The organism is Pseudomonas sp. NPDC086566, assembly GCF_050280885.1.
Classification (GTDB): domain Bacteria; phylum Pseudomonadota; class Gammaproteobacteria; order Pseudomonadales; family Pseudomonadaceae; genus Aquipseudomonas; species Aquipseudomonas vlassakiae.
Window position 1 is genome coordinate 1 of record NZ_JBNNWD010000007.1, and the last position, 109,515, is coordinate 109,515.

119 protein-coding genes and 4 tRNA genes (1 of these 123 only partly in view) are annotated in these 109,515 nt (G+C 61.2%); 83 read left to right on the forward strand and 40 right to left on the reverse strand.

Annotated features, from left to right (window positions below):
• From bamA to ispD, 14 genes are all read left to right on the forward strand, one after another.
• The coding region (bamA, locus tag ACQKPS_RS16890; protein ID WP_427604973.1) for an outer membrane protein assembly factor BamA at window positions 1-1,061 on the forward strand (1,061 nt) is incomplete at its 5' end.
• 44 nt (window positions 1,062-1,105) lie between these two features.
• Window positions 1,106-1,609 carry an OmpH family outer membrane protein gene (locus ACQKPS_RS16895; protein WP_003252311.1) on the forward strand — a complete coding sequence of 168 codons (504 nt, stop codon included), beginning with the start codon at window positions 1,106-1,108 and terminating at the stop codon, window positions 1,607-1,609.
• A 1-nt stretch (window position 1,610) separates the two neighbouring features.
• Window positions 1,611-2,666 carry a UDP-3-O-(3-hydroxymyristoyl)glucosamine N-acyltransferase gene (gene lpxD / locus ACQKPS_RS16900; RefSeq protein WP_254483600.1) on the forward strand — a complete coding sequence of 352 codons (1,056 nt, stop codon included), beginning with the start codon at window positions 1,611-1,613 and terminating at the stop codon, window positions 2,664-2,666.
• A gap of 113 nt (window positions 2,667-2,779) precedes the next feature.
• Window positions 2,780-3,220 carry a 3-hydroxyacyl-ACP dehydratase FabZ gene (gene fabZ / locus ACQKPS_RS16905; RefSeq protein ID WP_003252314.1) on the forward strand — a complete coding sequence of 147 codons (441 nt, stop codon included), beginning with the start codon at window positions 2,780-2,782 and terminating at the stop codon, window positions 3,218-3,220.
• A complete protein-coding gene (gene lpxA / locus ACQKPS_RS16910; protein WP_254483601.1) occupies window positions 3,217-3,993 on the forward strand; it encodes an acyl-ACP--UDP-N-acetylglucosamine O-acyltransferase in 777 nt (258 codons plus the stop codon). The genes fabZ and lpxA overlap by 4 nt, the downstream gene beginning before the upstream one ends.
• Before the next feature lies 1 nt (window position 3,994).
• The gene (gene lpxB, locus ACQKPS_RS16915; protein WP_254483602.1) at window positions 3,995-5,122 is read left to right on the forward strand and encodes a lipid-A-disaccharide synthase; all 1,128 of its coding nucleotides are present in this window, start codon (window positions 3,995-3,997) and stop codon (window positions 5,120-5,122) included.
• Window position 5,123: 1 nt separating this feature from the next.
• Window positions 5,124-5,747: a ribonuclease HII gene (gene rnhB / locus ACQKPS_RS16920; RefSeq protein WP_176506552.1), complete on the forward strand. Its 624-nt coding sequence runs from the start codon at window positions 5,124-5,126 to the stop codon at window positions 5,745-5,747.
• A gap of 89 nt (window positions 5,748-5,836) precedes the next feature.
• On the forward strand, window positions 5,837-9,361 hold the full coding sequence (gene dnaE / locus ACQKPS_RS16925) for a DNA polymerase III subunit alpha (protein ID WP_254483603.1): 3,525 nt from the start codon (window positions 5,837-5,839) through the stop codon (window positions 9,359-9,361).
• A 105-nt stretch (window positions 9,362-9,466) separates the two neighbouring features.
• The gene (accA, locus tag ACQKPS_RS16930) at window positions 9,467-10,414 is read left to right on the forward strand and encodes an acetyl-CoA carboxylase carboxyl transferase subunit alpha (RefSeq protein ID WP_427604977.1); all 948 of its coding nucleotides are present in this window, start codon (window positions 9,467-9,469) and stop codon (window positions 10,412-10,414) included.
• A gap of 168 nt (window positions 10,415-10,582) precedes the next feature.
• A complete protein-coding gene (gene tilS / locus ACQKPS_RS16935; RefSeq protein WP_427604979.1) occupies window positions 10,583-11,866 on the forward strand; it encodes a tRNA lysidine(34) synthetase TilS in 1,284 nt (427 codons plus the stop codon).
• Window positions 11,867-12,135: 269 nt separating this feature from the next.
• Window positions 12,136-13,764 (forward strand): CTP synthase, encoded by a 1,629-nt coding sequence (locus ACQKPS_RS16940; RefSeq protein ID WP_254483606.1) that lies wholly within the window; start codon window positions 12,136-12,138, stop codon window positions 13,762-13,764.
• 200 nt (window positions 13,765-13,964) lie between these two features.
• Window positions 13,965-15,254 (forward strand): phosphopyruvate hydratase, encoded by a 1,290-nt coding sequence (gene eno, locus ACQKPS_RS16945; protein WP_176506548.1) that lies wholly within the window; start codon window positions 13,965-13,967, stop codon window positions 15,252-15,254.
• A 156-nt stretch (window positions 15,255-15,410) separates the two neighbouring features.
• Window positions 15,411-15,692 (forward strand): cell division protein FtsB, encoded by a 282-nt coding sequence (ftsB, locus tag ACQKPS_RS16950; RefSeq protein ID WP_054885359.1) that lies wholly within the window; start codon window positions 15,411-15,413, stop codon window positions 15,690-15,692.
• Window positions 15,689-16,396 carry a 2-C-methyl-D-erythritol 4-phosphate cytidylyltransferase gene (gene ispD / locus ACQKPS_RS16955; protein ID WP_254483607.1) on the forward strand — a complete coding sequence of 236 codons (708 nt, stop codon included), beginning with the start codon at window positions 15,689-15,691 and terminating at the stop codon, window positions 16,394-16,396. The genes ftsB and ispD overlap by 4 nt, the downstream gene beginning before the upstream one ends.
• A 44-nt stretch (window positions 16,397-16,440) precedes the next feature.
• Here ispD and ACQKPS_RS16960 read toward each other — a convergent pair whose 3' ends face one another.
• Window positions 16,441-17,337: a LysR substrate-binding domain-containing protein gene (locus tag ACQKPS_RS16960; RefSeq protein ID WP_283723815.1), complete on the reverse strand. Its 897-nt coding sequence runs from the start codon at window positions 17,335-17,337 to the stop codon at window positions 16,441-16,443.
• A 109-nt stretch (window positions 17,338-17,446) separates the two neighbouring features.
• On the opposite strand from ACQKPS_RS16960, the gene ACQKPS_RS16965 reads away from it, so the two are divergent.
• From ACQKPS_RS16965 to rpoS, 8 genes are all read left to right on the forward strand, one after another.
• Window positions 17,447-18,559: an S-(hydroxymethyl)glutathione dehydrogenase/class III alcohol dehydrogenase gene (locus ACQKPS_RS16965; RefSeq protein ID WP_313202346.1), complete on the forward strand. Its 1,113-nt coding sequence runs from the start codon at window positions 17,447-17,449 to the stop codon at window positions 18,557-18,559.
• An 8-nt stretch (window positions 18,560-18,567) separates the two neighbouring features.
• A complete protein-coding gene (fghA, locus tag ACQKPS_RS16970) occupies window positions 18,568-19,422 on the forward strand; it encodes an S-formylglutathione hydrolase (protein WP_427604983.1) in 855 nt (284 codons plus the stop codon).
• A gap of 76 nt (window positions 19,423-19,498) precedes the next feature.
• Window positions 19,499-19,972 (forward strand): 2-C-methyl-D-erythritol 2,4-cyclodiphosphate synthase, encoded by a 474-nt coding sequence (gene ispF, locus ACQKPS_RS16975; RefSeq protein ID WP_054885354.1) that lies wholly within the window; start codon window positions 19,499-19,501, stop codon window positions 19,970-19,972.
• A complete protein-coding gene (truD, locus tag ACQKPS_RS16980; protein WP_427604985.1) occupies window positions 19,969-21,027 on the forward strand; it encodes a tRNA pseudouridine(13) synthase TruD in 1,059 nt (352 codons plus the stop codon). The genes ispF and truD overlap by 4 nt, the downstream gene beginning before the upstream one ends.
• A complete protein-coding gene (gene surE / locus ACQKPS_RS16985; protein ID WP_254483613.1) occupies window positions 21,015-21,764 on the forward strand; it encodes a 5'/3'-nucleotidase SurE in 750 nt (249 codons plus the stop codon). Before truD ends, surE begins: the two co-directional genes overlap by 13 nt.
• Before the next feature lie 41 nt (window positions 21,765-21,805).
• Window positions 21,806-22,444, forward strand: a complete 639-nt coding sequence (locus tag ACQKPS_RS16990; protein WP_176506620.1) for a protein-L-isoaspartate(D-aspartate) O-methyltransferase — start codon at window positions 21,806-21,808, stop codon at window positions 22,442-22,444.
• Window positions 22,445-22,604: 160 nt separating this feature from the next.
• Window positions 22,605-23,468: a peptidoglycan DD-metalloendopeptidase family protein gene (locus tag ACQKPS_RS16995; protein ID WP_054885403.1), complete on the forward strand. Its 864-nt coding sequence runs from the start codon at window positions 22,605-22,607 to the stop codon at window positions 23,466-23,468.
• Between the two features lie 109 nt (window positions 23,469-23,577).
• Window positions 23,578-24,585, forward strand: coding sequence for an RNA polymerase sigma factor RpoS (rpoS, locus tag ACQKPS_RS17000; RefSeq protein ID WP_016392283.1), 1,008 nt, complete (start codon window positions 23,578-23,580; stop codon window positions 24,583-24,585).
• A gap of 548 nt (window positions 24,586-25,133) precedes the next feature.
• On the opposite strand, the gene fdxA is transcribed toward rpoS, so the two are convergent.
• Window positions 25,134-25,457, reverse strand: coding sequence for a ferredoxin FdxA (gene fdxA, locus ACQKPS_RS17005; protein ID WP_176506544.1), 324 nt, complete (start codon window positions 25,455-25,457; stop codon window positions 25,134-25,136).
• Window positions 25,458-25,597: 140 nt separating this feature from the next.
• Complete coding sequence (gene mutS / locus ACQKPS_RS17010) at window positions 25,598-28,171, reverse strand: DNA mismatch repair protein MutS (RefSeq protein WP_254483615.1); 2,574 nt, start codon at window positions 28,169-28,171, stop codon at window positions 25,598-25,600.
• 147 nt (window positions 28,172-28,318) lie between these two features.
• On the opposite strand from mutS, the gene ACQKPS_RS17015 reads away from it, so the two are divergent.
• The 21 genes from ACQKPS_RS17015 to recX all read left to right on the forward strand — a co-directional run bounded on the left by ACQKPS_RS17015 (window position 28,319) and on the right by recX (window position 44,429).
• A complete protein-coding gene (locus tag ACQKPS_RS17015; RefSeq protein ID WP_159411766.1) occupies window positions 28,319-29,056 on the forward strand; it encodes a LexA family transcriptional regulator in 738 nt (245 codons plus the stop codon).
• Between the two features lie 479 nt (window positions 29,057-29,535).
• Window positions 29,536-29,874, forward strand: a complete 339-nt coding sequence (locus ACQKPS_RS17020) for a phage holin family protein (RefSeq protein ID WP_054885346.1) — start codon at window positions 29,536-29,538, stop codon at window positions 29,872-29,874.
• A gap of 11 nt (window positions 29,875-29,885) precedes the next feature.
• Window positions 29,886-30,383 carry a hypothetical protein gene (locus tag ACQKPS_RS17025; protein WP_254483617.1) on the forward strand — a complete coding sequence of 166 codons (498 nt, stop codon included), beginning with the start codon at window positions 29,886-29,888 and terminating at the stop codon, window positions 30,381-30,383.
• Complete coding sequence (locus ACQKPS_RS17030) at window positions 30,380-30,940, forward strand: phage baseplate assembly protein V (protein ID WP_254483619.1); 561 nt, start codon at window positions 30,380-30,382, stop codon at window positions 30,938-30,940. The genes ACQKPS_RS17025 and ACQKPS_RS17030 overlap by 4 nt, the downstream gene beginning before the upstream one ends.
• 72 nt (window positions 30,941-31,012) lie before the next feature.
• On the forward strand, window positions 31,013-31,339 hold the full coding sequence (locus ACQKPS_RS17035; RefSeq protein WP_427604990.1) for a GPW/gp25 family protein: 327 nt from the start codon (window positions 31,013-31,015) through the stop codon (window positions 31,337-31,339).
• Window positions 31,336-32,217, forward strand: a complete 882-nt coding sequence (locus ACQKPS_RS17040) for a baseplate assembly protein (RefSeq protein ID WP_254483622.1) — start codon at window positions 31,336-31,338, stop codon at window positions 32,215-32,217. Before ACQKPS_RS17035 ends, ACQKPS_RS17040 begins: the two co-directional genes overlap by 4 nt.
• Before the next feature lies 1 nt (window position 32,218).
• The gene (locus ACQKPS_RS17045; RefSeq protein WP_254483623.1) at window positions 32,219-32,827 is read left to right on the forward strand and encodes a phage tail protein I; all 609 of its coding nucleotides are present in this window, start codon (window positions 32,219-32,221) and stop codon (window positions 32,825-32,827) included.
• Complete coding sequence (locus ACQKPS_RS17050) at window positions 32,820-34,796, forward strand: phage tail protein (RefSeq protein WP_427604992.1); 1,977 nt, start codon at window positions 32,820-32,822, stop codon at window positions 34,794-34,796. Before ACQKPS_RS17045 ends, ACQKPS_RS17050 begins: the two co-directional genes overlap by 8 nt.
• 42 nt (window positions 34,797-34,838) lie before the next feature.
• The gene (locus ACQKPS_RS17055) at window positions 34,839-35,210 is read left to right on the forward strand and encodes a phage tail assembly chaperone (RefSeq protein WP_254483624.1); all 372 of its coding nucleotides are present in this window, start codon (window positions 34,839-34,841) and stop codon (window positions 35,208-35,210) included.
• 97 nt (window positions 35,211-35,307) lie between these two features.
• A complete protein-coding gene (locus ACQKPS_RS17060; protein ID WP_427604994.1) occupies window positions 35,308-36,474 on the forward strand; it encodes a phage tail sheath subtilisin-like domain-containing protein in 1,167 nt (388 codons plus the stop codon).
• Window positions 36,475-36,487: 13 nt separating this feature from the next.
• Window positions 36,488-36,997, forward strand: a complete 510-nt coding sequence (locus tag ACQKPS_RS17065; RefSeq protein WP_027920000.1) for a phage major tail tube protein — start codon at window positions 36,488-36,490, stop codon at window positions 36,995-36,997.
• 10 nt (window positions 36,998-37,007) lie between these two features.
• The gene (locus ACQKPS_RS17070; RefSeq protein WP_427604996.1) at window positions 37,008-37,310 is read left to right on the forward strand and encodes a phage tail assembly protein; all 303 of its coding nucleotides are present in this window, start codon (window positions 37,008-37,010) and stop codon (window positions 37,308-37,310) included.
• A 125-nt stretch (window positions 37,311-37,435) separates the two neighbouring features.
• Entirely contained in the window at window positions 37,436-39,112 is a 1,677-nt protein-coding gene (locus tag ACQKPS_RS17075; RefSeq protein WP_427604998.1) for a hypothetical protein, read from the forward strand.
• 9 nt (window positions 39,113-39,121) lie between these two features.
• A complete protein-coding gene (locus ACQKPS_RS17080) occupies window positions 39,122-39,967 on the forward strand; it encodes a phage tail protein (RefSeq protein ID WP_427605000.1) in 846 nt (281 codons plus the stop codon).
• Window positions 39,942-40,148: a tail protein X gene (locus ACQKPS_RS17085; RefSeq protein ID WP_427605002.1), complete on the forward strand. Its 207-nt coding sequence runs from the start codon at window positions 39,942-39,944 to the stop codon at window positions 40,146-40,148. Before ACQKPS_RS17080 ends, ACQKPS_RS17085 begins: the two co-directional genes overlap by 26 nt.
• Window positions 40,149-40,152: 4 nt before the next feature.
• Window positions 40,153-41,187 carry a phage late control D family protein gene (locus tag ACQKPS_RS17090; protein WP_427605004.1) on the forward strand — a complete coding sequence of 345 codons (1,035 nt, stop codon included), beginning with the start codon at window positions 40,153-40,155 and terminating at the stop codon, window positions 41,185-41,187.
• Window positions 41,188-41,213: 26 nt separating this feature from the next.
• Entirely contained in the window at window positions 41,214-41,762 is a 549-nt protein-coding gene (locus tag ACQKPS_RS17095; RefSeq protein ID WP_427605006.1) for a glycoside hydrolase family 19 protein, read from the forward strand.
• Window positions 41,763-41,767: 5 nt separating this feature from the next.
• Window positions 41,768-42,235, forward strand: coding sequence for a lysis system i-spanin subunit Rz (locus ACQKPS_RS17100; protein ID WP_254485530.1), 468 nt, complete (start codon window positions 41,768-41,770; stop codon window positions 42,233-42,235).
• 58 nt (window positions 42,236-42,293) lie between these two features.
• A complete protein-coding gene (locus tag ACQKPS_RS17105) occupies window positions 42,294-42,776 on the forward strand; it encodes a CinA family protein (protein WP_254483634.1) in 483 nt (160 codons plus the stop codon).
• Window positions 42,777-42,879: 103 nt separating this feature from the next.
• Window positions 42,880-43,947: a recombinase RecA gene (gene recA, locus ACQKPS_RS17110; protein ID WP_283723801.1), complete on the forward strand. Its 1,068-nt coding sequence runs from the start codon at window positions 42,880-42,882 to the stop codon at window positions 43,945-43,947.
• 11 nt (window positions 43,948-43,958) lie between these two features.
• On the forward strand, window positions 43,959-44,429 hold the full coding sequence (gene recX, locus ACQKPS_RS17115; protein WP_427605009.1) for a recombination regulator RecX: 471 nt from the start codon (window positions 43,959-43,961) through the stop codon (window positions 44,427-44,429).
• Between the two features lie 64 nt (window positions 44,430-44,493).
• Here the strand turns inward: recX and ACQKPS_RS17120 are convergent, their stop codons facing one another.
• Window positions 44,494-45,612: an LOG family protein gene (locus ACQKPS_RS17120; RefSeq protein ID WP_254483686.1), complete on the reverse strand. Its 1,119-nt coding sequence runs from the start codon at window positions 45,610-45,612 to the stop codon at window positions 44,494-44,496.
• A gap of 292 nt (window positions 45,613-45,904) precedes the next feature.
• Between ACQKPS_RS17120 and ACQKPS_RS17125 the strand changes: the two genes are divergently transcribed.
• Window positions 45,905-46,108 carry a hypothetical protein gene (locus ACQKPS_RS17125; RefSeq protein ID WP_176506526.1) on the forward strand — a complete coding sequence of 68 codons (204 nt, stop codon included), beginning with the start codon at window positions 45,905-45,907 and terminating at the stop codon, window positions 46,106-46,108.
• Here ACQKPS_RS17125 and ACQKPS_RS17130 read toward each other — a convergent pair whose 3' ends face one another.
• Window positions 46,109-46,528, reverse strand: coding sequence for a quorum-sensing-regulated virulence factor family protein (locus ACQKPS_RS17130; RefSeq protein ID WP_054883430.1), 420 nt, complete (start codon window positions 46,526-46,528; stop codon window positions 46,109-46,111).
• A 225-nt stretch (window positions 46,529-46,753) separates the two neighbouring features.
• Here ACQKPS_RS17130 and ACQKPS_RS17135 point away from each other — a divergent pair, with 225 nt between their 5' ends.
• The 3 genes from ACQKPS_RS17135 to ACQKPS_RS17145 all read left to right on the forward strand — a co-directional run bounded on the left by ACQKPS_RS17135 (window position 46,754) and on the right by ACQKPS_RS17145 (window position 48,733).
• On the forward strand, window positions 46,754-47,464 hold the full coding sequence (locus ACQKPS_RS17135) for a tRNA-uridine aminocarboxypropyltransferase (protein ID WP_427605011.1): 711 nt from the start codon (window positions 46,754-46,756) through the stop codon (window positions 47,462-47,464).
• Window positions 47,465-47,643: 179 nt separating this feature from the next.
• Window positions 47,644-48,294, forward strand: coding sequence for a response regulator transcription factor ErdR (gene erdR / locus ACQKPS_RS17140; RefSeq protein WP_254483692.1), 651 nt, complete (start codon window positions 47,644-47,646; stop codon window positions 48,292-48,294).
• 73 nt (window positions 48,295-48,367) lie between these two features.
• Window positions 48,368-48,733 (forward strand): diacylglycerol kinase, encoded by a 366-nt coding sequence (locus tag ACQKPS_RS17145; protein ID WP_010952700.1) that lies wholly within the window; start codon window positions 48,368-48,370, stop codon window positions 48,731-48,733.
• On the opposite strand, the gene finR is transcribed toward ACQKPS_RS17145, so the two are convergent.
• Window positions 48,730-49,656: a LysR family transcriptional regulator FinR gene (gene finR / locus ACQKPS_RS17150; protein WP_427605013.1), complete on the reverse strand. Its 927-nt coding sequence runs from the start codon at window positions 49,654-49,656 to the stop codon at window positions 48,730-48,732. The genes ACQKPS_RS17145 and finR overlap by 4 nt on opposite strands.
• A gap of 118 nt (window positions 49,657-49,774) precedes the next feature.
• Between finR and fpr the strand changes: the two genes are divergently transcribed.
• Window positions 49,775-50,554 (forward strand): ferredoxin-NADP reductase, encoded by a 780-nt coding sequence (gene fpr, locus ACQKPS_RS17155; RefSeq protein WP_060479477.1) that lies wholly within the window; start codon window positions 49,775-49,777, stop codon window positions 50,552-50,554.
• Between the two features lie 67 nt (window positions 50,555-50,621).
• On the opposite strand, the gene tsaA is transcribed toward fpr, so the two are convergent.
• The 4 genes from tsaA to ACQKPS_RS17175 form a co-directional block, all read right to left on the reverse strand.
• Window positions 50,622-51,317, reverse strand: a complete 696-nt coding sequence (gene tsaA, locus ACQKPS_RS17160) for a tRNA (N6-threonylcarbamoyladenosine(37)-N6)-methyltransferase TrmO (protein WP_427605016.1) — start codon at window positions 51,315-51,317, stop codon at window positions 50,622-50,624.
• 6 nt (window positions 51,318-51,323) lie between these two features.
• Window positions 51,324-51,785, reverse strand: coding sequence for a DUF1456 family protein (locus ACQKPS_RS17165; protein WP_254483695.1), 462 nt, complete (start codon window positions 51,783-51,785; stop codon window positions 51,324-51,326).
• A gap of 47 nt (window positions 51,786-51,832) precedes the next feature.
• Entirely contained in the window at window positions 51,833-52,543 is a 711-nt protein-coding gene (locus ACQKPS_RS17170; RefSeq protein WP_427605018.1) for an rRNA pseudouridine synthase, read from the reverse strand.
• Window positions 52,544-52,662: 119 nt separating this feature from the next.
• Entirely contained in the window at window positions 52,663-53,118 is a 456-nt protein-coding gene (locus ACQKPS_RS17175) for a GNAT family N-acetyltransferase (protein ID WP_254483697.1), read from the reverse strand.
• A gap of 209 nt (window positions 53,119-53,327) precedes the next feature.
• Here ACQKPS_RS17175 and ACQKPS_RS17180 point away from each other — a divergent pair, with 209 nt between their 5' ends.
• From ACQKPS_RS17180 to ACQKPS_RS17195, 4 genes are all read left to right on the forward strand, one after another.
• The gene (locus tag ACQKPS_RS17180) at window positions 53,328-54,002 is read left to right on the forward strand and encodes a hypothetical protein (RefSeq protein ID WP_427605310.1); all 675 of its coding nucleotides are present in this window, start codon (window positions 53,328-53,330) and stop codon (window positions 54,000-54,002) included.
• A gap of 183 nt (window positions 54,003-54,185) precedes the next feature.
• Entirely contained in the window at window positions 54,186-55,031 is an 846-nt protein-coding gene (locus ACQKPS_RS17185; protein WP_254483698.1) for a DUF6502 family protein, read from the forward strand.
• The gene (locus ACQKPS_RS17190; RefSeq protein ID WP_254483699.1) at window positions 55,028-56,617 is read left to right on the forward strand and encodes a DUF5666 domain-containing protein; all 1,590 of its coding nucleotides are present in this window, start codon (window positions 55,028-55,030) and stop codon (window positions 56,615-56,617) included. The genes ACQKPS_RS17185 and ACQKPS_RS17190 overlap by 4 nt, the downstream gene beginning before the upstream one ends.
• A gap of 54 nt (window positions 56,618-56,671) precedes the next feature.
• Entirely contained in the window at window positions 56,672-57,421 is a 750-nt protein-coding gene (locus ACQKPS_RS17195; RefSeq protein ID WP_254483700.1) for a hypothetical protein, read from the forward strand.
• A gap of 71 nt (window positions 57,422-57,492) precedes the next feature.
• On the opposite strand, the gene rimO is transcribed toward ACQKPS_RS17195, so the two are convergent.
• Window positions 57,493-58,824 carry a 30S ribosomal protein S12 methylthiotransferase RimO gene (rimO, locus tag ACQKPS_RS17200; RefSeq protein WP_054883416.1) on the reverse strand — a complete coding sequence of 444 codons (1,332 nt, stop codon included), beginning with the start codon at window positions 58,822-58,824 and terminating at the stop codon, window positions 57,493-57,495.
• Window positions 58,825-59,133: 309 nt separating this feature from the next.
• Here rimO and ACQKPS_RS17205 point away from each other — a divergent pair, with 309 nt between their 5' ends.
• The 3 genes from ACQKPS_RS17205 (at window position 59,134) to ACQKPS_RS17215 (ending at window position 61,761) form a co-directional block, all read left to right on the forward strand.
• Entirely contained in the window at window positions 59,134-59,388 is a 255-nt protein-coding gene (locus ACQKPS_RS17205; protein WP_254483702.1) for a type II toxin-antitoxin system RelE family toxin, read from the forward strand.
• The gene (locus ACQKPS_RS17210) at window positions 59,372-59,698 is read left to right on the forward strand and encodes a helix-turn-helix transcriptional regulator (protein ID WP_254483704.1); all 327 of its coding nucleotides are present in this window, start codon (window positions 59,372-59,374) and stop codon (window positions 59,696-59,698) included. The genes ACQKPS_RS17205 and ACQKPS_RS17210 overlap by 17 nt, the downstream gene beginning before the upstream one ends.
• A 152-nt stretch (window positions 59,699-59,850) precedes the next feature.
• A complete protein-coding gene (locus tag ACQKPS_RS17215) occupies window positions 59,851-61,761 on the forward strand; it encodes a potassium transporter Kup (RefSeq protein WP_254483706.1) in 1,911 nt (636 codons plus the stop codon).
• Window positions 61,762-61,795: 34 nt separating this feature from the next.
• Here the strand turns inward: ACQKPS_RS17215 and ACQKPS_RS17220 are convergent, their stop codons facing one another.
• The 5 genes from ACQKPS_RS17220 to ACQKPS_RS17240 form a co-directional block, all read right to left on the reverse strand.
• On the reverse strand, window positions 61,796-63,088 hold the full coding sequence (locus ACQKPS_RS17220) for a virulence factor family protein (protein WP_254483708.1): 1,293 nt from the start codon (window positions 63,086-63,088) through the stop codon (window positions 61,796-61,798).
• Complete coding sequence (gene mprF, locus ACQKPS_RS17225; protein ID WP_427605311.1) at window positions 63,088-65,646, reverse strand: bifunctional lysylphosphatidylglycerol flippase/synthetase MprF; 2,559 nt, start codon at window positions 65,644-65,646, stop codon at window positions 63,088-63,090. Before mprF ends, ACQKPS_RS17220 begins: the two co-directional genes overlap by 1 nt.
• Before the next feature lie 331 nt (window positions 65,647-65,977).
• A tRNA-Met gene (locus ACQKPS_RS17230) sits at window positions 65,978-66,054 on the reverse strand.
• Between the two features lie 100 nt (window positions 66,055-66,154).
• Window positions 66,155-66,231: transfer RNA gene (locus ACQKPS_RS17235), tRNA-Met, on the reverse strand.
• A gap of 137 nt (window positions 66,232-66,368) precedes the next feature.
• Window positions 66,369-66,445, reverse strand: a tRNA-Met gene (locus ACQKPS_RS17240).
• A 208-nt stretch (window positions 66,446-66,653) separates the two neighbouring features.
• Between ACQKPS_RS17240 and dinB the strand changes: the two genes are divergently transcribed.
• Complete coding sequence (dinB, locus tag ACQKPS_RS17245; protein ID WP_254485534.1) at window positions 66,654-67,712, forward strand: DNA polymerase IV; 1,059 nt, start codon at window positions 66,654-66,656, stop codon at window positions 67,710-67,712.
• 41 nt (window positions 67,713-67,753) lie between these two features.
• Here dinB and ACQKPS_RS17250 read toward each other — a convergent pair whose 3' ends face one another.
• From ACQKPS_RS17250 to ACQKPS_RS17260, 3 genes are all read right to left on the reverse strand, one after another.
• On the reverse strand, window positions 67,754-68,704 hold the full coding sequence (locus ACQKPS_RS17250; RefSeq protein ID WP_427605023.1) for a hypothetical protein: 951 nt from the start codon (window positions 68,702-68,704) through the stop codon (window positions 67,754-67,756).
• Window positions 68,705-68,724: 20 nt separating this feature from the next.
• On the reverse strand, window positions 68,725-70,440 hold the full coding sequence (locus tag ACQKPS_RS17255) for a proline--tRNA ligase (RefSeq protein WP_427605025.1): 1,716 nt from the start codon (window positions 70,438-70,440) through the stop codon (window positions 68,725-68,727).
• 160 nt (window positions 70,441-70,600) lie between these two features.
• Window positions 70,601-71,866, reverse strand: a complete 1,266-nt coding sequence (locus ACQKPS_RS17260) for an OprD family porin (protein ID WP_427605027.1) — start codon at window positions 71,864-71,866, stop codon at window positions 70,601-70,603.
• 742 nt (window positions 71,867-72,608) lie between these two features.
• Here ACQKPS_RS17260 and ACQKPS_RS17265 point away from each other — a divergent pair.
• Together ACQKPS_RS17265 and ACQKPS_RS17270 are read left to right on the forward strand one after the other, a co-directional pair.
• Window positions 72,609-73,028: an HIT family protein gene (locus ACQKPS_RS17265; protein WP_313202320.1), complete on the forward strand. Its 420-nt coding sequence runs from the start codon at window positions 72,609-72,611 to the stop codon at window positions 73,026-73,028.
• 1 nt (window position 73,029) lies between these two features.
• Window positions 73,030-73,236, forward strand: a complete 207-nt coding sequence (locus tag ACQKPS_RS17270; RefSeq protein WP_427605030.1) for a SlyX family protein — start codon at window positions 73,030-73,032, stop codon at window positions 73,234-73,236.
• Between the two features lie 39 nt (window positions 73,237-73,275).
• Here the strand turns inward: ACQKPS_RS17270 and ACQKPS_RS17275 are convergent, their stop codons facing one another.
• Window positions 73,276-73,869, reverse strand: coding sequence for a cold-shock protein (locus ACQKPS_RS17275; protein ID WP_283723908.1), 594 nt, complete (start codon window positions 73,867-73,869; stop codon window positions 73,276-73,278).
• A gap of 276 nt (window positions 73,870-74,145) precedes the next feature.
• Between ACQKPS_RS17275 and ACQKPS_RS17280 the strand changes: the two genes are divergently transcribed.
• The 18 genes from ACQKPS_RS17280 (at window position 74,146) to ACQKPS_RS17365 (ending at window position 87,739) form a co-directional block, all read left to right on the forward strand.
• The gene (locus ACQKPS_RS17280) at window positions 74,146-74,619 is read left to right on the forward strand and encodes a Dps family protein (protein ID WP_003254783.1); all 474 of its coding nucleotides are present in this window, start codon (window positions 74,146-74,148) and stop codon (window positions 74,617-74,619) included.
• Window positions 74,620-74,768: 149 nt separating this feature from the next.
• Window positions 74,769-75,095 (forward strand): ribbon-helix-helix domain-containing protein, encoded by a 327-nt coding sequence (locus tag ACQKPS_RS17285; protein WP_254483719.1) that lies wholly within the window; start codon window positions 74,769-74,771, stop codon window positions 75,093-75,095.
• Between the two features lie 92 nt (window positions 75,096-75,187).
• Window positions 75,188-75,409, forward strand: coding sequence for an FmdB family zinc ribbon protein (locus tag ACQKPS_RS17290; protein ID WP_043209521.1), 222 nt, complete (start codon window positions 75,188-75,190; stop codon window positions 75,407-75,409).
• A gap of 94 nt (window positions 75,410-75,503) precedes the next feature.
• Entirely contained in the window at window positions 75,504-77,279 is a 1,776-nt protein-coding gene (aspS, locus tag ACQKPS_RS17295; RefSeq protein ID WP_176507803.1) for an aspartate--tRNA ligase, read from the forward strand.
• Between the two features lie 109 nt (window positions 77,280-77,388).
• The gene (locus ACQKPS_RS17300) at window positions 77,389-78,135 is read left to right on the forward strand and encodes a YebC/PmpR family DNA-binding transcriptional regulator (protein ID WP_176507804.1); all 747 of its coding nucleotides are present in this window, start codon (window positions 77,389-77,391) and stop codon (window positions 78,133-78,135) included.
• A gap of 185 nt (window positions 78,136-78,320) precedes the next feature.
• Window positions 78,321-78,845, forward strand: coding sequence for a crossover junction endodeoxyribonuclease RuvC (gene ruvC / locus ACQKPS_RS17305; protein WP_054883402.1), 525 nt, complete (start codon window positions 78,321-78,323; stop codon window positions 78,843-78,845).
• A 109-nt stretch (window positions 78,846-78,954) separates the two neighbouring features.
• Window positions 78,955-79,572, forward strand: a complete 618-nt coding sequence (gene ruvA / locus ACQKPS_RS17310) for a Holliday junction branch migration protein RuvA (RefSeq protein WP_427605034.1) — start codon at window positions 78,955-78,957, stop codon at window positions 79,570-79,572.
• A complete protein-coding gene (gene ruvB, locus ACQKPS_RS17315) occupies window positions 79,569-80,615 on the forward strand; it encodes a Holliday junction branch migration DNA helicase RuvB (protein WP_254483722.1) in 1,047 nt (348 codons plus the stop codon). Before ruvA ends, ruvB begins: the two co-directional genes overlap by 4 nt.
• Window positions 80,616-80,740: 125 nt before the next feature.
• A complete protein-coding gene (ybgC, locus tag ACQKPS_RS17320) occupies window positions 80,741-81,193 on the forward strand; it encodes a tol-pal system-associated acyl-CoA thioesterase (RefSeq protein ID WP_254483723.1) in 453 nt (150 codons plus the stop codon).
• A gap of 2 nt (window positions 81,194-81,195) precedes the next feature.
• Window positions 81,196-81,891: a protein TolQ gene (gene tolQ, locus ACQKPS_RS17325; protein WP_027919953.1), complete on the forward strand. Its 696-nt coding sequence runs from the start codon at window positions 81,196-81,198 to the stop codon at window positions 81,889-81,891.
• A 14-nt stretch (window positions 81,892-81,905) separates the two neighbouring features.
• Window positions 81,906-82,358 carry a protein TolR gene (gene tolR, locus ACQKPS_RS17330; protein ID WP_008090221.1) on the forward strand — a complete coding sequence of 151 codons (453 nt, stop codon included), beginning with the start codon at window positions 81,906-81,908 and terminating at the stop codon, window positions 82,356-82,358.
• Window positions 82,358-83,434: a cell envelope integrity protein TolA gene (tolA, locus tag ACQKPS_RS17335; protein WP_054883397.1), complete on the forward strand. Its 1,077-nt coding sequence runs from the start codon at window positions 82,358-82,360 to the stop codon at window positions 83,432-83,434. Before tolR ends, tolA begins: the two co-directional genes overlap by 1 nt.
• Before the next feature lie 17 nt (window positions 83,435-83,451).
• Complete coding sequence (gene tolB / locus ACQKPS_RS17340; RefSeq protein ID WP_176507941.1) at window positions 83,452-84,732, forward strand: Tol-Pal system beta propeller repeat protein TolB; 1,281 nt, start codon at window positions 83,452-83,454, stop codon at window positions 84,730-84,732.
• A gap of 55 nt (window positions 84,733-84,787) precedes the next feature.
• Window positions 84,788-85,285, forward strand: coding sequence for a peptidoglycan-associated lipoprotein Pal (gene pal, locus ACQKPS_RS17345; RefSeq protein WP_023381906.1), 498 nt, complete (start codon window positions 84,788-84,790; stop codon window positions 85,283-85,285).
• A 6-nt stretch (window positions 85,286-85,291) separates the two neighbouring features.
• Window positions 85,292-86,107, forward strand: a complete 816-nt coding sequence (gene ybgF, locus ACQKPS_RS17350) for a tol-pal system protein YbgF (protein WP_254483724.1) — start codon at window positions 85,292-85,294, stop codon at window positions 86,105-86,107.
• A gap of 156 nt (window positions 86,108-86,263) precedes the next feature.
• Window positions 86,264-86,911, forward strand: coding sequence for a 7-carboxy-7-deazaguanine synthase QueE (queE, locus tag ACQKPS_RS17355; RefSeq protein ID WP_079229347.1), 648 nt, complete (start codon window positions 86,264-86,266; stop codon window positions 86,909-86,911).
• A 16-nt stretch (window positions 86,912-86,927) separates the two neighbouring features.
• Window positions 86,928-87,602: a 7-cyano-7-deazaguanine synthase QueC gene (gene queC, locus ACQKPS_RS17360; RefSeq protein WP_427605038.1), complete on the forward strand. Its 675-nt coding sequence runs from the start codon at window positions 86,928-86,930 to the stop codon at window positions 87,600-87,602.
• A 61-nt stretch (window positions 87,603-87,663) separates the two neighbouring features.
• A tRNA-Lys gene (locus tag ACQKPS_RS17365) sits at window positions 87,664-87,739 on the forward strand.
• Window positions 87,740-88,061: 322 nt separating this feature from the next.
• Here the strand turns inward: ACQKPS_RS17365 and ACQKPS_RS17370 are convergent.
• Together ACQKPS_RS17370 and mobH are read right to left on the reverse strand one after the other, a co-directional pair.
• A complete protein-coding gene (locus ACQKPS_RS17370; RefSeq protein ID WP_427605040.1) occupies window positions 88,062-89,405 on the reverse strand; it encodes a site-specific integrase in 1,344 nt (447 codons plus the stop codon).
• Window positions 89,402-91,285 (reverse strand): MobH family relaxase, encoded by a 1,884-nt coding sequence (mobH, locus tag ACQKPS_RS17375; protein ID WP_427605041.1) that lies wholly within the window; start codon window positions 91,283-91,285, stop codon window positions 89,402-89,404. Before mobH ends, ACQKPS_RS17370 begins: the two co-directional genes overlap by 4 nt.
• A gap of 61 nt (window positions 91,286-91,346) precedes the next feature.
• Between mobH and ACQKPS_RS17380 the strand changes: the two genes are divergently transcribed.
• Window positions 91,347-91,718: a hypothetical protein gene (locus tag ACQKPS_RS17380; protein ID WP_427605043.1), complete on the forward strand. Its 372-nt coding sequence runs from the start codon at window positions 91,347-91,349 to the stop codon at window positions 91,716-91,718.
• 108 nt (window positions 91,719-91,826) lie between these two features.
• Here ACQKPS_RS17380 and ACQKPS_RS17385 read toward each other — a convergent pair whose 3' ends face one another.
• Window positions 91,827-92,192, reverse strand: a complete 366-nt coding sequence (locus ACQKPS_RS17385; RefSeq protein ID WP_427605045.1) for a type II toxin-antitoxin system RelE/ParE family toxin — start codon at window positions 92,190-92,192, stop codon at window positions 91,827-91,829.
• Window positions 92,189-92,467, reverse strand: coding sequence for a type II toxin-antitoxin system ParD family antitoxin (locus ACQKPS_RS17390; RefSeq protein WP_427605047.1), 279 nt, complete (start codon window positions 92,465-92,467; stop codon window positions 92,189-92,191). The genes ACQKPS_RS17385 and ACQKPS_RS17390 overlap by 4 nt, the downstream gene beginning before the upstream one ends.
• A 111-nt stretch (window positions 92,468-92,578) precedes the next feature.
• Between ACQKPS_RS17390 and ACQKPS_RS17395 the strand changes: the two genes are divergently transcribed.
• A complete protein-coding gene (locus tag ACQKPS_RS17395; RefSeq protein WP_427605049.1) occupies window positions 92,579-92,914 on the forward strand; it encodes a hypothetical protein in 336 nt (111 codons plus the stop codon).
• Window positions 92,915-92,956: 42 nt separating this feature from the next.
• On the opposite strand, the gene ACQKPS_RS17400 is transcribed toward ACQKPS_RS17395, so the two are convergent.
• Genes ACQKPS_RS17400 through ACQKPS_RS17420 form a run of 5 tightly spaced genes read right to left on the reverse strand, consistent with a single transcriptional unit; the run spans window position 92,957 to window position 97,581 of the window.
• Complete coding sequence (locus ACQKPS_RS17400) at window positions 92,957-94,489, reverse strand: conjugal transfer protein TraG N-terminal domain-containing protein (protein ID WP_427605051.1); 1,533 nt, start codon at window positions 94,487-94,489, stop codon at window positions 92,957-92,959.
• Window positions 94,486-94,842, reverse strand: a complete 357-nt coding sequence (locus ACQKPS_RS17405; RefSeq protein ID WP_427605053.1) for a hypothetical protein — start codon at window positions 94,840-94,842, stop codon at window positions 94,486-94,488. The genes ACQKPS_RS17400 and ACQKPS_RS17405 overlap by 4 nt, the downstream gene beginning before the upstream one ends.
• A 2-nt stretch (window positions 94,843-94,844) precedes the next feature.
• A complete protein-coding gene (locus ACQKPS_RS17410; RefSeq protein ID WP_427605055.1) occupies window positions 94,845-96,206 on the reverse strand; it encodes an integrating conjugative element protein in 1,362 nt (453 codons plus the stop codon).
• Window positions 96,207-96,226: 20 nt separating this feature from the next.
• On the reverse strand, window positions 96,227-97,162 hold the full coding sequence (locus tag ACQKPS_RS17415) for a TIGR03756 family integrating conjugative element protein (protein WP_427605057.1): 936 nt from the start codon (window positions 97,160-97,162) through the stop codon (window positions 96,227-96,229).
• A complete protein-coding gene (locus ACQKPS_RS17420) occupies window positions 97,162-97,581 on the reverse strand; it encodes a TIGR03757 family integrating conjugative element protein (protein ID WP_427605058.1) in 420 nt (139 codons plus the stop codon). Before ACQKPS_RS17420 ends, ACQKPS_RS17415 begins: the two co-directional genes overlap by 1 nt.
• Window positions 97,582-97,799: 218 nt before the next feature.
• Here ACQKPS_RS17420 and ACQKPS_RS17425 point away from each other — a divergent pair, with 218 nt between their 5' ends.
• The 5 genes from ACQKPS_RS17425 (at window position 97,800) to ligD (ending at window position 100,806) form a co-directional block, all read left to right on the forward strand.
• Window positions 97,800-98,039 (forward strand): hypothetical protein, encoded by a 240-nt coding sequence (locus tag ACQKPS_RS17425; RefSeq protein ID WP_427605060.1) that lies wholly within the window; start codon window positions 97,800-97,802, stop codon window positions 98,037-98,039.
• Between the two features lie 48 nt (window positions 98,040-98,087).
• On the forward strand, window positions 98,088-98,327 hold the full coding sequence (locus tag ACQKPS_RS17430; RefSeq protein ID WP_427605062.1) for a hypothetical protein: 240 nt from the start codon (window positions 98,088-98,090) through the stop codon (window positions 98,325-98,327).
• A 172-nt stretch (window positions 98,328-98,499) separates the two neighbouring features.
• Entirely contained in the window at window positions 98,500-98,766 is a 267-nt protein-coding gene (locus ACQKPS_RS17435) for a hypothetical protein (RefSeq protein WP_427605064.1), read from the forward strand.
• An 842-nt stretch (window positions 98,767-99,608) separates the two neighbouring features.
• Window positions 99,609-99,731: a hypothetical protein gene (locus tag ACQKPS_RS17440; RefSeq protein ID WP_263974641.1), complete on the forward strand. Its 123-nt coding sequence runs from the start codon at window positions 99,609-99,611 to the stop codon at window positions 99,729-99,731.
• Between the two features lie 121 nt (window positions 99,732-99,852).
• On the forward strand, window positions 99,853-100,806 hold the full coding sequence (ligD, locus tag ACQKPS_RS17445; RefSeq protein WP_427605066.1) for a non-homologous end-joining DNA ligase: 954 nt from the start codon (window positions 99,853-99,855) through the stop codon (window positions 100,804-100,806).
• A gap of 155 nt (window positions 100,807-100,961) precedes the next feature.
• Here the strand turns inward: ligD and ACQKPS_RS17450 are convergent, their stop codons facing one another.
• The 11 genes in view from ACQKPS_RS17450 to ACQKPS_RS17500 are tightly spaced (at most 15 nt apart) and all read right to left on the reverse strand, a layout consistent with a single transcriptional unit that may run on beyond the window.
• Window positions 100,962-101,282 (reverse strand): hypothetical protein, encoded by a 321-nt coding sequence (locus tag ACQKPS_RS17450; protein ID WP_427605068.1) that lies wholly within the window; start codon window positions 101,280-101,282, stop codon window positions 100,962-100,964.
• Between the two features lie 8 nt (window positions 101,283-101,290).
• Window positions 101,291-101,932, reverse strand: a complete 642-nt coding sequence (locus tag ACQKPS_RS17455; RefSeq protein ID WP_427605070.1) for a DsbA family protein — start codon at window positions 101,930-101,932, stop codon at window positions 101,291-101,293.
• On the reverse strand, window positions 101,925-102,230 hold the full coding sequence (locus ACQKPS_RS17460) for a hypothetical protein (RefSeq protein ID WP_427605072.1): 306 nt from the start codon (window positions 102,228-102,230) through the stop codon (window positions 101,925-101,927). Before ACQKPS_RS17460 ends, ACQKPS_RS17455 begins: the two co-directional genes overlap by 8 nt.
• Window positions 102,227-105,220, reverse strand: coding sequence for a conjugative transfer ATPase (locus ACQKPS_RS17465; protein ID WP_427605074.1), 2,994 nt, complete (start codon window positions 105,218-105,220; stop codon window positions 102,227-102,229). The genes ACQKPS_RS17460 and ACQKPS_RS17465 overlap by 4 nt, the downstream gene beginning before the upstream one ends.
• Window positions 105,220-105,669 (reverse strand): TIGR03751 family conjugal transfer lipoprotein, encoded by a 450-nt coding sequence (locus ACQKPS_RS17470; RefSeq protein WP_427605076.1) that lies wholly within the window; start codon window positions 105,667-105,669, stop codon window positions 105,220-105,222. Before ACQKPS_RS17470 ends, ACQKPS_RS17465 begins: the two co-directional genes overlap by 1 nt.
• Entirely contained in the window at window positions 105,647-107,146 is a 1,500-nt protein-coding gene (locus tag ACQKPS_RS17475; RefSeq protein WP_427605078.1) for a TIGR03752 family integrating conjugative element protein, read from the reverse strand. Before ACQKPS_RS17475 ends, ACQKPS_RS17470 begins: the two co-directional genes overlap by 23 nt.
• Window positions 107,127-108,017, reverse strand: coding sequence for a TIGR03749 family integrating conjugative element protein (locus ACQKPS_RS17480; protein ID WP_427605080.1), 891 nt, complete (start codon window positions 108,015-108,017; stop codon window positions 107,127-107,129). The genes ACQKPS_RS17475 and ACQKPS_RS17480 overlap by 20 nt, the downstream gene beginning before the upstream one ends.
• The gene (locus tag ACQKPS_RS17485; protein WP_427605082.1) at window positions 108,014-108,664 is read right to left on the reverse strand and encodes a PFL_4703 family integrating conjugative element protein; all 651 of its coding nucleotides are present in this window, start codon (window positions 108,662-108,664) and stop codon (window positions 108,014-108,016) included. The genes ACQKPS_RS17480 and ACQKPS_RS17485 overlap by 4 nt, the downstream gene beginning before the upstream one ends.
• An 8-nt stretch (window positions 108,665-108,672) precedes the next feature.
• A complete protein-coding gene (locus ACQKPS_RS17490) occupies window positions 108,673-109,056 on the reverse strand; it encodes a TIGR03750 family conjugal transfer protein (protein ID WP_427605084.1) in 384 nt (127 codons plus the stop codon).
• A gap of 13 nt (window positions 109,057-109,069) precedes the next feature.
• The gene (locus tag ACQKPS_RS17495; protein WP_427605086.1) at window positions 109,070-109,420 is read right to left on the reverse strand and encodes a TIGR03745 family integrating conjugative element membrane protein; all 351 of its coding nucleotides are present in this window, start codon (window positions 109,418-109,420) and stop codon (window positions 109,070-109,072) included.
• A 15-nt stretch (window positions 109,421-109,435) separates the two neighbouring features.
• Window positions 109,436-109,515 carry the 3' end of a TIGR03758 family integrating conjugative element protein gene (locus ACQKPS_RS17500; RefSeq protein WP_427605088.1) on the reverse strand. 154 nt of this gene lie beyond the right edge of the window, so only the last 80 of its 234 coding nucleotides appear in the window; the start codon falls outside the window, past its right edge — the gene reads right to left on this strand; it ends in the stop codon at window positions 109,436-109,438.

Genomic DNA, 109,515 nt, shown 5'->3' on the forward strand with positions numbered 1-109,515 from the left:
CCGGCCTGATCCTTGGTGGCTCGATCAGCCAGAGCAACTTCCTCGGGACCGGTAACAAGGTGTCCATCGGCCTGACCCGTTCGGAGTACCAGACCCGCTACAACTTCGGCTTCGTTGATCCCTACTTCACTGCCGACGGCGTGAGCCTGGGCTACAACGCCTTCTACCGCAGCACCGACTACAGCGACCTTGACGTCGACGTGGCTAGCTATGCGGTGGACAGCCTGGGTGCCGGTGTCAGCCTCGGCTACCCGATCAGCGAAACCTCGCGCCTGACCTATGGCCTGAGCGTTCAGAAGGACAAGATCAAAACCGGTAAGTACACGGTAAACGAGATCTTCGACTTCCTTGACCAGGAAGGCGACAATTTCCTGAACTTCAAGGCTTCGGTCGGCTGGTCCGAATCGACCCTGAACAAAGGTGTATTGGCAACCCGGGGTCACTCCCAGAGCCTGACGCTCGAGAGCACCATTCCGGGCAGCGACCTGTCGTTCTACAAGCTGGACTACCGTGGCCAGTTGTTCAAGCCTATCAACAACTCGTACACGCTGCGCCTGCACACCGAGCTGGGCTATGGTGATGGTTATGGCAGCACATCAGGTCTGCCGTTCTACGAGAACTACTATGCCGGTGGCTTCAACTCGGTGCGTGGTTTCAAGGACAGCAGCCTGGGGCCGCGGAGTACGCCGAGCGTCGCTGAAGGCCAGCCAGGTCACCGTCCTGGCACCATCGCTGACCCGGACCAGGATCCGCTGCCATTCGGTGGCAACGTGCTGGTACAAGGTGGCGTCGAGCTGCTGTTCCCGCTGCCGTTCGTCAAGGATCAGCGTTCCCTGCGTACCTCGGTATTCTGGGACGTGGGTAACGTGTTCGACACCAACTGCGGCAGCAAGCCGGATTGCGAGAAGGTAGGCTTCTCGGGCATGGCCAGTTCGGTCGGCCTGGGCGTCACCTGGATCACGGCCCTGGGCCCGTTGAGCTTCAGCCTGGCGATGCCGGTGAAGAAGCCGGACGATGCCGATACCCAGGTGTTCCAATTCTCTCTGGGCCAGACCTTCTAAGGTCGGCCCTTGCTTAACGACAACGGTTTTTCCAGGAGTTCATCGTGCGTAAATTGGCTCAACTGGCCGTAGTGGCCGCGGCGCTGGTCGCCACCCCGGCTTTCGCCGAAATGAAGGTCGCCGTGCTGAACTATCAGATGGCCCTGCTCGAATCCGATGCCGCCAAGAAGTACGCGGTCGACGCCGAGAAGAAGTTCGGCCCGCAACTGACCAAGCTCAAGAGCCTGGAAAGCAGCGCCAAGGGCATCCAGGACCGCCTGATCAAGGGTGGCGACAAGATGCAGCAGCAGGAGCGTGAGCGCCTGGAGCTCGAATTCAAGCAGAAAGCCCGTGACTTCCAGTTCCAGTCCAAGGAACTGAACGAGGCCAAGGCCGTTGCTGACCGCGATATGCTCAAGCAGCTCAAGCCGAAGCTGGACGGTGCTGTCGAGGAAGTGATCAAGAAAGGCGGTTACGACCTGGTTCTCGAGCGCGGCGCGGTCATCGATGTCAAACCTCAGTACGACATCACCCGCCAAGTCATCGAGCGCATGAACCAAGCGCGTTGATATGACCGTGACCATGACGCTCGGCCAGCTGGCCGAGGCCCTCGGGGCCACACTCAAAGGCCCTGAAGCGCTGCAGATTACCGGGCTGGCCACCTTGCAGGAGGCTGGCCCCGGTCAATTGAGCTTCCTCGCCAACCCGCAGTACCGCAAATACCTGGACACCTGCCAGGCCGCCGCGGTGCTGCTCAAGGCTGCGGACGCCGAAGGCTTTGCCGGCAATGCCCTGGTCGTGGCTGACCCGTACCTGGCTTATGCGCGTATTTCCCACCTGTTCGACCCCAAACCCAAGGCTGAGGCGGGTATTCATCCCAGCGCCGTGGTAGCGGAGGATGCCCAGGTGGATGCGAGCGCCAGTGTCGGGCCGTTCGCGGTCATCGAAAGCGGTGCGCGCATCGGCGCCAACGTCAGCATTGGTGCACATTGCTTCATCGGTGCACGATGCGTGATTGGCGAAGGTGGCTGGCTGGCACCACGTGTCACGCTCTATCACGACGTGACCATCGGCAAGCGTGTGGTCATCCAGTCGGGTGCCGTGATCGGCGGTGAGGGCTTCGGCTTCGCCAACGAGAAAGGCATCTGGCGCAAGATCGCCCAGATTGGCGGCGTTACCATCGGCGATGACGTGGAGATCGGCGTCAATACCGCCGTTGACCGCGGTGCGCTGTCCGACACCCGGATCGGTGACGGGGTCAAGCTCGACAACCAGATCCAGATCGCCCACAACGTGCAGATCGGTGATCACACGGCCATGGCTGCCTGTGTCGGCATCTCCGGCAGTGCGCGCATCGGCAAGCATTGCATGCTGGCAGGTGGCGTGGGCCTGGTAGGGCATATCGATATCTGCGATAACGTGTTTGTTTCCGGAATGACCATGGTGACCCGCTCGATCACCGAACCTGGTTCCTATTCATCCGGCACGGCCATGCAGCCCCTGGCTGACTGGCGCAAGAGCGCGGCGCGCATTCGCCAGCTCGATGACATGGCCAAGCGGCTCCAGCAGCTGGAAAAACGTGTCGATACCGTGACCTCAGGTGGCCAGCCGACATCAGAAGGCTGATACCATTTCCTGAGCAAGAGTGAACAGTCGCTAGCTGGCTCCTCTTTGGACTGCAAAAGGAGCGTGTGGTCAGCACCTGCGCTCCCTATTCTTATTACAGGCTTCCCCCCGAAATGATGGACATCAACGAGATTCGCGAATACCTGCCTCACCGCTACCCGTTCCTGCTGGTAGATCGCGTGACGGATCTGGACTTCGAGGCCCAGAGCATTCGTGCCTACAAGAATGTCAGCATCAACGAGCCGTTCTTCAATGGCCATTTTCCGGCTCACCCGATCATGCCGGGCGTCCTGATCATCGAAGCCATGGCCCAGGCGGCCGGCATCCTTGGCTTCAAGATGCTCGATGCCAAGCCGGCCGATGGCACCCTGTACTACTTCGTCGGTTCCGACAAGCTGCGCTTCCGTCAGCCGGTGCTGCCGGGCGACCAGCTTGTGCTGGAAGCCAAGTTCCTCAGCCGCAAGAGCATGATCTGGAAGTTCGAGTGCCGCGCCCTGGTCGACGGCAAGCCGGTATGCTCGGCTGAGATCACCTGTGCGGAACGCTCCCTATGAGTTCGATTGATCCGCGGGCGATCATCGATCCCTCGGCCAGGCTGGCCGAGGGCGTCGAGGTTGGCCCGTGGTCGATCGTCGGCCCTGACGTCGAAATCGGCGAGGGCACCGTCATTGGCCCCCATGTAGTGCTTAAAGGGCCGACCCGGATTGGCAAGCACAACCGCATCTACCAGTTTTCCTCGATTGGCGAAGACACCCCTGACCTCAAGTACAAGGGTGAGCCGACACGCTTGGTGATCGGTGATCACAACGTGATCCGCGAGGGAGTGACCATTCATCGTGGTACGGTCCAGGACCGTTCTGAAACCACCCTGGGCGATCACAACCTGATCATGGCCTATGCCCATATCGGTCATGACAGTGTCATCGGCAATCACTGCATCCTGGTCAACAATACCGCGCTGGCCGGGCATGTACACGTGGGCGATTGGGCGATCCTGTCCGGTTTCACCCTGGTGCATCAGTACTGCCACATCGGCGCCCATGCGTTCTCTGGCATGGGCACGGCGATCGGCAAGGACGTGCCGGCCTTCGTCACGGTGTTCGGCAGCCCTGCCGAAGCCCGTAGCATGAACTTCGAAGGCATGCGCCGCCGTGGTTTCAGCGACGAGGTCATCCATGCCTTGCGCCGTTCATACAAGATCGTCTATCGCCAGGGTCTGACCGTGGAAGAAGCGATCAAGGAACTGGACGAACTGGCCGCCAGGCACGAACAGGTCGAGCTGTTCCGCCAGTCGATCGTGAACTCTGCCCGCGGCATCACCCGCTGACATGGCGCAGCTTTGCGTAGCCCTGGTCGCAGGTGAGGCTAGCGGCGATATTCTCGGTTCTGGACTGATGCGCGCCCTCAAGGCGCGCCATCCCGATGTGCGTTTCATCGGTGTGGGCGGCCCGTTGATGGAGGCTGAAGGCCTTCAGTCCTACTTCCCCATGGAGCGCCTGGCGGTCATGGGCCTGGTCGAAGTGCTGGGGCGCCTGCGTGAATTGCTCAAGCGACGCAAGCTGCTGATCCAGACCCTGATCGGCGAGAAGCCCGATGTGTTCATCGGCATCGATGCCCCCGATTTCACCCTCAATATCGAACTGAAACTGCGTCAGGCCGGGATCAAGACCGTACATTATGTCAGCCCGTCGGTCTGGGCGTGGCGGCAGAAGCGCGTGCTGAAGATTCGCGAAGGTTGCGACCTGATGCTCACGCTGTTGCCGTTCGAAGCACGCTTCTACGAAGAGCAGGGCGTGCCGGTGCGGTTTGTCGGCCATCCGTTGGCCGACACCATTCCGTTGACGGCAGACCGTCAGGCTGCGCGCAACGAACTGGGCCTGGCTGATGGGCCGCTGGTGGCGTTGATGCCGGGCAGCCGTGGTGGCGAGGTGGGGCGCCTCGGCGCGCTGTTCCTCGACGCCGCCCAGCGCCTGCGCGAGCGGGTGCCTGGCGTGCGCTTCGTGCTGCCTTGCGCCAATGCAGCGCGTCGTGCCCAGGTCGAGCAGATGCTCGAAGGGCGCGACTTGCCGTTGACCTTGCTCGATGGCCAGTCGCACCTGGCCCTGGCTGCCTGCGACGCGGTGTTGATCGCGTCGGGTACCGCGACACTGGAGGCGCTGTTGTACAAGCGGCCGATGGTCGTGGCCTACCGCCTGGCACCGTTGACCTACTGGATTCTCAAGCGTCTGGTGAAAAGCCCCTACGTGTCGCTGCCCAACTTGCTGGCCCAGCGTGAGCTGGTGCCTGAGTTGCTGCAGGATGCCGCGACCAGCGAAGCCCTGGCCCAGACCCTGGCACCGCTGGTCACCGACGGTGCCCGGCAGACCGAACGCTTCGACGAGATTCACCGCACCCTGCGCCGCGACGCCTCCAACCAGGCTGCCGACGCGGTGCTGGCCCTGCTCAAGGACCGCTGACATGCAGATTGGACTGGACTTCAACCTGGTCGAAGACCTGGTCGCCGGCGTCGACGAAGTTGGCCGCGGCCCGCTGTGCGGTGCAGTGGTCACAGCGGCGGTGATCCTCGACCCGGCTCGGCCGATCCTTGGCCTGAACGATTCGAAGAAGCTCACCGAAGCCAAACGCGAGGCGTTGTTCGACGAGATCTGCGAAAAAGCCTTGAGCTTCTGCATCGCCCGCGCCGAAGTCGAGGAAATCGACCGTCTGAACATCCTGCACGCCACCATGCTGGCCATGCAGCGAGCGGTGGAAGGGTTGCATGTGACGCCGAAGCTGGCACTGATCGACGGTAACCGTTGCCCGAAACTGGCGGTACCGGCGTCACCGGTGGTCAAGGGCGATAGCCAGGTGCCGGCGATCGCTGCCGCCTCGATCCTGGCCAAGGTGACCCGGGACCGGGAGATGAGTGCATTCGAGCTGATCTACCCGGGTTACGGCATAGGCGGGCATAAAGGCTATCCAACGCCTGTGCACCTCGAGGCCCTCGAGCGCCTGGGCCCGACGCCCATTCATCGGCGCTCGTTCGGCCCGGTGCGGGCCGCCTGGGAAGCCCGCGAAGGCCTCATCGACTCGTTGATCTGACGATCCGGGGCCGCGCAGCGGTCCCAAAACCCCCTCGCAATTGCGCTACAATCCCGCCCTTGTCGTTCAGCACTGCTACAGGACTATCCATGTCGGTTCCCTTCGTTCACCTGCGCGTCCACTCCGAATTCTCGCTGGTCGACGGACTGGTGCGGATCAAGCCGCTGGCCAAGGCGCTGGCGGGGATGAACATGCCTGCGGTGGCGATCACCGACCAGAGCAACATGTGCTCGCTGGTCAAGTTCTACAAGACTGCCATGGGCGCCGGGATCAAGCCGATCTGCGGTGCCGACCTGTGGCTGGCCGGCAACGACCCGGAAGCACCGCTGTCGCGTATCTGCTTCCTGGCCATGGACCCCAAGGGCTATCGCAACCTCACCGAGTTGATCTCCCGTGGCTGGACCGAGGGCCAGCGCAACGGCCTGGTGATCATCCAGCGTGAATGGATCGCGCCTGCCAGCGAGGGGCTGATTGCCCTGTCAGCCGGCAAGGAAGGCGATATCGGCATGGCCCTGATGAGTGGTCGCCAGGATGAAGCCGAAGCCCTGCTGCGCGACTGGATGGGCATGTTCCCGGAGCGCTTCTATGTCGAAGTGCAGCGCACCAATCGCGCCGGCGACGAAGAATACGTGCACGCTGCCGTGGCCCTGGCCGATCGGCTCGGCGCTCCACTGGTCGCCACCAACGACGTGCGCTTCATCAAGCAGTCCGACTTTGACGCCCACGAAACCCGCGTCTGCATCGGCGAAGGCTGGACCCTCGACGATCCACGCCGGCCGCGCATCTACAGCGACCAGCAGTACCTGAAATCGGCCGAGGAGATGGCCGAGCTGTTCAGCGACCTGCCCGACGCCCTTGCCAACACTGTCGAAATCGCCAAGCGCTGCAACATTCAGGTGCAGCTCGGCAAATACTTCCTGCCCGATTTCCCGACGCCGAATGGCATGGGTATCGACGATTACCTGCGGCACGTCTCCTACGAAGGCCTGGAAGAGCGCCTGGCGGTGCTGTGGCCGAAAGAGACCACACCGAATTACGAAGAGAAGCGCCAGGTCTATCTGGACCGCCTGAAGTTCGAACTGGACATCATCATCCAGATGGGCTTCCCCGGTTACTTCCTGATCGTGATGGACTTCATCAAGTGGGCCAAGAACAACGGTGTGCCGGTGGGCCCGGGCCGGGGGTCGGGTGCCGGCTCGCTGGTGGCCTACGTGCTGAAGATCACCGACCTCGACCCGCTGGCCTACGACCTGCTGTTCGAGCGCTTCCTCAACCCTGAACGTATTTCCATGCCCGACTTCGACGTCGACTTCTGTATGGACGGCCGTGACCGGGTGATCGACTACGTGGCCGAAGCCTATGGCCGTAACGCGGTCAGCCAGATCATCACCTTCGGTACCATGGCGGCGAAGGCGGTGGTGCGAGACGTGGCGCGGGTACAGGGCAAGTCCTACGGCCTGGCTGACCGCCTGTCGAAGATGATCCCGTTCGAAGTGGGCATGACCCTGGAGAAGGCCTACGAGCAGGAAGAGATCCTGCGCGACTTCCTCAAGGGTGACGAAGACGCCCGTGAAATCTGGGACATGGCCCTGAAGCTCGAGGGCGTGACGCGCGGTACCGGCAAGCACGCCGGTGGCGTGGTGATTGCCCCGACCAAGCTCACCGACTTCTCGCCGATCGCCTGTGACGAAGAGGGCGGCGGCCTGGTTACCCAGTTCGACAAGGATGACGTCGAGGCCGCCGGCCTGGTGAAGTTCGACTTCCTCGGCCTGCGGACCCTGACCATCATCAAGTGGGCAATGGAGATCATCAACCGCGAGCAGGCCAAGAAGAACCTGCCCGACGTCAACATCGACTTCATCCCGCTGGACGACCGCAAGACCTACGAGCTGTTGCAGAAGGCCGAAACCACGGCGGTGTTCCAGCTTGAATCGCGGGGCATGAAAGAGCTGATCAAGAAGCTCAAGCCCGACTGCCTGGAAGACCTTATCGCACTGGTGGCGCTGTTCCGCCCAGGCCCGCTGCAGTCGGGCATGGTGGACGACTTCATCAACCGCAAGCACGGCCGCGCCGAGTTGGCGTACCCGCACCCGGACTACCAGTACGAAGGCCTGAAGCCGGTACTGGCGCCCACCTACGGCATCATCCTGTACCAGGAACAGGTAATGCAGATCGCCCAGGTGATGGCAGGCTATACCCTCGGCGGCGCCGACATGCTGCGCCGTGCGATGGGTAAGAAGAAGCCCGAGGAGATGGCCAAGCAGCGCGGTGGTTTCATCGAAGGTTGTGCCAACAACAATATCGATGCGGACCTGGCTGGTAACATCTTCGACCTGGTGGAAAAGTTCGCCGGCTACGGCTTCAACAAATCCCACTCCGCTGCCTATGGCCTGGTGTCGTACCAGACTGCCTGGCTGAAAACCCACCACCCGGCGCCGTTCATGGCTGCGGTACTGTCGGCGGATATGCACAACACCGACAAGGTGGTGGTGCTGGTCGAGGAAGTGCGCAGCATGAAACTGCGCCTCGACGCGCCGGACGTGAACTTCTCCGACTTCAAGTTCACCGTCAACAATGACGGGCGCATCGTCTATGGCCTGGGTGCGATCAAGGGCGTCGGCGAAAGCCCGGTGGAGGCCATTGTCGAGGCGCGTGCCCAGGGCGGCCCGTTCAAGGACCTGTTCGACTTCTGCGAGCGCATCGACCTCAAGCGGGTCAACAAGCGGACCCTCGATGCGTTGATCCGCAGTGGTGCGCTGGACCGCTTGGGCCCGCATTTCCATGATGAGATCAAAGCCTACCAGGCCAATATCGACCTCAACCGCGCGACCTTGCTGTCTGCCCTGGGCGAGGCCATCAAGGCCGCCGAGCAGGCGGCGCATACCGCAGACAGCGGCCACGTCGACCTGTTCGGCGGCATGTTCGAGGCGGCCGATGTCGACGTCTATGCCAACCACCGCAAGGTGCGTGAACTGACCCTCAAGGAGCGCCTGAAAGGCGAGAAGGACACGCTTGGCCTGTACCTCACCGGCCACCCGATCGACGAGTACGAGACCGAGATTCGCCGTTTCGCTCGCCAGCGCATCATCGACCTCAAGCCGTCGCGCGAGACCCAGACCATCGCCGGGATGATCATTGCGTTGCGGGTGATGAAGAACAAGAAGGGCGACAAGATGGGCTTCGTCACCCTCGATGACCGTTCCGGGCGCATCGAGGCCTCGCTGTTTGCCGACGCCTACATGGCGGCACAGTCCTTGCTGCAGACAGATGCCATGGTGGTGGTCGAGGGCGAGGTCAGCAACGATGACTTCTCTGGTGGCCTGCGCCTGCGGGTGAAGCAGGTGATGACCATGGAGGACGCACGCACCAAGCTGGCCGAAAGCCTGCGCCTGAAAGTGGCACACGAAGCCCTCAAGGGCGACCGCCTCAAGTGGCTGGGCGAACTGATCACCCGCCATCGTGGGGCTTGCCCGATCACGCTGGAGTACACCGGCAGCGATGCCAAGGCCATGTTGCAGTTCGGCGAGCAGTGGAAGATCGACCCGGCTGATGGCCTGATTCAGGCGCTGCGTGACCAGTTCGGGCGTGAGAACGTCTTCCTGCAATATCGTTGAATCGACGAAATTTAATCTCGACCTATATGCGCCTGATCCCTTAAGGTATGGCGCCAAACGGATCAACCGGCCGGCCGCCTGGCCGTAGACCCAAGACGGATGACTATGAACCCGAATTTTCTCGATTTCGAACAGCCGATTGCCGACCTGCAAGCCAAGATCGAAGGCCTGCGCCTGGTAGGCAACGACAACTCGCTGAACATCAGCGATGAAATTGCCCGTCTGCAAGACAAGAGCAACACCCTGACCGAAAGCATCTTCGGCAACCTGACCAGCTGGCAGATCGCCCGCCTGGCCCGTCATCCACGTCGTCCTTACACCCTGGATTACCTGGATCACATCTTCACCGAGTTCGAAGAACTGCACGGTGACCGCCACTTCGCCGACGACGCCGCCATCGTCGGTGGTACGGCGCGCCTGGACGGCAAGCCGGTCATGGTCATCGGCCACCAGAAAGGTCGCGAAGTGCGCGAGAAAGTGCGCCGCAACTTCGGCATGCCGCGCCCAGAGGGCTACCGCAAGGCCTGCCGGCTGATGGAAATGGCCGAGCGCTTCAAGATGCCGATCCTGACCTTCATCGACACCCCGGGCGCCTACCCGGGCATCGACGCCGAAGAGCGCAACCAGAGCGAGGCCATCGCCTGGAACCTGCGCGTCATGGCACGCCTGAAGACCCCGATCATCGCCACGGTGATCGGTGAGGGCGGTTCCGGCGGTGCACTGGCCATCGGCATATGCGACCAGCTGAACATGCTGCAGTACTCCACCTACTCGGTGATCTCGCCGGAAGGCTGCGCCTCGATCCTGTGGAAGACTGCCGACAAGGCCGCCGACGCCGCTGAAGCCATGGGCATCACCGCTGAGCGCCTTAAGAGCCTGAACATTGTCGACAAGGTCATCCAGGAGCCGCTGGGCGGCGCCCACCGCGACCCGGTCAAGATGTCCGAAAGCATCCGCGCCGACCTGGTGCAGCAGCTGGACATGCTCGGCAAGCTCGATAACGATGCGCTGCTGGCCCGTCGTTATGATCGCCTGATGAGCTACGGCCTCTGATAGATCCCGGGGCCGCAGTTCTGCGGCCTCTGTGGGGGATGGCACCGGCTTCGCCGGTGTTCGCGGGTGAACCCGCTCCCACAGGTACTGTGCTGCTTTCTGAAGTGGTGCAATCCCTGTGGTAGCGGGTTTACTTGCGAATGCGTTCTTGAACTGAGCGAGAGTCAGATGATCAACCTCAGCCCTTGGCTCAACGCCCCCGCCTGGTACATCGCCTTCTCTGGCGGCCTCGACTCCACCGTCCTCCTGCACCTGCTGGCCAACCACGCCTGCAATCACCAGGCGCCTCCGCTGCGTGCCCTGCATATCCACCACGGCCTGCAATCCGCTGCCGACGCATGGCCTGCTCACTGCCAGTCGATCTGCAACCAGCTCGGCATCGAGCTCCAGGTCATCCACGTCCAGGTCACCCCCGGCGCCAGCCTGGAACAGGCCGCCCGCGATGCCCGCTATGCTGCTTTCAGTCGCATTCTCGGCCCGGGCGACATCCTGTTCACTGGCCAGCATCGCGACGACCAGGCCGAAACCTTGCTCTTGCGCCTGTTGCGCGGTGCCGGGCTGCGCGGGTTGACGGCGATGCCTTCGCAACGGCCGCTAGGTCAGGGCACCCTGGTCAGACCTTTGCTGGATGTTTCACGGCAGCGGCTGCAGGACTATGCCCAGGCGCACAGCTTGAATTGGGTCGAAGACCCCTCCAACAGCGATACGGCCTTTGCCCGCAATTACCTGCGCGGCGAAGTGTTGCCACTGTTGCAGCAGCGCTGGCCGCAGTCCAGCCAGAATCTTGCCCGCAGTGCCGAGCATCTGGGCGAATCGCTTGGCCTGCTCGACGAATTGGCACAGAGTGATCTGGCCCTGGCCGGCGAGGGTGCTTCATCTGCCTGGGCAGGCCTGGACTCGCTCGACCTGGCCCGGCTCGGCGAATTGTCGCCCGCGCGTCAGCGCAATGCCCTGCAATTCTGGCTAAGCCGCCGCACCCGCCTGCCCGATACCCGCCATTGGGCCGGCTGGGCAGACCTGCGCGATGCGGCAGGGGATGCGCAACCCATCTGGCGCCTTGCCGATGGTCAGTTGGTACGCAGCCACGGGCGTATCTGGTGGTTGAGTGGCGACTGGCTGAAACAACCTGCCGGCCAGTTGGCCTGGCATGAGCCCCGGGTAGCCCTGGAATTGCCGGATAACGGCAGCGTGCAGCTGGTCTGCACTCGGCCGATGAGCGGGCTGCATGTCGCCTACCGCCAGGGCGGCGAGGTGCTGGAGATCCCCGGTCGCGGCCGGCGCGACCTCAAGCGCCTGCTCAACGAACTGCAGGTCCCGCACTTCGTGCGACCGCGACTGCCGTTGCTATATTGTGGCGAGCGCCTGCTGGCGGTGGCCAATCTGCCTTCGCTGACGCAGGCCGATTGCCAGCTTCACTGGCAGCCGCCGACGAACGCGCAAGGTTTGAGCTGAAGGGTACATTCCGGTAGACTACCCTCCCTTCTTGATACAACTTCTGTGGCTTCCCCGGAAACACGGCAGTTGCCGATTACCAAGCAGTTTTTTGCTGGGCTGATTCTGAAAATGACGAGCGAGCTCCATGCCGGGGATTCCCCTGGTCTGTACAGACGCGGCAGTTTTTCCAGATGCACTGTGATTGACGCAGGTGATCGGGGGCTTCGGCCTTCCTTCGCTTTCTCCGGCGGCGCTGGCCGCCTTAACGCAGACTTCTAGGGTTTTTCATGACGCGCTACATATTCGTCACGGGCGGTGTTGTTTCTTCATTGGGGAAAGGCATTGCCTCGGCATCCCTGGCGGCCATCCTGGAAGCGCGGGGCCTGAAGGTCACCATGCTCAAGCTGGATCCGTACATCAACGTCGACCCGGGCACCATGAGCCCGTTCCAGCATGGTGAGGTGTTCGTCACCCACGATGGCGCCGAGACCGACCTTGACCTGGGCCACTACGAGCGGTTCATCCGCACGACCATGACCCAGAACAACAACTTCACCACCGGTCGTATCTACGAGCACGTGCTGCGTAAAGAACGCCGTGGTGACTACTTGGGCGCAACCATCCAGGTCATCCCGCACATCACCGACGAAATCAAGCGCCGCATCATCAAGGGTGCCGGCGATGCCGACGTGGCCCTGGTGGAAATCGGCGGTACCGTGGGTGATATCGAGTCGCAACCGTTCCTCGAGGCGATCCGCCAGCTGCGTGTCGAAGTGGGTTCCAAGCGCGCCATGCTGATGCACCTGACCCTGGTCCCGTACATCGCCACTGCTGGCGAGACCAAGACCAAGCCGACCCAGCACTCGGTCAAGGAGCTGCGCTCCATCGGCCTGCAGCCTGACGTGCTGATCTGCCGTTCCGACCACCCGGTCGACGCCTCGTCGCGCCGCAAGATCGCCCTCTTCACCAACGTCGAAGAGCGTGCGGTGATTTCGCTGGAAGACGTCGACACCATCTACAAGATCCCGGGTGTGCTGCACGCCCAGGGCCTGGACGACTTCGTCGTAGAGCGCTTCGGCCTGCAGTGCAACAGCGCCGACCTGTCCGAGTGGGACAAGGTGGTCGATGCCAAGCTCAACCCTGAGCAGGAAGTCACCATCGCCATGGTCGGCAAGTACATGGAGCTGCTGGATGCGTACAAGTCGCTGATCGAAGCGATGAGCCACGCCGGCATCACCAACCGGACCAAGGTCAACCTGCGCTACATCGATTCCGAAGACATCGAGAACCAGGGCACCGGCCTGCTCGAAGGCGCCGACGCTATCCTGGTACCGGGCGGTTTCGGCCTGCGCGGCGTGGAAGGCAAGATCACCGCCGTGCAGTACGCCCGTGAGAACAAGGTGCCGTACCTGGGCATCTGCCTGGGCATGCAGGTAGCCGTGATCGAGTTCGCCCGTAACGTGATGGGCTGGAAAGACGCCAACTCGACCGAGTTCGACCGCAACAGCGGCCACCCGGTGGTCGGCCTGATCACCGAGTGGGCCGATGCCACCGGTGCCGTCGAGACCCGTACCGAAGCCTCCGACCTGGGCGGCACCATGCGCCTGGGCGCACAGGACTGCCAGCTGGCTGCCGGTTCCAAGGTGCACGACTGCTACGGCAAGGACATCATCACCGAGCGTCACCGTCACCGCTACGAGGTCAACAACAACCTGCTGCCACAGCTGGTTGATGCTGGCCTGGTGGTTTCCGGTCGTTCGGAAGACGGTGCGCTGGTCGAAGTGGTCGAGTCCAAGGACCACCCATGGTTCGTTGCCTGCCAGTTCCACCCGGAGTTCACTTCCACCCCGCGTGACGGTCACCCGCTGTTCAGCGGCTTCGTCAAGGCGGCCCTGGCCCAGAAGAACAAGGCCTGATTTTTTCAGGCCTTTGATGAGTTTTCCGACGGTTAAAGCCGCGCAAGGCTCATTTCTCGGGTAAAGTACGCCCCGATCTACCCCTGACCGCTCGGTCAGGGGTTGCTTCTGCCAGGCCTGCCTGCTGCGTCCCCGCCTGGTGCAAGGCAAGAATTCCCTAAAGTTGCGTTGTTTTCGTCAATTCTGGAGTGCTTACAACAATGGCAAAAATCGTCGACATCAAAGGTCGTGAAGTTCTCGATTCGCGTGGCAACCCCACCGTGGAAGCCGATGTACTGCTCGACAACGGCATCATCGGCAGCGCTTGCGCGCCGTCCGGTGCTTCCACCGGCTCGCGCGAAGCGCTGGAGCTGCGTGATGGCGACAAGAGCCGTTACCTGGGCAAGGGCGTGCTGAAGGCCGTCGCCAACATCAACGGCCCGATCCGTGACCTGCTGCTGGGCAAGGATCCTTCCGACCAGAAGGCCCTGGACCGCGCCATGATCGAACTGGACGGTACCGAGAACAAGGCCAAGCTGGGCGCCAACGCCATCCTGGCCGTGTCCCTGGCTGCCGCCAAGGCCGCTGCACAGGATCAGGACCTGCCGCTGTACGCGCACATCGCCAACCTCAACGGCACCCCGGGCCAGTACTCGATGCCGGTTCCGATGATGAACATCATCAACGGTGGCGAGCACGCCGACAACAACGTCGACATCCAGGAGTTCATGGTTCAGCCAGTGGGCGCCAAGACCTTCTCCGACGGCCTGCGCATGGGCACCGAAATCTTCCACCACCTCAAAGCCGTGCTGAAGGCCCGTGGCCTGAACACCGCCGTGGGTGACGAAGGTGGTTTCGCGCCGAACCTGGCGTCCAACGAAGACGCGCTGGGTGCCATCGCCGAAGCGGTCGAGAAAGCCGGCTACAAGCTGGGCACCGATGTGACCCTGGCCCTGGACTGCGCGGCTTCCGAATTCTACGAAGACGGCAAGTACAATCTGTCCGGTGAAGGCAAGTCGTTCGACGCCGAAGGTTTCGCCGAGTACCTGAAAGGCCTGACCGAGCGCTTCCCGATCATCTCGATCGAAGACGGCCTGGACGAGTCCGACTGGGCTGGCTGGAAGATCCTGACCGACAAGATCGGTGCCAAGGTCCAGCTGGTCGGCGACGACCTGTTCGTGACCAACACCAAGATCCTCAAGGAAGGCATCGAGAAGGGCATCGGTAACTCGATCCTGATCAAGTTCAACCAGATCGGCTCGCTGACCGAAACCCTGGAAGCCATCCAGATGGCCAAGGCTGCCGGCTACACCGCGGTGATTTCGCACCGTTCCGGTGAAACCGAAGACTCGACCATTGCCGACCTGGCTGTGGGTACCGCTGCTGGCCAGATCAAGACTGGCTCGCTGTGCCGCTCCGACCGCGTCTCGAAGTACAACCAGCTGCTGCGCATCGAAGAGCAACTGGGCGCCAAAGCGGTTTACCGTGGTCGTGCCGAGTTTCGCGGCTAAGCAAGAGATGGTAAAAAGACAGCAGCCGAGGCTGTCGGAAGTTTCATACTGAAATTTCTGACGCTTCATGCGGGTTTCTGTCAACGAAGCCTGGCCTCGGCCAGGCTTCGTGCTATATGACGCCCGTGTGCGGCGGTCTTTAACCTGGATACCTTGATGCGCAGTCCCTATTGGTTGTTCCTTGTCCTGCTCCTGCTGCTCGGTGGCCTGCAGTACCGCCTTTGGGTGGGTAACGGCAGCCTGGCGCAAGTGGCCGAGCTCAAGCAGCAGATCGACGAACAGCATGCCGAGAACGAACGGCTGCTGGAGCGTAACCGTGTGCTCGATGCCGAGGTGATGGAGTTGAAGAAAGGTATGGAGACCGTCGAAGAGCGGGCTCGTCATGAACTGGGAATGGTCAAAGAGGGCGAAACCCTCTTCCAGTTGCCGCAAAAATGACTGAAACACTGCCGGCCTTCTGGGCCGTGATTCCTGCTGCGGGCGTCGGTGCCCGCATGGCTGCCGACCGCCCCAAGCAATACCTGGAGCTGGCGGGGCAGACCCTTCTCGAGCACAGCCTCGACTGTTTTCTGGGCCACCCCTCGCTCAAGGGCGTGGTGGTCAGCATTGCCGAACACGATCCGTACTGGCCGGGCCTGCGCTGCGCCAACGACCCGCGCATCCAGCGCGCAGCGGGTGGTGATGAGCGCGCCGACTCGGTGCTCAATGCCTTGTTGCTGTTGCATGCCCAAGGGGCTTCGGACGACGACTGGGTGCTGGTGCACGATGCGGCACGGCCGAACCTTGCGCGCAGCGACCTCGACAAACTGCTGTCGGAGCTGGCCAACGATCCGGTCGGCGGCCTGCTGGCGGTGCCGGCACGCGATACCCTCAAGCGCGCCGATGCCCATGGGCGGGTTGCCGCGACGGTGGATCGCAGTACCATCTGGCAGGCTTACACGCCGCAGATGTTCCGCCTGGGGGCGCTGCATCGGGCCTTGGCCGAGAGCCTGGTTTCCGATGTGGTGGTGACTGATGAAGCGTCGGCCATCGAATGGTCGGGGCAGGCGCCGCGGCTGGTCGAAGGGCGCAGCGACAACATCAAGGTGACCCGGCCGGAAGACCTGGAATGGCTGCGCCAGCGCTGGGCCGGTCGGCGCTGAAGTTTTAGATCGGCTCAGGCCTCTTCGCGGGCAAAGCCAGTACATCAGCCCTGCCTATACTCCGGCAACCCCGCCAACCCGTCCTTCAGATAATCCACCAGCCGCCGGACCTTGGGCGACAGGTGCCGCTGCTGCGGATACAGCGCCCACACCGCTGTATTCGGCGGCTGATGCCCCTCCAGCAACGACACCAGTGCCCCACTGTGCAGATGCTCGAGCACGTAATAGTCCGGCAACTGACACAGCCCCATCCCCAGCAGCGCTGCATCGAGCACTGCCTGGCCGCTGTTGCAGCGCCAGTTACCCTGCACCCGCTGGCTGATCTCGCGGCCATCCTGCTGCAAGGCCCACAGGTCGGAACTGCCGATCAGGCAATTGTGCCGGGCCAGTTCCGACAGGCTGTGCGGCCGCCCGTAGCGCTCCAGGTACGCTGGCGATGCGCACAGGTACATGCGCCGCGGTGCAAGGCGCGTGGCCACCAGCCGTGAGTCTGCCAGGCGGCCGAGGCGGATCGCCAGGTCCATACCTTCGTGCAGCAGGTCGAGGGTGCGGTTGCTCAGTTCCACTTCGACCCGCAATTGCGGATACAGGGCCATGAAACGCGTCACCAGCGGCACGATAAAACGCTCGCCATAGGCTACCGCGCAGGTCATGCGCAGCAGCCCCTTGGGTTCGCTGGCCAAGTCGCCCATGGCGCGCAGCGCTTCCTCGCGGCCGTCCTGCAGGCGCTGGCAATGCTGCAAGAAGGTCTGCCCGGCTTCACTCAAGGCTACCCGGCGCGTACTGCGGTACAGCAAGCGGGTCTGCAGGCGCTCTTCCAGTCGGGCGATCTGCCGGCTGATGTGCGACGACGACACGCCCAGGCGCTCGGCTGCCGCCGTGAACTGGCCTGACTCGGCCACGGCGACGAATTCATCGATGCCTTCCCAACGGCTGCTCATGATTATCCCTGCACGGCAATAATGTTTTGGCTTTGCCTGGATTATTCATCAAAAGCGCCTCGATTACACTGCGGAAAAATGAACCGATCCTCTGTCTGGAGACCATGTGATGATCAAGTCCCGTGCTGCCGTTGCCTTCGAGGCCAAGAAACCCCTGGAAATCGTCGAAGTCGACGTGGCCATGCCCAAGGCCGGCGAAGTGCTGCTGCGCGTGGTCGCCAGCGGTGTTTGCCACACCGACGCCTACACCTTGTCCGGCGCTGACCCGGAAGGCATCTTCCCGTCGATCCTGGGTCATGAAGGCGGTGCGATCGTCGAAGCCGTGGGCGAGGGCGTGACCTCGGTGGCGGTGGGCGATCACGTGATCCCGCTGTACACGCCGGAATGCGGCAAGTGCAAGTTCTGCCTCTCGGGCAAGACCAACCTGTGCCAGGCCATCCGTGCCACCCAGGGCAAGGGCCTGATGCCGGACGGCAGCACTCGCTTCTCGTACAAGGGCCAGCAGCTGTTCCACTACATGGGTACTTCGACCTTCTCCGAGTACACCGTGCTGCCGGAAATTTCCGTGGCCAAGATCCAGAAGGAAGCCCCGCTGGAGAAGGTCTGCCTGCTCGGCTGCGGCGTCACCACCGGGATCGGCGCGGTGCTCAACACTGCCAAGGTCAAGCCAGGTGACACCGTGGCCATCTTCGGCCTCGGTGGCATCGGCCTGTCGGCAGTGATCGGTGCAGTCAAGGCCAAGGCCTCGCGCATCATCGCCATCGATATCAACCCGGCCAAGTTCGAGATCGCCCGCCAGCTGGGTGCCACCGACTGCATCAACCCGAAAGACTACGACCGCCCGATCCAGGAAGTGATCGTCGACCTCACCGACGGTGGCGTGGACTTCTCCTTCGAGTGCATCGGCAATGTGCAACTGATGCGCGCGGCACTGGAGTGCTGTCACAAAGGCTGGGGCGAGTCGGTGATCATCGGTGTCGCCGGTGCCGGCCAGGAAATCGCCACCCGTCCGTTCCAGCTGGTGACCGGACGCGTCTGGCGTGGATCGGCATTCGGCGGCGTACGTGGCCGCAGCGAGCTGCCAAGCTACGTGGACATGGCCGAGAAGGGCGAGATCCCGCTGGACACCTTCATCACCCACACCATGGGCCTGGAAGACATCAACAAGGCCTTCGACCTGATGCACGAAGGCAAGAGCATCCGCAGCGTGATCCACTTCTGAGGTGAGCCATGAGCCTGGATAACATCTCCTGCCAGAAGAGCTTCGGCGGCTGGCACAAGCGTTACCGGCATCACTCCAGGGTGCTGGGCTGCGACATGGTGTTCGCCGTCTACCTGCCGCCGCAGGCCGAGCAGGGCGTGAAGCTGCCGGTGCTGTACTGGCTCAGCGGCCTCACCTGCACCGACGAGAACTTCATGCAGAAGGCCGGCGCCCAGCGCCTGGCTGCCGAGCTCGGGCTGATCATCGTCGCCCCCGACACCAGCCCGCGTGGCGAGCAGGTGCCAGGCGACCCTGACGGCGCCTGGGACTTCGGTCTCGGCGCAGGGTTCTACCTCAATGCCACCCAGCAGCCTTGGGCGCAGCATTACCGCATGCACGACTATGTCGTGCAGGAGCTGCCGGCACTGATCGAGGCGCACTTCCCGGCGTCCGACCAGCGCAGCATCAGCGGCCACTCCATGGGTGGCCATGGCGCGCTGGTGTGTGCCTTGCGCAACCCAGGGCGCTATCGCTCGGTGTCAGCGTTCTCGCCGATCAGCAACCCGATGGATTGCCCGTGGGGCGAGAAGGCCTTCAGCCGCTACCTGGGCGAAGACCGCGCGCGCTGGCGCGAGTGGGATGCCAGTGTGCTGCTGGCGGAAGCCCCAGCAGGCGAATGCCCGCCGTTGCTGGTGGACCAGGGCGACCGTGATGACTTCCTCGAGAAGCAACTCAAGCCTGAAGCGCTGGAGCAGGCTGCACGCAAAGGTGGACATGCGCTGACCCTGCGCCTGCAGCCTGGTTATGACCACAGCTATTACTTCATCGCCAGCTTCATCGATGAGCACCTGCGCCATCATGCGATGGCATTGGGGCGGGTGTAACAGCCTGGTCCAAAAGCCGCCCAACCACCTGCAAAGCAGGTAGAATCACGCCCTGACTCAATCAGGGCGTTTTTCTATGCGTATTGGCCACGGCTACGATGTGCACCGCTTCTGCGACGGTGATTTCATTACCCTGGGTGGGGTGCGTATCCCTCACAAATACGGCCTGCTGGCCCATTCCGACGGGGACGTGCTGCTGCACGCCTTGAGCGATGCCTTGCTCGGTGCTGCGGCGCTGGGCGACATCGGCAAGCACTTCCCGGACACTGACCCCCAGTTCAAGGGCGCTGACAGCCGCGTGTTGCTGCGTCATGTGGTCGCTATCGTCAAGGCCAAGGGCTGGAAGGTGGGCAATGTCGACGCCACCATCGTCGCCCAGGCGCCGAAAATGGCTCCGCATATCGAAACCATGCGCCAGCTGATTGCCGAAGACCTGCAGGTCGAACTCGACCAGGTCAACGTCAAGGCCACCACCACCGAGAAGCTTGGTTTCACCGGCCGTGAGGAGGGCATCGCTGTGCATGCGGTCGCCCTGCTGCTGCCAGCATGACCGAACTGGACCTGCTGGGCCCGCGCGCGTCGGGTGAATCGTTGGGCAGCGCAGTGCTCAAAGCCGTTGCCGAAGACTTCCAGGTCGACGAGGTGCTGGACATACCGCTGTCCGGCCAGGGCGAGCACCTGTGGCTGTGGGTAGAGAAGCGTGACCTCAACACCGAAGAAGCCGCGCGCCGCCTGGCCCGTGCTGCTGGTGTACCGGTACGAGCCATCAGCTATGCCGGCCTCAAGGACCGCCAGGCCCTGACCCGCCAGTGGTTCAGCCTGCACCTGCCGGGCAAGGCCGACCCGGACCTGTCGCGTGCCGAAGACGACACCCTGCGCGTATTGAAGCAAGTGCGCCACCAGCGCAAGCTGCAGCGCGGCGCTCACTCGGCGAACGGCTTCACCCTGCGCCTGACCGCCCTGGCAGCCGACCACCAGGCCCTTGATGCACGCCTGCAACAGCTCAAGGTGCAGGGCGTACCAAACTACTTTGGCAGCCAGCGTTTCGGCTATGGCGGTGGCAATGTCCACGATGCCCGGGACTGGGCATCGCGCAAGGCCCTGCCAGAACAGCGCAACGTGCGTTCGCGCCTGCTTTCGGCAGCACGCAGCTACGTGTTCAACCAGGTGCTGGCGGCGAGAGTCGCCGATGGCAGCTGGCAGCGCGCCCAGGTCGGGGACCTGTTGGCATTCACCGACAGCCGTAGTTTCTTTCCGGCGGGCGAGCAGGAATGTTCCGATCCTCGCCTGGGAATCCTTGACTTGCATCCCACCGGCCCGATGTGGGGTGAAGGGCCGTCGCCCGCAACCGGTGCGACCCTCGAGCTGGAAGCGGCGATCGGCGAGCGGCACCTGGCGCTATGCCAATGGCTGGCATATGCGGGCATGAGTCACGAACGGCGCATCCTGCGGCTCCCTATTGGCGGCCTGACGTGGCATTATCCCGAGCCTGATATCCTGCAACTGGAATTCGTCCTTCCGGCCGGATGCTTCGCCACCGTGGTGGTGCGCGAACTCGTCGATCTGGTGCCGGCAGGGCAGACGGACAGCCCATGCGTATTCTGATTTCGAATGACGACGGTGTTACGGCACCTGGCCTCGCCGCGCTCCACGGTGCGCTGGCGGATTATGCCGAGTGCGTGGTGATCGCCCCGGATCAAGACAAGAGCGGCGCCGGCAGTTCGCTGACGCTGGACCGGCCGCTGCACCCGCAGACCCTGGCCAACGGCTTCATCAGCCTCAACGGCACGCCGACCGACTGTGTGCACCTGGGGCTCAATGGGTTGTTGCCCGAGCCGGTTGATTTGGTGGTTTCGGGCATCAACCTGGGGGCCAACCTGGGTGATGACGTGATCTATTCCGGCACGGTGGCTGCCGCGCTGGAGGGCCGCTTCCTGGGCGGTACCTCGCTGGCGTTCTCGCTGTTGTCGCGCCAGCCCGACAACCTGCCCACTGCTGCCCACATCGCCCGGCGCCTGGTCGAGGCACTGCCGCGCCTGCAGTTGCCGCCGCGCACCGTGCTCAACGTCAACATCCCCAATCTGCCGCTGGAGCACATCCGTGGCATCCGGCTTACCCGCCTCGGCCATCGGGCGCGGGCGGCGGCACCGACCAAGGTGGTCAACCCGCGCGGCAAGGAAGGCTACTGGATCGCTGTGGCCGGCGACGCCGAGGATGGTGGGCCGGGCACCGATTTCCATGCCGTCATGCAAGGCTATGTATCCATTACGCCCTTGCAGCTGGACCGCACGTTCAACGATGCCTTCGAACAGCTCGACGGCTGGCTGGAGGGCCTGCTCTGATGCGTGAACAGGACGATCTGCAGCGCCGTGGCGGTATCGGCATGACCTCTCAGCGCACCCGCGAGCGGCTGATCCAGCGCCTCTATGAAGAAGGCGTGTCGAACGCCAAGGTGCTCGAGGTAATTCGCCGTACACCGCGACATCTGTTCGTCGACGAGGCGCTGGCGCATCGGGCATATGAAGACACGGCGTTGCCGATCGGGCACAACCAGACGATCTCCCAGCCGTTCATGGTGGCGCACATGAGCGAGCTGCTGCTGGAAGCCGGGCCGTTGGACAAGGTGCTGGAGATCGGCACCGGGTCCGGCTACCAGACCGCGATCCTGGCCCAGCTGGTCGAGCGGGTGTTCTCGGTGGAACGGATCAAGGTACTGCAGGATCGGGCCAAGGAGCGCCTGGTCGAACTCAACCTGCGTAACGTGGTGTTTCGCTGGGGGGATGGCTGTGACGGCTGGCAGGCGCTGGCGCCTTACAATGGCATCATCGTCACGGCGGTGGCAGCGGAAGTGCCGCAGGCGCTGCTCGATCAGTTGGCGCCGGGCGGGCGCATGGTGATTCCGGTAGGCCAGGCCGGTGAGGTGCAGCAGTTGATGCTGATCGTGCGCGAAGAGCACGGTTTCTCCCGTCGCGTGCTGGGCGCGGTTCGGTTCGTGCCGCTGCTCAACGGCCCACTGGCCTGAAGCGCCAGGAATATTTGCAGCAGCAACGAATTCTTGCGGCACGGCCCTGTCTATCTGGCGGGGCCAGAGCCCTGCCAATGCCGTGTGGCTTGGTTATAATTGCAACAATATTGCATTTCTTTTCGTCTTATCGATTTTCTGCACCATGAGGGGAGCGCGGGTGGGGCACACAGTCATTCGGCAGCGCAAGGATCGGTCGGCTTTCAAGCTTCTGCTGATTGCACTGGCCATGGGCACCTTGCTGACAGGTTGCTCCAGCACCAGCAGCAGTTCCAGCGGTGCCCGCGTGGTCGATCGAAACGCTGCAGCGCCCAAGCGGCCGGCAGTGACGTCGGGGCAGTACGTCGTCAAGCCTGGCGATACGCTGTTTTCCATCGCCTTCCGCTATGGTTGGGACTACAAGGAGCTGGCGGCACGTAACGGCATTGCCGCGCCTTACACCATCCGCCCGGGCCAGGCCATTCGTTTCAGCAGCGGCTCCTCCGGCAGCAGTACGGTGGTTTCCAGCCCGTCCTCATCGAGCCGGACAACGGTCATTCGTCGCCCTGCCGGGACGCCTATCAGCCCCGCTGGGAACGGCGGAAAGTCGACGCCAACAACGCCCGCCACGCCTGCTCCGGTGGTTACCACGGTGCCCGCCGCAGAGCGTGCGGTGGGGAACTGGACATGGCCAGCCAATGGCGTGCTGATTGGAAAATTTGCTTCAAACGGTAGTTTGAATAAAGGCATTGATATCGCCGGTGATTTGGGACAGCCTGTTTTTGCTGCGTCTGATGGTACGGTGGTCTACGCCGGGAGTGGCTTGAGGGGCTACGGCGAATTGATCATCATCAAGCACAGCGACACCTACGTCAGTGCCTACGGTCACAACCGCAGGCTGTTGGTTCGGGAGGGGCAGCAGGTCAAGGCAGGGCAGTCGATTGCTGAAATGGGGTCTACGGGCACAGATCGGGTGAAGCTGCATTTCGAGATTCGCCGCCAGGGCAAACCCGTCGATCCGCTCCAGTTCCTGCCACGCCGTTGATCGTTGTACCCCGGCCTGTTCCTTGGATGTAGAGGGGACAGGCTCCTGCGATGCCAGGGAGACAGGCGCCGCAAGAGTCTGAGTTCGAACTCAGCAAAGGACTATAACAATGGCTCTCAGTAAAGAAGCGCCGGAGTTTGACATCGACGATGACGTCCTCCTCATGGAGACGGGTATCGTTTTGGAAACGGATGTGGTGTCAGACGAACCTGCTGTACCTTCGGTTCGGACCAGAGCGAAATCGGGCTCTTCGCTCAAGCAACACAAGTACATCGATTACAGCCGGGCGCTCGATGCCACCCAGCTGTATCTCAACGAGATCGGATTCTCGCCTCTGCTTTCGCCGGAAGAGGAAGTGCACTTTGCGCGCCTGTCGCAAAAGGGTGACCCTGCCGGCCGCAAGCGCATGATCGAAAGCAACCTGCGCCTCGTGGTGAAAATCGCCCGCCGTTACGTCAACCGTGGCCTGTCACTGCTCGACCTGATCGAGGAGGGCAACCTGGGCCTGATCCGCGCAGTGGAGAAGTTCGACCCGGAACGCGGCTTCCGCTTCTCGACCTACGCGACCTGGTGGATCCGCCAGACCATCGAGCGGGCGATCATGAACCAGACCCGCACCATCCGCCTGCCGATCCACGTGGTCAAGGAGCTAAACGTCTACCTGCGCGCTGCGCGGGAGCTGACCCAGAAGCTCGACCACGAGCCTTCGCCAGAAGAAATCGCCACCCTGCTGGAGAAGCCGGTCGCCGAGGTCAAGCGCATGCTGGGCCTGAACGAGCGCGTGTCTTCAGTGGACGTGTCGCTCGGCCCGGACTCGGACAAGACCCTCCTCGATACGCTGACCGACGACCGCCCGACCGATCCGTGCGAATTGCTGCAGGATGACGACCTGTCGCAAAGCATCGATCAGTGGTTGGGTGAGCTGACCGACAAGCAGCGTGAGGTGGTGGTGCGCCGCTTCGGCCTGCGTGGGCATGAGAGCAGCACTCTCGAAGATGTTGGCCTGGAGATCGGCCTGACCCGCGAACGCGTGCGGCAGATTCAGGTGGAAGGGCTTAAGCGCCTGCGGGAGATCCTTGAGAAGAACGGGTTGTCCAGCGAGTCGCTGTTCCAGTAAGCCAGGATCATCGCATCTGAAGCGCCCCGATGACCTCGGGGCGTTTTTGTTTGTGCTTTCCGGGTAATCCTGTTCTGGCCTCTTTACGGGCGAGCCTGCGAAGAGGCCGGTAAAGCGGTAGAAATCCGGAGCCGAGCAATATGTACGGCGCTACCCTTGATGCATGGCGTGTAAGCCTTTGCTTACTCTTTATGTAAGCCATCAGTGTAACTAGCAGTACATCAAAGCCGCTTTCAAATCAGGTTTTTTCGTAACACTCTGAAAGTTATGAATTTTTTGGCTATGTGGAAATGTGTCCCCAGTAATATCCTGAGATATCTGGCAGTTGCCTGGCTTGGGGAACTCGCTAGTATTCGAACTGTGCACACGGACATGCACAGGCTTTCAGGGAGAAGGCCAAGGACATCGCAAGAAGCGATTTTTCATCAGGATGATGTTTGGGACAAGCAGGGACTACGGAAAAAATGTGGGCGGGTCAAACCGCCCCTTTTTTTTGCCTGCAGAAAATGAAAAAAGGCCCGTTACGGGCCTTTTTCGTGTCCGGGCGCTTAGCGCTCCAGATCGGCAATCTTGCCAGGCTTGCCATCCCATTCTTCTGCGTCGGGCAGGGCGTCCTTACGCTCGGTGATGTTTGGCCAGATTTCGGCCAGCTCGGCGTTGAGCTCGATGAAGTTTTCCATGCCTGCGGGGATCTCGTCTTCCGAGAAGATCGCCTGGGCCGGGCACTCAGGCTCGCACAGTGCACAGTCGATGCACTCGTCCGGGTGAATCACCAGGAAGTTCGGGCCTTCGTAGAAGCAGTCCACCGGACAGACTTCCACGCAGTCGGTGTATTTGCATTTGATGCAGTTGTCGGTGACGACGAAGGTCATTTCTAGTTCTCTCCTCAGGCGACGGCGGCAGCCCTTCCTCTCAGGGCCGCGCGGTTTACGGGCATGTGGCTGCAGGCCAGGCTAATTGCCTGCAGCACCAGCAAACCGCGGCGGATTCTAACAGCTTGTAGTGGGCGCCGTTATAACAGGTTCTTTAGTTGATATAGCGTTTCGATAGCTTGACGCGGGGTCATGCCGTCCAGGTCCAGCTTGCCCAGCTTCTCGATGGCCGGGTGTGGCAGGCTGGCGAACAGGTCGCTCTGGTGCGGGACTTGCGGCTCGTCCTTGGCCTTTTTGCTCACCGGTGCTTCATGGGGCAGGCTGGTGGTTTCCAGCCGGCCCAGGTGCTCGCGTGCGCGCAGGATCACTGGCGCCGGCACGCCCGCCAGCTGCGCCACGGCCAGGCCGTAGCTCTGGCTGGCCGGGCCAGGCAGCACGTGGTGCAGGAAGACGATACGCTCGTTGTGCTCGGTGGCGTTCAGGTGCACGTTGGCCACCAGCGGTTCACTCTCCGGCAGCACGGTCAGCTCGAAGTAGTGGGTGGCGAACAGGGTGTAGGCACGCAGTTCGGCCAGGCGCTCGGCTGCAGCCCAGGCCAGTGACAGGCCGTCGAAGGTGCTGGTGCCGCGGCCGACTTCGTCCATCAGCACCAGGCTGCGGTCGGTGGCGTTGTGCAGGATGTTGGCGGTTTCGCTCATCTCGACCATGAAGGTCGAACGCCCACCGGCCAGATCGTCGCTGGAGCCGATACGGGTGAAAATGCGGTCGACCAGAGACAACTCGCAGCTGGCGGCCGGAACGAAACTGCCGATGTGCGCCATCAGCACGATCAGTGCGGTCTGGCGCATGTAGGTGGATTTACCACCCATGTTCGGGCCGGTGATGATCAGCATGCGCGTGCTGTTGTCCAGGCTCAGGTCGTTGGCCACGAACGGCGTGGTCAGCACCTGCTCGACCACCGGGTGGCGGCCTTGCTCGATGCGCAGGCACGGCTCGTCGGTGAAGCGCGGGCAGTTCAGGTCGAGGTTCAGCGCACGTTCGGCGAGGTTGCTCAGCACGTCCACCTCGGCCAGCGCGGCAGCGCTGTCCTGCAGCGGAGCCAGGTGGCTGATCAGGGTTTCCAGCAGCGCGTCGTAGAGCATCTTTTCGCGCGCCAGGGCACGGCTCTTGGCCGACAGCGCCTTGTCCTCGAAGGCCTTGAGTTCGGGCGTGATGAAGCGCTCGGCGCCTTTGAGGGTCTGGCGGCGGATGTAGTCGCCCGGTGCCTGCTCGGCCTGCTTGCTCGGCAGCTCGATGAAGTAGCCGTGCACACGGTTGTAGCCGACCTTGAGGTTGGCAAGGCCGGTGCGGGCCTTCTCGCGGGTTTCCAGGTCGATGAGGAACTGCCCGGCGTTCTCGCTGATCGCCAGCAGCTCGTCCAGCTCGCTGTCGTAGCCGGCCTTGAGCACGCCGCCATCACGGATGACCGCTGGCGGGTTGTCGATGATCGCGCGCTCCAGCAGGCTGGCCAGCTCCGGGTAGGTGCCGGTGATGGCGGCCAGGCGTGCCAGGTGCGGCGCTTCCAGCTCGCTCATGGCGTTCTGCAGCTCGGGCAAGGCACCGAGGGCATCGCGCAGGCGCGCCAGGTCTCGTGGACGGGCATTGCGCAGGCCGATACGGGCGAGGATGCGCTCGATATCACCGATTTCCTTGAGCTGCGGCTGCAGCTTTTCGAAGCGGTAGCCGTCCAGCAGGCAGCGGATCGAGTCCTGGCGTGCCTGCAGCACCTTGAGGTCGCGCAGCGGGCGGTTCAGCCAGCGCGTCAAGAGGCGGCTGGCCATGGCGGTCTGGCAGCGGTCGATCACCGACTGCAGGGTGTTGTCGCGACCACCGGCCAGGTTGATGTCCAGCTCCAGGTTACGCCGGCTGGCGCCGTCGAGGATCACCGTGTCGTCCAGGCGCTCGTGGCGCAGGCTGCGCAGGTGCGGCAGGGCCGTGCGCTGGGTTTCCTTGGCGTAGGTCAAGAGGCAGCCGGCGGCACCGATGGCCAGGGTCAGCTTGTCGCAGCCAAAGCCCTTGAGATCCTTCGTCGCGAACTGCTGGCACAAGGCCTTGCGCGCCGAATCGCGGTCGAAGTCCCACGGCGCGCGGCGACGGGCACCCGGGCGCTTCTCGGCGGGCAGGTCGCGTGGCCAGTCGTCGGGGATCAGCAACTCTACCGGGTTCAGGCGCTCGAGCTCGGCCAGCAGGTTTTCCCAGCCTTTGATCTCTTGCACGCTGAAGTTGCCGCTGGTGATGTCCAGTACCGCCAGGCCAAACAGGCGTTCATCGCCGAGCAGGGCGGCAATCAGGTTGTCGCGGCGTTCGTCGAGCAGGGCCTCGTCACTGACCGTGCCGGGGGTGATGATGCGCACCACCTGGCGTTCAACCGGGCCCTTGCTGGTGGCCGGGTCGCCGATCTGCTCGCAGATCACCACCGACTCGCCCAGCTTCACCAGCTTGGCCAGGTAGCCCTCCAGCGAATGGAACGGAATCCCGCACATGGGGATCGACTGGCCGGCCGACTGACCGCGCGCGGTCAAGGTGATGTCCAGCAGCTTCGCGGCCTTTTTCGCATCTTCGTAGAAGATCTCGTAGAAGTCGCCCATGCGGTAGAACATCAGCTGGTCCGGGTGCTGGTTCTTCAGCTTCCAGTACTGCTGCATCATCGGTGTGTGTGCGGAAAGATCAGACATTCGGGGCCTTACAGCGGGTGATCTGGTTGGCGATTGTGAAACCGGCAATGGTACAGGCTTTTTCAAGCAGATGCAGGCGCGGGCCATGAGACATGCGCACGCAGCAGGCGCATTGCATTTGCCAGCGCATGCCTGCATTATGCACCTATGCAAAAACGCAACGTAGCCACCGTACTCAGAGAACTGCTCGACCGCCACGGCCTGTCCCCGACAGAGCTGTACCGGCGCACGGGTGTCCCTCAATCGACCTTGTCGCGGATTCTCGGCGGCAAGATCGTCGACCCTTCCGACAAGCACGTGTCGAAGATCGCCGATTATTTTGGCGTGAGCACCGAGCAGTTGCGCGGTCGTGCCGAGCTTGGCGAGTCGCGCGAAACCGCGCTGCCGGCCCACGGCCATGCGGACCTCAGCGACATCAGCCTGTGGGACGATGAAACCCCCGTCGAGGATGACGAGGTGTCGGTACCTTTCCTTCGTGAGGTCGAATTGGCAGCAGGATCAGGAAGATTCGTCATCGAAGAAAGCGAGCGTGCGCGGCTGCGTTTCGGCAAGCGCAGCCTGCGGCACAATGGCGTGCAGTTCGACCAGGCCAAGTGTGTGACCGTGCGTGGCAACAGCATGCTGCCTGTGCTGCGGGACGGTGCGACGGTCGGGGTGAACACCGGCAAATGTTCGATTGGCGACATCATCGATGGTGACCTCTACGCCATCAATCATAATGGCCAGCTGCGCGTGAAGCAGGTCTACCGCCTGCCTACCGGCATCCGCCTGCGCAGTTTCAACCGCGATGAGCACCCCGACGAGGATTACAGCTTCCAGCAGATGCAGGACGAGCAGATCAGCCTGCTTGGGCATGTATTCTGGTGGGGCATGTACGCTCGCTGACAGTCTCACTGCCAAACAAACCCGCTTCGGCGGGTTTTTCTTTGCCTGCAGAAAAGCCCTACAAACCAGGCCGTGCATGGCCTGCATGCATATCAGCAAAAACCAATGCATAGAAATTTGAAGAAATGCATTGACTGCATATGCATGAATGCATAGCCTGTATCTCAAGCCGGACGGAAACCGGTTGTTACACAGGCAGCGATGGACAGGCCTCAACTGTCCAGAGGGTTGGCAACTGGCCCGGGTGTGCAGCGTAAAGCACCACGATCAGTTATCCGGCGGGCAGGTGGCCGCGGTCGGAGTCACCAATTTGTAGCGGAACCGTGCGGCGTCACCAGTCGTGGCCGACGGTTCGACAACGCATTACTGAAAGGCCTGGCGAGCCGGGCTTTTTGGAATGCCGAGGCTTTTGAAAGAGAAGAGAACCCACAACCCGCCTGCTGGCCTCCGCCAACAGGCATTACACAGGAGACAGGACAGTGACGAACGAGCAACAAGCGTTGCTGGAAATGCCGCTCTGGCTGGTAATCGTCCTGGCACTGCTGGGGGGCCTCAGCGGTGAGATGTGGCGGGCCGACAAGGCCGGTGCCACCGGCTGGTCGCTGCTACGACGGCTGGCGCTGCGCTCCGGGGCCTGCATGGTCTGCGGCGTGTCGACGGTGATGCTGCTGTATGCCGGGGGCCTGTCGATCTGGGCGGCCAGTGCATTGGGCTGCATGACGGCGGTTGGCGGCGCCGATGTCGCCATGCGCCTCTACGAACGCTGGGCGATCCGGCGCCTGGGCTTGCGCGACAGTACGCAAGCCGACGAGCGATAAGGAGAATATGCATGAGCGAACTGGCCACTTTACATGCGGCCGTGACCGCAACCATTCGTGAGGCAATGCCGGAGCTGGCATCGGTCGATGCTTATACCGCTGTAGGCAATGCCCCGGAACGACCGGCGCTGCGCCACGGCATCGTGCAAATGACGGCAGATGCAGCACCGCGTGATGGCCGCTCGGTGCTGATCGCCACCTTCGAGGCGGACATCACCGCCGACAGCGCCAACCCCGAAGCGCGGCTGCAGGGCAGCCTGCTTGCCGCACAACTGATGGACCTGTTGCGCCAGCAGCATTGGGCGCTGGACTTCGTCGAGGCCAGCCGCAACGTGCAGGCGCAATTCGAGGGCAGCGCCTGGACCGTGCGCTGGGACCAGCCGGTGCTGCTTGGCGAGGCCCGCTGGAATTGGCCAGACCAGCCACCCGGGAACCTGGTGCTGGGTTTCGCGCCCGACATCGGCTTGGGTAATGAAGCGCAGTACATCGCCCCCGAGGAGCTGTCATGAGCCATGTCAGCGCCATGCATGACCGCATGCTGGCCTGCCTGGTCATCCCCTGCCGGGTGGTGGCGGTAGACCTTGCCGCCGCCCGGGTGCGGGTGTCGGACGGCAGCGGCTGGACCAGCGCCTGGCTGCGCTGGCACGCCCAGGCGGCCGGTCAGGCGCGGCACTGGCGAGCCCCCAGCCTGGGCGAGCAGGGTGTGTTGCTAAGCCCCAGCGGCGAGCCGGCCCAAGGGACGTTCCTGCCCGGCCTGTATGGCAATGCCGGCAGCGCGCCGGACAGCCGTGAGCACGCCGAGGTCTGGCGTTTCGCCGATGGTGGTTCGCTCAGCTACGACTGGCAGGCCAGCCACTACGACATCGAACTACCTGGCGGCAGCGCGACGATCAAGGTCGGCGCCAGCACCGTGCAGGTCAGCGAAGCGGCGATCAGCCTGCAGGCGGCAGCGATACACCTTACAGGCAATGTCACGGTCGACGGCCCGCTGCAGGTGAGCGGCGACATCAACGGCGGTGGGCGGATCATCGACACCGCCGGTAACACGGCCAACCACAAGCATTGAATCAAGCCCGCGCATGCGGGCTTTTTCATAACAGGAGAATGCCATGCATACCCATGAACAGGGCGGTGCACCATGATCGGCATGGACCGCCGCACCGGCCAGCCGCTGGCCGGCATCGATCATTTGCGCCAGTCCATTGAAGACATCCTGACCACGCCACTTGGCAGCCGGCGTATGCGCCCTGAATACGGCAGCCAGCTGAGGCGCTTCGTCGACTTGCCGGTCAACGAGGGCTGGAAAAGTGCCGTGCAGGCCGAAGTGGCTCGCGCACTGGGCCGTTGGGAGCCCCGCTTGCAACTGGATCGGGTCAAGGTTGTCGCCGTGCTCGATGGCCAGGTCAGCCTGGCCTTGAATGGTCGCTACCTGGGCGATGAAGCATTGCTGGAGGTTCGCGTATGAGCCAGGTCGACCTGTCACAACTGCCAGCTCCGCAACTGTTGGAAGACCTTGACTACGAAGCCCTCTATCAGGCCGATCTGCAGACCTTTCGCGAATACCTGGGCGACGGCTGGACCGCCAACCTGGAGAGCGATCCGGTCACCAAGCTGCTCGAGGTCGGCGCCTATCGCAAGCTGCTCAACCGGGCCCGCATCAATGACGCGGCCAAGGCGTTGTTGTTGGCCTACGCCCAAGGCAGTGACCTGGACCAACTGGCGGCCAACGTCAGCCTGCAACGCCTGGTGATCCAGGCCGAGGACCTGGCCAGCGTGCCGCCCGTCGAGGCCTTGCTGGAGTCCGACGATGCCCTGCGTGAGCGGGTACAACTGGTCTACGAAGGCCTGACCACTGCCGGCCCACGCAACAGTTACATCCTGCACGCCCGCAACGCTTCGGGGCAGGTGGCTGACGCCACCGCCGAAAGCCCGTCGCCGGCGGTGGTGGATGTCACCGTGCTCGGGCTGGAGGGCAATGGCCAGGCCAGTGCCGAACTGCTGGCGCAGGTGGCCTCCTACCTCAATGACGACGACATCCGCCCGGTCGCCGACCGGGTCAATGTGCGCAGCGCCGAAATCCTGCCTTATCGCATCGATGCCGTGTTGTACCTGGCCGACAGCGGTCCTGAGTACGAGGCGATCCTCACCGAGTGCCAGCGCCGTCTCGAGGCCTGGATCAATCCACGGCGTCGCCTGGGCGTGGAAGTGGCCCGCTCGGGCATCGATGCCCAGCTGCATATCGACGGTGTCAGCCGGGTCGAGTTGAGCGGTTGGGCCGACATCCGCCCGAGCAAGGCGCAGGCTGCCTGGTGCACGGGTTACACGCTCAAGCGGGGTGGCTGACATGCAGAGCTTGTTGCCGCTCAACCGCACAGCGTTGGAGCGGGCCATCGAAGTGGCGGCCGATGAGGACCTTAAAGTCAGCCTGCGCCGTCTCTACAGCCCGGACAGTTGCCCCGCGCACCTGCTGTATCACCTGGCCTGGGCCTGGTCGGTGGACCGCTGGGAAGACAGCTGGAGCGATGAGATCAAGCGTTCGGTGATCCGCGCTGCGTTCTTCGTTCACGCCCACAAGGGCACCCTCGGTGCGCTCAGGCGGGTGGTGGAACCGTTCGGCTACCTGATCGAGGTGGAGGAGTGGTGGCAAACCACGCCGCCCGCACAGGCGGGCACCTTTGCCCTGAAGATCGGCGTTTCCGATGCGGGCATCAGCGAGAGCACCTACCAGGAACTGTCGTCGCTGATCGACGACGCCCGGCCAGTCAGCCGCCACCTGACCGGGTTGGTGATCAGCCTCGAAAGCCGGGGCGCCATTCATGTCGGCTGCGCAATCCAGGACGGCGACGAACTGGACATCTACCCGCCGACGCCACGTGACATCGAGATCACCGGCGTCGTAGGGCGGGGCGGCCGCGAACATACAATCGACACCTTGGACATTGCACATGGTTGACCAGACTTCTCAGTTCTACGCCATCCTCACCAATGTGGGCGCGGCGAAACAGGCCAATGCCGATGCCTTGGGCATTGCCTGGAAAATCACCCAGATGGGCGTAGGCGACGCCAACGGCACCGATCCCACCCCCAACGCCACCCAGACCAGCCTGATCAACGAATGGCGCCGCGCGCCGTTGAACCAGCTGAAGGTGGATGACAAGAACAGCGCGATCATCATTGCCGAACAGGTCATTCCGGCGGATGTCGGCGGCAAATGGATCCGCGAGATCGCGCTTTACGATGCCGATGGCGACATGGTCGCCGTGGCCAACTGTGCGCCGACCTATAAACCGTTTTTGAGCCAGGGCTCGGGACGTACCCAGGTGGTGCGGATGAACCTGGTGGTGAGCAGTGCCAGTAATGTGCAGTTGAAGATTGATCCGGCGGTGGTGCTGGCTACTCGGGAATGGGTAACCGAGGAGTTGGCGAAGCAGGATTTCAAGCATTCCGTGTTGGCTGCAACTACAGCAAATATCAATTTGAGTGGTTTACAGACTATAGATGGCGTAGCGCTTGTCGCGGGAGCGCGAGTCTTGGTCAAGAACCAGGCGGCTGCTAAGGACAATGGCATCTATCAGGTGGCTGCGGGGGCGTGGAGTCGCAGCAGCGACGCTGACACCGATGCAAAAGTGACTGCTGGACTTTTGATATTGGTGGAGAGGGGGGAAGCCAATAGCGGCAGCGCCTGGCAGTTGGTCAGCGACGGGCCGATTACACTGGGTGTCAGTGCCCAGCAGTACGAAATGGCATTCGGGCGCAGCGGAATTTCGGCGGGCACTTATCGCAGTGTCACGGTCGATAAGTATGGCCGAGTGATCGCTGCGACTAATCCAAGCACGGTAGCAGCTTACGGCCTGACAGATGTTCTGACGACCTCTCAAGTTAACAACGCCCTGAGTCTCAAGGCCAACCTGGCCAGTCCGGCGTTTACCGGGCTTCCCCGCGCTCCAACCGCTGCCAGGGATGACAACAGTACCCAATTGGCTACAACGGAGTTCGTCAAGCAGTTGGGTTTCAACTTGCCAGGTGCTGCAGTCGGATTATCTAACGGGCAAACTTTGAGTCAGGCTTATGCTGGTAAGTACTGCACTATGTCCGGAGTAGGGAGTTGGGAGGGGGCCTTATACCTTCCCGATTCGGGAGTAACAAGCGGGTCGATTTTCATTGTGTCGGTAGGCTCCGGTAATGGAACGCTGACGATAAATGCGCCTCGCTCTGGCAAAGGGTATGTTGCCGTTGGTTCAACGTCTTATGCGGCGGTGACCGTTACGCATCTCGACCCGCCATTGATCTTGGCGTGTCTTTCCGACGGTATTTATGGGGTCGTTGCGGGCGGAGCAACAAGTGCTACCAGCGCTAACTTTCCTTTTCGCGGTCGAGCGCTCTATACCAAGGCAGGTACTTACCAATGGAAAGTACCTGCCAATGTAACTCGAGTGCTTGTCGATATACGCGGAGGGGGAGGCAGCGGTGCGTTCGGGCCTGTTGAGACTGGCGCGGGCGGCGGCGGTGGCGGAGGAATCTGCAGCCGCATCTGCGCTGTCACCCCTGGAGAAAGCATCACTGTAACGGTGGCTGCAGGCGGCAAAGCCGTAAATGTCGTAAATACGGCTGGCTCATGGGGAGGTACATCGTCGTTCGGTTCGTTCTGTTCCGCAACCGGAGGAGAGGGGGGAACGCTATTTAACGGCGCAGGCGGCGGCATGGGTGTTGGTGGAGACTTCAATGCCTCCTTGGGGGCAGGCTCCCCGCCGGTACGCAACACTAACAACTCTGGTGCGTGGGGCGGGCCTGGCGGCGGTGGGGAGTCAATTTACGCCGCCTCTGACGTTTCCACACCGACACAGCCGGGCATGGGCGGCGGCGGTCGTACGATTATCGCTTCGCAGCCGGGCGCCGATGGCTGTGTCTTCATTACTTACTGAAGAGAATTGATAATGTGGGCACGAATTGCAAACGGTCGGGTAATGGAAGTTACTGATATAAATCCGCTCGACCGCTATCATTCCGAGCTTGTCTGGGAAAAATGCTCGATTGAGACAAGACCCGGTTGGGAAGTTGTTGAGGGCGGATATGCTCCTCCCTCGGGCACGACTGAAGGTCAGTTGATTCAAGCTATGCGCATGTGGCGCGACTATCAACTGCAAACTAGCGAGTGGCTGGTGATGCGTCATCGTGACGAGCTGGCAATGAGTATCAACAGCTCGCTGTCATCGGCGCAATACAGTGAGCTACTCGTCTATCGACAGAGCCTCCGTGATTGGCCAACTTCTCCAATGTTTCCTGATTCCTCATCGAGACCAGAGCCACCGGTTTGGCTAGTTCAACAGGCTCAGTAAAGCCCCGTCTCCCCGGGGCTTTTTTTCTATCTGCAAGTTTTCTACCCGGCCCTGCACCCGCAGGGCCTTTTCGTATCTGAACATGGAGTCAAACTACATGAGTGGATTCTTCCACGGCGTCACCGTAACCAACGTCGACACTGGCGCCCGCAGCATCGCGCTGCCGTCTTCCTCGATCATCGGCCTGGTCGACACCTTCACCGAAGGCGCCAGCGTCACAGCCAAGGCCAACGACCTTGTGCTGATCACCAGCGAGCGTGAAGCCGTCGCCGCCTTCGGCGAAAACGCCGCCATCACCAAGGCCTGCCGCGCCATCTACACCCGCGCCAAGGCGGTCATCGTTGCCTGTGGTGTGGCCAAGCTGGACGATGCAGCGGAGCAGACCGCAGCCATCATCGGCAGCGTGCAGGCCGATGGCAAACGCACCGGCCTGCAGGCGCTGCTCGACGGCAAGAGCCGTTTCAACGCCCAGCCGCGCCTGCTGGCGGCGCCACGCCACAGCGCCACCCAGGCGGTCGGCACCGCACTGGTAGCTCTGGCCGACAAGCTGCGTGGCATCGCCATCATCGACGGCCCCAACACCACCGACGAGGCAGCCCTCGAGTACGCCAAGAACTTCGGTGCCAAGCGCGCCTTCCTGGTCGACCCGGGGGTGCAGTACTGGGACAACGGCGAAGAGGCAACAGTCGACGCGCCGGGCTCGGCCTGGGTGGCCGGCCTGTTTGCCTGGACCGACAGCGAATACGGCTTCTGGGCCTCGCCGTCGAACAAGGAGTTCGTCGGCATCACCGGCACCACCCGCCCGGTGGAATTCCTCGACGGTGACGACAGCTGCCGCGCCAACCTGCTGAACAACGCCAACATCGCCACCATCATCCGCGACGACGGCTTCCGCCTGTGGGGCAACCGCACCCTGTCCAGCGACCCGAAATGGGCCTTCGTCACCCGGGTGCGGACCATGGACATCGTCATGGACGCGATCCTCTACGGCCACAAGTGGGCGGTCGACCGCGCCATCACTGCCACCTACGTCAAGGACGTCACCGAAGGCCTGCAAGCCTTCATGCGCGACCTGAAGAACCAGGGCGCGATCATCAACTTCGAGGTCTTCGCCGACCCGGAGCTGAACACGGCCAGCCAGCTCGAGCAGGGCAAGGTGTACTGGAACATCCGCTTCACCGACGTGCCGCCTGCCGAAAACCCCAATTTCCGCGTTGAAGTCACTAACCAGTGGCTGACCGAAGTCCTCGATTCCGCCGCTTAAGGAGCGCATCCACATGGCAATGATCCCCGAAACCCTGGCCAACCTGAACCTGTTCGTCGATGGCGTCAGCTTCCAGGGCGATGTACCCAGCCTGACCCTGCCCAAACTCACCCTGAAAATGGAAGAACACCGCCCCGGCGGCATGGACATGCCGGTCGAGATGGACCTGGGCATGGAGAAACAGGAAGCGGCCTTCACCACCACAGGCGTGCGCCGTGAAGCGCTGAAATTCTTCGGCCTGGCCGACGGCAGCGGCTTCAACGGCACCTTCCGCGGCGCCTTCAAGGGCCTCAAGGGCAAGATCAACCCGGTGGTGGTGACCCTGCGTGGCACCCTGAAGGAAATCGACATGGGCGACTGGAAGTCCGGCGACAAGGCCGAGATCAAGCACAGCGTCGGCCTGACCTACTACAAGCTGGAAGTCGATGGCCGCCTAATCTACGAGATCGACGCGCTGGGCATGAAGCGGGTGATCGATGGCGTCGACCAGTTGGCCGCCCAGCGCGCTGCGCTTGGCCTGTAAGGAGGCGACCATGGCTCAAGCGAAAAAGCAGCCGCACTGGCTGACCCTCAGTGCCGACCGCGTCACCGTGCGCCTGTCGCGCCCCAGCGAAGCCAATGGCGTGCAGGTCGACAGCCTGTCGCTGCGGGCGCCGACCGTGCGCGATATCCGCAATGCCCAGGCCGGTGGTGTGGCGGATGACGAGCAGCGCGAACTGAACCTGTTCGCGTCGCTGGCCGAAGTCGGCATCAAGGACCTCGAAGGTCTTGCCCTCAAGGACTATGGCCGTTTGCAAAACGGCTATTTTCGCCTGGTGCAGGACGACGAACTTTGACCCGGCCCGGCAGAAGGCCGCCGCCAAGCGGCTGGCCAAGGAGCTGAACTTTTCCGCGAGCGAAATCATGGCTATGTCGTACAGCGACATGGTCTGGTGGCTCGCACCGTGACAAGGAGGAACCTATGGCGAACACACAGGTGTTCACCCTCGGGCTCGGCGTCACCGTGATCAACCCCCTGGGCGTTGCCATCGAGCAGTTGCGCCGGGATGTCGAACGCCTGCGCAGGCAGGCCGACGGCACCCGGCTCGGCCGCCTGATCGGCGAGGTGATCCGCCTGGGGTTGGAGCTCGGCAAGGTACGCCAGGTCGAACGCCAGCTGGCGTTGGACCAGGAGCAGCATCAGCAAGATCAGCTTGCCCGGCTGGGTATTGAAGCGGACGAAGTGGAGCGCCTGCGTCAGCACTACCTGTTACTCGATCGGGTAATCGCCGGGCTGGCTCGGCTCAAACCTGTTTCCCGGCAAGGGCAGCAGCAAGGCCTGCAGCAGGGTGCAGCGCCGAAAAATGCCAGCGATCCGGCCGCCGGGGCATCTGACGCTTCGTCCGAGAAACCCTCGCGGACTCGCAGATCGACCGCTGAGAGTGTCAAGGTTGCAGCGTCGGTGTTGGGCGTTGGCACGATTGTGGGAACGCGCATGGCCTATGAAGTTGGCCGGCGTTTGCCAGCCGAAAAGCGGCAGCGTGCGCAGACTGCAATCAGCAGCCGACTGAAGTCAGGTGCGTTCAATGCTGGCATTTCGGCGTTCAAGGCCTGGATCGACGGCGAGACGCCCGAGGACAAGGCCAAGGGAATTGGTGCGGCCGCGGGTGAGCTGGGCGGGACGCTCCTCGGTGCTTCGATAGGGGCGGTTTTCACCAAGAACAAGGACATTCAGGAGTTCGCAGGCGTTGCCGGTGGCCACTTGGGTGAATGGGCAGGTGAACTGCTCGGAGGGCGTCTGTTCGATCTGGTGATGTACCAGGACAATCCTGATCGGTCGGCGCAAGGCACACCTGCAGCGACGGTCATCGACACCGCGCCTGCTGTCGAAGGCGCTGAGTATCGCGGTGAAGGCAAGGCCGTCGGGGACGTCCAGGAGCTGCGCGCTACGCAAGTACCGAGCCCACCCGGCTCTGCTGTCGCCGATGCATTCAGCCTGCTGGCAAGTGTCGCTGCTGCGGGTACTCCAGGGCAGGGCTTTGGGTTTGCTGCTGCTACCCCTTCGCTTGCGCCGGCTGGCAGCAGCCGTCCAGTTGCAGCCAGGAGCCTGTTCAAGCGCGTGCCTGTTGGCGCGCTGCTGGATACTTCAATGCAACTGGCGCAGACCTACCGCAGTGATGCCACCGCCGCGCAGAAGATGGAAGGCTATGGCAGTGCGGTCGGCGGGCTGGGTGGCACCTTGGCTGGCGCGGCTGCCGGGGCTGCGATCGGCTCGGTGGTGCCCGTGATCGGTACGGCAATAGGCGGCCTGCTCGGCGGGGCGTTGGGAAGCATGGGCGGCGAGAGCCTTGGCGGGTGGTTAGGCAAGGCTCTGGGTGCAGGGCTTGGCCTGGAGAACAGCACTGCCAGCGAGCACCCGGTGGCCGAACCAGCGCGGACCGCCGCTGCGCAGTTGCCGTCTCCTGCGCCCGTCAGCGCAGCATTGCCAGCCCCGATAAACCAGCAATTCACCTTCACCGCCAACATGCCGGTGACCTTCAGCAACAGCTTCGACGACCCGACCACCCTGCAACAACTGGAAGCCATCGCCCGCCGCGTGCTCGACGACCTGATGCGCCAGGCGCGTTCGGTGCAGATGGTCGATCAACCACAGCCATGAGGAGGACCCATGTCCTACCTGGAACAGTTGCAAGCTGGCTTGCATGCACTGGTCAAGGCGGGCGAGGAGGGGCGTCGGCGTGCCGACGCCATGCTCGACCCGATGAACCAGGCGGTCGGCCATGCCAGGGAGGCGGCCAGCGAACTCGAAGCCCTGCCATGGATCGGCCCGGAAATCGGCAAACGCCTGCAACGCACGATGCGCGCCATCGATTCGGCCAGGCAGCGCGTCGACAAGGTGATTGCCAAGTATGACCAGACCCTCGACGTGGTGCGCAAGGTGCGCGACCGCGTCGACGCCTTTGCCGAACACCTGGGCAAGGCTGGCGCGGCCATTCGGCGCGTGATCGGCGATGTGCGTTCGGCCGCCAACGGTGTGCTTTCGACCTTTGGCTTTGCGCCAGAAGTCACCCCGGCGGCAGAAGCGATCAAGCCGTTCCCGCACTTGTTGGTACTGCAGCCTCTCAAGGCCAACGCTGCGCCGTACTACTTCAACCTCGACACCGCCGCCTTCGACCAGCTGCGCCGGCAAACGCGTTTCCGCTGGGCCGGGCAAGAGCGCTTGAGCCGCGAGAACGCCCAACAGGCGGTAAGCCTGGGCGAAGACAGCATCAGCATCCGTGGCGCTATCTTCCCCTGTTTCAAGGGCGGATTGGGCCAGTTGCAGGCGCTGCGCGGCATTGGCCGCCAACTGCTGCCGCTGTCGCTGACCACCGGTTATGGCGAAGTGCTCGGCACCTGGTGCCTGACCAGCATCGAGGAAGAGCAGGGCGCTTTGCTGGCCGGCGGCATTCCCCGCAAGCAAGGTTTCTCACTGGAGTTCGTCAGCTATGGACAAGACCTGCAAAACCTCTGAGGGCGATGTGCTCGATACCCTCTGTCACCACTACTATGGGCACCTCGACGGCAGCGTCGAGGCGGTGTTGCAAGCCAACCAGGGGTTGGCCGACGAGGCCCAGCCGTTTCGCAGCGGCGTAACGATCCGCTTGCCGACGCTGGTGCTGGTCCCGGCCAACCTCGTGCAGTTGTGGGACTGATGCCATGCAACCCGTATTTCGTATCCAGGCTGATGGCAAGGACATCACTGCGCTGATCAATGACCGCCTGTTGCTGCTGCGTACCACCGACAAACCGGGCATGGAATCGGATGACTTCGAGTTGCGCATCGACGCCCGCGACGGTGCAGTGGCATTGCCGGCGCGCGGTGCGTTGATCGAGGTGCATCTGGGGTACGCCGGCCTGCCGCTGACCCGGCTGGGGCGTTACACCGTAGATGAGGTCGAGCTGTCCGGACCGCCCGACACCTTGGTGATTCGCGGCAAGGCCAGTGACCTGCGCGGCAGTGGCAGGACCATTCGCAGTGGCAGCTGGGAGGCCGTGCCGCTGCAGCGCATCGTCGCCGAAATCGGCGCGCGCAATGGCTGGCAGGCGCTCTGCCCGGTGCGGGTCCAAGTACCCCGGGTCGATCAGTACAACGAATCGGATTTCAATTTCATCACGCGCCTGGCCCGCCAGTACGACTGCACCGCCAAGCTCGCCGATGGGCAGTTGCTGGTGCTGCCGCGCCAGGCCGGGCAGAGTGCCAGCGGCAAACCCCTGGGCGTGGTCGGCATTGCCCGCAACGAGGTCAGCCAGTGGCATTTCCGCCTGGACGACAAAGCGGCGCGAAAAGCCGTGCGCACCCGCCATCAGGACGTTGCCAGTGGCGAGTCGAAGACCATCGAACTGGTCAACGAGGCGGCTGTTGAAGGCCAGCGGCCGGTGCATACCGACCGGCACCTCTACCCCAACCGCGCCGCTGCCGAACAAGCGGCCAGGGCGCGGTTGGCCAGCTTCAACCGTGATACTGCTCAGGTGCGCCTGGATCTGCCGGGGCGTACCGACCTGTTCGCCGAGCGCAGCATCGCCTTGCACGGTTTTGCCGATGGCCTGGATGGGCAGTACCAGGTCGATTCGGTGGAGCAGGTGTTCACCGCATCGGGCTGGCGCACCACGGTGCAGGGCAATGGCGGCAAGACGGGCAAGGTGCAGGCCAAGGGGGCAGTGCCTCGCCGGCAGGCCGTGATAAAGGCTTGAAGGACGCTACAGGGAAGGAGTCAGATATGCTCACTGAAACACAATTGCTACAGATTCTGCCGAACGCCCGCCCTGTTGCGGGCGTTTTTCTTTCAGCACTCAACGTCACCCTGCCGCGCTGGGAAATCGACAATCCCAGGCGTGTGGCGGCGTTCATCGCCCAGGTCGGCCATGAATCCGCTCAGTTCCGCTACGTCAAGGAACTGGGCAATGACCACTATCTGGCGCGCTACGACACCGGCAGCCTGGCCTTGCGCCTGGGCAATACACCCCAGGCCGATGGCGATGGGCAATTGTATTGCGGGCGCGGCCTGATCCAGATCACCGGGCGCAACAACTACCAGGCTTGCAGCCGCGCCCTGTTTGGCGACGAGCGCTTGCTGGCGCAACCGCAGTTGCTCGAACAACCGCGATGGGCCTGCGAGTCGGCGGCGTGGTTCTGGCATTCGCGGGGGCTCAATGCCTTGGCTGACCGCGGTGAGTTCAACCGCATCACACGCCATATCAATGGTGGGCTCAACGGGCTGGAGGATCGCCTCAAGCTCTGGGCGCGTGCGCGCGAGGTGTTGTGTTGAGCCGAATGCAACTTGGCCTTGGTGCATTGTTGTTGATGTTGTCCGCAGCGCTGGCCTGGCAGCTGCAGGGCTGGCGCTACGGGCGGCAACTGGCGCAGCTGGCGCAAGCACAGGCCGATGCCGAGCTGGCCCGGCTGCTCGCCGAGCGCGGGGAGCGTCAGGTACTTGAACAACGCCTGGAACAAAGTGAAACCCGTCATTACAAGGAGTTTGCCGATGCGCAACAGTCTCAGGCTCGCCTGCGTGATCGCCTCGCTACTGCCGATCTGCGCTTGTCGGTCCTGGTCGAACGTGGCGCCGTCTGCAGTGCATTGCCAGCCGCTGCCGAGGCCGGCAGCGTGGATCATGCAACCGTACGCGCCAGACTTGAGCCGGCGCATGCTCGACGAATTATCGCCATCACCGATGAAGGGGACCGGGGGCTGATTGCGTTGCGGGCTTGCCAGGATTATGTGCGTGCCTTGCAGCCCTGAGCCCTTGTCTAGTGGTGTCAGGGTGATAGGGTGGTACGCAATCTTGAAGGAGCTTGTCATGGACCCGATCACTGTTCTCTCAACTCGGCTCGGCGAACACCTGCGGCGTTTCAACGCCCAGGTGACCACTGCCGAATCCTGCACCGGCGGTGGCATCGCCGAGGCCATCACCCGTGTGCCCGGCAGTTCGGCCTGGTTCGAGGCCGGTTACGTGACCTATTCCAACGCCCAGAAAACCCGCCAGCTGAACGTGCCCGAGGCGCTGTTCGCCGAAGTTGGCGCGGTCAGCCAGGAGGTGGTCGAGGCCATGGTCCGCGGTGCCCAGGCCGCCAGTGGTGCACGCTTTGCCGTGGCGGTCAGTGGCGTGGCCGGCCCGGACGGCGGTTCGCCGGCCAAACCGGTAGGGACGGTATGGCTCGCCTGGGCCGATGGTAGCCAGGTCAGCAGCGAGCGCCGGCACTTCGACGGTGACCGCGAAGCGGTACGCCGACAGACGGTGATCGCTGCGTTAGACGGCTTGTTACAGCTTGGTGCCGAGTAAATCGACGACAGGGGTTTGCGCGCGCGCTTGCCTGTGGAATAATACTGGCTACTTATACAGGTATTCCGGCCGTCAGGGCCAAGTCGAACACGTGAGGATTTCAATGGACGACAACAAGAAGCGCGCCTTGGCTGCGGCCCTGGGTCAAATCGAACGCCAATTCGGCAAAGGCGCAGTCATGCGCATGGGCGACCATGAGCGCCAGGGTATCCCGGCCATTTCCACCGGCTCCCTGGGCCTGGACATCGCGCTCGGCATCGGCGGTCTGCCAAAAGGCCGTATCGTCGAAATCTACGGCCCGGAATCCTCGGGTAAAACCACGCTGACCTTGTCGGTCATCGCCGAAGCCCAGAAGAACGGCGCAACCTGTGCCTTCGTCGACGCCGAACACGCCCTCGACCCTGAATACGCCGGCAAGCTGGGTGTCAACGTTGATGACCTGCTGGTCTCGCAGCCGGACACCGGTGAACAGGCCCTGGAAATTACCGACATGCTGGTGCGTTCCAACGCCGTTGACGTGATCATCGTCGACTCCGTGGCTGCACTGGTGCCGAAGGCCGAGATCGAAGGCGAAATGGGCGACATGCACGTTGGCCTGCAGGCCCGTCTGATGTCCCAGGCGCTGCGCAAGATCACCGGTAACATCAAGAACGCCAACTGCCTGGTCATCTTCATCAACCAGATCCGTATGAAGATCGGCGTGATGTTCGGTAGCCCGGAAACCACCACCGGTGGTAACGCCCTGAAGTTCTACGCCTCGGTGCGCCTGGACATCCGTCGCACCGGCGCAGTCAAGGAAGGCGATGAAGTGGTTGGTAGCGAAACCCGCGTCAAGATCGTCAAGAACAAGGTCTCGCCTCCGTTCCGTCAGGCAGAGTTCCAGATCCTTTACGGCAAGGGTATCTATCGCAACGGCGAGATCATCGACCTGGGTGTTTCCCAAGGCCTGGTAGAGAAGTCCGGTGCCTGGTACGCCTACCAAGGCAACAAGATCGGCCAGGGCAAGGCTAACGCGGCCAAGTATCTGCAAGAGAACCCGGCCATTGCTGCCGAGATCGAGAAGCAGATTCGCGAGAAGCTGCTCAAGGCTGGTGCCGTTGCCGAGGCTGGTAAGGCTGCTGCCGCTGAAGCTGATGCCGACGACATGGCTGACGCCGACGCCGGTTATTGATAGCAGCTGGTATGTCCGCCGTACTCGACACCCCCGTCGCCGTCAGGCGGACAGCCATGGACCTGCTCGCACGCCGCGAGCATGGTCGCGTCGAGCTGACACGCAAGTTGCGTCAGCGCGGTGCCCCGGATGAACTGATCGAGCCCGCGCTCGATCGGCTCGCCGAAGAAGGGCTGCTTAGCGAAGCCCGTTACCTCGAGAGTTTCATCCGATACCGTTCAGGTGCCGGTTATGGCCCTGCGCGTATTCGCGAAGAGCTTGGCCAGCGCGGGCTGAATCGCGGTGATATCGAGCAGGCCCTGCGTGAAAGCGAAGTGGATTGGCCGGCACTGTTGCGGGATACCTGGCAGCGCAAATTCGCTGGGCAACGCCCTCATGACCCCCGAAGTCGCGCCCAGCAGACCCGGTTTCTTGCCTACCGCGGTTTCCCCATGGACATGATCGGCAGGCTGCTCAGCGGCCGGGATCTGGATGATTACTAGTCAAATGGCCTTATCGCCGGTACGCCAGCGATGAGGCCATTTTGCTGTGTCCCGGAATTGCCCCTCAGCTGACCTTCATCGCTTCCCGAGCCCGCTGGGTGGTATGCATTGGCTCCGGCTTGGCCCAGTTTTCCGGCAAGTTGATGAAGTCGACCAGTTCCCGCAGTCGTCCCTGGTCACGCCCATTGAAGGCAAACGTCAGTCGCGTCAGATGGCTGAAGTTACCCGCCTCGTGTTCGGCACCGCTGTCCGCGTGCTGGTGGTAACGGCCACTCAGGCGCAGGTCGGCAAACCCCTCCTGGATGTCATGCAGTGCAGCCTCGCTGAGCCGATGGTGCATGCGGATCACGAACTGGTTTTTCAGCCAGCGGCTGGAGTGGTAGTTACTGTAGAACTGGTTGATTTCTTCCACTGCCTCATCGGCACTGTGCACCAGGCGCAGCAGCTTCAGGTCACTGGGCAGGATGTAGCGGTTTTCTTCGAGCTGGCGGCTGATGAACGCCAGGCAGTCCTGCCAGAACGTACCGCCCGGTGAGTCCAGCAGTACCACCGGCACCAGTGGGCTCTTGCCGGTCTGGATCAGCGTCAGTACTTCAAGCGCTTCATCCAGGGTGCCGAAGCCGCCGGGGCAGAGCACCAGTGCATCGGCTTCCTTGACGAAGAACAACTTGCGAATAAAGAAGAAGTGGAAGGGCAGCAGCTTGTCGGTACCATCCACCGTGGCATTGGCATGTTGCTCGAAGGGCAGGGTAATGTTGAAACCCAGGCTATGGTCGCTGCCGGCGCCTTCGTGCGCCGCCGCCATGATGCCGCCGCCGGCCCCGGTAATGACCATCAGTTCGGAGCGGGCAAGGGTCGCCCCCAGCTCACGGGCGAGGGCGTACATCGGGTGTTCCACCGGGGTGCGTGCCGAGCCGAACACGGTGACCTTACGTCGCCCGCGGTAGCGCTGGAGCATGCGAAACGAGTGGTCCAGTTCGCGCAGGGCCTGCAGGGTGATCTTGGCGCTCCAGCGGTCGCTGTCGTCATGGGCCATGCGCAAGACTGTGAGCATCATGTCGCGGTACAGCGGCAGGTTGGGGCTGCCTGGGGCGACCAGTTGCAGCTGCTGGTCTATCTTGCCCAGGTCGATGCCGTGGTCCCTGAAGTGATTGAACAGGTGTTCACTGGATTGGTAAGGCATTCAACGTCTCCTTCTGCAGCAAAACCTCTGACCGGGCCGATGGTGCGGCACGGCCGCGACACTGCGTGTGTCGCTGGCTGCCGTGACTCGAGTGTGCATCCCGAGCATTGCAGTAGGCCTTCAAGGCCTTGGTGCAGGATCTTGTAGTTGTGCGAGTCCTCGCTATCAATCTAGACCGTTGCGCCTGATCGTGCAGGCGGGATCACCATGGCCACTCGTCGGCCTGCGACCAGGCTCGTCGAGGGTTTGGTTAACTGGAGAAGCGAAACGTGTCGATGCAGGAGGTGGCGGTATGCATCGCTTGGTCATCGAGGTAGACCGGCAGCTCTATCAGCAGCTGGAAAATGCAGCCCAGGATCACCATGTAAGCCTGGAAGCAGAGTGCCGTCGCAGGCTGGCAGCGCTCGAGTGCCAGTCACGCTACCTGCAGGCATTACTGGCGGAGATGCGCGCCGACGAAGAGCCGCGGCGCGTCGAGGGAGAGCGGGTTATCTAGTCACTTCTTCTTGTTGCCAGCGGTGCAGCTGGCGGCATCGAAGGCTTGGTCCATGACCGGTTGGTTGGTCTTGTACACGCTGAAGCGGTAGACCATCACCGCCCCTTTGGACATCAGGTTACGGAAACCACTGTTGCGGCACACGCTGTCACCTAGCTGGCTGCGCACTTGCTCCGGGTTCTGCTGCATGCGTGCGGCATGCTCGGCGCGGACGCTGAGGTGGTTGATCAGCGCCTTGCCTTCAACGGTATAGCCTTGATCGAGAATGTCTTCGTTGATCGCGCGTGGGGTGCCGACACTGCTTTCCGTGGCGACCTTCTGCAGCAACTTGTTGAGCTCGAACTCCTGCTTGGACGCAGCTTGGGCTGCCAATGGCAGGGCGAGCAACAGGCTCAGGGTCGGGACGATAAGACGCAGCATGAATCTCTCCTGGTTCGATGACTGGCGCTTTGACATGCGCCGGCGGCGGGCGTTCCATGAAGCCAGCTGCATCGCAGGCAAATTCATGGTGGCCAGTGCCGCCGATTATAAGGGACCGGTTGACTCCGCTGCACGGCCAAATGGCGCCTGCTCTGGTAGACTTGCGTTTTGCATCTTCCGAGTCCCTGCAGTGTCCAGTCACAATCCGTCCACAGGCTTGCCAGCATGAGCCACGCGGTAGCACGCCTGCGTGCCGAGCGTCTGGCCCGCAGCAACAAACCTTTCATTGCCCGTGGTTCACGCGCCGAACGTTGCCCCGATTGCCGGGTAATCGCCACCCACTGCCTGTGTGCATGGAAGCCCAGGGTGCAGGCCGACTCCGGCGTGTGTCTGATCATGCATGACACCGAGCCATTGAAACCCACCAACACTGGCTGGCTTATCGCCGACCTGATCGAAGACACAAGTGCCTTCGGTTGGCTGCGCACCTCGGTGGACGAGCACCTGCTGGCGTTGCTCGACGACCCGCAGTGGCAGCCCTACATTGTTTTTCCCGGCGAGTTCGTCGCCCAGGAGCGGGTGGTCAGCGAGGTCGTGCGCGAACCGGGCAAGCGCCCGTTGTTCATCCTGCTCGATGCCACCTGGACCGAAGCCCGCAAGATGTTCCGCAAGAGCCCGTACCTTGATCGCTTCCCTGTGCTGAGCCTGCAAACCGAGCAGATGTCGCGCTATCGCCTGCGTCGGTCCAAGCGCGACGACCACTTCTGCACCGCCGAAGTCGCGGCTATGTGCCTGGACCTGGCCGGTGACAGCAAGGCGTCCCAGGCGCTGGATGCCTACCTGGATGTATTCAGTCTGCATTACCTGAGCGGCAAGCGTCGCCTGCCACTGGATGATCAGGACGATACCCATCAGCGTTTGCATACCTTCCTATAGTCCAAGGGGCATATGGCTCACTTTGGTTCATAATGGCGGGGCTGGCAGCCAGGGTGGGCGAGACGGCAGGGTAGTCGGCTTGACCACTTCCGGCCGTGCTCGGCATCCTTGGCGCCGATTCCCCGCCCGGCGCTTTACTACTCCGCATGCGCCTGGCACAGAACAGGATCCATAGATCGATGGCCACATACGAAATCCTGATTGCCGATGACCACCCGCTGTTTCGTAGCGCGCTGCGCCAGGCCGTTACCCTCGGCCTGGGCGCCGATGTGCGACTGGTTGAAGTGGCGAGCATCGCCGAACTGGAAACCCGCCTGAGCGAAAAGGCCGACTGGGACCTGGTCCTGCTGGACCTGAACATGCCGGGTGCCTATGGCTTCTCCGGGCTGGTCCTGTTGCGCGGCCAGTACCCGCAGATTCCGGTGGTAATGGTCTCGGCGCAGGAAGAGGCCGCGGTGGTGGTCAAATCCCGCGAGTTCGGAGCCAGCGGCTTCATTCCGAAGTCCAGCAGCCTTGAAGTCATTCAGGATGCCGTGAGAAAAGTGCTCGATGGCGAAGTCTGGTGGCCACCGCAAGCCTTCGAAAAAGTCGATGTCTCGGCCGAAGCCAAGGCCGCCAGCGAAGGCCTGGCCAGCCTCACCCCACAACAGTTCCGCGTGCTCACCATGGTCTGCGAAGGCTTGTTGAACAAGCAGATCGCCTATGAGCTGAGTGTGTCGGAAGCGACCATCAAGGCCCATGTGACGGCCATTTTCCGCAAGCTGGGTGTGCGCACCCGCACCCAGGCTGCGCTGTTGCTGCAACAACTTGAATCGGTTGCCAGTAACTGACGGTGCCTGGATTCACGCTTTTTTGACCCGAGCCGCACTAGTCTGCTGGCCTTTCTGCTGTGAAGTGACTCACATGACATCGCCATTCAAAGGCCAGACAGGCCTGAAACGCATTTTCAACGCCGCCGGCTACTCGCTGGACGGCCTGCGCGCCGCCTTCAAGGGCGAAGCCGCCTTCCGCCAGCTGGTCCTGCTCAACGTGCTGCTGATCCCGATCGCTTTCTGGCTGCCGGTCAGCCGTGCCGAACGGGCAATCATGATCGCCGTGTGCCTGCTCGGTCTGATCGTCGAACTGTTCAACTCGGCCGTTGAAGCTGCCATCGATCGCATCTCGCTGGAGCGCCACCCGTTGTCGAAGAACGCCAAGGACATGGGCAGCGCCGCACAGTTGGTGGCGCTGACCATGGTCGCACTGGTGTGGGGCGTGATTCTGCTCTAAGCGATCGGCGGCAAGACGATCTCGTCACTGCGGGTAAAGCCCGCAGTGAAGCTGCGGCACAATTCCAGAAATTCACGCATCGCCGAGGTCTGGTATTTCTGCTTGTGCCAGATGAAGTAGAACTGGCGCATCAAGTCCAGTTCCGGCGTCTCGACCGCCACCAGGCTGCCGCGGCGGAAGGCATCGCGCAGGGCCAGGCGGGAAATGCAGCCGATACCCAGCCCCGACTCCACGGCACGCTTGATCGCCTCGGTGTGTTCCAGTTCCAGGCGAATGTTCAGGCTGGTGCGGTGATGGCGCATGGCCTGGTCGAAGGTCAGGCGTGTGCCGGACCCCTGCTCGCGCAAAATCCAGGCTTCCTGCGAAAGGGCTTCGACATCGGCTCGGCCGGCCTTGGCCAAAGGATGTTGCGGTGCGCAGAACACCACCAGTTCGTCCTCGACCCACGGCTGAACTTCGAGGTCCGGATGGTTGCAGTCACCTTCGATCAGACCCAGGTCAATTTCGTATTGCGCGACCTGGTGCACGATATGTGCAGTGTTCTGCACATGCAATTTCACCTGGCTTTCCGGGTGAATCTGCATGAAGCTGCCGATCAACAGGGTGGCGAGGTAATTGCCGATGGTCAGGGTGGCGCCGACCGCCAGCGAGCCGAAGCCGGATTTGCCGTTGAGCAGGTCTTCGATTTCCTTGGCCTGGTCAAGCAGTGCGACGGCTTGGGGCAGCACCTGATGGCCCAAGGCGTTGAGCGCCAGGCGTTTGCCGGCCCGGTCGAACAGCTGGCAGCTCGATTGCCGCTCAAGCTCGGTAATGGAAGTGCTTGCTGCCGATTGTGAAAGCGCGAGCACGCTGGCCGCCCGCGACACACTCTGGTGCTGGGCCACGGCAACAAATACCTGAAGCTGACGAAGTGTAAATCGCATATCTATATAACCGATAACACATATCTTGATAATTCAGTTAACAGATATTGTGGCTACCCCTAAACTATCGCGCAACTGCGCGTCTTGCGCGCTGCGTTTTTCTTCAGGAGCCCCTTAGATGAGCAACATGAACCACGAACGTGTCCTCAGTGTGCACCACTGGAACGACACCCTGTTCAGCTTCAAGTGCACCCGCGACCCGGGCCTGCGCTTCGAGAACGGTCAGTTCGTGATGATCGGCCTGCAACAGGACAACGGCCGTCCGCTCATGCGCGCCTATTCCATCGCTTCGCCGAACTGGGAGGAGCACCTGGAGTTCTTCAGCATCAAGGTCCCGGACGGCCCGCTGACCTCGCAGTTGCAGCACCTGAAGGAAGGCGACGAGATCATCATCAGCAAGAAGCCAACCGGCACCCTGGTGCTCGACGACCTGAAGCCGGGCAAGCACCTCTACCTGCTGAGCACCGGCACTGGCCTGGCGCCGTTCATGAGCGTGATCCAGGACCCGGAAACCTACGAGCGCTTTGAAAAAGTGATCCTGGTTCACGGTGTGCGTTACGTCAACGAAGTGGCCTACCGCGAGTTCATCACCGAGCACCTGCCGCAGAACGAGTTCTTCGGTGAGTCGGTCCGTGAGAAGCTGATCTACTACCCGACCGTGACCCGCGAGCCGTTCGAAAACCAGGGCCGCCTGACCGACCTGATGCGCAGCGGCAAGCTGTTCAGCGATATCGGCCTGCCACCGATCAACCCAGAGGACGACCGCGCGATGATCTGCGGCAGCCCTAGCATGCTCGACGAGACCAGTGAAGTGCTCGACAGCTTTGGCCTGAAGGTATCCCCACGCATGCGCGAGCCGGGCGACTACCTGATCGAGCGTGCCTTCGTGGAGAAATAAGACGAACGAGGCAACGAAAAAACGCAGACCCGGGTCTGCGTTTTTTATGCCTGCACAGCGGGCTTCTTCAGCCTTCGCGCACGACTTCCAGTACCTGGATCTGACCCTGTTGCGGGTAATGCCAACGGACCTGCACGTCCCACAGCTTCACGCCGTACACCCGCTCCGGTGGCGGCACCTGATAGGCCGGGCGCGGGTCCTGTGCCAGGCATTGCTCGATCAATGCCACCAGCGGCTCGCCAAGGCGTAGCCCATGCGCGTGGGCCTGGGGGAGGGCATTGGCGCTCCAGGCAACGGCGATCGCGACCGGTGCTTCACTGGCCATCAGGTTGCTTGCCCCGACAACGCTGTCGGCGTAGGGGACATACGGTTTGATGTCCAGCACTGGCGTACCGTCCAGCAGGTCGATCCCGGACAGCAGCAGGCGCCCGGGCTCCACGCCCTCCAGGCGCACCACCGACTGGCCGATGCCGTTGGGGCGGTGGGTTGCGCGGGTGGCGAAAACCCCCATGCTCTTGTTACCGCCCAAGCGTGGCGGGCGCACTTTCAGGCGCGGCTTGTCTTCCAGTGCCTGATGGAACAGGAACAGCAACCAGACATGGCTGACTTGCTCCAGCCCGGCCACCGCATCGCCCTGATCGAACGGCGGCAGCAGCTCCAGCACCCCCCGGGCGGCGGGCGCCAGCTGCGGCTGGCGCGGGATGGCGAATTTCTCCTTGAAGCAGGAGCGGACGATGCCGACCGGTGCAACCGTATGCTGCATGGCCACTCAGCCGCGCACGCGCAGGGTCAGGCCCTTGAGGAAGTTGCGCAGCAATTGGTCGCCGCAGGGGCGATAGTTGTCATGCCCGACCTTGCGGAACAGCGCGCTGAGCTCAGGCTTGGACACCGGGAAATTGACCGCCTTGAGAATGGCGTGCAGGTCTTCTTCCTTGAGTTCGAAGGCGACCCGCAGCTTTTTCAGGATGGTGTTGTTGGTCACCGGCAATTCCACGGGCTGCGCCGGGCGACTGTCGTCCTTGCCGCGGCGGTGGATCACCAGGCCGTCAAGGAAATGCGCCATGACCCGCTCCGGGCAACGCACGTAACCGGCTTCGTCTTCCTTCTTCAAGTAGGTTGCGAGCACGATCGGGTTAACTTCGAGGCCGGACAGCGCGATGATTTCGGCCATCTTGGCGTCGTTCACCTTGAGCATGTAGCGCAGGCTGCGCAGGACATCGTTGTGGTTCATTGCTGCAAAATCCTGTTCAGTAGCCACGTCGAGGCGTGGCGCATTGCTTAGAAACGTTCGGTGGCTGCCAGGTAACGCCACTGCCCCGCGGGCAGCTTGCCCATGGACACACCGCCCAGGCGAATGCGACGCATGCCCAGCACCTCCAGGCGCAAGTAGGCGCATAGCTCGCCGATTTGCCCGGATTGCGGGTTTTTCACCACCAGGCGCAGGTGGGTCTCGTTCTGCCAGCTGGCCTTCGCCTTGGGCAGTTCCCGGTCATTGCGCGTCGCACCGCGCGCCAGGCGTTCCAAGGCCTGGGGTGTGGTCTCGCCGCGCACTTCGATGATGTATTCCTGCTCCATGCGGCGCAGGTCGGCGTCGATCTTGCGGGTCACCCGCCAGTCCTGGGTGAACACCTGCAGGCCGCTGGCGCCACGTTCCAGGGGCGCCAGGCAGGATAGCCGGGCAAAATGCCCGTGCAGGGGCCGTACCCCTTCGCGGTGAGCCTCGCTGAGGTTGCCCATGTTCATGCTGGCACGGGCAGTTTCGCTGTCGACCCCGGCCGCTTGATGCATCAGCAGGGTTACTGGCTGCAATGCCTCGGCGCGTGCCCCGGGCAGCAGTTCTACGCGCTGGCTGCCAACCTTGAACTGGGGTTGCTCCACCACCACGCCATCGACCGTGACCCAGCCTCCTTCGATGTAAAGCTCGGCCTCACGGCGAGAGCAACCAAGCTGCTCGATGAGGCGTTTGGACAGGCGGACGGGTTCGGACATGGGGCAATTCGCAAGGCAGGGAAAGACTGACATTGTACCTGCCTGTGCGCGGTTGATGATGGGAATGTGTGTCAAATGCGCCATTTGCGACGCAGACCACGGCATATTCGGACGTCGCCCTAGGACACTGTAGGAATCAGCCTCATGTGGAGCAGGGGATAGGGCTGCCCCAAGCCATCTGTTTCCGACCGGCCAACCACTTGGAAGCCTTCGTGCAAATAGAAGCCCAGGGCTTGCGGGTTCTGTTCATTGACGTCCAGGCGTTCGGCATTCAACTCGTCGATCGCATAACGCAGCAGGCGTTTGCCAACCCCCTTGCCCCGGTAGTCCGGTGCGACGAACAACATGTGCACGCATCCATTGCCGACACCGGCAAAGCCGCAGATGCGCTGGTTATCCTTGCAGCAGATCAACATCACGGCGTCGAGATAGCGGCGCAGTACCTGTTCGCGCAGCAACAGGATATAGGCCTCTGGCAGGAAGTCATGAGTGGCGCGCACCGAGTCTTCCCAGATCTGCACCAACTCGCTGTAGTCGCTGTAGCGCGGTGTTTGCAGCGTCAGGGCCGAATGCATGCCGGTATTCCTCCAAGGCGATAGGGAAAACATAGCAGGCCAACCACTGGTCAGCTGCTATGTGCGCAGCTTGATGCGGGGGAAGTAGAGGTCTATTAATAAAGCGTGGGAAAAAATCCCACGCAATGAAAAGAAATACCCTACAACGGATTCCCCGCTTGATTGGCGTTCTCATGGCGAAGACCTGGAGACGGAAAATGCAAATCCACATGCTGTTCAAAAGGGCTCTACTGGCAGTCGCCGTTGCAGGCGTGCTGTCTACGGCCGTCGTGTTGATTCCAGATTCGATTTCTCATGGCTCCAGCGCGTATGCCAAGGATGGTGGCGGTGGCGGTGGCGGTGGCGGTGGCGGTGGCGGCGGTGGCCATGGCGGTGGCGGTGGTAGCGGTGGTGGTGGTGGTGGTGGTGGTGGTGGTCACGGCGGCGGCGGTAGTGGTGGCGGTGGTGGTGGTCACGGCGGCGGTGGCGGTAGTGGCGGTGGTGGCGGTGGTCACGGCGGTGGCGGCGGTAGTGGTGGCGGTAGTGGTGGCGGCGGTCACGGCGGTGGCAGCGGTGGTGGCGGCCATGGCGGTGGGGGTACTGGCAGCGGCGGCCATGGCGGCAATAGTGGTAGTGGCCATGGTGACGCAGGCCAGGGTCACGATGGCAATGCAAATTCCGGTCGCAGCAGTAACCACGCTGAAGCGGGTGATGATCATGGCAATCACGTTGGCGGTGAGCCCGGTGACGATCATGGCAATCATGTCGGCGGTGAACCTGGCGACGATCATGGCAATCACGTTGGTGGTGAACCTGGTGACGATAACGGTAACCATGTGGGTCGCGAACAGGCTGATGACCGCGGTGCTCATGCCGGCGGAGAAGTCGGGGATGACAGGAGCTGATTGGCGGTGAACAGCCCATACGAGACCCAACGGACGGGTTTTGTATGGGCGGGCTTCAGGCACGCACCTATCACGCGTTTGCAGTGAGCGCTGACAGCTTTTTCTCATTCTCGATGGGAAGTGGTTACAGTGGTGCGGGATGTTTTCCCGCATGCTGGGTTCACAGTTCAAGGAATGCGCTCAATGCAATCGCCCTCTATCCCTCCGTCCATGTTGAGTGCACTGCGCAGGATCATGCGCCCTCTGGTGCGCCTGATGCTGCGCAAAGGCGTGACGTACACGATGTTCACCGACGTGCTCAAGGAAGTATTCGTCGATGTGGCGCATCGCGAGTTTCGCCTGGATGACAAGGTGCCGACCGACAGCCGCATCAGCCTGCTGACAGGGGTGCATCGCAAGGATGTGCGGCGGCTGCGAAGTGAAAGTGACACGGCTACCGCTGCGCTACCGGAAAACATCACCTTAGGTGCGCAATTGGTCAATGAATGGACCCGTAGCCCGCCTTTCTGCTCTGAGCCGGGCCAGGCGTTGGCCCTGCCAAGGCTGGCCAGCGTTGGCGGCGATTGTTCTTTCGATGCCTTGGTGGCGAAGGTCAGCACGGACATCCGTGGGCGGGTGGTGCTGGATGAGTGGTTGCGCCTGGGCGTCGTCCGCCTCGATGATCAGGACCGCGTGCACCTTGAGGCCCAGGCATTCGTACCGCAGAAGGGCTTCGATGAGAAGGCCGCATATTTTGGCCATAACCTGCACGATCACGCCTGCGCAGCGGTGCACAACCTCAGTGGCGAAGGTCTGCCGTTTTTCGAACGCAGCGTCCACTACGACGCCCTTACCCCTGCCAGCGTCGACACGCTGCGCGAAGCCGTCACCCAGGATGGCATGCAAACCCTGCTGGCCTTCAGCCGGCTGGCAGCGGAGTTGGAAAACACCGACGAGCCAAGCCATGAGCAGCGCCAGCGCATCACCGTCGGGCTTTATTTCTATTCCGAAGCCACTGACCCCGATTCGTCGAAGGCCGCCGACTCATGACTCCCTTCGCGCGCCGCCTCCGTCTCGTTGCACTGCTCCTCGGTTTCGGGCTGAACCTGGTGGCGCCTGCCAAGGTGGTTGCAGCCCCAGTGTGCGTCAGCCGTGATGAAGTGGGCATGGCGGGTGCTGCGAGCATGCAGTTGCCGGGAGGCGTTGGCGGCACCGGCGCCAGAACCGGTGGTATGGGTGGGACGGGTGCGCCGCTTCAGCTGCGCCCCGGTGGCACGGGGGGGACCGGCGCGCCGATCCAGCGCCCGGGCGGTACCGGTGGTACCGGGATCGTGGGCACCATCACCGGGTTCGCATCGATCTGCGTCAATGGCCAGGAGGTGCACTACGCCAAGGATGTACCTGTCAGTGAAAATGGTGCCCCTGCCAGCAGCGCTCATCTGGCGATCGGCCAGGTGGTCGCGGTGGAGGCGTATGGCACACAGCGCGGCTTGCAAGCCGGGCGCATCGCGATCCTCAACGTTTACGAGGGGCCGCTGACGGCACTGCCGAATGCTACGGGGCCGCTGCGGGTGATGGGCCAGCCCGTGCGCCTGGCAGCCGGGGCGCGGGTGGCAGAAGGGCTGCGACCGGGCGAACCGGTCAGGGTCAGCGGCCTGCGCGATGCTGCAGGTGAAGTGGTCGCTAGCCGCATCGAGCGGGCGCCAGGGCTCAGGGAGGCCAGTGCCATTGGTGCGGTCGATCACCCCGGCAGCCTTCAGGGGCTCAAATTGGGCACTCCTGTGGCACCAGCGCGGGAACTGCTGGTGCGCGGCCAATGGACCGGCAGCCAGCTGGAAGTGGCGCAAACACACCCTGAGCCGAGCCTGGCGTTTGCTGGGCGGGTGCAGACGGTGGTGATCGAAGGGCTGGTGCAGCGCACGCAGGCGCGTCAGCTGGTGGTCGGCGGCATCAACGTGACCCTGGGGCAGGATACCGTGGTCGTCGGCAAGCAGCCCGCGTCCATCGCGCTCGACCAGCGGGTGCGGGTAATCGGTGTATTCAGTGCTACCCACGAGCTGCGGGCATCCCGCGTCGAGCTTGACGACGAACGCGCAGAGCATTCGGGCGCAGGGCATTCCGGGCGTAACAGCGAGCACGTTACAAGCGGCTCGGGCACTTCCGGCAACAGCAGCCAGGATGAGCTCGGTAGCTCCAGTACCCGCAGCGAAAGCAGCGATGATCGCGATCGGCGCAGTGTGGGTAGCGGCTCCAATGATCATGACAGTGTGGAAGTCGAGGACAGGTCCGGTAAGTCGGTAAGGGTCGATACCGTGGAACAGCGCGAGACCAGCAACAGCGGGAGTTCTGATCATGTGGAAAGGATCGAGAAGCTGGAAAGAGTGGAGAAGGTCGAAAAGCCCGAGAAAGTCGAGAAAGTGGAAAAAGTCGAACGTCCTGAAAAGATAGATAAGGTCGAGAAGCCCGAAAAAGTCGAAAAAGTCGAGAAGCCCGAAAAAGTCGAAAAAGTCGAGAAAGTGGAAAAGGTAGAACGGGTCGAAAAGCCCGAAACGGTAGAAAAAGTCGAAAAGGTCGAAAGGCCTGAGACGGCAGAGAAGGTCGAAAAAGTCGAGCATCCGGAGCGGTCCGGGCATTAGGCAACTAGGCTGGTTTTGTCCGTTCACACTTCCCGACGCAATACCGAGGTGCAAATGCGACCCGCGCTCCCTCTTTTCGCCTGTTTATTGTCCTGTAGCAGTGCCTCGGTCCTGGCCGATACCTTCAGCGCCTCGATTGGCATGGACTATTCGAGTGGCGACTACGGCACGGGTACCACGTCGGAAATCTGGTATGTCCCTGTAGTCGGCAAGTATGAAACCGGCCCCATGACTTACAAAGTCACCGTGCCCTGGCTACGCATTACCAACCCTGAAGTGGGGCCCAGTGGCGACCCCTTGCCCGGTGGATGCCATGCGGTGGAGAGTGGGCTGGGTGACACGGTAGCCAGTGCGGCTTATGCGCTGCTCGATGGCCGTGACGGTGGCCTGATGCTGGACCTCATCGGCAAGGTCAAATTTCCCACCGCCGACGAAAAGCAGTGCCTGGGCACGGGGGAATACGATTACACCGGCCAGGTCGATATCGCCCGGGCATTCGGCCCGGTCACCGGCTTCGCGACCCTAGGCTGGAAGAAGTTCGGTGACCCGCCTGGCAGCGATTTCAGGGATCCGATATTCACCAGCCTGGGCTTTGCCATTCCCGTGGGGAAAGGGACCTCGGCGGGTGCCTCGTATGACTGGCGGCAAAAAGTCGTCTCGACGGGGTCGGAAATTCAGGAACTGACGCTGTTCCTGACCCACAAGCTCAACCGGGAATGGAAAGTGCAACTGTATGCGGTCAAGGGATTTTCCGATGCCAGCCCTGATGCTGAAGCTGGAATGATGGTTTTTCACACGTTCTGACAAAAAAAGCCCCTGCCGGGTATTTCCTCCTGCGGAATACCCGGCAGGGGCTCTTTCATGTGCCGGCTGCTTTAAACGGGCTCGGCCCACATGTCGTATTCGTCGGCATCCACCACGCGGCAGCGGACTTTATCGCCCGGCTTGAAGCCATGGTTACCGTCGATGAACACGCTGCCGTCGATTTCCGGCGCATCGAAGAAGCTGCGGCCAACCGAACCCTGTTCCTCGACTTCGTCGATCAGCACTTCGATTTCCTTGCCGATGCGCAGTTGCAGGCGAGCGGCGCTGATAGCCTGCTGGTGAGCCATGAAGCGGTCCCAGCGGTCCTGCTTGATGTCATCCGGCACTTCTTCCAGGCCCAGGTCGTTGGCCGGGGCGCCTTCGACTGGCGAGTACTGGAAGCAGCCGACGCGGTCGAGCTGGGCTTCGGTGAGCCAGTCCAGCAGGTACTGGAAGTCTTCCTCCGTCTCGCCAGGGAAGCCGACGATGAAAGTCGAGCGGATCACCAGCTCGGGGCATTGTTCGCGCCAGTTCTTGATGCGTGCCAGGGTCCGGTCTTCGAACGCTGGGCGCTTCATCGACTTGAGTACTTTCGGGCTGGCGTGCTGGAACGGGATGTCCAGGTACGGCAGGATCTTGCCTGCGGCCATCAACGGAATCACGTCGTCGACATTCGGGTACGGGTAGACGTAGTGCAGGCGCACCCAGGCACCCAGGCTGCTCAGCGCTTCGCACAGTTCGAGCATGCGGGTCTTGACCGGGCGACCGTTCCAGAAGTCGGTCTTGTATTTGACATCGACGCCGTAGGCGCTGGTGTCCTGGGAAATCACCAGGATTTCCTTGACCCCGGCCTTGACCAGGCGCTCGGCCTCGCTCAGCACCTCACCGACCGGTCGGCTGACCAGCTTGCCGCGCATCGACGGGATGATGCAGAAGCTGCAGCTGTGGTTGCAGCCCTCGGAAATCTTCAGGTAGGCGTAGTGGCGCGGGGTCAGCTTGACGCCCTGCGGCGGCACCAGGTCAATCAGCGGGTTGTGGTCCTGGCGGGGAGGCACCACTTCGTGCACGGCGTTGACCACCTGCTCGTACTGCTGCGGGCCGGTTACCGACAGCACGCTTGGGTGCACGTCACGGATATTGCCTTCGTCGACACCCATGCAGCCGGTGACGATGACCTTGCCGTTTTCCTTGATCGCTTCACCGATCACCTCAAGCGACTCGGCCTTGGCGCTGTCGATGAAGCCGCAGGTGTTGACCACCACTACATCGGCATCCTCGTAGGTGGGCACGACTTCATAGCCTTCCATGCGCAGCTGGGTCAGGATGCGCTCGGAATCGACCAGAGCCTTGGGGCAACCCAGGCTGACGAAACCAACCTTGGGGGTGGCGGGAGTGGTGGACATGACTAACCTCGGTATTGAATGCAGTTCGCCCGCAGCAGAAGGGGGCGATCTTGACGGGCGCTTTTGGCGCCTCTGATCAAAAAGTGCGCAATTCTAGCGAGCGCACGGTCGCTTGACCAGCAGAAAAGCGACGAACGCTGCGCTACGCCGGTGGTCGCGGCTGCCTGTGCATGGCAAAACCTGGAAACACAGCCCGGCAATGGTTCCCCTTGTATGCGATGTGACCACTCGTCACTCTTTTCCCCGCCTGTAAATCCTTCTCTTGAGCTTATTCAAGGCTTATAGTTTTCTTATAAGAACGGCGTGGAAATGAATACGATCAACTGGTCACGCAAAGCAGTGAAGCAGCTCAGGAAAATCAACAAGGCCGATCAGCCAAAGATCTACGATGCTGCCCAGGCGCTGGTCTATATGCCGGACGTTCAGAGTGTGAAGGCATTGGCCAACCACCACTATGGCTACCGTCTGAGGGTCGGCAATTACCGCATCCTTTTCGACTGGGATGGCAGCGTGAGAATCGTCAACATCGAGGAGGTCAGGAAACGCGATGAGCACACCTACTAACGTACAGATCATCCACGGCGCAGATGGCCGTCCCGCCTTCGTGGTGTTGCCATATGCCGACTACATTGCCAACCGCCCGCAGCACGACCTGGTGCCCAACGAAGTCGTTGGCTATATGGTAAAGGAAGGCATGACCGCCATCGCCGCCTGGCGCAGGCATCTGGACCTGACCCAGGCTGAAGTTGCCCAGCGCCTGGGCATCTCGCAGTCAGCCTATGCTCAGCAGGAGGCTGCTGAACGGCCGCGCAAGGCCACTCGCGAGAAGATTGCGGCTGTGTTAGGCATTCCGGTGCAGTCTCTGGATCTCTAGTGCTTACCGGCTGTTTGCCTGAACCGGGAGCGTGACCAGCAGAAAAGCGACGAACGCTGCGCTATGCTTCGCGCCATTGCGCCGGGGCATTGCATGTCCCTGACGCAGGCGTGAATTCTACCGGCCTTCAAGGCCATCTGCGGGAGTGTTCGATGGTTCAGGCAAGCAGTCACGCCGAAGGCGGGCACGCGGGGAAGCAAGGCACGACACGGTCACTGGGGTTGCTGGTGGCAGCGGTCGGGGTGGTATACGGCGATATCGGTACCAGCCCGTTGTATACCCTCAAAGAGGTCTTTACCGGCGGCTACGGGGTGCCGGTCAACCATGATGGCGTACTGGGGATTCTCTCGCTGATCCTCTGGTCGCTGCTGTGGGTGGTGTCGTTCAAGTACGTGATGTTCATCCTGCGCGCAGACAACCAGGGTGAGGGCGGCACCATGGCCTTGACCGCCCTGGCGCGGCGGGCCACGGCGGCTTATCCGCGGCTGCGGTCGCTGATGGTCATCTGTGGCCTGATCGGCGCCTCGCTGTTCTATGGCGACAGCATGATCACCCCCGCGGTGTCGGTGCTGTCCGCCGTCGAGGGCATGGGCCTGGCCTTCGAAGGTATCGACCACTGGGTGGTGCCCATTTCGCTGGTGGTGCTGGTGGCCTTGTTCCTGGTGCAGAAGCACGGTACCGACAAGATCGGCAAGCTGTTCGGCCCGATCATGGTGGTATGGTTCCTGGCACTGGCCGTGCTGGGGGCGCATGGCATCTCCCAGAGCCCGGAAGTGCTCAAGGCGTTCAACCCTGGCTGGGCGGTCAACTTCTTCATCGTCCACCCTGGGATGGGCGTAGCCATTCTCGGCGCGGTGGTGCTGGCCCTGACCGGTGCCGAAGCACTCTATGCCGACATGGGCCACTTCGGACGCAAGCCGATCGCTCGCGCCTGGTTTGCCCTGGTGCTGCCAGCGCTGGTGCTCAATTACTTCGGCCAGGGCGCAATCTTGCTGCAGAACCCCGACGCCGCCCGCAACCCGTTCTACCTGCTGGCGCCAGGCTGGGCGCTGCTGCCAATGGTCGGCCTGGCGACGATGGCCACGGTGATCGCCTCGCAGGCGGTGATTTCCGGGGCCTTCTCCCTGACCCGCCAGGCTATCCAGCTGGGCTATATCCCGCGCATGCAGATCCAGCACACGTCCAGCGACGAACAGGGGCAGATCTACATCGGTGCGGTGAACTGGACCTTGATGGTCGGTGTGGTGCTGCTGGTGATCGGCTTCGAGTCCTCCGGCGCCCTGGCGGCCGCTTACGGTGTGGCCGTCACCGGCACCATGCTGATGACCACTATCCTGGTGTCGGCGGTGATGCTGCTGTTGTGGAAGTGGCCACCGGTGCTGGCGGTGCCGATCCTGGTCGGCTTCCTCTTCGTCGATGGCCTGTTCTTCGCCGCCAACGTGCCGAAGATCGTCCAGGGCGGTGCCTTCCCGGTGCTGGCAGGCTGCGTGCTGTACCTGTTGATGAGCACCTGGAAGCGCGGCAAGCAGATCCTGGTGGAGCGTATCGATGAAGGCGGGCTGCCGCTGCCGGTGTTCATCAGCAGTATCCGTGTACAGCCGCCACATCGGGTCGAAGGCACGGCGGTGTTCCTGACGGCACGGGCAGATGCGGTGCCCCATGCGCTGCTGCACAACATGCTGCACAACCAGGTGCTGCACAGCCAGGTGGTGCTGCTGACCGTGGTCAGTGAGGACCGTCCGCGGGTGCCGGAACACGAGCGTTTCGAGGTCGAGGCCTATGGTGACGGCTTCTTCCGTGTGCTGCTGCACTTTGGCTTCATGGACGAGCCAGACGTGCCGGCCGCCTTGAAACTGTGTCACCTGGACGAATTGGACTTCAGCCCGATGCGCACCACCTATTTCCTCAGCCGGGAAACGGTCATTGCGTCGCGTCTGGAAGGGATGTCGCGCTGGCGGGGCAACCTGTTTGCGTTCCTGCTGAAGAATGCCAACGGTAACTTGCGCTTCTTCAACTTGCCGCTGAACCGGGTGATCGAGCTGGGTACCCAGGTCGAGATTTAACGTATTGGGGCCGCTAAGCGGCCCTAGATTTTTGTCAGTTCTGAGCAGCGACGCTGGACTTGCCCTGACGGGTCTCGATCTCGTCGATCAGGCGCTTGGCCAGCGCCGGGTAGTTCTCGTCGAAGTGGTGGCCGCCGGGCAGTTTCATCCGCTCGCCCACCGCGGTCTTGTCGGTGCAACCGCTTTCGTCGGTCTCTTCCACGCCGTACACGCACACCACCTTGGACGCCGGCAGCTTGGCCATTTCCGGCCCGGTAGGCGCTTCCTGGCCTTCCTTGCCCAACCAGCCTTCGACTTCGATCTCGAAACTGCCGCTACGGGCGAACGCCAGCAGCACGACGGCGTCGATACGCTGCTGATCTTCGGCTGGCAGGCGGTTGTAGATGGCCGGCAGCACGTCTGCACCGAACGAGTAACCGGTCAGCACGAAACGCTTGGTGCCCCATTTCTGGCGGTAGTGCTGCATCAGTTCGGACAGGTCGGCGGCGCTTTGCTCCGGGGTCTTGTGTTGCCAGTAATAGCGCAAGGTGTCGATACCGACCACCGGGTAGCCCAGCTTGGCCATCTCGCCGGCCACGTCGCGGTCCAGGTCGCGCCAGCCGCCGTCACCGGACAGGAACAGGGTCACGGTGTCGGTGGTTTGCCCGGCCGGGACTTCCACCACCGGGATGGCCAGGGCGTTGCCGTCTCGGCCAACCAAGGCCTGGGTCAGCTGGGCCTTGAGTACCTGTGGCAGGTGAATGTCATAGTCGCTGATGCTGGTTTCAGCGTTGGCCTGGTCGCGCACGAAGGCGGCACTGGCGTCGTCCGGGTTGTCGTTCCAGGCGACGTTCCAGTGGCCGTGGGCGGCCGACTTCGGCAGCTCGACCTTGCAGCCTGGCTGTTCCAGAGTGAAGTCGACCGAGATGGCCCGTGCCTTGTCGTCACTCTGGGTGGCCAGCCAGCGCCATGCCTGGGCCGCCCCTGGGCCGATGCCGGCGACCAGGGTCGGTTTGTCGGACAGCTGGGTCAGCGCCTGGTCCATGGCCTGTTGCTGCCTGGCGCAGTCGTTCGGCGGCAGGATCACCTGAACCAGCTGCGCCTCGCCAGCCTGGCTCAGGTCCAGCAACTGCTTGTCGCTCAGGGCCTGGTCCTGGGGCACGCCGATGGCGACTCTCGCCTTGGCATGCACGCCCGGGGTGACGCGGATGATGCTGGTGTCATTCAGGGTCAGCTGCTCCAGCCGTGCCTCGGGGGCAGGGCGGGCCCACAGCCAAAAGCCCGCAGCGCCAGCCAGGGCGGCCAGCAACAAGGGAATCAGTACGTACAGCCAATAGCGTCGGATCATCAGCGTTTCACCAATCCAGTCAGGCCGCCGGCAATCAGGGCGGCAGTATCGGCCAGTGCTACCAGTGGGTCGAGCCCGGCTGGTACGGCCATGTAACGAGGTTCCCAGTCCGGCTGGAACTTGTCCTTGAAGCGCCGCAGGCCCTGGAAGTTGTAGAGCTGTTCGCCACGGCGGAACACCATCGAGCCCAGGCGTTGGGTCAAGGGTGCACCGCGGCGTGGCTGTAGGCCGGAAAGCGGGACCATGCCCAGGCTGAACCGGCCGTAGTCATGGCTTTTGTAATGCAGGATCAAGCCGATCATCATGAATTCCATGGTCAGCTTCGGCGCCTCGGGGTGAGCGCGCATCAGGTCGAGGCTGGCCAATTCGTTGCTGTGGGTTTCCAGCAGGTTGGCGAAGGCCACCGGCCGGCCCTGGAAACGAATCAGGGCGATACGGAAGTGCTGCAGGTACTCGGGGCTGAAGCGCCCCAGCGAGAAGCCCTTCTCGCGCACGTTCTTGCCGCCGAGCCAGGCGTCGGAAATTTCCTTGAGCTCGGCCAGCGGAGCCTGGCCAGGTTCGTGGATCTCCAGGCTCAGGCCATCCCGGCCGCCACGGTTCCAGGTGTAGCGCAGGTCTTTCATTTCCTTGCCCTTGGCTTCGAGGTCGAAGCGGCGCAGGTCAACCCGCGCTTCCTCGCCCAGCTTCAGGGCAGTCAGGCCGATGTCCATGTAGAACGGCAGGTTCTCCGCGCGCACCTGGTAGAACACCGGGCGGGCGTGGTGCAGGTCGCACAGGTCTCTGAACTGCCAGATCATCTCGGCGCGTTCCTGGGCGGGGCCGATCGGGTCGTACAGCGCCACTAGGCTGCGACCGCGACGGGCATACATGAGGAAGGCAGTGTCGCTGGGGTGGAACAGCAAGGCCTTGTCGCCGGTCAATGCCAGGCCACCGTCGGGCTGGTCGGAGGCGAGCAGGATGCGGTTGGCGCGCTGTAGCTCGACTTCGTCAGGCAAATGAATGACCGGACGAGCGGTGCGCAGCAGCCAGGTCAGGGCGACGATCACCAGCAGCACCGCACTGCCCAGGGCAGCACGCAGGCCACGTGGGGCGTCGGCGTCGAGGGTGAACTGCCACCACAGCTTGTGGGTATAGGGGACATCCTGGTAGGCAAACAGCAGCAGCCACACCGATGCACCGACCACGCAGGCGCTGGCCACCAGGTACACCGGCGAGAACGGCAGTTCGAGCAGCCGGCTCGGTCGGTAGAACGAACGGCGGAAAACGGCCAGCAGTGCGGCGGTCAGGGTCAGCAGGCTGGCTTCTTCCCAGTCGAAGCCTTTGAGGATCGACAGCAGTGCGCCCACCAGCAGCAAAACGGTGGTCAGCAGCCAGGCGGCAGACAGGCGCCGACGCAGGCCTTGGGCCAGCAGCAGGCACAGCACGCCAATCAGGCTGGCGCCGAAGTGCGAGGCGTCGATCAGCCGGTGAGGCACGAGGAAGCCCATGTGCTCCAGGCGTGTGTCGATTTCCGGCGTGGCGCCGGAGAACAGCAGCACCACGCCCGACAGGAACACCAGAATCGCCAGGATCGGTGCGCCGAGGCCCGAGGCCGCCTTGATCGCTTGCTGGGCAAAAAGCAGGCGGCGTGCTTCGTTGGCCAGCAGCAGGGCACAGGCCAGCAGAAGCGGCAGCACCACGTAGATCAGTCGGTACAGGAGCAGGGCGGCAGCCAGGGGGGCAGCGCCAAGCTGGTCGGCGAAGGCGGCGAGCAGGATGGCTTCGAACACCCCGACACCACCCGGTACATGGCTGAGCACGCCAGCCGCCAGGGCCAGCAGGTAAACCAGCACGAAGGCACCGAAGGGTGGGGCTTGTGGCAGCAGCAAGTACAGCACCGTGGCGGCAGCAGCCACGTCCAGTGCGGTGATCAGCAATTGCAGGGCCGCCAGGCGGCCACCGGGCAGGCGCAGGGTGCGACGGCCCAACTGGACCAGCAGGTTATCAGCCAGCGGCTGTTCTGGCAGGCGGCGCCGATACAGCCCGATCACCAGCACCGCGGTGAGCGCCAGGACGGCAATGGCGATGCCGGCCAGTACTGTCGAAGGCAAGCGCAGGGCGGTAGCCGCTGCCGGCAGGTTGCTCAAGGTCGCCAGCGCCGCCAGCGGTGGCAGAGCGCACCCCAGGGACAGGCTGGCGAACACAGTCATGCGTGCGACTTCGGCGGCGCCCAGGCCCTGGCGTGCATACAGGCGGTAACGCACCGAGCCACCCGAGAGCATCGACAGGCCGATCGCGTTGCCGATGGCGAAGGCGCTGAAACCACCCATTACCAGGGAACGCGCAGGCAGCTTGACGGCCGCGTAACGGCTGGCCGACCACTCGTAGCCCAGCAGGATCACGAAACCTGCCACCGTCGCCAGCACGGCGCCGATCAACGACTTTGCCGGCACGTCGAGCATGGCATCGTGCAGGGCGTAGATGTCCAGTTCACTCAACAGATGCCGACAGGCGATCAGCGCCATGGCAAACAGCAGCAAGGTCACGCCCAGGCCAATCGGCTGGCGGTAGCGGCTCATGCGCTCAAGCCAAGGCAGGCGCTGGGCAGCAGTCGGCAGTGCCGAAGCGAGCGGCACCTGGGGTTCGGGAGTGTGCGATGTCATGAAATGCCTCGGGCGAGGTGCGCGAGGAGGGGATGTGCAGCGGCCAAGTGAAAGTCCCTTTGGTAAACGTATCCAGATATTACTCCGGGCAACGTTACTTTCAGTCGTCCGGCAGCGTTAAAGATAGTTCATCCTCATGTCGACAGCTCAAACGGGCGGGTTTGGTGAAGTTCAAGGATTTAACAGGCGACGAAATGCAACAAACCCCGCGCTGCTTTTACACAGGCGGGGTTTGTTCTGACGAATATGGTTGCGGGAGCCGGATTTGAACCGACGACCTTCGGGTTATGAGCCCGACGAGCTACCAGGCTGCTCCATCCCGCGTCAGAGGGGCGCATTCTATAGAGTTGGACGCCTAAGTCAAGTGTCAATTTCTAAGGCAAAGAAAAAGGCCACTGCGTTAACAGTGGCCTTTTCTCGAATCTGGTTGCGGGAGCCGGATTTGAACCGACGACCTTCGGGTTATGAGCCCGACGAGCTACCAGGCTGCTCCATCCCGCGCCTGTGGGATCGAATTCTACAGCGTAAGCACCTGATGTCAAGCGCTACTTATTGATTTATCTTGAATTTTCCTTCGCCGATTAAAATCGAGGCAAAAGAAAAAGGCCACTGCGTTAACAGTGGCCTTTTCTCGAATCTGGTTGCGGGAGCCGGATTTGAACCGACGACCTTCGGGTTATGAGCCCGACGAGCTACCAGGCTGCTCCATCCCGCGCCTGTGAGACCGAATTCTACGGGTTTCTTCGCCCGTGTCAAGCAACATTATAGAAAACCCTTTTTCGTTCAATCTCTTAGCGTTTAACCCTGGCTGCGGCTCAGGCGCGACGGGCCTTGCGAGCCGATTATCGAAGCAGGCTGTCTCACCGTCAGCGGCATGCGCTACTATCTGTATGAATTTACAGTGGTGGCCGTCATCAATGTCTTTGCGCAAGATCATCCATATCGACTGCGATTGTTTTTACGCCGCCATCGAGATGCGTGACGACCCGCGCTTGGCCGGTCGCCCCATGGCAGTAGGGGGGTCCCCTGACCGTCGCGGAGTGATCGCCACCTGCAATTATGAGGCACGTGCCTATGGCGTGCGTTCAGCCATGTCGTCCCGGCATGCCCTCAAGCTTTGCCCGGACCTGGAAATCGTCAAGCCGCGCTTCGACGCTTACCGGGAGGCATCGCGGGAGATTCACGCCATCTTTCGTGACTACACCGAGCTGATCGAGCCGTTGTCGCTGGATGAGGCGTATCTGGATGTCAGTGACAGCCAGTGGTATGCCGGAAGCGCGACGCGAATCGCCGAGGACATTCGCCGGCGGGTCGCCCGCACCTTGCATATCACGGTATCTGCGGGGGTGGCACCGAACAAGTTCCTGGCCAAGATCGCCAGCGATTGGCGCAAGCCCAACGGCATCTTCGTGATTACCCCGGAGCAGGTCGAGGCTTTTGTGGCGGCATTGCCGGTGGCCAAGTTGCATGGCGTGGGCAAAGTGACCGCCGACAAGTTGAACCGTCTGGGTATCGACACCTGCCTTGATTTGCGTGAATGGTCGCGGCTGGCGTTGGCGCGTGAATTCGGCAGTTTTGGCGAGCGGCTCTGGGGGTTGGCGCGAGGGATCGACGAGCGTGCGGTTCACAACGATAGCCGCCGGCAGTCGGTCAGTGTGGAAAACACCTATGACAACGACCTGCCAGACCTGGCCAGTTGCCTGGAACGGTTGCCAGACCTGCTTGAAAGCCTCAATCAGAGGATTGCCCGGATGGACAGCAGTTACCGCCCGGACAAGCCGTTCGTCAAGGTCAAGTTCCATGACTTCAGCCAGACGACAATGGAGCAGGCAGGGGCGGGCAGGGACCTGGAAAGCTACCGTCAGCTGCTACGCCAGGCGTTCGCCCGGGGTGGCAAGCCGGTGCGCTTGCTGGGGGTGGGTGTGAGGCTGAGGGACCTGCGCGGGGCGCATGAACAGCTGGAGCTGTTTACCTCTGAGTAGTAAGGGCCGCGTTTTGCGGCCCTTCGCGAGCACGCTCGCTCCTACAGGCCGGGATCAGCGACCAATCGGCCGGTGGCCTTGGTCAGTGCCGACAGGAATTCCTGTTGCAGCTCCGGATCGTTGCGTGTCAGCTCGATCAGGCTCTGCTCCATCTCGCTGGCTTCCTCTTCCAGGCCCAGCTCGGACAAGCGCTTGACCCGGTGCACCCATTGGCCCACATCGTCATCCTCGAGGTCATCGAAGATCAGCTCATGGGCTTCTCGCAGCTTGTTGCGCAAGGTGGCGCTGACCAGCAGGCTGGCATCACCACGCACCGCGTTGTCCTCGTCCACCGCTTGCAGGTGCAAGGTGCCGACGTGGTTCAGGTGCTGTTCCGAGAACGGGCTGTCGAGCAGGTTCAGGCGCAAGACGCCATTCCTGTCGGTAGTCAGTTCGTGGGTCATCTTGCCTGCCTTGACTTCAACCAGCCGCTCGCTCCAGGGCACGCTGGTGAACTCCTCGCGCTTGTCCTTCTGCACTTCGCTGATGCCCGCCAGGTTCTGCTGAGCACGGCCATTGGACGGCGTGTTCATGAACGGATTGAGGCCATCCACGCCATAGCTGAACCAGTCGTGGGTGACGCTCTGTGGCAGGTTGCCAAGGGTAAACACGTTGACCATGTTAGCCCCGATACCGGCCACCACGGCTACCGCGCCCAGCGGGATCTCGTAGATCTCCCGCCACGGTTGGTATGGGGTGTAGCGGTCGTAACGGCGGGTGACCTCGTATTCGGTGACCTCGAAACGCTTCTGCTCGTGGATGCGCACACGCCGTTGCGGAAGCTCCATCACCTTCGGCTCGCCGACATCGATCTGCAAGGTGTGTTCGAGCAGCTTACGCTCGACGCGCTCCTCATGATCGCTGCGCTGGGACATCTGGTTGGCGCAACCGCTGGCGAGCAAGGCGCCGCACAATGCGGCGCCCCCCAGGGTAAAGGTACTTCGCTTGGACATGATTACTCGTGCATTGGTTATCAGCGGCGAACGCGGGCCTGCAGGAAGGTCAGCACTTCATTGAGCGGCAGCTGTTGGGCTTCCGACTCGGTGCGGTGCTTGTACTCCAGGTTGCAGTCGGCCAGGCCGCGATCGCTGACGACGATGCGGTGCGGAATGCCGATCAGCTCCATGTCGGCGAACTTGATGCCGGGGCTGGTCTTCTTGTCGCGGTCGTCCAGCAGCACCTCGTAGCCGGCTGCAGTCAGTTCGGCGTACAGCTTGTCGGTTGCCTCACGGACTACCTCGGTTTCGTAACGCAGGGGTACCAGGGCGATCTGGAATGGTGCCAGGGCGTCGTTCCAGATGATGCCTTTGTCGTCGTAGCTCTGCTCGATGGCGGCGGCGACCACGCGGGACACGCCAATGCCGTAGCAGCCCATGGACAGGGTCACCGGCTTGCCGTTTTCACCCAGCACCTGGCACTTGAGCGCCTCGCTGTACTTGGTGCCGAGCTGGAAGATATGGCCGACTTCGATGCCGCGCTTGATGACCAGGGTGCCCTGGCCGTCCGGGCTTGGGTCACCTTCGACGACATTGCGCAGGTCGGCGACTTGTGGAACCGGCAGGTCACGCTCCCAGTTCACGCCGAAGTAGTGCTTGTCGTCGATGTTGGCGCCGATGGCGAAGTCGCTCATCAGGGCGACCGAGCGGTCGATCACGATTTCCAGCGGCAGGTTCAGCGGGCCGAGCGAACCGGCGCCGGCACCGATGGCCTCGCGCAGTTCGGCGTCGGTGGCCATGACCAGTGGGTCGGCAACCTGCTCCAGCTTGGCGGCCTTGATTTCGTTGAGCTCGTGGTCGCCACGGACGATCAGGGCGACCAGCTTGCCTTCCTCGGCGCCGCGCACGATCAGGGTCTTGACGGTCTTTTCGATCGGCAGGCCGTGGTTTTCCACCAGTTGGGCAATGGTCTTGGCATCCGGGGTATCGACCAGGCGCAGCTCCTCGGCAGGCGCAGGGCGCACGGTTTCACGCGGGATGGCCTCGGCCTTCTCGATGTTGGCGGCGTAATCGGAGCTGTCGCTGAAGATCACGTCGTCCTCGCCCGACTCGGCCAGGACGTGGAATTCGTGCGAGTAGCTGCCACCAATGGAGCCGGTGTCGGCCTGCACTGGGCGGAAGTCCAGGCCCAGGCGGGTGAACACGTTGGTGTACGCCTGGTGCATGCGGTCGTAGGTTTCCTGCAGGGAAGCCTGGTCGGCATGGAAGGAGTAGGCATCCTTCATGATGAATTCGCGGCCGCGCATCAGGCCGAAGCGTGGGCGAATCTCGTCACGGAACTTGGTCTGGATCTGGTACATGTTGAGCGGCAGCTGTTTATAGCTGGACAGCTCGTTGCGGGCCAGATCGGTAATCACTTCTTCATGGGTCGGGCCGACGCAGAACTCGCGCTGATGGCGGTCCTTCAGGCGCAGCAGCTCAGGACCGTACTGTTCCCAGCGGCCGGATTCCTGCCACAGTTCGGCAGGCTGGATGCTGGGCATCAACACTTCCAGGGCGCCGGCAGCGTTCATTTCCTCGCGTACAACGTTTTCGACCTTGCGCATCACCCGCAGGCCCATCGGCAGCCAGGTGTACAGGCCGGAGGCCAGTTTGCGGATCATGCCGGCACGCAGCATGAGCTGATGGCTGATGACCACTGCGTCGGCAGGGGTTTCTTTTTGAGTGGCGAGCAAATATTGACTGGTGCGCATGGTTAGCCGTGTCGATTGCCTAAGACGTTGAAATAGCCCCGCATTGTACGGGGGCGAAACGAAGGCGTACAGAATGCCCCAGGGCGTGGCCGTTGTCAGCCAAGAAAAAGCCCGGCAAGTGTGCCGGGCTTTTTCAGGTGCTGGGCACTATAAGCCAGGCTTACAGGATGCTCAGCGGGTACTCGACGATCAGGCGCAGTTCGTCGATCGAGCTCGAACCGTAGTAGACGCCATCGCTGGAGCGGTAGGTGGCCTGACGAACGCGGAAGCTCAGGTCTTTGGCCGGGCCTTCCTGCAGGACGTACTTGACGTCTACGTCGCGTTCCCATTCCGAGCCGTTGCTGGTGCCGTCCACGTTGGCGCCGGTACCACGTACATAACGGGTCATGAAGGTCAGGCCCGGGATACCGAATTCGGCGAAGTTCAGGTCGTAGCGAGCCTGCCAGGATTTCTCGTCTTCGGCGTTGAAGTCGGAACGGGCAACGGAGTTGGCCAGGAAGATGGTGCCGCCGCCGTCTACACCGTAGCCGTAGTCACCGTCGCCGGAGACTTTCTGGTAAGCCAGGGTGAAGGTGTGGGCGCCGATGTTGTAGGCGCCGGACAGGCTGAATGCACGGTTGTCCAGTTTGTCGCCATCGAAGGCCCTGTATTTGGCCGAGCCATCACTCTTGGTGTCATAGATGTTGAAGTCGAACACCAGGCCCTGCTTGTCGGAGATTGGCAGCGCCCAGTTGACGTTGGCGTAGTACTTGCGCCAGTAGTCTTCGACCTTGGAGTAGTAAAGGCTGGTCGACAGGTTGTCGGTGAAGGCGTAGGTGCCACCAACAACGTCAGCCTTTGTCAGGTGCAGGCTGTCGTGGTTGGTCTCGGCCTGGGCGTCAAGTGCGGTGAAACGACCCGCGTTCAGGGTCAGGCCCTTGATTTCGTTGCTGGTGATCAGGGCGCCTTCGGCCATTTCCGGCAGCAGGCGGCTGTCGTCGGTGGCGAACACAGGCAGCGCGGTGAACTGGTCACCTACTTTCAGTACGGTGTCGGAGATGCGGAATTTGACTGCGGCGCCGCCCTTGGAATAGTCGTCTTGCGCTCGGCCGTCGGAACCAACCGGGAACAGGCCGGTACCTGCGCGGCCCTTGCCGCTGTCCAGTTTCAGACCGAGCATGCCGATTGCATCGACGCCCACACCGATCGCGCCTTGGGTGAAGCCCGACTCGTATGTGCCGAGGAACCCGAGGCCGGTTTCTTCGACGCGGCTTGGGCCGCTGTCGTTGTTACGGAAGTCGCGGCTGAAGTACAGCATGCGAGTCTTGACGTTCAGCTTGCTGTCTTCGAGGAAACCCTTGGACTCGTCCTGGGACGAAGCCACTGCCATCTGCGAGGTCCCTGCCGCAACGGCCAGGGCGATCATGCTCCACTTCATCACGCGCATCGTGATTTGCTCCTTTGGTTTTTAGGAAGAGTACCGCTGCGTCCAAGTCTTTTAGTTATATGGAACAGCTCTTTCTTGTTATGTCGGCGGAAATGTATAGCACGCTGACTGTTCTTGGCGATATGGCAAAATTCATCCTTTCGGGAACTTTATGGCCATGTCGCTTTCAGGTATTTCCATGTCGCAAATCACGCCCCGATTAACCGGTTCGTACAACGCCAGCGCTGTTTCATCGCCGTAAGAATTCTGTAACTACAGACTCTGGCTGGGAAACTCCCTGGTGTGCCCCATCTCGCTGTTGTTATTTGTCGCGTCACCTGGTTGATGCAGGTGTCGTGCCGACTTGGCGTGAAGAGAATGCAACAAGCATGCTCAACATTAACAACGGTTCATGAAATTTTCACAGAACCGGCCGCCAAAGGTCGGAAAGGGCCGCAATTACGGGGGCGGACGTTGCCTGGCGTTGCGCCGGCTTCATTCGGCAGGCTGAAAGAAAAAGCTGCCATAAAAGTCAATGTGTTACCGGCAACTGTTGATCCTGAGTGGTTGATGTGGGTAGAAGCGTAGTGCCGCACACTTTGTTGGCCTCATTTTGGTGCGAAAAGTAGCGCTGTGTTACCGCGGTTGTGCAAGGCGTGAGGATTCATGGGCTTAAAGCGTGCATTCATAGGTCTGGCAGCATGCCGGGACGGGACGAAGCAGAGTATCCTTGACGCATCGGGTTATTGTTTGGAGGAAGATCGTGTTTGATATGGATTCGCGTTTGCAGCAGGATTCCCTGGTGCTGGGTGACTTTCCGCTGTGCCGCCTGCTGCTGAGCAAAGATGCCAATTACCCGTGGTTCATCCTGGTGCCCAGGCGGGAGGGGGTAAGCGAGTTGTTCGACCTCAGCAAGGAAGACCAGGCGCAGCTGTGGAAAGAAACCACCTACTTGGCCGAAACGCTCAAGCACGCGTTCGCGGCCGACAAGATGAACGTGGCCACCTTGGGTAACGTGGTCAGCCAGATGCACATGCACGTGATCGTTCGCCGTCACGGCGATCCAGCCTGGCCTGCGCCGGTCTGGGGCAAGGTGCCGGCTGCCGGGTATGCAGCGGAACAGGTGGACGCCATTCGTCAGCGCCTGCGTGCGCTGCTGACCCACGATTATCAGGAGGCCTGACATGTCGGCGGAGTTGCGCATCATTGAGCTGGAAACCCGTCAGGCGTTCCAGGACGATACGATCCAGGCGCTGAATGATGTGGTGGTCGAGCAGGGGCGGGTCATCGAGCGTCTGCAGCTGCAGATGGCCGAGCTGATCAAGCGTTATGAAGAGATGGTCGGCCGGATTGGCAGTGAAGGGGAAGAGGCGCCGCCACCTCACTATTGATGAGTGGCCGCCCTGGGCTTGCCCCAGGGCGGTGCGGGCTCAGCGGCGGTTTACCGCGACCACGTCTTCAGCCTGCAGGCCTTTGTCGCGGTGCATCACCGAGAACTCCACGCGTTGGCCTTCGACCAGGATGCGGTGACCCTCGCCGCGGATCGCGCGGAAGTGGACGAAGATGTCGTCGCCCGAGTCGCGGGAAATGAACCCGAAGCCCTTGGAGGTGTTGAACCACTTCACGGTGCCGGTATCACGCTTGCCGGCTTCCAGCGGTGCACCTTGGCTGGCACGTGCTTTCTTGCTGCTGCGGGCGAAGCCAGCCACCAGGTGCATGGCGACAGCCAGCGCGGCGCAGACCAGCGCCGCCAGGTTGCCCATTTCCGGGCGTGCTAGCAGGGTCAGGGTCTGCAGGATCACGGCCACCACCAGCAGGGCGCAGGCCAGGTATTGCAGCTGTTGTCGCGCACCGCGGTAATACAGTGGCACGACCGGGGCCAGCAGCAGGTTGAGCAGGCCCAGCAGGGTTAGATAGACCGCGTCGGGTTGCTGCAGGAAGGGTGTTGCGTCGGGTTTGAGGCTGGGCATGAGCGATAGCAGCAAAGCCGCAACGCCCGTCACCAGATGGACGATCTTGAACATGGGTTGGCTCACAGTTGATAAGGCCGATCACAGGAAGAGCTGGCGGCACGGTGCGCATGAGGTGTAAAGCGCGAACACGCGAAGGCCAGCCTATGCACCCGGCAATGACAGTCCGCACGGGTTGCACCGTGCCTATTTAACAGCAAAGGCGAGGGCTTCTCAAACCGCAGCGGCTGGCACCGATGGTTTGCCCTGTGTCATGGGCGCCTTGCGCCAGGCATTGATACAGTGTGTAGTACCTGCTTGATCATCAAGCCTTATGGAAAGGGGAACTTCATGGCAATCGATATCGGTATCAGTGAAGAAGATCGCAAGTCCATCGTCGATGGGCTTTCCCGCCTGTTGTCGGATACCTACGTGCTGTACCTGAAAACCCATAACTTCCACTGGAACGTCACCGGCCCATCGTTCCGCACCCTGCACCTGATGTTCGAGGAGCAGTACAACGAACTGGCGCTGGCGGTCGACTCGATCGCCGAGCGGATCCGTGCACTGGGCTTCCCGGCGCCAGGATCGTACGCCTTCTACGCACGGCACTCCTCGATCAAGGAGGAGGAGGGTGTGCCGCCTGCCGATGAAATGATCCGTCAGCTGGTGCAGGGGCAAGAAGCCGTGGTGCGCACTGCGCGCAGCATCTTCCCGGTGGTGGACAAAGTCAGCGACGAACCAACCGCCGACCTGCTGACCCAGCGCATGCAGGTGCATGAAAAGACCGCCTGGATGCTGCGGGTGTTGCTCGACGGTAAATAATCGGCTAATCGTGTAGGACTTGTCAGGAGGCCCGGCTGAATCCATTCCAGCCGGGCCTTTTCGCTTGTGCGGGAAGGTTTTGCCGCTGCTTTGCGCGCCTCGCTCTGCGCTTCATTGAGCCCCAGTTGATGAACTGAGGAGGTGGTGCGATGCAAGCAGTCAAGCGTGCGGTGAAGTTGGGGCATTGGCCTGGCAAGCAGTGCATCGATCCGTTCAAGGCCGATTTCGACATGTTGCAGACGCAGCCGGTATCGCGTTCGGTGCGGTTGAACGGTTTTTCCACGTGCCTGCGCCTGGAAGCGGTGTATTGGGGTATCCTCGAGCAGATTGCCGCGGCGAACCAGTGCTCGGTCAGCGCCGTGCTGTCTTATGTCGACCGTGAAGTGCACCTGCGTCAGGGTGGGGTGCGCAACTTCAGCGGGCTGATCCGGGTGATTTGTGTCGCCTGGCTGCGTGACCCGCCGAGTGCACACTGATCGCCCGGCGGGCTGCGCAGTGTCGGTTAACCATATATAATCCCGCTTTTTGCTGCCCCGGCAGCCAGCGTTGTGGTTGACGAGAGACGTTCATGCCCCTTTATGACTATCAATGTGCTTCCTGCGATCACCGGATGGAGGTGTTGCAGAAGATCAGCGCCGCGCCGCTGACCGATTGCCCGGCGTGTCAGGCGCCGGCATTGAAGAAACTGCTGTCGGTCCCCGGCTTCCGCCTGAGTGGCAACGGCTGGTACGAAACCGACTTCAAGACCGGGGCAAAAAAGAACCTGGCAGGCGGCGACAAGGCCGACTGAGTTGAATTGCAGTAGCCGGGTCTTGCAGTATTAGCCCTCCGGGCGGCCAAGGCCTCCACCGAATACACGAATCACGAGAAGCGAAACCACCATCATGATGCGCAGCCATTATTGCGGCCAACTGAACGAGAGCCTGGACGGCCAGGAAGTCACCCTTTGCGGCTGGGTCCATCGTCGCCGGGACCACGGCGGGGTGATCTTCCTCGACATCCGTGACCGCGAGGGCATGGCCCAGGTCGTGTTCGACCCGGATCGCGCCGAAACCTTCGCCGCCGCCGACCGCGTGCGCAGCGAGTACGTCGTGCAGATCACCGGCAAGGTGCGCAAGCGCCCGGAAGGCGCAGTGAACGCCAACATGGCGTCCGGTGCGATCGAGATCCTCGGCTACCAGCTGAACGTGCTCAACGAAGCGGAAACGCCGCCGTTCCCGCTGAACGAATACTCCGACGTCGGCGAGGAAACCCGCCTGCGCTACCGCTTCATCGACCTGCGTCGCCCGGAAATGGCCGACAAGCTGCGCCTGCGTTCGCGCATCACCAGCAGCATCCGTCGGTTCCTCGATGAAAACGGCTTCCTCGACGTCGAAACCCCGATCCTCACCCGTGCCACGCCGGAAGGCGCACGTGACTACCTGGTGCCGAGCCGCACCCATGCAGGCAGCTTCTTTGCCTTGCCGCAGTCGCCTCAGCTGTTCAAGCAGCTGCTGATGGTTGCCGGTTTCGACCGCTACTACCAGATCGCCAAGTGCTTCCGCGACGAAGACCTGCGTGCTGACCGCCAGCCGGAATTCACCCAGATCGACATCGAGACCAGCTTCCTCGACGAAGCCGAGATCATGGGCCTCACCGAGAGCATGATCCGCAAGCTGTTCAAGGAAGTGCTGGATCTGGAGTTCGGCGAATTCCCGCACATGACCTTCGAAGAGGCCATGCGCCGCTACGGTTCCGACAAGCCTGACCTGCGTATCCCGCTGGAGCTGGTCGACGTTGCCGACCAGCTGAAGGATGTCGAGTTCAAGGTCTTCGCCGGCCCGGCCAACGATCCGAAGTGCCGCGTCACCGCACTGCGCCTGCCAGGCGGCGCCAGCATGCCGCGCAGCAAGATCGACGAGTACACCAAGTTCGTCGGCATCTACGGTGCCAAGGGCCTGGCCTACATCAAGGTCAACGAGCGCGCCAAGGGCGTCGAAGGCCTGCAGTCGCCGATCGTCAAGAACATCCCTGAGGCCAACCTCAACAACATCCTCGACCGCGTGGGCGCCGTCGACGGTGACATCGTGTTCTTCGGTGCCGACAAGTTCAAGGTCGTCAGCGAAGCCCTGGGCGCGCTGCGTATCCGCCTGGGTCACGACTTCGAGCTGCTGACCTGCGAGTGGGCGCCGATGTGGGTCGTCGACTTCCCAATGTTCGAAGAGAACGAAGACGGCAGCTTCACCGCGCTGCACCACCCGTTCACCGCGCCGAAGTGCACCCCGGAAGAGCTCGAGGCCAACCCGGCTACCGCGCTGTCCCGTGCCTACGACATGGTGCTGAACGGTACCGAGCTGGGTGGCGGTTCGATCCGTATCCATCGCAAGGAGATGCAGCAAGCGGTGTTCCGCCTGCTGGGCATCGAAGCTGCGGAACAGGAAGAGAAGTTCGGCTTCCTGCTCGATGCCCTGAAGTTCGGTGCACCGCCTCACGGTGGCCTGGCCTTCGGTCTGGATCGCCTGGTCATGCTGATGACCGGCGCCCAGTCGATCCGTGAAGTGATCGCCTTCCCGAAAACCCAGAGCGCCGCGTGCGTCATGACCCAGGCGCCTGGCATGGTCGACGCCAAGGCCCTGCGCGAGCTGCACATCCGTCTGCGCGAGCAGACCAAGGTCGAGTAATCGGCCCCGGGCGCATCCCGGCGGGTGCGCCCCGGCGCTTCGGCGCAGTATTCCCACGTTCCGCCCTTCGGGGCGGAACCTGTTTCTGTTTCAAGGATTCGGAGTCGTTATGGCTGGTCATTCCAAGTGGGCGAACATCAAGCACCGCAAAGAGCGCCAGGATGCCAAGAGAGGCAAGATCTTCACCAAGTGGATCCGTGAGCTGACCGTCGCTGCCAAGCAAGGCGGTGCCGACCCGGGCTCCAACCCGCGGCTGCGCCTGGCGTTGGACAAGGCCCTGGGCGCCAACATGAGCCGCGACATCATCGATCGCGCCGTGGCCCGTGGTGCCGGCACCAACGAAAGCGACAACGTCGAAGAGCTCAGCTACGAAGGGTACGGCCCGGGTGGCGTGGCGATCATGGTCGAGGCCATGACTGACAACCGCAACCGGACTGCCGCCGCCGTGCGCCATGCCTTCACCAAGTGTGGCGGCAACCTCGGCACCGACGGCTCGGTCGCCTACCTGTTCGAGCGCAAGGGCCAGATCAGCTTCGCTGCGGGTATCGACGAAGATGCCCTGATGGAAGCTGCAATGGAGGCCGATGCCGACGACGTGGTGGCCCACGACGACGGTTCGTTCGACGTTTTCACCTCGTTCAACAGCTTCTATGCCGTGCGTAACGCGCTGGAAGAGGCGGGCTTCAAGGCCGCCGACGCGGAAATCGTCATGCAGCCGACCACCAGCGCGGAGCTGGACCAGGAGGGCGCCGAGAAGGTGCTCAAGCTGATCGATATGCTTGAAGACCTGGACGACGTGCAGAACGTCTACTCCAATGCGCAGATCTCTGACGAGATCATGGAAAAACTCGGCTAAGGTGTTCTGGCGATCAATGCCGGAGCTTTGAATTTGTCGGCGCTTGTACCGGCCCTTTCGCGGGTAAACCCGCTCCCACAGTTACTGCACTCAATCCGAAGCTGGTGCAGTCGCTGTGGGAGCGGGTTTACCCGCGAAAGGGCCGGTACAGTTTGCACACATGCATGCTTTTAAAAACGGGCCCTATGACTCTGATTCTTGGTATCGACCCCGGCTCGCGCATTACCGGCTACGGTGTGGTTCGCCAGACCGCCCGTGGTTGCGAGTACGTGGCGTCGGGCTGTATCCGCACCGGCAGCGGCGAGTTGCCTGAGCGGTTGCAGATCGTTTTTCGCGGTGTCAGCGAGATCATCGCCCAGCACGGCCCGGTGACCATGGGCATCGAGCGGGTGTTCATGGCGCGCAACGCCGATTCCGCGCTGAAGCTGGGCCAGGCTCGCGGCGCAGCCATCGTTGCTGCCATCGAGGCCGGCCTGGAGATCGCCGAATACAGCGCCAGCCAGGTCAAGCAGGCAGTCGCTGGCAGTGGCGGGGCCAATAAAGAACAGGTGATGCTGATGGTCATGCATCTGCTCAAGCTGACCCAAAAGCCACAGATCGATGCTTCGGACGCCTTGGCCATCGCGATGTGCCATGCCCATACCCGTTCCAGCCTGGTGCCCCACGGCCTGGCCACGGCGCGGCGGCGAGGCGGGCGCTTGCGTCTGTAAGCGCTTCATGCGCTGATACACATTTTGTCCGGGTGAAACGTTCTCCCGGTGCATTTGCTGATAGGGTTGAGCGGTCTTCGACCGGCTCCCCGAGAGGAAGGATCGGAACGTGATTGGACGTTTGCGCGGCACCTTGGCGGAAAAACAGCCGCCGCACCTGATTATCGACGTCAACGGCGTAGGCTACGAGCTGGAAGTGCCGATGACCACCCTGTACCGTCTGCCCAAGGTTGGCGAGTCGGTGACCGTGCATACCCACCTGGTGGTGCGTGAAGACGCCCACCTGCTCTACGGCTTTGCCGAAAAGCGCGAGCGCGAGCTGTTCCGTGAGCTGATTCGCCTCAATGGTGTGGGCCCAAAGCTGGCGCTGGCGCTGATGTCCGGCCTGGAAGTGGACGAGCTGGTGCGCTGCGTGCAAGCTCAGGATGCTGCGGTGCTGGTGCGCGTGCCAGGCGTCGGCAAGAAGACCGCCGAGCGCCTGTTGGTCGAACTGAAGGACCGCTTCAAGGCCTGGGAAACCTCCCCGGCCATGTTCACCCTGGTCTCCGATGGCCCGCTGCCTGTGGCCAGCGAGTCTTCCGCCGAGGCTGATGCGGTCAGCGCCCTGGTGTCCCTCGGCTACAAACCGCAGGAAGCGAGCAAGGCCATCGCCGCGATCAAGGACAAGGCCGGCCTGAGCAGCGAGGAACTCATTCGTCGCAGCCTTAAAGGGATGATTACCAAGTGATCGAAGCCGACCGTCTGATCGCCGCCAGTGGCCGCGACCGGGAAGAAGTCCAGGACCGTGCGATCCGCCCGTTGCGCCTGGACGAGTACATCGGCCAGCCGGTGGTGCGCGAGCAGATGGCGCTGTTCATCCAGGCGGCCCGTGGGCGCGGCGAATCGCTCGACCATACATTGATCTTCGGCCCGCCCGGGCTGGGCAAGACCACCCTGGCCAACATCATCGCCCAGGAAATGGGCGTATCGGTCAAGAGCACGTCGGGGCCGATCCTCGAGCGGCCGGGTGACCTGGCGGCGATGCTGACCAACCTTGAACCGCACGACGTGCTGTTCATCGATGAAATCCACCGCCTGTCACCGGTGGTCGAGGAAGTGCTCTACCCGGCGATGGAGGACTTCCAGCTGGACATCATGATCGGCGAAGGCCCTGCGGCCCGGTCGATCAAGCTCGACCTGCCGCCGTTTACCCTGGTTGGCGCGACCACCCGGGCCGGGATGCTGACCAACCCGTTGCGTGACCGCTTCGGTATCGTCCAGCGCCTGGAGTTCTACAGCGACAAGGACCTGGCGACCATCGTCAGCCGTTCGGCCAACATCCTTGGCCTGGCCATCGAGGAGCACGGCGCCTATGAGATCGCCCGGCGTGCCCGCGGCACGCCACGTATCGCCAACCGCTTGTTGCGCCGGGTGCGCGACTACGCCGAGGTGCGCGGCAAGGGCCAGATCACCAAGGCCGTGGCCGACATGGCGCTGAACCTGCTGGACGTCGATGAGCGGGGCTTCGACCATTCCGACCGCCGCCTGCTGCTGACCATGATCGAGAAGTTCGACGGTGGCCCGGTGGGCGTGGACAACCTGGCTGCGGCCATCAGCGAGGAGCGGCATACCATCGAGGATGTGCTCGAGCCCTACCTGATCCAGCAGGGGTACATCATGCGCACCCCGCGCGGTCGCGTGGTAACCCGGCATGCCTACCTGCACTTTGGCTTGAATGTGCCTGGCAGCCTGGCCGGACCAGCCGAATTTTCCGAGCCAGCCGATGAATGACCGATCAAAACCTGCTTTTCGTGGTCCTACCGCTGGCATGCCGATGGTGCGCTGGCAATTCGACATTAATGATCAAAAAACAGTTGCCGCAGCGGATTGGCAAGCTGAGGAGTAAGCACTAGAGTATGCGCGCGCAAAATGGCCTGGAACCGTTCGCACACCGTTGTCGCGTCTATTACGAAGATACCGATGCCGGTGGCGTGGTGTATTACGTCAATTACCTGAAATTCATGGAGCGCGCGCGCACCGAGCGCCTGCGGCATCTGGGCTTTTCCCAGTCGCAGTTGGCCGAGGACAACCTGCTGTTCGTGGTTCATTCCAGCGAAGCCCGCTATCACGCACCGGCACGGCTGGATGACGAGCTGAGGGTCACCGCGCAAGTACTTGAACTCAATCGCGCCAGCCTGCGCTTCGTGCAGCAGGTCTGGCGGGAAAAAGATGAAACGCTGCTCTGCGAAGGGCAGTTCCTGGTGGCCGCCGTGCGCGCCGACACTTTCAAACCCCGAGCCATACCCCCAGAGCTGCGCGACGCCTTTGTGGCGGACGGCTCGGGTAATCAATCGAACGCAGGAGAATAAGCGTGGAAGCTAACGTCGTCGACCATACCTCCATGTGGAGTCTGGTCAGCAATGCCAGCGTGGTGGTACAGCTGGTAATGCTGACCCTGGTGGCTGCCTCGGTCACCTCATGGATCATGATCTTCCAGCGCAGCACCATGCTGCGCGCCGGTCGTCGTGCGCTGGATGCCTTCGAGGAGCGCTTCTGGTCGGGTATCGACCTGTCCAAGCTGTATCGTCAGGCTGGCAGCAACCCGGACCCGGACTCCGGCGTGGAGCAGGTCTTCCGTGCCGGCTTCAAGGAGTTCTCGCGCCTGCGCCAGCAGCCGGGCGTTGACCCGGACGCGGTCATGGAAGGCGTGGCACGTGCCATGCGCGTGGCCATCTCGCGTGAAGAAGAAAAACTCGAGCAGAGCCTGCCGTTCCTCGCCACCGTGGGTTCGACCAGCCCGTACATCGGCCTGTTCGGTACCGTGTGGGGCATCATGAACTCGTTCCGCGGCCTGGCCAGTGCCCAGCAGGCCACCCTGGCCACTGTCGCCCCGGGTATCGCCGAAGCGCTGGTCGCCACCGCCATCGGCCTGTTCGCGGCGATTCCTGCTGTGATTGCGTACAACCGTTTCGCGGCGCGCAGCGAAGTGCTGATCGGCCGTTACTACACCTTCGCCGACGAGTTCCAGGCGATCCTGCACCGCAAAGTGCACACCAGCGAAGAGTAATCAGGTAGAAGCCCATGGCCCGAGTTCGCCACAAACGCAAGCCCGTCGCCGAGATGAACGTGGTGCCCTACATCGACGTGATGCTGGTACTGCTGGTCATCTTCATGGTGACGGCGCCCATGCTCAACCAGGGCGTGAAGGTCGACCTGCCCAAGGTTTCCAGCGAAGCCTTGCCGCAGGACAACAACGTCCAGATCCTCACCATCTCCATCAAAGCCGACAAGACCTACTACTGGAACCTCGGCAGCGAAGTCGATACCGACAAGCAGATGGACAAGGCCATGACCTTGCCGGACATGACCAGCGCAGTGACCAAGATCATTGCCGCCGGTCGCGATCAGGGCAAGCAGACCCAGGTCTTCATTCGAGGCGACAAGGCTGTCGACTACGGCGCCGTCATGGGCGCCATGGGCGGGTTGCAGAAGGCCGGTGTCGGTAACGTTGGCCTGATTACCGAGGCGCCCTGATGCAACAGCGAGAGCCATCCGCCTCGGAAAGCTACTTCTGGCCCAGTGTCTGGGCCATCGGCCTGCATGTGCTGGTGTTCGCCCTGCTGTTCGTCAGCTTTGCCATGACGCCTGAACTGCCGCCTTCCAAGCCGATCGTTCAGGCTACCCTGTATCAGCTCAAGTCCAAGAGTCAGGCGACTACCCAGACCAATCAGAAGATTGCCGGGGAGGCGAAGAAAACCGCCTCGCGCCAGACCGAAGTCGAGCAGCTGGAGCAGAAGAAGGTCGAGCAGGAGGCCATCAAGGCCGCGGAACAAAAGAAAGCCGACGCCGCTCAAAAGGCTGAAGAAGCACGCGAGGCCGCCGAAGCCAAGAAGGCCGAGGAGGCTGCGAAGGCTGCCGAAGCCAAGAAAGCCGCCGAGTCCAAGAAAGCCGAAGAGGCGAAGAAAGCCGCTGAGAAGCAGCAGGCTGACATCGCCAAGAAAAAGGCCGAGGAAGAAGCGAAGAAGCAGGCTGAGGAAGAAGCCAAGAAAAAAGCAGCCGAGGAGGCCAAGAAGCAGGCCGCCGAGGAGGCGAAGAAGAAAGCAGCCGAGGACGCCAAGAAGAAAGCGGCGGCCGAGGAAGCGAAGAAAAAGGCAGCTGAAGAGGCCAAGAAAAAGGCCGCTGCAGATGCACAGAAGAAGAAAGCACAGGAAGCGGCCCGCAAGTCGGCGGAAGACAAGAAAGCTCAGGCACTGGCCGAGCTGTTGTCCGACACCACCGAGCGGCAGCAGGCCCTGGCTGACGAGCAGGGTGACCAGGTGGCCGGCGACTTCGACGACCTGATCCGCATGCGCGCGGCCGAGGGCTGGGCACGTCCGCCTTCCGCGCGTAAGGGCATGACGGTGACCCTGCAGGTCAACATGTTGCCGGACGGCACCGTCACCGGTGTCAGCGTGATCAAGTCCAGCGGCGATGGTCCGTTCGACAGTTCGGCGGTGGCAGCAGTGAAGAACATCGGTCGTCTGACCGAGATGCAGGGTATGAAGCCGAGCGATTTCAATCGTTATCGTTCGTTCAAGATGACATTTACACCTGAGGATCTAGCGTTGTGATTAAACTCCTTCGAGGAATGCTGGTCATGCTCTGCTGCGTGGCCGGCATGGCCATGGCAGAGGAAAAGAACATCCTGGTCACCAGCGGCAGCGATCGGGCCACGCCCATTGCGGTAGTGCCGTTCGGTCTGCAGGGTGGCAGCGTGCTGCCGGAAGACATCGCCGACATCATCGGCAACGACCTGCGCAACTCGGGCTACTACTCGCCGATTCCGCGTCAGAACATGATCAGCCAGCCTACCCAGGCCAGCGAAGTCATCTTCCGCGACTGGAAAGCGCTGGGTGCCCAGTACGTGATGGTTGGCAGCATCGTGCCTTCGGGCGGTCGCCTGCAGGTCCAGTACGCGCTGTTCAACGTCGCCACCGAGCAGCAAGTGCTGACCGGTAGCGTGGCGGGCAGCACTGACCAGCTGCGCGACATGGCGCACTACATTGCCGACCAGTCGTTCGAAAAGCTCACCGGCATCAAGGGTGCATTCTCTACCCGCATGCTGTACGTGACGGCCGAGCGCTTCTCCACCAACAACACCCGCTACACCCTGCAGCGTTCGGACTACGACGGTGCCCGTGCGGTAACCCTGCTGCAGTCGCGTGAGCCGATCCTGTCGCCACGCTTCGCGCCGGACGGCAAGCGTATCGCCTATGTGTCGTTCGAGCAGAAGCGCCCGCGGATTTTCGTGCAGAACATCGATACCGGTCGCCGCGAACAGGTGACCAACTTCGAAGGCCTGAACGGTGCGCCTGCCTGGTCGCCTGATGGTTCGCGCCTGGCGTTCGTGCTGTCCAAGGATGGCAACCCGGACATCTACGTGATGAACGTGGCCTCGCGCCAGATCAGCCGTGTGACCGCCGGCCCGGGCATCAACACCGAACCGTTCTGGGGCAAGGATGGCAACACCCTGTACTTCACCTCCGACCGCGGCGGCAAGCCACAGATCTACAAGCAATCGGTCAGCGGTGGTGGTGCCGAGCGTGTGACGTTCGTGGGCAACTACAACGCCAACCCGAAACTGTCGGCGGATGAAAAGACTTTGGTAATGATCCATCGCCAACAGGGCTTCACCAACTTCAAGGTGGCGGCACAGGACTTGCAGCGCGGAAGTGTAAAGATTCTCTCGGAAACAAGTCTTGATGAGTCGCCCACTGTTGCGCCTAACGGCACCATGCTAATCTACGCCACCCGCCAGCAGGGCCGGGGAGTCTTGATGCTCGTGTCGCTTAACGGCCGTGTGAGGCTCCCACTTCCTACCGCTCAAGGCGAAGTCAGAGAACCGTCCTGGTCCCCTTACCTGAACTGATTGCGGCGTAATACGTTTTTGCTTAACACACTGGGGTTTCATTAGGAGTTTCACGATGGAAATGCTGAAGTTTGGTAAATTTGCTGCGCTGGCTCTGGCCATGGCCGTAGCTGTAGGTTGCTCCTCGAAAGGCGGTGACAACGCTGGCGAAGGCGCTGTTGATCCGAACGCTGGCTACGGTGCCAACACTGGCGCAGTTGACGGCTCCCTGAGCGAAGAAGCTGCCCTGCGCGCAATCACCACCTTCTACTTCGAATACGACAGCTCGGACCTGAAGCCAGAAGCCATGCGCGCTCTGGACGTTCACGCCAAGGACCTGAAAGCCAACGGCAACCGCGTTGTCCTGGAAGGCAACACCGACGAGCGCGGCACCCGCGAGTACAACATGGCTCTGGGTGAGCGTCGTGCGAAAGCCGTTCAGCGCTACCTGGTTCTGCAGGGCGTTTCCCCTGCTCAGCTGGAACTGGTCTCCTACGGCGAAGAGCGTCCAGTTGCCACCGGCAACGACGAGCAGTCCTGGGCTCAGAACCGTCGCGTAGAACTGCGTAAGTAAGTTCTTATGCGTATGTGCCGTCGTGCTGTAACCGTCCTCGCACTCAGCCTTCCGCTCTCGGCGTGGGCTGCGGTTCCTGTAGTTGATGACAACGGGGGTGCTTACCCACCTTCCGGTTATGGCACGAGCGGCGCCTATGCCGGCGCAGGGGCTTCGACCCCTGCTTCGGCACAGGGCCAGCTGTTCATGCAGCTGCAACAGATGCAGGATCAACTTTCCCGTCAGCAAGGCATCATCGAAGAGCTGCAAAACGATGTGTCGCGCATGAAGCAGGAAAACCTGGAGCGTTACCAGGATCTTGATCGTCGCATCAACAGTGGTGCCGCGCCTGCCGCGACTCCCGACAATTCCTCCACCGGTGGTGCATCCAGTGCTGCCGCCGGTGCAGCAGCAGGCGCCGCTGGCGCTGCTGCACAACAACCGGCCGCCAGCAGCGAGCCCGGTGATCCGGCGAAAGAAAAGCTCTATTACGACGCAGCTTTCGACCAGATCAAGCAGAAGGACTTCGACAAGGCCAGCCAGGCGTTCAACGCCTTCCTGCGCAAGTATCCGAACAGCCAGTACGCCGGCAACGCCCAGTACTGGCTGGGTGAGGTGAACCTGGCTAAGGGCGACCTGCCAGCGGCCAGCCAGGCGTTCGCCCAGGTCAGCCAGAAGTACCCCAAGCACAGCAAGGTGCCAGATTCGCTGTACAAACTGGCTGACGTCGAGCGCCGCATGGGCCACACCGACAAGGTCAAGGGCATTCTGCAGCAGGTTATCACCCAGTACCCCGGCACCTCCGCCGCGCAACTGGCGCAACGCGACCTGCAGAAGCTCTAAGCTGCACCTTTGCAAGAAACCCGCGCCTGTCGCGGGTTTTTTCGTTAGAATCACTGCCCTTTTATAAACACGCTGTAGCGGATAACGCCATGTCGAGTCCGCGACAGTGCCTGACGGAGGCGGACAGCCTGTTTAGCTGTCACGCCCGTGGCGAGCATGCAAGACACATTACGCATCACCGAAGTCTTTTACTCTTTGCAGGGTGAAACGCGAACGGCTGGGCTGCCCACGGTATTCGTGCGCCTGACCGGTTGCCCCCTGCGCTGCCAGTACTGCGACAGTGCCTACGCCTTCACTGGCGGCACCATCCGCACCCTCGATTCGATCCTTGAACAGGTGGCCGGCTTCAAGCCGCGTTACGTCTGCGTCACTGGCGGTGAGCCGTTGGCCCAGCCGAACGCCTTGCCGCTGTTGCAGCGCCTGTGCGATGCCGGCTACGAAGTTTCGCTGGAAACCAGCGGCGCCCTCGATATCTCGGGCACCGATGTGCGCGTCAGCCGCGTGGTCGACCTCAAGACCCCTGGGTCGGAAGAGTCGCACCGCAACCGCTACGAGAACATCGAGCAGCTGACCCGCAACGACCAGGTCAAGTTCGTCATCTGTTCCCGCGAGGACTACGACTGGGCAGTGTCCAAGCTCATCCAGTACAACCTGGCCGAACGCGCTGGCGAGGTCTTGTTCTCGCCCAGCCATCACCAGGTGAGCGCGACCGACCTGGCCGACTGGATCGTCGCCGACAACCTGCCCGTGCGTTTCCAGATGCAGCTGCACAAGCTGTTGTGGAACGACGAACCCGGACGTTGATTGAGGAGTGAAACAGATGACTGATAAACGCGCAGTGATCCTGCTGTCTGGCGGCCTCGACTCGGCCACGGTCGTGGCCATGGCCAAGGCCGAAGGCTACAGCTGCTACACCATGAGCTTCGACTACGGCCAGCGCCATCGCGCCGAACTGAACGCCGCCGCCCGCGTCGCCCGTGACCTGGGCGTGGTCGAGCACAAGGTCATTGGCCTCAACCTCGATGGTATCGGTGGCTCGGCCTTGACCGACAGCACTATCGATGTGCCGGAAGCTCCGGGCGAGGGCATTCCCGTCACCTATGTGCCGGCGCGCAACACCGTGTTCCTGTCGCTGGCACTGGGCTGGGCGGAAGTGCTGGAGGCGCGTGACATCTTCATCGGCGTCAACGCCGTGGACTACTCCGGCTACCCGGATTGCCGCCCCGAATTCGTCGAGGCGTTCGAGCGCATGGCCAACCTGGCCACCAAGGCCGGTGTCGAAGGGCAGGGCTTCCGCATCCAGGCGCCGCTGCAGAACATGAGCAAGGCGCAGATTGTGCAGGCGGGTATTGCCCGGGGCGTGGACTACAGCCTGACGGTGTCCTGCTACCAGGCCAATGATGAAGGCCAAGCCTGTGGCAAATGCGACAGCTGCCGCCTGCGTGCTGAGGGATTCAAGGCGGCGGGCGTAGCAGATCCAACCCGCTACTTCTGACAAAAGGTTGGCTCGGGTATTGATTTCCCGTTAGAAATCAGTATTATACGCGCCAACCAGCGGGTCGTTAGCTCAGTTGGTAGAGCAGTTGGCTTTTAACCAATTGGTCGTAGGTTCGAATCCTACACGACCCACCATATTCACAGCGGTTCGTGAGTGCTAGAGAGGGGGGCTTGCCACAGCCATGTCTAGTCTTGCAGCCGTCTGGAGCGAACCTTAGGCTCGCTTCACCGTGATGTCAATATGAAATAGCCCGCATCCTGCATTGGTTTGCGGGCTTTTTCGTTGGTCCAGCCAGCGTTAGCACCTGCCTTCACTCCTGTCCGACCTGCACCTAGTGCTCCAAGAAAAAAACCAGGAAAAACAGCTTCGTAGCTGAGGCAGATCATCGTTTTTCGGCCACGGTCAGTCCTGCCGATTCCGGCATGCTCAAAAAAACCTGCAGTTATAGCTGAGGTGTCAGCTCCACCTATACGACCCGACGGCGTTGACCGAGGGCGCTATGTCCATCAGGGCGGCAGGGTCGAAAGCGTCTTCTGAGAGACTGCATGGGGGGATACCAAGGTCAGCCCATAGAGTGCCAGGTCCATCCCATCCCAGTTCGTGTGAGAGCCCCGTCGTAGGTGCGGAAATTTTCTCTAGCGGATATTTCTTAGGGCGCTTCTGCTTTGGTAGCGCGGCGAGTAATTCGTAGGCGGTAGGTGACTCGAGTTCGAGAAAGCTGCGAATTTCCGTGGGAGTAGTTTCTCTGGAAGTAATTTCGATATCCGCAAGGGTGTGCTGCGCTTGAGCCTCTTCTTGTGGAAGTGCTTTCGGCTGGGGAGGTTCAGGCCTAGCAGGATCTTCTCGGCGTTCGAGCCTAATAGCTCCTTGGTGAAGACTCCGCTCGTCCAGTACAGCTCGCATATGTTCGTAATCGACTTCGATATAACTCATCGTCGTCGCAATGTTCGAGTGATTCAGCAGTGCCTTCGTCAGATGAATATTGCGTTCTGGTTGCCGCATCAAATCGGTAGCCAGCGTGTGTCGAAACCTATGCGGCGTCATCCGAATGCCAAACGCATGGGTGAGCTTTTTGAACATGTCCTCAATTTGATGGATGTTCATCGTTTTGGACCTGTAGTGGATCGAAAAACGATTCACATTAAATAGCTGGTCTTCATCCCTGAACCCCACTTTCTTGGCAGCAGTAACGATTCTTTCTATATGTGGTTCAAGCCCCTTCATGATGGGGATACAGAATCCTCTGTGAGTTTTTTCTGTTTCTGCATTCACATAAATGAGTTTCCTGGTCCAGTCGATATCACGTAGTCTGATACACAGCAGCGCGTTCAAGCGTATGCCTGTGTAGTAAAAGATCTCGAACGTGGCTAGCCAAAACCACGCTGGGGTGATCCTAGCGCGCGCGCCAGTGGTCTCCTCTTCGGCCACGAGGCTATTGAGCCATAGTCGTGCGCTCTTGATGGCATCGCCTTCAATGATCTTACTAGGCCGCTTTGGTGGAATTAGTGTGGTTTTCTTAAATGGGTTAGCAAGGGAGTCTGGGAGTATTCCATACTCCACCCCATAACCCCACATCGTGCGCAGGTGATTTGAGTATGTATTCCAGCTACGCTTTGATAGTCCTCCTTCGATGACTTTGTTTCGCCAGGCGAGAATGGAGCGCCTATCAATCGACTCGATCTCTACACTTTTGCCAAAATTTTTTTCCAGTGACTTAATCGCAGCGCCGTATGTCTTCGCGCTAGCCTGTCTTAAGTCATGGTCGGCCAAGTACTCCTGAAGCAGATTTTGCGGGGTCATTTAGCAGTCCCTTCCGTCACCCTTCGCAAACTAGGGTTGTTCATGGGCTGCTCTGAAAATACTAATTTCGGATCTTTGAGAACGTAGCCTCTCAATTGGGAGGTTTTTCTCGGGCCTATCACATCGTAGGTCCAGATGTTCAGCTGGTTAGTAGTTTTTTCGTGGGTTTTTTCTTTTTCAAAAGCGCGCTGTACATATTGCCATGCTGCTGTGCCAGATTTTCCGATGCTTTTCTCAATCTCTGGATGCTCAAGTACATATCGCTTGAAAATCCCAGGGGTGACTAGCATTGCAGTGTCGTCGACAGTATGTACTAAGGCTTTGGTATCGTTAATGATCAATTTGTGAGAGGCAACACCTGCTTTTACCCAAGCGACGAAAGCCCCTCCTAGCGTATTACTGGTTGGCATTGTGGTGACATCGTTCCTTGCAGCATTCCGTGCTGTGGCTGCTAGAGAATCCTCAGCCGTTTCATCCTCGTCTACTCCTTTGTCGAGAGGTGAATCGGCTGCTGAGCCATAGCTAGCACTTGGCTCGACTGATGGCCCAGTGATATCACTATACAGCGACAGCAGTTCTTCGCGCTCAACTGATTGGAGCTCAGCGGATGGAGCTGGCTGCATCAGCTGTCGGGGCTGGGATAGTGGTCGAGGGGCTTGGTCCATACCTTCGATTGGCTCATCCGGTACCGCGCAGACGGTTTCTTCACTGATTTCCTTCTGCGGGATTTGTACCGGCTCCTGATCCAGGGTGAGAGTGCCCGCGTACTGAACAGGTCGATCATCCGGATTTGGCCATACCAGTGCCGGCGAGACTTTCAGGAAGGTGAAGCTGTTCTTCCAACCGCGGCCGTTGTCGATGGTGGCTTTCCAGATAGCTTTATCTTGGGCATTGGTTTGGATGATTGCCTGGTCCTGCAGCATGTTGAAGAAGGGGGCATTTGAGGTTGGCACTCCCTCGATACCCTGGGCCAGCATGTACGCTCGGAGTTGGTCCGCTGCAGGTTTACTCACCAACCAAAGAGCATCCTGTGTCAGCCACCCATCCGCCGGTCCATCTGGCTGATTGAGCTTGAGTTTCTCTCGCACGAGGAATCGGAGGCCGTCGGCGAGCTGCCGCTGCAGTGATTGTTTGGGTGCTGTAAGCGCGCGCTCCGGATTTCCGCCCAACTGCTGAGCAACGGAAGCTTTGTCTGCCTGGACCACAATTTCGCCAAGGATGCCGGCGTGCTCGTATTGACCTGCGAGGAGGTAGACCAGCTGCCTCCATAGTTCTGGAAAACCACTGAGCCAGTCCAGGATTCCGGTGTCCAGAACCTGCATATAGACCAAAGCTGAAGCAGCACCGTGTAGCTGGTACTCCCTGCCTTTGACGTATTTGAACCGGTAGGGGCTGTTGATCGGTCCGTGCCACGGGTGCCACGCTCGGCCACCCTCGATCTCCACGCGGAGGTCAACAGCAATCTTTCCTAAGTCGTGCAGCAAAGCACCGTACGCTGCTGCTGCGGTCCATGCCTCGGCCTGGGCTGACTGCGATTCCGGTGGCGCTCCGATAGGCAGAAGGTGTGTCTGACGGATCTTGAGAGCGTAAGCCATGATCTCGAGGCCGTGGTCCAGGAGGCCACCAAGATGGGCATGGTGATGGTTTTCAGAGGCAGGGAGCAGCTGCACCAGCTCTGCGTAGCGCTCGAGGGGTTTCAGGTAGAGAGTGTTGAACTGAGCTCGTGAGAGCGAAGCCCGGCGCCAGATATTCTCCAGGAGCTGCTGGCGGAGCGGGCTCTGCAGTAAGGCTGCTGCCTTCGCCGGCTGGTGGTAGCCTTGCGTTGAGGCCTCGGGCGATGGTTTGGCTGAGCGGCGGCCTAGCCAAGATAGGAGATGCATAAAGGGCTCCATGGAGTGTGCATGGAGCGGGCTTTTCGGCTAAATCGCTTATGATATCAACGTGAAATCAAAACTTGCTCGGATACCTATTTTAGGGCAAAGTGCTATCACGACTAAATTTTTGGATAATTATATGTCTGATAAAGTAAGTTTTTTTGAATTGACCATTGAAGATGGCGGTGGTCGATTAATTAAGTTTTCTGTCCGGCCGGAGTCCGATTCTCTTAAGAGTCTTTACCGCATTGTGGACGGGAAAGGTAAGGATTCGCATGTCACAACAGAATTTAAAGTGGAGAGAAATGTTAATTATGTGATTGTCGCTCTTCTTCTGGTAGAAAACGGGCTTGTATATTCTTATGAATACAATGAGGCTGAGTCGGCTGTATATTTCGGTAAGCTGTCGAGTCTGGTGCCTGTAAACTTGCCGAGTTGATGGCATTCAAAGCCCTTCCCGCTTAGCGGCCATTTCGGGTAGGGCTTTTACCCTTGTGTTCCATTCCATTACCCGTTAAAGCCCATTTGATTTTGGTCCATTTACCCTTTACTGCTTGAGCAGTTGTTTCAAATGCTGAGACACCTCCATCGCGTCATGTAAAACTCGTAGGATCTCTACGACCTGGTTTTCCCCTGTCCGGTAGAACACGATATGGCGGGGTCTGATTATCCGACCGTCAGTCATTTTTAAGACATGGAACCCAAGATGTAGGCTGCGCAGGCCAGAAGAAATGTCATCACGTAATGTACTGTCGATGTGCAGTGGGTCATCGGCAAGGGATTGAAACGTCGCCTGAAGCAAGTCTTTATACCGACCGTTTACGGACTCACCGAGCCTCATCTGGGTGAAGCGAAGGGTGTCGGCAATATCGATCTGTGCCTGGGCTGCAATGCGTACTACGGGCCTATTCATGCTCGCTTGCTCGCAGGTCTTCCGAGGGTGTGGAGATATACAGCAAGATTAGCTGGATCGACCTCCTCGTAATGACCTGCCTCGACCTGCATCATGGCCACGGATGTTGCGTTCCGTAGTGCTTCGAGCCTGGCTGACTCAGCTGCTTCATGCTCGAGCAGCATCCGAATACCCGCGCGCACGACCTCGCTGAAATTCTGGTAGCGCCCGGTATCGACGAGATCATCAATCAACTGTTCCATCGGCTTAGGAACGACGACGTTATGGGTTGCCATGCTGAGATCCTGATAAATGGGCATGGCGTTTTATGCCATACCGCTTGCGAAAAGGGCAAATGTGCCGTATATCTGATGCGAAGATGCTCTCATGGAGCGAGGAGATCGACCATGCCCAACGCGACTAATACCTCGATAGCATTCCGTGTCGGCCAAGCACTTGGAGGCCTGGCACGCTTCTGGCTGCACGATCAGAATCCAACATTGCGCTGGTTGAAACGTGCATCCGTCGTGGTTTTCCTCGCATTGGTGGCATACAACTCTTTCAGCTGGTTAGTCTCAGTAATGCTGACTGTTCTAGCCCTCGGGCTGGGGGTTGCCATGCTCACTAAGATGGATATCTCGCAAACACCATCTCAGGACCGAGATGCTCCTTATGGTCGCGACGCATTCGGTGCGCCTCTCGATTCATGGGGTGACCGGCGAGATGGGTTTGACAGAGACTAGAAGAGCAATGCCCCAGATCTTCTGATCCGGGGCACGCTTGCTTCAGGACTTGCTTGCTGCAGATTTAATTGCCCCCTCAGCCATGCCACCTGCTGCTCTGCCTGCTTGGTGAACGCCTTCCGTACCTTTCGTAAGACCGTTCAAGATGTTTCCAGTCTGCACTCCTGACCATGCAAGTGCTGCTACCCAGAACAGTGGAAGCAGGATAAACATAGCTCCCATGACGAAGTTTAAAATGGCATCTTGCGTCGTGGTGTTTAAACCCATCACTGGATTAAATGACAGGTGTGGGGAACCAGAACCGTAGAGCACGTCGATTATTGTACTGTCTATCCAGCGTGCAAGCTGGAACCAAAAATCAACGAAAATCAGAGCGAACATTACAACAGACATGGTCATAGCGACCTTTAGTTGATATGCGCCCAGGATCAATACAAAGGGTATGCAGATCACAATGGCCATTTTGAGGAAAGCCATCACCATTGGCAGGGCTTGCCGAACCATGTCCATCGCTGGGAAGTAGGCAAGGGAGCCCACTGCGACACCGAGGGTGCCGCCAGCCCGGGCAAGCCCGTTCCACGCGGTCCCACCGATCTGTCCACCATAGTCGGTGTAGACGTCCCCGGTGACCTGGCTGGACGGCGATACGAGCTGGCGGATCATGGAGTCGGTCACTTCCTCCTGAGACAGCCACTTTGCCCATCCCAGGAACTGGTTCAGAAGGCTTGGATCGACCTGAGCTTTCAGTCTGTCCCGAAGGCCGATGCTCTCATCCGACCACCATTGCTTGCAGGTTGGATATCCACCACCCCCGGTTACCTGTGGCATCCCGTCATCACGTTTCGTGTCATATGGCCAAGCGGTACGCGGTGTCCTCGAGTAGTCGGTGTCGTAGTAGCCGGATGTGTTCAGGAGGTAGTGGGACCCGATCCAGTTCAGGTCCTGCAGGGCCTTCTCGTCTTTGGCGATCGAGCTGACATCGGGCTGACGCATGAACAGGCGAGCCCGGGAGGGACCGAAGCAATCATGGGTGAAGTCAGCCACTTCTTGGGCGAGGAGAGGGTTTCCAATCCTCATTGCGTCGACCTCCATGCGCATCTGCCGAAGATCGGTCCCACAAGGTATGGCTGCGACGGCGCCGCTGTTCAACCCTTTGGACAGCGCATGTACCAAGGCCCACCAGACAGGCACTTTGGCACTCTTGCCGGCCAATGAGCTGAAAGTCGTGTTCCAGCCGGTATCGGCGGGACCCGGCGTGAGTACCTGGCACTGCTGTCCGCGTTGCTGATCGAACTGGAGGGTGTCAAAGCCTACGGAGATGGCTGGTACCGCGCACAGGGACACCACCACATATCCAATGTAGAGCTGGGTTTCGATACGAGCCAAGGACAGCACGCCCTTATTACCTTCATCCGCCCCCTCGCCACGCACCTTGATCCATTCACGTGCCACGATGATGATGAAGGGCAGGGCGAACAGCCCAGTATCGGAGATCATGTCCCAGATACCATTGTTGATGATCCACCCGACCAGGGTCAGGTAATACTCCAGGTAGTCATTCGTGTAGAGGGTCATAGCACCTCCGACCAAGCGATTGGCGCCTTCGAGATCTCGATGATTACGAACAGCAGGAGAACCAGGAATTCGATTCGCTGCATGGCTTTTGAGGGTTGACCAGGCTCTGGTTCAGGCAGGCGTGCCTTGAGCTTCACCCACGCGAAGACGATGCTGCAGTAGAGGGCAAGCCGCCATAACAGCATCGGCAAGTAGTTGCCCTCACGCCATTTCAACCAGGAATCGAACAGGCCCAGATGGTTGACCGCGATGATGCCGAGCAGCACGCTGAGCAACAGCATCACCGCGCTGATGAGCACGCCGCCCAGCAAGATCTTGAGGCGGTTGGTCTTCTTCTCGACTTCATGGGGCATGGTCAGTCCTTCCCGGAAGGCTTCTGCAGCTGGATCAGGCGATCCTGTTCTGGGGCCGCGTCATAAACCGCCCGTGAGTTCTCGGAACGGGCCTGGCTGCGCTCGATGATTTTCATCGGGGAGTTGTTGGCGAGTTGCTGTCGCATGTCGAGCTCGGTTTTCAGATTGGTGATGAGTTGCTGGAGCGTGTCGACCTGACCGAGTGTTGCCTCAACGGCCAGCTTGTTCGCATTCACGTTGGGCTCCTTGCTGCCTGTAATCAGCATGCGCTGCAGTAGGAGACCTTTCTCCAGGACATCAGCCAGGGCGACCTCGGATGCCAGTCGCGAGGCCAGTACGGCTTGGTCCCGCTCGTCACGCAGGGCTGTTATAACGCCGCGGGTAATGGGGAGGGAGTCGCTGCTGGCTTCACGAAGCTTTTCGGAGGTGATCTGTGTCCCGGGCTTCAAGAGCTCCTGCAGTGCCGCGAGCTTCTTGTCGTATGTTTCCTGGATCAGCGGCGTTAAGCCCACACCGGGTGTTGAGGTGGTGGTGCAGCCTTCACAGGTCTGCAGCTGCTGCTCACCCAGGACCCGGTTTGCGAACTGGGCGGCTTCGGCCGGAGATTCCCAGCTGCCGCATACCAAGCCATTGGAGCAGCTGGACTGCGGGATGCTCGAGGTGTCCTGAGCTGCGCGATTGTTGAGAAGGTTGTAGCCTGCTTTGGCGACGTCCCCGACCACCTTAATGGGCTGTTGTCCATTGCCACCGGCTTGCTTCCCGCCGACCCAGGTCACGCCGTTGGATCCTGGTGCTTGTTCGACCTTGTCGACCACGGCTACGGCGTCGTTGCTGGATGCCAGGGCCTGCCCCATCTTCTGACCCTCTGCAACCTTGCCCCATCCCATCTGGCCACCCGCGATGTCGGCCATTCGTTCGGCCATCGCCCTGCAGGTTCCCTTCGATCGGTCGTAGTCGAGGCGCGCCTGCAGGATCCCGTTCGTCAGTAGGTTATAGAGGGCGGGATTGGCCCGCTGCAGGATCATCGCCGGCAGTGATGTTACTGCGCCGGTCGCGTTCTGGATGACGCTTCCCATGATCTGCTGGAACCCCTGCGTTGCTCCGTTCAACTGGTTCTGCAGCGTGTTGCTGAGGTCCATATTTCCGCATACCAGGTTGTTCTGCCAGCCGGCACCAACGGTGATGCTCTCCATCTGTCCAGCGCTGCCCATCTGAACAGCACTGCCACCCCCGATGCTGTAGAGCACGTCATCTCCGATCACGCTGCCCTGGGATTCGACTTTGATTGGGTCTGCGGCCTCGGCTATGCACCAAGTGCAGGTAAGGCCAGCTGCGAGAGTGATCGCGATGGTTAACTTATTCATTGAGCGCTCCAGGTCATATCTCATTGGAAGTCAGTGCTTCCCAGGAAGGTTTGGCCCTTACGCTGGCAGCATGAGTAGGGCCTCCACAGGGTCCACGCATAGGCTTCGTCGACAGCGTCAGCATTTGGGCCAGGAGAAGGGAATACGGCACAGGTGGGGCTCATGGTTGGCGTGAGTTGCTGCCATTTACCTGTGCTGGCATCGCCTTCTTTGAGTTCAACGGCCGGCCAGTAGCCTGGTTCTGCAAGGCCGCGCATTGGCTGGTATACGTGGGGTTGACCGACACGGGTGGTCACGTCGCCGGCGCGCTGGGCGATGACAGCACCCGCCTTAAAATCGTCGACCTGGTGGATGAAGCCGCTGCGTGGGTAAACGCTTCCCCACATGTCGGTAGATAGAAGGCCGCCGACTTCACGCATGCCCGGAATCAAGGCTTCTGGGTAAACGGACTCGGGTACTCCGTACCGCCATGCAAGGGTGTCCAGCGTGCTGAGCATGTATGGAACGTACGGCGTCGTCGCGCCATGGCAGGAATAGCCAAATGAACTGGCGAACCGGCTGAAAGCCGCAGCGCCAGGATGGCCAATAACGTCAGCCTCCTTGAACTTAGCGATGTTGTTCTCAGCGTTGTGATTGGTAGTTCCATCATTACCGGCTTGCGCCGCCGCATTCGGCGCTCCCATGGGGCTAACCTCTGTCCAAGGGTTTTGCCCGGTATTGGCGTAGGCAGATACCACCGCGTCCGGAATGTAATGTCGGACTTTGGTGGAGGTTTTGACCGTGCAGCCAACAGGTGTGCAGAGCAGCCAATAGCAGATGCCGACCACTTTGTACTCGAGGCAGGTAGGGGAGCTGGTGGAGGCGATAATTGCCGCCGAGCTGATGGCCGCTGATGTTGAGAACGGAAGTACTGCTGTAAGAAGACCGGTTAGGGAAATTCTGGAGATTCGCCTCATCATCGTCCCCTTGCACGGTTGATGGTCTGGATGGCTTCTGCCACGTCGGGCTGGCCGTAAACCACATACCGGCGATCGACGACGACCGCGGGCACCTTCGAAATACCGATGCTCCAGGCATCTGCATTTCCCTGCTGAGCGGTGGCCAGCTGTTGCATCAGCGCAGCTCCGGCCGGGGTGCCTAGCAGTTGTCTTGCGGCGAGAGCGGCCTGGTGCGGATTGGGTGGCAACTTACTCGACAGCTGATCTTCGATGCGCTGTTGATCATCGAGCTGAATGATGCGCACATTTGCTGGCACGGAGGTCAGTGGATGCGCTGCGTCTGTAATGGCCCATGTCTCGGCATGGGCGGTGCCAGCGGCCAATGCGGCGACGAACCATAGTGCTGGTCGCGATGACGGCGAAGGAATATCGAACATATGACTGCACCTGAATTGTGGGCCGATACAGGAAAACGGATCGGCGCTACAGGCGCATCCGGAAATAGATATCTGAAGGTGGCCGGATTTCCTCAGGCGCTAGACGGGGGTTGAGTACGCCGTTGCGCCATGCATGATTTGCAGGGGCATTTGCTAGGATCAAATCATTGAAGCGACATACAGGGACAACCCCCCACACTAGGAAAGGAACCCCGCGCATGAGTACATCCCCCGAGCAACTGGACGCCGCCCTGGCAGATTTTCGTGGCACGCTGGAGCCGGTGCGACTGGCTGACACGCATGAACAGCGGATCGATGCATTGGGCATGGCCCAAGGCAGTCTATTCATGCTGTGGCGCATTCGTTGGATTAACCGCGAGACCTTCGATGGGTTGCACCGCGAGCTGCTGCAGGCCGATGCTGACGGCGTACGCCGTTGCGAAGCCAAGCGCGGCTGAAACGACCCCTACCGCTGATAGCGATCCCCGACGCAAGGAGCATTACCGATGAAACTGGAAGAAGTGAAACACGTATGCACCGTCAACGGCCGCAGCCAAGCCCAGCGCTTGCTCGATGAGGGATGGAGGATTTTGGCGGTGTGCGTCAAGCAAGAGGGTGTCGACCAGTACGCCGAATATCACCTGGGGCACACCGAGCCGCCGGCGCCGCTGGAGAAATTCGACCCGGAGCAGATTCGGGCAGCAGTGGCTAAGGCGCAAGGCAAGGTGCTTGGCCCGCAGGAATGACCCCGGCGATGCCCTGCGCGTAAGTGGATGCAGGTTAAAGCGAGGCCCCCGTCCCCGAAACGGCAAAAGTGGGTGACCGAAACCGGTCAGATAATTTCGGCGCACCTCGACCCCGCACAATAGGAGGGGCAGTTCCGCATTCAAATCCCGGACCCTGCAAGGAGCTTGACCGATGACCACGATCTATCGCGGACCAAAAGACCTGGCTGATTCGCTGCAAGCCCTGGAAGACTTGGCACTGCCTGCTGATCTGCAGCAACAACTGGTGGAGGTGCTGCGTGAGCTGGATGCAGCACAGGATGCGGACGAAGTTAATCACTGCCTGGACGTCGCCGGAGGCCTCGCCCTGGGGCTATCCGGTGGCCGTACACCGGCAAAGCGCGTGAACGCATTGTTTGAAGCGCTGGCTAGCCATGTGCGGCAGGCGCTGGAGAACTGAGCCGCCGTGGCGCATGCTGCTTGGGTGTAGTGCCAAAGCAAGGCGCTCTACGGCGCAACCTGTGGGTATGTATGACGAGCGGTCGTGCGCAACTTCTCCGCGCCGGCCGTTACCAGCGCCCCTCCAGCGCGTATAGTTGCGTGTAAGCCATATCCAAGGTGAGCGGCCCGGAAGTTTACTTCTGGCAGTGGGCTGACGCCTTGCGCGGACTGGTGAATAGCACCGTGGTATTCTTTACCCCGTCACCGCTCTGCAACGCGGAGCGCTGGCCAAGAATCGCGGGCACAAAAAAACCGCCTGGACGGGCGGTTCGTTTGTGCGAATCGAATGGACGTTCGGTTCGCGGTTCGCTGATAGCGTCAACAAGGTCGATAGTAAATACAGTGAAACTGTTGCGCAATAGCCGCACGGCGACTGGCGCAATGATCAAAATTGATCATCGGATGATTCATCGCATCACGGCAGCAAAGCGAAATTTGTATTCGCTAAAGCGAAATTTGTGAAGTTGAAGGCGAAAACGCCTATTTTTCAGCCTGTTACCGTGACTTCTCGGTATTGAAGGTGTGCGTCAGGCACTTTCGTCATTCGGAAAAATAAACTTCAAAATCTCGTAAAAATGCTTTTTTTGGTCAGCGTTTTTTTGGTATGAAGTAATACAGCGGGCGGCTTGCTGCCTGGGGGCCTCTCCACCGCGTCTGGACAACGCGCCGGAAAGGGAGAGGGCCGACGAACACCCTGGTTCGCTGGTAGCGTCAACACCCTTCGGGGGCTTATCAGTGAAACCGTTGCGTAGTCCGGCAGGCGCAGCGGGCCGGGGGCTCCTTCTCTTGGAGTGCTCCACCTTGAAACTCTTACAACGCATGCTCAAATGCGTGGTTGAACTCGTCTGCGCGGCTGATTTCCTGGCCAAGCTGGCGAATATCTACCGCGCCTGGGTCTGGTTGCGCGATCACGTCGACCAGTAAACTACAACGGCTGTACGGCCCCGCCTTCTGGCGGGGTTTTTTTGCCTGCAATCTGGTCGTCCGCGTGGACCTTTTGCCCTGCCTGGGCATCCACCTGGTATATCGGTTTGAGGCTGCCGCCATGCGCAGACCTGCCCTAGACTTCCCCCAACGCCTGCGGCCGCACCTGGTCAGCCTGGTCACGCGGCCGCCGACCGGTGACTGGCTGTACGAAACCAAATTTGACGGCTACCGCATGCTGGCCCGCCTCGATAGCGGGACGATGCTCGTTACTCGTAACGGCCACGACTGGACTGCACGCCTGCCCCGGCTGGCCATTGACCTGGCGCGCCTGCCGGTGCGTGGGGCCTGGCTGGATGGCGAGGTGGTCGCCCTGGACGAAAGCGGGCAACCGGCGTTTCAGGCGCTGCAGTCAGCATTCAGCCGAGGCGTGACCGACGACCTGGTGTATTTCGCCTTTGATTTACTGTACGTCGACCGGGTGGACCTGCGCGGCCGACCGGTCGAGCAGCGCCGCGAGCTGTTGCGGGTACTGTTGGAACAGGTCGACCTCGACTGCGTACGCTTTTCGCCGACGCTACATGCAGACCCTGCGTCGCTGCTGGCCAGCGCGTGCCGGCTCGGCCTTGAGGGGCTGATCGGTAAGCGGCAGGGCAGTGCCTATCGTGGAGAGCGAGACGGGCAGTGGATCAAGCTCAAATGCCAAAACCGCCAAGAGTTTGTGGTGCTGGGCTACACTCGCGCCGGCGCTGGCCTGGGCTCACTGCTGATCGGCCTGCACGACGACGCCGGACAGCTGGTGTACGCCGGACGGGTGCGCTCGGGGTTTTCCGGACAGCAGCTGGATGAGCTGCTGATGCGCCTACGGCCGCTGCAGCGTGACCGTTCACCGCTTGAAGCACCGCCGCCGCTCAAAGGCGTGCGCGTGGTGTGGGTTGAGCCGAAGCTGGTGGCGGAGATCAAGTTCATGGAGATTACCCCCAGTGGCAAGGTGCGGCATGCGGTTTACCTCGGCTTGCGTGAAGACAAGCCTGCCGCTGGTATCAGCCTGGAAAGCGACACAGACCAACTGTGAAGCCAGGCGGGAGGGCATCGTGCATTGCGCCGAACTCGCGGAGCGTTATGCTGAATTCATTGAGGAAGCATTATGGCGGCAGTTATGCGAGCAAAGCGGTATCGCTTAGCTCGCTTTACTCGGCTTGTGCGATCTCGACAGGGTCCAGACTTGCGTCATTCGTACTCATCATGACCCAGTTCTTCCAGATTCATTTCCCACGGCAGATTTATATCGATCACCGTCCCTGGTGCCGGGGCATACCAGTCGACGATTACAAATCGGCCTATGCCTGTTGTGTCGTCGTAGTCCATGAGCACGCAGTCGTCATTCCACTCTTGAAGAGCCCTGCTCAGATCAGTGTGGGAAGGTAACTCTCTCTGGGCTGGCTCAAGCTGAAACCATCCATGGCCAGAGCCTGCGCTTGGAAAAAATCTACTTGGTAGATTACTTTCCTCGTCATTGTTGTCGGTGCGTAGGACCGTGAGTTTAATCATGACCTGGACTACTCCTTCTGCAGTGGGGCCTGAGCGGCGAGGGCATCGATGACGGACAACAGTGCAGCGCTGTCCACCGGGCCTTCCAGGCGAATGCTGTGCCCCGTCAGACTGTCAGTGACCTCGATCGTGGGAGTAGCGGCTATGCCGCGGCTCTTTGTCTGAGCCAGCTGTTGGTCAACCGCTTCGCGGATATCCACTCTCATAGCGCAATGGGAGAGATCCTCAGCTGAGACGTCGGGTAGTTCCAATTCCCCTGCTAGGCCCTGGCCATTGCTGCGTGTGCGTAGCAGGACCTGGTCAATTGCGTGCCAGAACGCCGAAGCCCCCCCTAAGGCTCCTGCGCATTGGACGAGTCGTGCCTCCGATACTGCTGCAGTACCGTGGGTATCGAGGGGGAAGTGATGCCAAGCGAGCTTCACGTTGTCTTGCTCACTCACCCATTGCTTCAATTGTGGGGTGTATACCCTGCAATAAGGGCATTCGAGGTCGGCGTACTCAGTAATCACCCACCTCGCATTCGAAGGCCCGAAGTACCAGGTCTCATCGTGGCTTCGCGCGTTGCCGTTCTTTGCCAAATACCAGCCAGCACCGAGGCCTACGATCACAGTGGTGCAGAGCGTGAAGAGGATTAACCTGCTTTTAAGCATGCTTGTTCCCCAGCTCGCTAGGACCGACGATGGGCGAGCCGAGGCGCTGCAGAGCGGCTTGGAGGTCGTGAATGGCCCCTTCCGGTTGGGGGTGCTGTTTCAGCCACTCATCCAAGACCCCCTGGATCAGAGGCATGATTTCTCGGCGATCGAGGGCGTTATTTTTGATCTGTTGCAGCTCGTCAATGAGCACTGGCGCGCAAACCGACAGAGACTGGAGTGTGTCGTGCCCGGGCTCTTTGAGCAGCTGGGTCAGGCTATCAATGATGTTCTGGGTCAGGGTATTCATGACTCTCATGCCACGCGCTCCACGGCCTTCTTTAGTTCGGGAAAGGTGATGGGGAAGGGGGTGATACCGCGTTTGCGGTCCAGTTCTGCGGCCACCTGCAGCGCGGCGTGTAATTCATCGCAGCCGAGCGCCTGCATGGTTTCGTAACGTTGCCGCTTTTCTTCTGGCTCAGTCATGGCAAGGGCAAGACACAAGCTGGGCGGCACCACCCGGAACAGCATCTCGATCCGCTTGGCCAGGACGATGCCTTCGGTGAACTTGCCGTTCTCCTTCCTTGCCGAGAGCATCATTGTCTTCTGTGCCGGCGTGAGCTCACGGAAGCGTGCGATCTTTTCCACCTCGTCGGGCGGCATGTTCAAACAAATCCACCACTCGATCATGTTGAGCAGCGCAGATGCTTCGGGCGGTATGTCGTCGACGTTCTGTGTGGCCATCCAGTACCAGGCCCCCAGTTTTCGCCACATCTTGGTGATCTTTACCGAGTAAGGGGAGAGCAGTGGTACCTTCAATGGGATGTGGCCTTCGTCGGTGAAGGCAATCAATGGTCGACCTTTGAACTGGTCCCGCTCCGCGATGTTGTTGATGGTGTTCAGCAGAGAGATGTAGGCGATGGCCATCTGGGCCTGATATCCCTCCCGCGCATAGGTAGCTAAATCTACGATTGTGATGTCAGCTTCCGGCCAGGCGGTACCAGGACGGTTGAACATTTCGGCTTCGGTACCCATGGTGAACATCCCCATGGCCTCGGCCATCTCCATGAATCGGTTGCGCCGACTTTCAGGGAGTGTGTCGTCGCTGGCCATCGTTTGCAGCGCTGCGCTGATATCTTCAGTGAGCACTGGACGGTTCTCGCCGACACACAGCTCGGCCGCGTTGAGAATGCACTGGCGGATGGCACTGCGGTCAGCCCGAGTGAGTCGAGCATCTTCCTTGGACTCGCCGCCTGTGATCATCAATCTGGCGGTGATCTCAAGCTCGCCCAAGATATCCCTCTGCTCGTCCTCCATCCCCGCTAGGGCGTCGGCCAGGTGTTGGTCCGAGGCATCCACGTCCGAGGCATTCAGGACCTTGACCTGGTCCTTGTTTTTGACGAGTTGCACCGCGTCTACGAACGGGGCGAGGCTCACTCCGCTACCAGGGGCGAGCCGCACTCGGTTGACGGTCAAGCCGAGCCGCTTGGCGAAATCACCCAGCAGGCCGAAGCTGTTGCCGGCCTCGATGATAAAGAACCTTGGACGGTAGAGCGCGATGGCTTGCATGATCAGGTAGTTAGCTGTGGCCGACTTACCCGCGCCGGTGGGGCCGAACAAGAACAGGTGCGCGTTCATTTGGCGGTCGAGCTTGTTCAACGGGTCGAAGGTCAGGGCTGCACCGCCCCGATTGGAAAGTGTGAAGCCCGGGTTACCGGTGCCAGTGGAGCGCCCCCAGACTGGAGCCAGGTTCGCAATATGCTGGGTGAACATCAGCTGGGTGTACCAATCCAAGGCGCGGTTTTCATTCGGATCGAAATTACAGGGTAACCATCGCAGGTAGCTGTTCAGGGGAGCCACCTCGTCTTGTGACTGGACTGGCTGCATGCCGGCGCCCAGTAACACGTTGCACAAGCTTGTCGAGCGCTCCTCGAGCACGGCTTTGTTCTGGCCACGGAGAAAGAAAGCGACGCTCCCCCGGTAGAGCTTGTGCTTTCGCCCGAGAAGGGACCGCGCCGTTTCAACGTCATCCCGGGTGTGACTGGACGCCTGTGTATCCCCGATCGCCTTCCTGGATAGCTGTTCCAGATGACCTTCCAGCAGATCCTGCGGGGTCGGCACCATGGTGATGCACAACACGGTATCCTCCGGCAGCCGGTCGAACAGCGAGTTCAACGAATCGGCCTGCTTGGTCTCACCGGTCAGATGCCCGGTGAGGGGGGCATTTTTCAGGCGATCCAGCATCACAACCCGGTGCGGCATGCCGTCGAACGACCAGAGACCGCTGTCGATATCCGAGCGCGGTTCTCTGTAGAACAGGTTCTCCGAGAAGTCAGTGCCGCTCGCCACCGGCAGCTCACCCTCTTGCAGCTCGGGGGATGGCTGGCACACCGCTTCGTAGAAACGTCGGATATCGCGCTCAGTCGAGCCGAGGTGATCTGGGTGTGGATTAAACCAGCCTACGAGCCAACGCTTGATCGCGTGACCATCCATGCGTTTGGTTGTCACGCCGGCGTTGGCCAGCGATCCTTTAAGACGGTCGCAGATCGCTTTGAGGTAGGCGGCAGGCTCCTGGCCGCGCACCACGAGGTCCTGTTTCTTTACTCGGCGATACACTACCAGGCGGACCTTCCGTGTCTGACCACGCCACGGGAGATTGCTGACTGCGGTGTCGACGAACAATCCACCTGGCTTGGAGATGGACTCGAGGTGGTGGCGGAACAGCGCGAGGTAGAGCTTGGTGAAATCCGTGTTCTCAGCCCGGGGCTGGACGTAGGCCTGGAGTTTTTGGAGGTAGTCGGTCCAGTCCGTTTCGTCCTGGGCATAAAGCTGCACTACCCAGTGAGAGCTCTCGAGCTCGTCGAAACTGTCCTGCAGGACGCCTTGCAACGCATCGCGAGCTTGTTGAAGCCAGTCGTCGGAGCGTCCCTCGGTCCCGATCGGGACCAACTCGAAAAACGCCGCCCTGGAAATGCCATCCTCGAGGAGCATGGCTTCTTCCTCGGGCAGGTATTCTGCCCATGGCAGCATGTCAACGAACGACGGGTTGACCTCGTACATCCGCGCCACGTCCGCTTTTGTCGCCGGCCGACGTTTAGGGTTTTGCCAGTCGATGGGTGAGGGGATGCCCATTGCCTCCAGGCGAGCTATGTACCGGTCATTCGCAGCCTGGCGTTGTTCTTCGTTGACGACAGTACTGGTTATTGCGGGATAGTCGTCGACAAGGTCGGTATCGGTTGTTGCCTGGCCGAGCACGGGCTCTATGGGCGTTGCAGGGCTTTTACCCAGTAATTTGCTGATGAACTGCATCAGTACTCCTCCGTCCGCTCGCCTGGCATGGCGTACTGCACACGTTGATACATCGGGAACACCGTGGTGTAGCCCGGGACTGGGACCGGATCCGTACCAGCCAGGTGTGGGAACACGTACATCACCAGATCAGGGTTCGGGAGGCGCTTGAACTGGCTGTAAATTTCATTCTGGGGCGTTCGGTTGAAGGCCTCAGCACTTGCCTGTTGGCGAGCCACTTGAGCCTCATCGAGCGGTCGGCGAAGCTCTTGGCGCGCATCCAGCAGCATTCTGCTGTTGGAACTGCCAGAGCTCCCGCCAGACGTGCCGTGTTGCCACACGTCCATCATGTTGGCTTCCCCGTGGGGTAGCAGCTCATCTTTGTCAGTCGTGCATCCGCCTAGAATTAGGGCGAGCACGAGCCAGACCCCGGCCTGCAGGCCGGGCTTAATCCAGGTTTGCGGATACATGGTTGGCTCCGGCGTTGTAATCGACCTTGCGGCCTTTGATCTCGTAGTCGATGGCGAGCTGCTGGTCCAGATGCACGGCGACCTTTGCCCCGGGCTGGACGTACACAGCGGCGAATGCTTCGCCGTAGAGCTTGTTCATCCAGGAGCGGATGTCGCTGACCCCGCCGGTGAGAATGGCGCCCATGGCGGAGTTGCCCGAGGAGCCCGTGGTCCCGAAGGATGTTCCGCCACTGCTGAAGGTCGTCGAGCTATTTTGCTCATCAGCCTTCAACAGCTTGGCGATGCCGGCGCCTGCAGCCGTCACCAAGGATTGGTTGGTCAAGTACTCCTTGGCGTTGGATCGACGCTCGCCGGAGATGCAAGGGATCCCGAAGGAATCGCTGATCCAGCCGAGTCCGCCCTGGATCGCTGGTTGTCCATTCCCGTTGCTGCTGTTTTGGTTGTTGTTCTGGTTGCCGTTGGCCTCTTCTGCCGGGGCCGGGAACGATCGGACCGTGCCATCGGCGAACACGAATGTCAGGCTCCTGACTTGTCCCCGCACGCAAGACAATGTCCAGTCGCCTGATGCGGTACCGCTCGCTACGGCGCCGACGACGTCAGGGATCTCAATGCCGTTTGCGGTTAGGTTGTCCGGACCGATAAGGACCTTGAAAGGGAAGGGGTCATTGACTGTTCCATCGATCGGTACGCGGCCAATGAGTGCCGACATGGCCACCGACCCCATCAAGGTAGAGTTCTGGGGCAAGGTATAGGCTTTGCGTACTTGCTTACGGGTATCCTGGGGAGATATCTCCGCACCGACGTTCTGCGCCGTAGCGTTGAGAACGGTCTGACCTTTGTCCAGGGTGTTCCCAAAGCTGGTAGGAAAGTTGAAACCGCTAGCAGCCTGCGCGGTGCCGGGCTGAAGTGGTTTCCCGTTGGCGTCCACGGCAGTGGCGTCGGTTGGTTCCACCCACACGAGGCCATTGGACTTCGCACCCTTGTCGAAACCGGCGCCGTCACCAGGTTGAACGCCAAGCCCAATAGGCAAGTCTTGCCCAGCGGCATTGGGGTTCTGCGACAGGTTGTCCAACTGACGCTGAAACTGATCCATTAGACCCAGGCTCTGGTTTTTAACCTGCTCCTGCAGCTCGCCTTTCGCGTTATTCAACTTGTTGTCGACATTTTGATCCATACGGGAGAGCCGGAGCTGGAGCTCTGCGTTCTGGTCCTTGAGTTCTTTGTTGTCGGTCAGCACTTTCGCGATCTGGTCTTTCACCTCTCGACTTTCAGCGACCACTGTGCGGAGAGTGTCGGCCGGGGTGTCACCGTCTACCCCGAGCTTGCGCGCGGTGTCGCCTCCGATGACGATCGGCTCATCTTCAGGAGCCTTCACCTCTTCTTTTTTACTCCCCCCTTTGAACAGGATGATGAGCACGACGATCAGCACCGGAATGAGAAGGTACTTAAGGAGAGGATTACTTTTCAGACTGCCCACGGCGCCCTCCTGCTTTCGGATCAATTTGGCTGACCGAGGACGGCAAGAGGGACTCCTTCAGCCCTTTGCCTTGGGTGACCAGGTAAAGCGTGGTGGTATCGCTGGCATTTCCGCGAGCCCCAAGGTATGGGTGCTGGAATGTCGCAGTGATGAAGTTACCCATTAGCTCTGTGGCATTCATCGTCAGCTGCTGGGCGCTCAGGTTCCTCAGTTTGACCGCAGTGACGTAGCTGTTGTCGAGCCGCCAAGCTCCCAGGATTGATGCCTCCACTGGCAACACCGGCAACAAGGTGCTCAGATCCAGGGCTCGGTCAACACGCACCTGGCTGATGCCTGCTACAGGTTCAACGGTCCGAAGTGGGGCGTACAGCATTTGTGCCGCATAGCGGGTCAAGGCCACCGGCGCAGGAGTCTCATGGCGGGGTGTCCTCGGAACATTTTCCTCCTCCGACGCCGCGGATCGCTTCGTCGGAGCTGGTGCGGAGGTTGTATCGCCGTAGTAGGTGGAAGGGGCCGGACCGGCGACGATCTTGGCCGGCTCAAGCTTGGCTTGGCCCTCTGCCGCCGGTGTTGCGGCAATATCCACCAGCATAATCTCGCCAGTGGCCACGTTCTGCAGCTGGAGCCGGGTCGGTGGAATCTCTTGGCTGGCCAAGAGGTAGACCGCGCCACCGGTGCTTTGGACGCGCAGCATGCCGACAAGCTGGGGAGGCATCCCTACGCGCACGTTTTGGTCGACGAACACAATGCGCTCTTGCCCGACAATCAGCGGGACTGCCATTGGGATACGGTCCCACTGCAGTAGCTCTACCGCTTTTACATCGGCAGCTGCGATGAAGCCCAGAGCAAGGAGCCAGGCGCGCATATTCATGGCCTCACCCCGGAGGGTTGCAGATCAACCTCGATGCGTTGCGGGTTTGACGCATAGCAGTTCCACATCAACCCGAACGGATTTTTCTCCGGGTTGATGTCGGCCCTGACGATGGACAGTGGGTAACGGGTCATTGCACGCTTGACCCGCTCGCCGTTCACCGACTCGTCAGCGAGCAGATCCAGGTTGACTGTCCAATCGTTGATTCCGATTTCTTCCACGCGCAGCACGCCAGGGTCGGTCAACCCGTGGCCAGGGATTTCGGAGACATTCCGCTCACGGCGGCGCAGCTCACCAGCGTTACGGCGCATCTCGTAGTCTTTCTGCAGGTATTCCTTGCAGCTAGGGGTCACGTAGGAGGCCAAGCGCTGGATGTTGTCCTGGTAGTCGTCGTCCCCGTTCTTCTCCCAACGCTGCATCTGCTGAAAGATGTAGAACCCGAATGCATAGACGTTTTCTGGTGGTACCTCCCACCATTTGCGAGTGCTACCGGAGCGCAGATCCGGCGGCACATGCACGGTCAGGTCCTCGGGGGCTTTGTGCCAGCCATAGAACGCAAACAGACTGACTGCGCCCAGCACAACGACCGCCATCCGCAAGCTGAGAATGTGTGCTTGCTGAGCATCCACTCGTTTTCGAAAACTCATGAAGATCCCTACTTTCCTGTACGACGGCATGTCCACGCGCCCTTCCAGATGACCAACTGGGGGCCACCGAGGAAGGGGAAGTGTTGAGCCATGTAGAACTGGAGCTGGCGGTAGAACCATGTATCTGGCCGGCCGCGCTTCATCTTCCGGAGGATCCGGCTTGCCACGGTCAAGCCCAGAGCCCCACCCACCAGAGCGCAAGCGATGAAGAGAGCTGGGTTGCCGAAAAAGAACGACACAGGGATACCCAGGATCACTCCTGCTCCCCCACAAGCACCGACCGTTCCCCACATTTCATCAGCAGTGAGGCCTCCCATGACGATAGGCTGCCTATTCAAGTTGTGGGGCAGGAAGTCGAGCGTTCCATCCTTCAAGTAAGTGGACTCAGCCATGTCGCATCACCAGTTAGAGAACGCCGGTAGCTTTGGTGACCATGAAGATTCCGATGCCGATCAGGCAGATCCCGACTACAGCAGTGAGCCCCAGGTCTCTCCACTTTTTCTTGCCCTCATGGATATCGTGGTAAACGCCGTAGGCATGGGAGGCGACCCCCACCATCATGGCTCCGAGCAGGAACAACCCAATAAGCATGAAACCGTCGTAGCCGTAGTTCTGGATGGTTTGCAGCCAGCTCGATCCCTCGCCACGTGTTGGGGCTTGTGCTCCTGGTAAGGCAGCGGCGGCAATGACTGGGTGCAGACCCATGATCAATGCGGCGGCGCCGGTGAGTGACTGGGTGATGGTTCGGATAGACATCGGTTAGCTCCTTGGCTAGCTGAGAACGAGTGTGGAGAGGATCAGCAGCAGGACAATCACCTTGACGGTCGACGCGGCTGCAATGTTTCTGTCGA

Excerpts from the sequence above, each read along its gene's own strand:
- ACQKPS_RS17080 (WP_427605000.1), top strand. The coding sequence starts at position 39,122 with ATGTCCTACCTGGAACAGTTGCAAGCTGGCTTGCATGCACTGGTCAAG.
- surE (WP_254483613.1), top strand. The coding sequence starts at position 21,015 with ATGCGTATTCTGATTTCGAATGACGACGGTGTTACGGCACCTGGCCTC.
- rpoS (WP_016392283.1), top strand. The coding sequence starts at position 23,578 with ATGGCTCTCAGTAAAGAAGCGCCGGAGTTTGACATCGACGATGACGTC.
- finR (WP_427605013.1), bottom strand. The coding sequence starts at position 49,656 with ATGCGATTTACACTTCGTCAGCTTCAGGTATTTGTTGCCGTGGCCCAG.
- ACQKPS_RS17215 (WP_254483706.1), top strand. The coding sequence starts at position 59,851 with ATGGTTCAGGCAAGCAGTCACGCCGAAGGCGGGCACGCGGGGAAGCAA.
- ACQKPS_RS17220 (WP_254483708.1), bottom strand. The coding sequence starts at position 63,088 with ATGATCCGACGCTATTGGCTGTACGTACTGATTCCCTTGTTGCTGGCC.
- ACQKPS_RS17185 (WP_254483698.1), top strand. The coding sequence starts at position 54,186 with ATGCAATCGCCCTCTATCCCTCCGTCCATGTTGAGTGCACTGCGCAGG.
- ACQKPS_RS17405 (WP_427605053.1), bottom strand. The coding sequence starts at position 94,842 with ATGCCCCATGAAGTCGAGAAGAAGACCAACCGCCTCAAGATCTTGCTG.
- tilS (WP_427604979.1), top strand. The coding sequence starts at position 10,583 with ATGATCAACCTCAGCCCTTGGCTCAACGCCCCCGCCTGGTACATCGCC.
- recX (WP_427605009.1), top strand. The coding sequence starts at position 43,959 with ATGTCCGCCGTACTCGACACCCCCGTCGCCGTCAGGCGGACAGCCATG.
- mutS (WP_254483615.1), bottom strand. The coding sequence starts at position 28,171 with ATGTCTGATCTTTCCGCACACACACCGATGATGCAGCAGTACTGGAAG.
- eno (WP_176506548.1), top strand. The coding sequence starts at position 13,965 with ATGGCAAAAATCGTCGACATCAAAGGTCGTGAAGTTCTCGATTCGCGT.
- ACQKPS_RS17450 (WP_427605068.1), bottom strand. The coding sequence starts at position 101,282 with ATGATTAAACTCACGGTCCTACGCACCGACAACAATGACGAGGAAAGT.
- ACQKPS_RS17190 (WP_254483699.1), top strand. The coding sequence starts at position 55,028 with ATGACTCCCTTCGCGCGCCGCCTCCGTCTCGTTGCACTGCTCCTCGGT.
- ACQKPS_RS17420 (WP_427605058.1), bottom strand. The coding sequence starts at position 97,581 with ATGTTCGATATTCCTTCGCCGTCATCGCGACCAGCACTATGGTTCGTC.
- ACQKPS_RS17165 (WP_254483695.1), bottom strand. The coding sequence starts at position 51,785 with ATGAACCACAACGATGTCCTGCGCAGCCTGCGCTACATGCTCAAGGTG.
- ACQKPS_RS17055 (WP_254483624.1), top strand. The coding sequence starts at position 34,839 with ATGGAAGTTACTGATATAAATCCGCTCGACCGCTATCATTCCGAGCTT.
- ACQKPS_RS17065 (WP_027920000.1), top strand. The coding sequence starts at position 36,488 with ATGGCAATGATCCCCGAAACCCTGGCCAACCTGAACCTGTTCGTCGAT.
- rnhB (WP_176506552.1), top strand. The coding sequence starts at position 5,124 with ATGCAGATTGGACTGGACTTCAACCTGGTCGAAGACCTGGTCGCCGGC.
- lpxD (WP_254483600.1), top strand. The coding sequence starts at position 1,611 with ATGACCGTGACCATGACGCTCGGCCAGCTGGCCGAGGCCCTCGGGGCC.
- tolA (WP_054883397.1), top strand. The coding sequence starts at position 82,358 with ATGCAACAGCGAGAGCCATCCGCCTCGGAAAGCTACTTCTGGCCCAGT.
- ACQKPS_RS17025 (WP_254483617.1), top strand. The coding sequence starts at position 29,886 with ATGAGCGAACTGGCCACTTTACATGCGGCCGTGACCGCAACCATTCGT.
- truD (WP_427604985.1), top strand. The coding sequence starts at position 19,969 with ATGACCGAACTGGACCTGCTGGGCCCGCGCGCGTCGGGTGAATCGTTG.
- ACQKPS_RS17455 (WP_427605070.1), bottom strand. The coding sequence starts at position 101,932 with ATGCTTAAAAGCAGGTTAATCCTCTTCACGCTCTGCACCACTGTGATC.
- pal (WP_023381906.1), top strand. The coding sequence starts at position 84,788 with ATGGAAATGCTGAAGTTTGGTAAATTTGCTGCGCTGGCTCTGGCCATG.
- ACQKPS_RS16990 (WP_176506620.1), top strand. The coding sequence starts at position 21,806 with ATGACCTCTCAGCGCACCCGCGAGCGGCTGATCCAGCGCCTCTATGAA.
- ACQKPS_RS17370 (WP_427605040.1), bottom strand. The coding sequence starts at position 89,405 with ATGACCCCGCAAAATCTGCTTCAGGAGTACTTGGCCGACCATGACTTA.
- ACQKPS_RS17050 (WP_427604992.1), top strand. The coding sequence starts at position 32,820 with ATGGTTGACCAGACTTCTCAGTTCTACGCCATCCTCACCAATGTGGGC.
- ACQKPS_RS17390 (WP_427605047.1), bottom strand. The coding sequence starts at position 92,467 with ATGGCAACCCATAACGTCGTCGTTCCTAAGCCGATGGAACAGTTGATT.
- ACQKPS_RS17415 (WP_427605057.1), bottom strand. The coding sequence starts at position 97,162 with ATGAGGCGAATCTCCAGAATTTCCCTAACCGGTCTTCTTACAGCAGTA.
- ACQKPS_RS17270 (WP_427605030.1), top strand. The coding sequence starts at position 73,030 with ATGTCGGCGGAGTTGCGCATCATTGAGCTGGAAACCCGTCAGGCGTTC.
- ACQKPS_RS17100 (WP_254485530.1), top strand. The coding sequence starts at position 41,768 with ATGCAACTTGGCCTTGGTGCATTGTTGTTGATGTTGTCCGCAGCGCTG.
- ACQKPS_RS17175 (WP_254483697.1), bottom strand. The coding sequence starts at position 53,118 with ATGCATTCGGCCCTGACGCTGCAAACACCGCGCTACAGCGACTACAGC.
- ACQKPS_RS17465 (WP_427605074.1), bottom strand. The coding sequence starts at position 105,220 with ATGCAGTTCATCAGCAAATTACTGGGTAAAAGCCCTGCAACGCCCATA.
- ruvC (WP_054883402.1), top strand. The coding sequence starts at position 78,321 with ATGACTCTGATTCTTGGTATCGACCCCGGCTCGCGCATTACCGGCTAC.
- ftsB (WP_054885359.1), top strand. The coding sequence starts at position 15,411 with ATGCGCAGTCCCTATTGGTTGTTCCTTGTCCTGCTCCTGCTGCTCGGT.
- ACQKPS_RS17030 (WP_254483619.1), top strand. The coding sequence starts at position 30,380 with ATGAGCCATGTCAGCGCCATGCATGACCGCATGCTGGCCTGCCTGGTC.
- ACQKPS_RS17435 (WP_427605064.1), top strand. The coding sequence starts at position 98,500 with ATGACCACGATCTATCGCGGACCAAAAGACCTGGCTGATTCGCTGCAA.
- fabZ (WP_003252314.1), top strand. The coding sequence starts at position 2,780 with ATGATGGACATCAACGAGATTCGCGAATACCTGCCTCACCGCTACCCG.
- ybgF (WP_254483724.1), top strand. The coding sequence starts at position 85,292 with ATGCGTATGTGCCGTCGTGCTGTAACCGTCCTCGCACTCAGCCTTCCG.
- ACQKPS_RS17250 (WP_427605023.1), bottom strand. The coding sequence starts at position 68,704 with ATGTCCAAGCGAAGTACCTTTACCCTGGGGGGCGCCGCATTGTGCGGC.
- recA (WP_283723801.1), top strand. The coding sequence starts at position 42,880 with ATGGACGACAACAAGAAGCGCGCCTTGGCTGCGGCCCTGGGTCAAATC.
- ACQKPS_RS17290 (WP_043209521.1), top strand. The coding sequence starts at position 75,188 with ATGCCCCTTTATGACTATCAATGTGCTTCCTGCGATCACCGGATGGAG.
- tsaA (WP_427605016.1), bottom strand. The coding sequence starts at position 51,317 with ATGCAGCATACGGTTGCACCGGTCGGCATCGTCCGCTCCTGCTTCAAG.
- fpr (WP_060479477.1), top strand. The coding sequence starts at position 49,775 with ATGAGCAACATGAACCACGAACGTGTCCTCAGTGTGCACCACTGGAAC.
- ACQKPS_RS17040 (WP_254483622.1), top strand. The coding sequence starts at position 31,336 with ATGAGCCAGGTCGACCTGTCACAACTGCCAGCTCCGCAACTGTTGGAA.
- ACQKPS_RS16940 (WP_254483606.1), top strand. The coding sequence starts at position 12,136 with ATGACGCGCTACATATTCGTCACGGGCGGTGTTGTTTCTTCATTGGGG.
- dnaE (WP_254483603.1), top strand. The coding sequence starts at position 5,837 with ATGTCGGTTCCCTTCGTTCACCTGCGCGTCCACTCCGAATTCTCGCTG.
- queC (WP_427605038.1), top strand. The coding sequence starts at position 86,928 with ATGACTGATAAACGCGCAGTGATCCTGCTGTCTGGCGGCCTCGACTCG.
- ACQKPS_RS16965 (WP_313202346.1), top strand. The coding sequence starts at position 17,447 with ATGATCAAGTCCCGTGCTGCCGTTGCCTTCGAGGCCAAGAAACCCCTG.
- ligD (WP_427605066.1), top strand. The coding sequence starts at position 99,853 with ATGCGCAGACCTGCCCTAGACTTCCCCCAACGCCTGCGGCCGCACCTG.
- ispD (WP_254483607.1), top strand. The coding sequence starts at position 15,689 with ATGACTGAAACACTGCCGGCCTTCTGGGCCGTGATTCCTGCTGCGGGC.
- ACQKPS_RS17075 (WP_427604998.1), top strand. The coding sequence starts at position 37,436 with ATGGCGAACACACAGGTGTTCACCCTCGGGCTCGGCGTCACCGTGATC.
- ACQKPS_RS17470 (WP_427605076.1), bottom strand. The coding sequence starts at position 105,669 with ATGTATCCGCAAACCTGGATTAAGCCCGGCCTGCAGGCCGGGGTCTGG.
- ACQKPS_RS16960 (WP_283723815.1), bottom strand. The coding sequence starts at position 17,337 with ATGAGCAGCCGTTGGGAAGGCATCGATGAATTCGTCGCCGTGGCCGAG.
- ACQKPS_RS17260 (WP_427605027.1), bottom strand. The coding sequence starts at position 71,866 with ATGCGCGTGATGAAGTGGAGCATGATCGCCCTGGCCGTTGCGGCAGGG.
- ACQKPS_RS17170 (WP_427605018.1), bottom strand. The coding sequence starts at position 52,543 with ATGTCCGAACCCGTCCGCCTGTCCAAACGCCTCATCGAGCAGCTTGGT.
- ACQKPS_RS17400 (WP_427605051.1), bottom strand. The coding sequence starts at position 94,489 with ATGACCCTCTACACGAATGACTACCTGGAGTATTACCTGACCCTGGTC.
- tolB (WP_176507941.1), top strand. The coding sequence starts at position 83,452 with ATGCTGGTCATGCTCTGCTGCGTGGCCGGCATGGCCATGGCAGAGGAA.
- ACQKPS_RS17495 (WP_427605086.1), bottom strand. The coding sequence starts at position 109,420 with ATGTCTATCCGAACCATCACCCAGTCACTCACCGGCGCCGCCGCATTG.
- ACQKPS_RS17085 (WP_427605002.1), top strand. The coding sequence starts at position 39,942 with ATGGACAAGACCTGCAAAACCTCTGAGGGCGATGTGCTCGATACCCTC.
- ACQKPS_RS17280 (WP_003254783.1), top strand. The coding sequence starts at position 74,146 with ATGGCAATCGATATCGGTATCAGTGAAGAAGATCGCAAGTCCATCGTC.
- ACQKPS_RS17125 (WP_176506526.1), top strand. The coding sequence starts at position 45,905 with ATGCATCGCTTGGTCATCGAGGTAGACCGGCAGCTCTATCAGCAGCTG.
- ACQKPS_RS17425 (WP_427605060.1), top strand. The coding sequence starts at position 97,800 with ATGAGTACATCCCCCGAGCAACTGGACGCCGCCCTGGCAGATTTTCGT.
- ispF (WP_054885354.1), top strand. The coding sequence starts at position 19,499 with ATGCGTATTGGCCACGGCTACGATGTGCACCGCTTCTGCGACGGTGAT.
- ACQKPS_RS17135 (WP_427605011.1), top strand. The coding sequence starts at position 46,754 with ATGAGCCACGCGGTAGCACGCCTGCGTGCCGAGCGTCTGGCCCGCAGC.
- lpxA (WP_254483601.1), top strand. The coding sequence starts at position 3,217 with ATGAGTTCGATTGATCCGCGGGCGATCATCGATCCCTCGGCCAGGCTG.
- ACQKPS_RS17460 (WP_427605072.1), bottom strand. The coding sequence starts at position 102,230 with ATGAGAGTCATGAATACCCTGACCCAGAACATCATTGATAGCCTGACC.
- ACQKPS_RS17015 (WP_159411766.1), top strand. The coding sequence starts at position 28,319 with ATGCAAAAACGCAACGTAGCCACCGTACTCAGAGAACTGCTCGACCGC.
- ACQKPS_RS17210 (WP_254483704.1), top strand. The coding sequence starts at position 59,372 with ATGAGCACACCTACTAACGTACAGATCATCCACGGCGCAGATGGCCGT.
- tolR (WP_008090221.1), top strand. The coding sequence starts at position 81,906 with ATGGCCCGAGTTCGCCACAAACGCAAGCCCGTCGCCGAGATGAACGTG.
- ACQKPS_RS17480 (WP_427605080.1), bottom strand. The coding sequence starts at position 108,017 with ATGAATATGCGCGCCTGGCTCCTTGCTCTGGGCTTCATCGCAGCTGCC.
- lpxB (WP_254483602.1), top strand. The coding sequence starts at position 3,995 with ATGGCGCAGCTTTGCGTAGCCCTGGTCGCAGGTGAGGCTAGCGGCGAT.
- ACQKPS_RS17205 (WP_254483702.1), top strand. The coding sequence starts at position 59,134 with ATGAATACGATCAACTGGTCACGCAAAGCAGTGAAGCAGCTCAGGAAA.
- fghA (WP_427604983.1), top strand. The coding sequence starts at position 18,568 with ATGAGCCTGGATAACATCTCCTGCCAGAAGAGCTTCGGCGGCTGGCAC.
- ACQKPS_RS17285 (WP_254483719.1), top strand. The coding sequence starts at position 74,769 with ATGCAAGCAGTCAAGCGTGCGGTGAAGTTGGGGCATTGGCCTGGCAAG.
- fdxA (WP_176506544.1), bottom strand. The coding sequence starts at position 25,457 with ATGACCTTCGTCGTCACCGACAACTGCATCAAATGCAAATACACCGAC.
- ACQKPS_RS17120 (WP_254483686.1), bottom strand. The coding sequence starts at position 45,612 with ATGCCTTACCAATCCAGTGAACACCTGTTCAATCACTTCAGGGACCAC.
- ACQKPS_RS17195 (WP_254483700.1), top strand. The coding sequence starts at position 56,672 with ATGCGACCCGCGCTCCCTCTTTTCGCCTGTTTATTGTCCTGTAGCAGT.
- ACQKPS_RS17145 (WP_010952700.1), top strand. The coding sequence starts at position 48,368 with ATGACATCGCCATTCAAAGGCCAGACAGGCCTGAAACGCATTTTCAAC.
- ACQKPS_RS17275 (WP_283723908.1), bottom strand. The coding sequence starts at position 73,869 with ATGTTCAAGATCGTCCATCTGGTGACGGGCGTTGCGGCTTTGCTGCTA.
- ACQKPS_RS17060 (WP_427604994.1), top strand. The coding sequence starts at position 35,308 with ATGAGTGGATTCTTCCACGGCGTCACCGTAACCAACGTCGACACTGGC.
- ACQKPS_RS17300 (WP_176507804.1), top strand. The coding sequence starts at position 77,389 with ATGGCTGGTCATTCCAAGTGGGCGAACATCAAGCACCGCAAAGAGCGC.
- ACQKPS_RS17395 (WP_427605049.1), top strand. The coding sequence starts at position 92,579 with ATGCCCAACGCGACTAATACCTCGATAGCATTCCGTGTCGGCCAAGCA.
- accA (WP_427604977.1), top strand. The coding sequence starts at position 9,467 with ATGAACCCGAATTTTCTCGATTTCGAACAGCCGATTGCCGACCTGCAA.
- ACQKPS_RS17430 (WP_427605062.1), top strand. The coding sequence starts at position 98,088 with ATGAAACTGGAAGAAGTGAAACACGTATGCACCGTCAACGGCCGCAGC.
- queE (WP_079229347.1), top strand. The coding sequence starts at position 86,264 with ATGCAAGACACATTACGCATCACCGAAGTCTTTTACTCTTTGCAGGGT.
- ACQKPS_RS17385 (WP_427605045.1), bottom strand. The coding sequence starts at position 92,192 with ATGAATAGGCCCGTAGTACGCATTGCAGCCCAGGCACAGATCGATATT.
- ACQKPS_RS17410 (WP_427605055.1), bottom strand. The coding sequence starts at position 96,206 with ATGAATAAGTTAACCATCGCGATCACTCTCGCAGCTGGCCTTACCTGC.
- ACQKPS_RS17490 (WP_427605084.1), bottom strand. The coding sequence starts at position 109,056 with ATGGCTGAGTCCACTTACTTGAAGGATGGAACGCTCGACTTCCTGCCC.
- ybgC (WP_254483723.1), top strand. The coding sequence starts at position 80,741 with ATGCGCGCGCAAAATGGCCTGGAACCGTTCGCACACCGTTGTCGCGTC.
- mprF (WP_427605311.1), bottom strand. The coding sequence starts at position 65,646 with ATGAGCCGCTACCGCCAGCCGATTGGCCTGGGCGTGACCTTGCTGCTG.
- ACQKPS_RS17090 (WP_427605004.1), top strand. The coding sequence starts at position 40,153 with ATGCAACCCGTATTTCGTATCCAGGCTGATGGCAAGGACATCACTGCG.
- mobH (WP_427605041.1), bottom strand. The coding sequence starts at position 91,285 with ATGCATCTCCTATCTTGGCTAGGCCGCCGCTCAGCCAAACCATCGCCC.
- ACQKPS_RS17130 (WP_054883430.1), bottom strand. The coding sequence starts at position 46,528 with ATGCTGCGTCTTATCGTCCCGACCCTGAGCCTGTTGCTCGCCCTGCCA.
- ACQKPS_RS17180 (WP_427605310.1), top strand. The coding sequence starts at position 53,328 with ATGCTGTTCAAAAGGGCTCTACTGGCAGTCGCCGTTGCAGGCGTGCTG.
- aspS (WP_176507803.1), top strand. The coding sequence starts at position 75,504 with ATGATGCGCAGCCATTATTGCGGCCAACTGAACGAGAGCCTGGACGGC.
- ACQKPS_RS17095 (WP_427605006.1), top strand. The coding sequence starts at position 41,214 with ATGCTCACTGAAACACAATTGCTACAGATTCTGCCGAACGCCCGCCCT.
- ACQKPS_RS17485 (WP_427605082.1), bottom strand. The coding sequence starts at position 108,664 with ATGAGTTTTCGAAAACGAGTGGATGCTCAGCAAGCACACATTCTCAGC.
- ACQKPS_RS17255 (WP_427605025.1), bottom strand. The coding sequence starts at position 70,440 with ATGCGCACCAGTCAATATTTGCTCGCCACTCAAAAAGAAACCCCTGCC.
- ACQKPS_RS17045 (WP_254483623.1), top strand. The coding sequence starts at position 32,219 with ATGCAGAGCTTGTTGCCGCTCAACCGCACAGCGTTGGAGCGGGCCATC.
- ACQKPS_RS17035 (WP_427604990.1), top strand. The coding sequence starts at position 31,013 with ATGATCGGCATGGACCGCCGCACCGGCCAGCCGCTGGCCGGCATCGAT.
- ACQKPS_RS17105 (WP_254483634.1), top strand. The coding sequence starts at position 42,294 with ATGGACCCGATCACTGTTCTCTCAACTCGGCTCGGCGAACACCTGCGG.
- erdR (WP_254483692.1), top strand. The coding sequence starts at position 47,644 with ATGGCCACATACGAAATCCTGATTGCCGATGACCACCCGCTGTTTCGT.
- rimO (WP_054883416.1), bottom strand. The coding sequence starts at position 58,824 with ATGTCCACCACTCCCGCCACCCCCAAGGTTGGTTTCGTCAGCCTGGGT.
- ACQKPS_RS17070 (WP_427604996.1), top strand. The coding sequence starts at position 37,008 with ATGGCTCAAGCGAAAAAGCAGCCGCACTGGCTGACCCTCAGTGCCGAC.